The following is a 109833-nucleotide window of genomic DNA, read 5'->3' on the forward strand; positions in this document are numbered from 1 at the left end:
TCAGAGACTTCAGCGTTATGCCTCGGTGGAGCCCTGGATCCCCGCCTTCGCGGGGATGACGGCAGGACGATGGCGCGGACGTGTGTGAGGTCCGTGCTGATTGAAAGTCTTTCGCTCAAAGTCGCTGGATTCCCGCGTTCGCGGGGATGACGGTAGGAGGGTTCGTAAGGATGGGGTGGCCCGTGACGGCATAAGCATTCGTGCCGATTCGCTCCGCCCGAAAGCTGCGCGTCGTGCTTTTGCTCGTCATTCCCGCGAACGCGGGAATCCAGCGACTTTCGTCCAGATCGCCTGAATCTTCATTTCAGCCGAATGCAGGCCATGTCGCCAAACACCTCGCATTGAATCGCAGGCGCACCGTAGCCCGCCGCGCCACAGCGAATCGCAGACACACCACAGCCACCTTAGCGAGTCGAACCGAATCGAATCGCAGCCATCGCAGCGCCTCACACCGCGCTCCGACAGCACCGAATCGCGGTCACCCGCAGCCAACGCACCACACCACATCGCGCCTCTCAAATCACCATCGCCACACATCGAAAAAACAAAGGCCCGCATCCGCGGGCCTTCGTCTCGAAACAATAAAACCCAATCAACCAGCGCTTACGGAATCAACTGGCAACTAGCCGGCTTGGCCGAATTGAACAACGAAGCCGTCGCCCATTCCGGATGATCGATGAACGGGTTGCGGTTGCCCTGGAAGCTGTAGATCACTTCGTTGCGCGCCTTCTCGGCCGCATCCGGCGGATCAGCCTGGTGCCACGACAACAGCGTGGTCAGCAGACCCATGTAGGCCGGCGAGGACGAGGTGATGACGATCTTGCTGCGATCGTCGGTCAGTTCCAGATCCGGTTCGCTCTGTCCGTTGTTCGGATCGGTGCCGCCCTCGTAGCGGATCGCCATGTACAGCACCGCGCGCGCCATGTCGCCCTTGCGCTTGCCCCAGACCTGGAACGAACCGGCGTTGCCGTCGGGCGTCTTGAACCAGTTCGAATTGCCCGGGTACACGCCGCTGCCGCCGCCCTGGCCGTTGTTGACCTCGGTGACGCGCTCGCCGCAACCGCTCGACAGCGAACAGTCGGCGAACGGCTTGTTGCCGCGATCAGCGTTGTAGCCCGCGTCGGTGAGATACAGCATGTGCGTATCGGTGTACGGCGCGTACGGCAGGCCGAGGTTGCCGGTCGCGCTGCCGAAGCCCAGCGAATTCGGCCAGGTGTGCTCGCGGTTGTACTTCACGCCGCTGCCGCTGCCGGCGCGGTCGGTGACCTTGAGGTAGCTGCGGTTCTTGTACGCATCGAGGATGCGGCCGGAATTGTTCGGATCCTCGTCGGCGATTTCCAGAATCGTCCAGGTGTTGGTGGTGCCGCCGCTGTACGGGTACGCGGTGTGGCCCTTGATCGTGGAATGCAGCGAGCAACGCAACTGGCTGGCGCTGCTGGTGTTGACGTGCGAGTAGTAACCCGTCGGCGTGCCGCCGCCGCTGGCGACGTTGAAATTGACCACGGTGTTCGCGGCCGGGGTCGCGCCGCCAGCGTCGGTGACCTTGCTGGCGACGACGGTGAAGGTGCAGCTTTCGCCGGCGTGCAGCGCGGTGCCGGTGGATGCGGTGATGGCGGTGCCGCTGGACGGGTAGCTCAGCGCGACCGTGCCCGAGGTGGCGCACTGCAGGGTCAGCGCGCCGCTGGCCAGGGTGACTGCTTCGCTGAAGTTCGCGACCAGATCGCCCGCGGCCGGGAACGTGCTGGAACCGTTGGCCGGGGTGGTCGAACTCACGCTCGGCGGGGTGTTCGGCGAGGCGCCGGTGAAGGTCTGGCCGTTGTTGCAGGCGCCGAAGGTCTGGGTCGCCGAGTTCTGCCAGGTGAACTGCGAATACGCGCTGCCGCTGCCCGACAGCTGCAGCGAGGTGCCGGCCGCGGTCGAACCCGATTCGGACACCGGCAGGTTGATGCTGGTCTTGCCCGCGGCCGGGCCGCCGCTGGCGGTGATCTGGCCTTCGTAGCTCAAGAACTGGACCACCGTGCCGCTGCCGTCGACCAGGGCGAAGCCGTCGTTGGAGCCGTTCTGGATGCCGTTGGTGGGATAGCTCAGGGTAGCGATGCGCGCGCTGCCGCTGCCGCAAGTCACCACGCTGCCGGCCGGGACCAGGTCGTTGTCGTAGCTCACCGCCGACGACGGCGAGCTGCCGTTGTACAGATAGATGCGGTAGTTGCTCAGTGTTTCGCCGGCGGTGGCGACGACTTCGATCCGCTCGCCGGTGTCGCCGGCCGAGGTGGCGTCGTCGTAATGGAATTCGTTGATGAACACCGCGGCCGAGGCCATCGACGGCAACAGCGCGGCGATGGCGAGCGAGAGAACGGCGGCGCGGCGCACGCGGGGCGTGCTTGCGAACAGCATGGCGGAACAGTCAGTGACTGACTTGCGCATCGAAACGACTCCTTGTGAGTGGCGTGGCGTCCGGCCGCATGAAAGCGCGAGGCCGGCGCAGCTCAGGCGCCCTCCCCGGGCGCACCGGTCGAGTCTAGACGCGGTTTGTGACCACGCCGGGCATGCGCCGGCGAATGGAACGGCTAAATAGAGACGTTGGTCGCGGTTATGCGGGTTATCGCCGGAGATCGGCTGCGTTGGGGTCGCGACGGCTACGGCGGGTAGGCGGTCGCGGGAGCGATCGGCTTGTGAGAGGAGGCTTCAGTGAGGCGGGTTCCACCAGCGACTTCAGCCCCGATGCGTTCCGCTCAAGCTCGTCTCGAAGCCGAGGCCTGATTCGGCGCTCAGCCCTTGCTGCTACCGCGCGTTTTGCCGGTACGCAGCTCCGCCAGTTGCTCGGCGACTTCCACCAGCGGCGCCTTGGAGCGGGTCGGCGCTTCGCGGAACGCGGCGATCAGGCGCAGCTCCAGCGGGTCGTCGATCAGCAGCGCATCGGCGGCGGCGACCGAGTCCATCGCCGTGTCCAGCGACAGGCCCATCTTGCCGCGCCCGGTCGCCAGCCATTCGAATTGCACCCCGGTGACCAGGGCCAGTTCGCGCAGGTGGGCCATGCTCGGGAACTTGCCCTGGGCCGCTTCCCAGTGCCCGACCGCGCTGCGTTGTACGCCGACCGCCGCGCCGAGGGCGGCCTGGGACAGGCCGGCGTGGCGGCGTGCGAGTCGAATGCGCTGTTGGGGCGTCATGAGATTGATTTGGCACTTTTATAGGGGAGAAATCAGCAAATGCTACCTATAGTCACCTAGTGAACGATAGACGCCGTACCTAGTGCGCTTTAGCTAGCCATGTGCGTTTTCGCTTCCAACCAATACAGCAAGTTAGGTGGGTGGACAAGTCCTGTTGATACCGAAAGTGGCGGCGTCTGGCCGGCCGACGTGTGGCAACCGTCGCAAGGACTTCGCAAGATGCTCACACGCTGATATGGACTTCGGCTGGACACGAGGTCGGTTCGGGGGACGGGCGCTGGATTGCGCCATGCGTAGGACGGCCATCTCCGTACCAAAGAGCGCGTTCCACGGGACGCGCTCTTTCTTTTTGTGCGCCGCGCGGGCCGTCGAGTCCGATCCGCACGATGGCCGACCGGCCGCGCGCTCAGGCCAGCGGCCGCAACTGCTCGTCGAGCGAGCGGGTCTTGTCGGTGACCACATCCCCGGTGTGCCGGGTGGTTTTGCGTTCGATCAGCAGGATGTGGCATTCCTCGCTGGCGACCGGGTTGTGGCGTACGCCCTTGGGCACCACGAACAACTCGCCCGCGCCCAGTTCGACGGTGCGGTCTTCCATCTCGATCGCCAGCCTGCCCTTGAGCACCATGAACAATTCGTCCTCGTCGGCATGGCTGTGCCAGGCCAGCGTGCCGTGCACGCGCGCGACCTTGATATAGGCGTCGTCGACTTCGGCGATCACCCGCGGCGACCACAGTTCGGTGAGCGTTGCGGCGATCTGCGCGGGTGAGGTCACGGACGACATGCGAAATCCTGGCGAAGGCTGGGAATCGCAGTCTAGTACGCCGCCTGGCACGCCGCCTGATGCGCCGTGTCCGACCATGCAGATGCCGCATGCGCGCCATGGCGCCGCGCGCGTCAATTCTGCGATTCGACCCACGCGCGCAGCCTGGCGTCGCGAATCTCCAGCACCTCGAACAAACCCACCGCGCGCAAGGCGGGCAGCGCTTCGCGGATGTGCTGTTCGGCTTCTGCGCGCGCGGCGTCGGCGGTTTGCGGGTCGTTCAAGGCGCGGGCATTGGCCAGGAACGCGGCGACCGAGCCTTTGCGTACGGCCACGCCGTCGATCCGGGCTTCATCGAGGTGGTCGGGCAGGATGTCGTGAGCGCGCATCGGAAACTCCATGGTGACGGTCGGAAAGGTAGGTCCATGCTGGGTGGGCCGGGCCGGCTCTGCTACGTTGCCCCGGCCATCCCATAGCGCGTTCCGGCCATGTCCGATCCTCTGCTTGCCCCGGCCCGCGCCGATTCGGATGCGGGGCCGTTCGTGATCGCGGTGAGTCTCGAGGCCCATGGCGTGCGCGACACCGCGCCGCACCAGCACGCGCGCGGGCAATTGTTGGGCGCGCATCGCGGCCTGCTGTCTGTCGGCACCGGGCAGGGACGCTGGCTGGTGCCGGCGACCGATGCGGTGTGGCTGCCGCCGCACGCGCCGCATTCGCTGCGCTCGCACGGCGAGGCGTTTTCCGGCTGGAGCGTGTATGTCGCCCGGGCCGATTGCGCGGCGTTACCGACGCGGCCGTGTGCGATCCGCGTGTCGGCGCTGCTGCGTGCAGCGATCGCCCGAGCCGCGACCTGGCCGGCTTCGTTGCCGTTGGACGAGGCCCGGGAGCGGCTGGCCCGGGTGCTGCTGGACGAGATCGTCGATTGCCATGCTCACAGCCGGGCCGGCGAACGCATCGGCCTGCCGATGCCGGGCGACGCGCGCGCGTTGCGCGTGGCCCAGGCCCTGATCGACGACCCGGCCGATCCGCGCGGTCTGGCCGAATGGGCGGTCTACGCGCATTTGTCCCAGCGCAGCCTGAGCCGCCACTTCAGCGCCGAAACCGGCTACAGCCTGCTGCAATGGCGGCAACGCGCGCGGCTGATGCGCGCGCTGGAACGGCTGGCGGCCGGCGAGCCGGTGACCACGGTCGCGCTGGAGATGGGTTACGACAGCGTCAGCGCGTTCACCGCCATGTTCCGGCGCCACCTCGGCGCCGCGCCGACCCAGTACCTCAAGCCCTCGCGGGGTTGAGCGGCCCGGACGTGGCCTGACGGTTCGGCCATGCGCAGCGCCAACCCGCTTAGGCCCAGGCAGCGCTGTCCTTCAGTGAGCTTTGTCCCGTGCGTGGGCATCGGCGCCGGGAGTCCGCGCCCGCCGGCATCCGGACGGCCGAGAATTTCTTCGCCCCGCCCCTTGAAAGGCGGTTGCGCCACGCCAGCGTGCCGTGCGCGCGCGACCTAGATGTAGGCGTCGTCGACTTCGGCGATCACCCGCGGCGACCATGGTTCGGTGAGCGTCGCGGCGATCTCGGCGGGCGAGGTCGCGGACGACATAGGCAGTTCCTGGCGCGTGCGGGGTATCCCTGTCTAATCCGCCCGGACGCGCGCGCTCGAACGTTCGCCATCGGGCAGGGCATCGCGCCCATCGCCGGTCAGCGCTGCTGGACCACCGCGTACTGCCCCTTGTCGCCGTAGCCTTGAGCCTTGCGCTCGATATTCGCGCACAGGCGGCCCCCGCACAGGATCACATCGGCGCTATTGATCGCCCTGAGCTTGTCGGCCGCGACCTGGTTATCGCGGATCACCCCGCTGTAATGCATCGACAGCCAGATGCCGCCCAGCAACAACAACGTCATGCAGCCGACGAGCGCGGCCGATGTCTTCCAGATCAGACTCTTGTGCAGGCGTTCCATGTGCTGGAGCTGCTGCGCAAGCGCTTTCGACCCTTCGCCCAGCAGTGCGCCGGCCTGGCCCAGGCGTTTTTGATATTCGTCGACCGGCTGCTCAAGGCCGCTTTGCAGCTTGCCCATCAGGGCGCCGGGCAAATGGCTCAGTGTGGCGTCGGCCGATTGCCGCACCGTCGCCGGCAGTTGTTGCGACAAACCCTGCAATTGCTGCGACAACGCGCGTTGCTGTTGCTCGATCTGCGCGCAATTGCGTTGGAACTGCTCCATCAGCTCGGCGGTGGTGCTGATCAGTGCGACGACTTCGTGCTGGTCCATGCGGGAATGGGTCCTGTGTCGAACTACTGCGACTGCGACTGCGACTGCGACTGCAATTGCGACTGGGGCGGGCGACTCAGCGAGAGCGGCCGCCGTGACTGTGCTGGTGGGTTTCCTGTTGCTGTTGGTCGCTCTGCTGCTGCGCGGCACGTTCGTTGGCCTGTTGGTGTTCATGCCGATCGACCGCGGCGCCCGCGTCGTGCCGCAGTTGCTGTCCGGCACCGTGATGGGCTGCGGATTGGGTCATCGCGCGGAACGTGTCGTGATCGCCGGAGGCATGCGCCTGGGTCATTTTCTTGACGAATGCCAACGGGTCCGTGCTCAACAGCGCGGTGCCAGCGGCGCCGACCGAAGCGGCCCTGGATTGCAGGAAATCGCCGATGGCCTCGCCGGCCTCGTGCATTTTCTTGCCGGCCCGCTGGCCGACTTCGGCGGCCTTCTTGCCGACGTGTTCGCCGAATTCCACGGCCTTCTCACCGGTTTCGACCGCCTTCTTTCCGGCTTGCACGCCCAGGTCCATCGCCTTTCTGCCGGCCCGCTCGCCAAGCTCGACCGCCTTCTCGCCCGTGTGGATCGCCGCTTTGCCGGCCTGCACGCCGAGTTCGACCGCTTTCTTGCTGGTCTGCACCTGCAGATCGACCACTTTCTCGCCGGTGGCGATGGCGAACTTGCCGGTTTGCACGCCCGTGTCGAACGCGCGCTTATTGACCTTGTCATGCAGCTCGATCACCTTTTCGCCCACCGCGACCGATGTGGTGATACCGCCGCGCAGATGCCGCACATCGTCGCGGTATTTGTCGATCATCGGATCGTATTGCTTGGCCAAGGCCTGGGTCTTGGGATCGTTGATGACCGATACGTCCTTGCGACCATCGGCGTCGACATTTAGGAAGTTGTCCATGTTGTGCGACGTGCCCTTGGTTCCGGACATCACCGCCGCGACGATCGGCGCGCGATGGAGGATGTCGGTCGAAAGGTGATCGCGGTTGTTGTAGCCGGCGGCCGTCAGGCTCTGGATTTCCTGCGGCTTGGCGTAGACGCGAACCTGCCCGTAATGCGGGCTGGCCGCGCTGACCGCGTCGCCGGCCATGACGTGGTTGACGAAACGGTTGCCGCCTTCGGGCACGCCATAGTCGAGGCTGGCCGCGCCGTAAGGATTGAAGGCTTCGCCGCGCAGGCCGTATTTGTAAGCGGTGAGCTGGGCGAGGCCGCCGCCTAGGGAGTGGCCGGTGGTGGTGACTTCGGGGACGTGGCCGCCATATTTGGAAGCGCTGCTTTTGGCGAGCGTAAGCGCGTGCTTGGTCAGTTCCATGGCGTCATCGACTTGAGCGTTGAGGCCCCTTGTCACCATGCCGCCGTCCGCTATAAGGCCATCCTTCTTGGCTTCGCGATCGAATTCGGTACCGCGATGTGCCACCACGATCTCGCCGGTATCAACCCGCTGATAGATCGCGCCCTGATAGCCGGAAGGACGGTCCATGTACTCCAAGACTTTGTATTTAACGCCTTCCCGTTCAATTTGCTGGCCGACCAGATGCTGCATCTGGCCCTTCAGTCCATTGTGTTCTTCACCATAAGAGTGCGATGCCAGATTGGCGTATTGCTGGGTGCCGATGGTCATGGCGTAGCCGCCTTAGAAGTCAGGGTCACAGTGAAGAGGTCGTCGTCCTTGAGGCTTGGCGCCATTTTTGACCGATCGGCCTGTCCGAATTCGGGGTAATTCTCGATGTCTGGATTTCGTGGATAGAACTCTTTCAAGAAATATGTGGTCTGAGCTTGTTGCGCCAGCAACTTGTCCGGCTCGATGTTGGGCATGAATCGAGTTTCACCATTGGCTCCCGTCGCTTTCAAATCGGCGCGGGCCTGAATTAATTTCCAGTGACACATGCCTTTGCCGTAGTAGTCCTCGTCGAGCATGCCGTCGATGTAAACAAGTCCGGTGTACTCGGTGTCGCTTATCCGAGTCCACGTAATCGGAAAGTTGTGAGTCGGTACCGACCAAGGCATGCCGCCGTTTTCCTTCGGAGGAGGCAAGCACTCTGGTGTTACTACATCGAACTGCATCACCCCTTCGACAGAGGCGAGCGAGCCCGGAGCATTGGCGATAGTCAGTGTGAGCTGATAAATCTGCTTGGGCCGCGGGTTCTGCTTGAAATCGGGCATGGTCTTCTCGGAAGCGGGAAAGCTGCAGGCGGACAAGGGTAGTAGCAAGCTCAGGCCTAACCATGAAAGGTGTTGTCGCATATCCAGTCCTTGAGGCGGCTCAGGCGGCTAGCCTGCGGAGAGCAAGCTGTAAGGAGGGTATTCGGAATGTCTGTTGATTAGTACGGTACTGCGTGTTTGGGATTTCGGGTCGTAGCAAGCACAGCCAATGAAGACTATCGTGTGATTGCCTTGGGTGTGAGAGTGACAGTGAATAGGTCTTGGTCTTGGCGGTCAGACATTTTCGAACGATCGATCTGCCCGTCGCTCACTGGATCTTCCGACTCAGCCTCTGGATGACGAGGATAGTTTTCGCTTAAGAAATAGGTGGTTTCCGCTTGCTGGACGATCAGTTTTTCCGGGTAGATGTTCGGCACGAACCTTGTTTCGCGATTCGCCCCGGTGGCCTTCAAGGCCGCACGCGCTTGCATCAATTTCCAGCGACATACGCCACGACCGTAGTAGTCCTCGTCGATCATGCCATCGATGTAAACAACGCCTGTGTACTCAGTGTCGCTGACACGGGTCCACACGAAGGGGATGTCTTCCGTTGGTGTCGGCCAGAGGTGACCGCCGTTTTCTTTCGGAGGCGGCAGGCATTCCGGTGTCGCCACGTCGAACTGCATGAACCCTTCGACCGACTTGAACGGCCCGGGCGCGTTGGCGATGGTCAGCATGAGTTGATAACGCTGCTTGGGCTGCGGGTTCTGTTTGAACTGCGGATTCATCTTGTCGTAAGGCGAAGCGCAGCCGTCAGCGATGAAACCCAGCAGCAGGCCCGATGCCATCATGAGCGGTGTCGGCGCATATCCGATCCTTGAAGCGGCTGGGTTCGAGGCTACGGCGCGACGGCAAAAACATTCAAGGTTGAATGGATGTGCCCGCCGGTGGGGGCCTGGGGCCGGTCGCGACTTCGAGGCGGTGGGCGACCCGAGCCGTACGCGTCGGGGCTGAAGCGCCCTCGCAGCAAAGATGCCGGGTGCGGGCCCCACCCCAAGACTCCGGGCCAAGGGCCGTCTCTTGGGGCCTCGAAGCGAAGGTCATCAACCGGAACCTGCCCCAGTGGTCCGCGGGCTTGAACGGCCAGCGGCAACCCACCCCAACCGGTCCCCCGATCAACCGGCTTGCCTCATTCGGCCACCACCCGTCGCACGATTTCGCACGGGGCCCTTGAAAGGCCGCCAGGACGCCTCATGTTCCGTGCAGTCCCGGTTCGCCCGGGCGCTTTTGTCCCCGATGCTGGCACTCGACCGGGGCGACTGCTAAAATTCCCGTTCTTTCTCCACCCATTCAATCACTTACAGAGGGTCGCCATGAATCTCAAGCCGCTTTACGACCGCGTTGTGGTCAAGCCGATCGAAGCCGACGAAATCTCCGCCGGCGGCATCATCATCCCCGACGCCGCCAAGGAAAAGTCGACCAAGGGCGAAGTCGTCGCCGTCGGCGAAGGCAAGGCCCTGGACAACGGCAGCCTGCGCGCGCCGAAGCTCAAGGTCGGTGACAAGGTCATCTACGGCCAGTACTCGGGCAGCTCCTACAAGCAGGACGGCGTCGAATACAAGATTTTGAAAGAAGACGACGTCCTCGCGATCGTCGGTTAAGAGCCGCGATTCGGGATTGGGCATTCGGGATTCGCAAAGCGCTTGCGCTGCGATCCCTGTCCACCCGACGACCCGCTAGCTCTTGCCAATCCCAAATCCCCAATCTCAAATCCCGGAGTTTCAAATGGCTGCCAAAGAAATTCGTTTCGGTGAGGACGCACGCGCCAAGATGGTGCGCGGCGTCAACATTCTCGCCAATGCCGTAAAGGCCACCCTCGGTCCGAAGGGCCGCAACGTCGTGCTCGAGAAGAGCTTCGGCGCGCCGACGATCACCAAGGACGGCGTGTCCGTCGCCAAGGAAATCGAGCTGGCCGACAAGTTCGAGAACATGGGCGCGCAGATGGTCAAGGAAGTCGCTTCCAAGACCTCCGACAACGCCGGCGACGGCACCACCACCGCGACCGTGCTGGCGCAGGCGCTGATCCGCGAGGGCATGAAGGCGGTCGCCGCCGGCATGAACCCGATGGACCTCAAGCGCGGCATCGACAAGGCCGTGGTTGAAGCCGTCAGCGAACTCAAGAAGCTGTCCAAGCCGTCCTCGACCAGCAAGGAAATCGCCCAGGTCGGCGCGATCTCGGCCAACTCCGACGCCGACATCGGCGACCTCATCGCTCAGGCGATGGACAAGGTCGGCAAGGAAGGCGTGATCACCGTTGAAGACGGTTCGGGCCTGGAGAACGAGCTCGACGTGGTCGAGGGCATGCAGTTCGATCGCGGCTACCTGTCGCCGTACTTCATCAACAACCAGCAGTCGATGTCGGCCGAACTGGACGACCCGTACGTGCTGCTGTACGACAAGAAGATCTCCAACGTGCGCGACCTGCTGCCCGTGCTGGAAGGCGTGGCCAAGTCCGGCAAGCCGCTGCTGATCGTCGCCGAGGAAGTCGAAGGCGAAGCGCTGGCGACCCTGGTGGTCAACACCATCCGCGGCATCGTCAAGGTCTGCGCCGTGAAGGCGCCGGGCTTCGGCGACCGTCGCAAGGCGATGCTCGAAGACATGGCCGTGCTGACCGGCGGCACCGTGATCTCCGAGGAAGTCGGCCTGCAGCTCGAGAAGGCCACGATCAAGGATCTGGGCCGCGCGAAGAAGGTGCAGGTCTCCAAGGAGAACACCACCATCATCGACGGCGCCGGCGACGGCGAGACGATCCAGTCGCGCATCAAGCAGATCAAGGCGCAGATCGAAGAGACCTCGTCGGACTACGATCGCGAGAAGCTGCAAGAGCGCGTGGCCAAGCTGGCCGGCGGCGTTGCGGTGATCAAGGTCGGCGCGTCGACCGAAATCGAGATGAAGGAAAAGAAGGCTCGCGTTGAAGACGCGCTGCACGCCACCCGCGCTGCCGTGGAAGAAGGCATCGTCCCGGGCGGCGGCGTCGCGCTGCTGCGCGCCAAGGCCGCGATCAGCGGTCTGAAGGGCGCCAACGAAGACCAGAACCACGGCATCCAGATCGCGCTGCGCGCGATGGAAGCGCCGCTGCGCGAGATCGTCACCAACGCCGGCGAAGAGCCGTCGGTCATCCTGAACAAGGTCCAGGAAGGCACCGGCGCGTTCGGTTACAACGCCGCCAACGGCGAATACGGCGACATGCTCGAGTTCGGCATCCTGGACCCGACCAAGGTCACCCGCACCGCGCTGCAGAACGCGGCGTCGATCGCCGGTCTGATGATCACGACCGAAGCGATGGTCGCCGAGCTGCCGAAGAAGGACGAGCCGGCGATGCCGGGCGGCGGTGGCATGGGCGGCATGGGCGGCATGGATTTCTGATCCCCCGATCGCCGTAAGCACTACGAAAACCCCGCCGAAAGGCGGGGTTTTTTTATGTCGATCCGGTTCGCGGTTCGCGACGCGGGCTATAGAATCGCGCCGAGAAAATCGCGATTGAGCGGCATCACGTAAGCGGCCATGTCCAGCACGGTGTAGCGCGCGCTGGCGCCGGAGCGGGCGAACTGATCGATCACGCTGACGCAGCGGTCGCGTTGCCGGGGCGGCAGGAAGCGCAGGATCGGCACCAGCCGGCGATGGCCGATGGTGGCCCACAGCTCCACCGCGTCCAGGCCGGCCGTCCATTTCAGCGCCAGTTCGTCCGACAGGCCCTGCGCCGGATGCCCGCCGACGGTGCGGATGCTCTGCTGGCGCAATTGGCGGATGTGGCGATGCTTGGACAGTCGGCTGTCGGCGCGCGCGTAGCCGATGTCGCCGCTGGCCGGGCCGAAGCGGGTCGGCGCGTCCTTCGCGGCGGCGCCGAAACCGAAGCCCGACAGCAACTGCTCCTGCTCTTGCAGGTCTTCGCTGATCGTACTGAGCGTGCGCATGCGAGTGCCGCCGAGCAGCGCCTCGCACGGGAAGAAATAGCCGAAGGCGGCGAACACGCGTTCGTGCAGCGCCTCGTATTGTCCGGCCCGGCTGGGTATCGCCAATGCGCGGTCGACCGCTTCGACCAATTCGGGCGCGACGCCCAGGTCGGTGTCGGGATCCAGCATCAGCACGACCTTGGGCACGATCATCTCGTCGACCAGATGGATCGCGGTGACCTCATTGCGCTGCAGGCGTTCGAGGTCGTGACGGAAATCCGCGGCCAGACCGAAGCCGTTGACGCCGCCGCCGGCGTTGGCGTTGTGGATGCTGCGCGTGTGCAACGCGTGCAGCACCCGGCTGGCGGTAGCGCTGATGGTCCAGCTCGAGGTGAACGAGACCCCGCCCGAATGCGGCGGCCGCTGCGGATGCCGGTACACCACCGGCGAACGCGGCGCGCGCGCGCCGAACAAGACGTCGTTCGGATCGGGGCCGAAACGCAGGCCGCGATCGAGCCGGCGCGCGGCGAACAGCGCCTGCACCGTCGCCAGCGGCAGGGCGGTGAAATCGTCCGGCGTGCGCACGCTGAAACCGGCCAGCTGAGCTTGCAAATGCGCCAGCAGGTCCGGCGTCTCGTCTTCGCCGCGCAGTCCCCAACTGGCTTCGGCGGGCCGCGCGGTGGGCGCGGTCGGGCGCAGCGCCGGGCGCGCGGGCGGCTCGGGTTCGGGTTCCGGCTCCGGCTCCGGCTCAGGTTCTGGCGCGCGCGGCGCGGGACGCACGGTGAGCACGCCGTCCTCGCTGATCACTTCCTTGAGTTTAGTGTCGGCCTCGATCGACGGGTCCACGCGCGCATTGCCGAACTGGAAGCGATCCCCCGGCGCCATCGCGTCCAGGGCCGCGAGTTGTTCGCGAATCTGGCGCAAGGACGTGTCCTGTTCCAGGCGCAGGACCAGGTTGCGGTCGGGTTCGCCGGCGAATGCGATGGTGACGAGCATGCTCAGCCCTCGGTTGCGCGATGCGGCGGGCGCGGCGCGCGGCCGCTCAATCCGGATCGACGACGAAAAAATGCACGCGCAGCCGGCCGGAGAACTCCCGATCCGGATCGGCCTCGGCCTGCACCTGGATGCGCTCGAAGATTTGCTCGGCGCTGCCGTCGGCCCAGATCACCCCGGCGTTGACCTGCAGCGCACCGCCGCCGACCGCCTCCCGCGCGCTGCCGCGTCGGGTGTCCACCGGCCCAGCCGGTGGCGTCGGCGGGAAGCGCGGGTTGTTGCGGGTATAGACGCGCGCGGTGATCGGGTCGAGAAACTGATGCACGTCCCAGGTGGTGATGTCGCAGGTCCACAGTTGTTGCAACGCGTCGAGGCGGTGCGAATGGCTGAGACGCGCGCGCATCAGATCCACGGTGATCAGGCTCGCTTCGTGCTGGAACCGGCGCACGGTGACGCTGCGATAGCCCAACGAGTCGGCGCGGTGAACCGCGTAGAGGCGATCCACCACGGGCTCGGCGCCGGTGGCGATGCGGAAACCGAAGCCCAACGGCCCGCGCGATCGCGCGCGGATCTGGATCGACAGCGCCGCGCCGCGGCTTACCGCGACCAGATTCGGAAACACGCGATCGGGCGCCACCCGCGGCAAGCGCGCGTCGGTGAACATATGCACCTGCGCGCCTCGGTTGCGATGGCGGGCGTCGTCGTCGTCATCGTTGAGACCGAAGCGAACCAACAGATTTTCGCTGTCGCGCAGCCAATCGGTGGCTTGACCTTCCAGCGCGTGGGACGCGGCCATGGGCGGATGCCTCAGATGCGGTTGATCGAGAAGCTCAAGGTGGTGCCGCGCACGCTGAAGGTCGCGGTATGGCCGTTGGGCGCATAGGCCACCGATGGACCGTCGCGGCGCGTCCCGCCCATCGCGCGCGCGCGGATGCGCACGCGGTCGCCCACGTTCAGCGCTTGCTGGTGGAAGCGCAGCGCGGACAGATCGACGCTGCGGGTCTGCCCGGCCGCGAATGCGCCGCCCGTCGGGGTCTGGCTGATCACCTGGTCGCCGTCCAGACGCTGGATGATGAAACGCAGCGCGAACGCGGCATTGTTGGCGCAGGCGATGTGCTGGACGTGCAGTTCGGGCTGGCCTGACTCTGCGGGATTTCCGATCGGGTGCATGGCGGGGCGCCTCGTGCGCGCAAGACAGAAAGCGGAAGGGTCGATTCGGAAAACGCCCTGGCGAGCCGGGCGTGAAGGCGCGCCGGTGTCTACGCAGGAGCGGGCGCGCTCGACAATGCAAACGACCTCCGCCCGGTGGACAGGACACGCATGGTGTAGTCGGCTTGTTGGCTGGGCCGATGTTGCACAGGGGCAACATCGGCGTGGCGGTCGAAGCCGCGCGCGATGCCTGCGCCTATCTGTTCCTCACGGCGAGTGCGCTCGGGCAGCGTGTGTTCGAAGCGAGTCCGCAACGCGCGCGGTGACATCGACAGCATGAATTTTTGATCGACCGATCGTCGAGACGGATTGCGAGGAGCTCCGTCGAGAGGCGGGTTTCCTTTTTATTTTTTTTGCGGTGCCGACCGCGTTGCGTCGTGCATCCGCCATTGCGGCCAATTCGAAGTATTGCGGGGCTGCGGCCCAAGGCCTTCCGCTCAAGTTTCGATGCAGTTTCCGGCGATCGCGGACCGGAATGTCGCGGCTGCAGCCCTCCCATAAAAGACACGGACTGGCGCCAAGCTCGCCTGCCGATCGACCGCATCCGACACAACTGCGTTCACACCTGCGCAACGATCGCCTTCGTACCGTCGAAGCCTGATCCATCACGTCTAGGTCGCCGCGCGGCCGGCGCTGGTTGCCGCATCGCGTCGTAGCCATCGGACGCGTCGATGCACGGGGGAAGCCGGTCGGCCGGATGCGTTGCGGCGCCGGAGAACCCCGATGAAAAAATCCGTCACTGCCTCCCGTCCGCGCCGAGATCGCGTGCCGGGCCGGCGTGAACCCGAGCGTCCGATCCGCGTGATCGGCGCGCGCGAGCACAACCTCAAGAACGTCAGCATCGAGATTCCCAAGCGGCTCATCGTCGTGTTCACCGGTGTATCGGGTTCAGGCAAATCCTCGCTGGTGTTCGACACCATCGCCGCCGAATCTCAGCGTCAGCTCAACGAAACCTTCAGCAGCTTCGCCCGTCATCGCCTGCCGCATTACGGCCAGCCCGATGCCGATGCGATCGAAAACCTGTCCGCGGCGATCGTGGTCGACCAGAAGCGCCTGGGTGGTACCGCGCGTTCCACCGTCGGCACGGTCACCGATATCTATGCCTTGCTGCGGTTGTTGTATTCGCGCATCGGCAAGCCTTTCGTCGGCGAATCCACGGTGTTTTCGTTCAATCATCCCGAGGGGATGTGCCCACAGTGCGACGGGCTGGGCACGACCGAACGGGTCGATGTCGACAAACTCATCGACCGCGGCAAGTCGCTCAATCAAGGCGCGATCCGCTTTCCCGCGCTGGCGGTCGGCAGCGCGCGCTGGAAGCGTTATGCCTTGTCGGGCCTGTTCGACAACGACAAGCCCATCGGCGAGTACACGCAGAGCGAATGGGACCTGCTGTTGAACGCCGAACCGTTCAAGCCCAAACATCCCAAACCGGGCTGGTGGGCCAGCAGTCAGTACGAGGGCCTGTTGTATCGCTTCAATCGCAGTTTCCTGCATCAGTCCGGCGACAAGGTCAAAGGCGCCAGCCGCGAGGCCTTGAACCGGGTCGTATCGCGCCAGACCTGCACCCAATGCAAGGGCGCGCGACTGAACCCGCAGGTGCTGGCGTGCAAAATCGCCGGCAAGCACATCGCCGACTGCGCGGCGATGCAGGTCGATGAATTGATCGACTTCATCGTTGCGATAAAAAGCGCGCCGGCCGCCACCGTCACCGCCGCGATCGTAGAGCGGCTGCAGCATCTGATCGGCATCGGCCTGGGCTATCTGAGCCTGGATCGGCAGACCTCCAGCCTGTCCGGCGGCGAATCGCAGCGGGTCAAGATGGTCAAGCACCTGGGCAGCAGCCTGACCGACATGAGTTACATCTTCGACGAACCCAGCGTCGGCCTGCATGCGCGCGACGTGCATCAGGTCAATGCGTTGCTGCGGCAGCTGCGCGACAAGGGCAATACCGTGCTGGTGGTCGAACACGATCCCGACGTGATCGAGATCGCCGATCACATCGTCGACATGGGGCCGGGCGCTGGCCGCGACGGCGGGCAGGTGGTCTATCAGGGCGACCTGGCCGGATTGGCAACATGCGGCAGCCTGACCGGACGCCATATCGCGCGGCGCCCGCAGTTGAAGGCGCAACTGCGCGAACCCAAGGGCTGGCTGCCGCTGCGCAAGGCGAGCCTGCACAACCTGCGCAAGGTCGATGTGGATCTGCCGGTCGGAGTCATGACCGTGGTCACCGGCGTCGCCGGTTCCGGCAAGAGTTCGCTGATCAACGGGGTGTTCTCGCGCGAATACCCCGACACGGTCTGCATCGATCAGGGCGCGCTGACCGCGTCGCGACGTTCCAACACCGCGACCTATACCGGCCTGCTCGATCCGATCCGGCGCCTGTTCGCCGAGGAGAACGGCGTCGATGCCGGTTTGTTCAGCGCCAACTCGACCGGCGCCTGCCCGGTGTGCAAGGGCCTGGGCATCACCCAGGTGGATCTGGCCTTCATGGACCCGATCGAAAGCGTCTGCGAGGCCTGTCAGGGCCGTCGCTTCACCGACGAAGTACTGGCTTACACCTGGCGCGGCCTGAGCATCGATGAAGTGCTGCGCCTGAGCGTGAGCGAGGCGCGCGGCGTGTTCGACGCGCCGCCGTTGCAGGCGATCCTCGCGCATGTCGAAGAAGTCGGCCTGGGCTATATGTCCCTGGGCCAGCCGCTCAGCACGCTGTCGGGCGGCGAGCGTCAGCGCATCAAGCTGGCTACCGAACTGGAAAAACGCGGCGAGACCTATGTACTGGACGAACCCACCACCGGCCTGCACATGTCCGACATCGAGCGTCTGTTGCGGTTGATGGAGCGCCTGCTCGACAACGGCAGCACCTTGATCGTGATCGAGCACAACCTGGAAGTGATCGCGCAGGCCGACTGGATCGTCGACATGGGGCCGGGCGCGGGGCGCGACGGCGGGCGGGTGGTGTTCCAGGGGACGCCGGCCGAACTGGTCAAGGCCCCCGGATCGGTCACCGGCGAGCATCTGGCCCGTTATCTGCGCCCGCGACGGCGTTCGCGGTGATGCCGGCGCGGGCGGTCCCGGGCCCGGCGGCGCCGGGGCGGGGCGTTCGCCCTGCATCGACCTCGCATCGATACGGCCGAACTCCTGGATGCGGGCGGTCTTATGAATCCCTAATCTGTGGACGCTAACCTCGTCCTCTCAATGCTCCAATCGCCCCTTAAATCGATTAACTCGACCCACCGCGTCCTCGATAATGCCCTCCAAACTTTTCCCCGGACCCAGCATGCCCCTGCGCTCGATCGCCCTCGTCCTGACGAGCCTCCTCATGCTGCTGGGCAGCGGCTGCGCGGTGGTCAAGGTCAAGGAACGCGCGTTCGGCGATATCGCCGCCGAGCGCAATCTCGATGCGCTCAACGGCGGCAAACTGAGCACCGCGTCGGCGACCGCGCTGGGTTCGGCCGGCCTCGACCCTGAGCTGTGCGCGCGCGATCCCGCACCGTGCATCGACCAGTTGCGGCCGCTCGCATCCAGCGAATCGTGGCTGGCGACGGCGTCGGAGCTGCAACTGCTGCGCATGAATGCCGCGCCGGCGACGGTCAGCAAGGCCGCCGAGAGCGCGGGTCTGTCGCGGCGCAAGGCCACGGCGATCGAAGCGGGCGACGCGGCGGCGGTCGACGCCAGCGCGGCGGTCGCGGGCCAGGTCGCCACCGACGAGCGCACCCGCGCCGCGGTCGAGACCGCGCGCTATGCCTACGCCTATCTGTTCCTGACCGCGCGCACGCCCGAGCAGCGCGTGTTCGAAGCGCGCCAGCAACGCGTGCTGCAGTACTACAACCGCGCGGTCGATGTGGTCGCCCAGGCCGCGTTCGAAGCCAGCCGCGGTCGCGTCGGCAGCTCGCCGTTGCAGGTCGGCGGTCTGAATCTCGGCGTCGGCCTGCACGGTTACGAAGCCTCGGAAATCAGCCTGCAACCCGAAGCCTTGCTTGCCTCCGACACACTCGGCTTCGACAACCTGCGCGCGGTGTATCGCCGCGACGGTTTCGGCACCGGCCTGGTCGCGGTGTTTCCGCGGCGCGCGCCATCGCCGGCGCCGGTCACGCCGGCCGATGAAGCCAGCGCGGACGACACGCCGTATCGCGACACCCGTTATCTGCCGGTGACCGCGACCCTGCGCTTCAACGGCGACAGCCTGGACGCGGTGCTGGCGAGCGATCAGGCCAGCATGGACGTGTACAACCCGTATCGCATCGACAGCGAAACCATCGGCGGGCGCAAGGTGCCGCTCGCGGCGAACTATTCGGCGGCCTACGGCGTGTGGCTGGCGCGTTCGGAGCTGGCGCGGCTGAGCCTGTCGAGTCTGCTGCGGCCCAAGCAGGCGCGCGCGTTCAAGCCGCGCATCTACCTCAATCAGCCTTACGATCCGAACAAGCGGGTGATCGTGCTGGTGCATGGCCTGGCCAGCAGCCCGGAGGCGTGGGTCAATCTGGCTAACGAGATCCTCGGCGACGAAGCGCTGCGCAAGCATTATCAGCTGTGGCAGGTGTTCTATCCGACCAACATCGGCATCCTGTCCAATCGCGCGGCGATCGCTTCGGCGCTCGACAAGACTTTCAAGCACTACGATCCCGAAGGCGACGATGTCGCCAGTCGCGATGCGGTGTTGGTGGGTCACAGCATGGGCGGGGTGATTTCGCGGCTCTTGGTCAGTGACAGCGGCGAGCGGGTGCTCGACGAAACGCTCAAGGCCTTCGATCCGGCCACCGCGCAGCGTCTGCGTAACGAACCGCTGGTGCGCGTGCTGACCGTGTTCCAGCCGATGCCGCAATTCGGCCGGGTGGTGTTCCTGGCCTCGCCGCATCGCGGCGCGGTGGTCACCGACGGTTGGCCGCTGCGGATGGTGCGCAAGCTGATCCGTCTGCCGTTCGATGTTCTGCGCGAGACCGCCGAACTGGCGCAGCGCACCAAGGTCGATCAGGACGAGTTGCAGAAGGTCGGCTTCCGCAAGGGCCGTCCGCCGACCGGGCCGGACGATCTGAGTCCGAATTCGTTGTTCATGCGCAGCACCGAGAACCTGCCGATCGAAGCGGGCATGCCGTACCACACCATTGTCGGCCAGCGCGATCCCAAGATCGCGCTGCTGCAATCCAGCGACGGCGCGGTGCCGTACCGCAGCGCGCATCTGGATGGCGCGTTGTCGGAGAAGGTGATCGTGTCCGGCCACAGCGTGCAGGAGACGCCGCAGGCGATCCTGGAGTTGCGGCGGATTCTGCGCGTGGACATGGCGCAGTACGAGAAGAGCACGAAGCGGTGACGGCGCGGTAGGCGCAGTTGCGCGATCGCGGCTTGTGACCGACGCAAATCCCTGTGGGACGCCGCTCCTACAGGGCGCTTCGTGTTATCGCCGTGGCTGGGCGTTGTCGCGTTTGCGACTGTAGGAGCGGCGCAAGCCGCGACCGCCATGCCCGGTCAAGCCGCGCAGCCGCGGCTCGGACGTGATTCCCGCATGCGGCCCGCCGCTTTCACGGCGAACCGCATCGTCAGCCTTAGTGGTGGCTCGTGGCCGAAATCCCGCCGCCCTTGCCGTCGGGCACCAGCACGCGCACGTTCTGCATCATTCCTTGGTCCTCGTGATCGAGGATGTGGCAATGCAGGACGTATTCGCCGATATAGCGCTCATAACGGGTACGCACGTACAGGTTGTAGCCCTTCTTGACGAACAGGGTGTCCTTCCAGGTGCCTTGCAGGTTCGCGTACTGCGGATCGATGACCTTGCCGTCCTTGTCGAGGTCGCCGGTGACGCTGACTTCCTTGCCGTTCGCGTCGAGGATGCTGACGATCTGGAACGGATTGACGTGGATGTGGAAGGGATGGCCGCCGACCAGCGAGGTCAGGTGCCACTCTTCGGTCTGGCCGAGGATCAGATCGCGCGCGGCGCTCGGATCGTAAGGCTTGCCGTCGACCAGGTAGATGTCGCCGACCTTCTTGCCGTCGACGATCTTGTCCTTGATGTCGAACACCACCGCCTGGCCTTTGCCGTTCACCTCGCCCTTGCTGATGGACTTGTGTGGTGTGAACGCATCCAGGCGCAGATGATCGCGCAAGCCGGCGACGATCGATTCGCGCACGCCCTCGGGCATGCGCTTCTGCGCCGAGGCGACCAGCGCGTCGGTCACATAGGCTTCGACGTCGGCGACCTTCGCATCGCCGATGACGTCGGCGACACCGAGCAGCTGACGGTCCTCGGCGGCGTTGGTGATGCTGGCGCTGGCCGGCGCGGCGGCGTCGAGCACGCAGTACCTGCCGGTCTTCGGAAACACCACCAGCGCATCGCTGCGGTAACCGGGCTGCAGCACGTTCTCGGTCTTGACGATGGTCTTGGCGTGGGTGAGGCCGTCGCTGGCGACTTCGAACTGCTTCAACGGCGCGCCGGTGCAGTTGGCGGTCACCCAATTTTCCAGGGCCGCGCCGGACAGGCCTTCGATACTGGCCGAGGCCGTCTTCATTTCGCGGAATTGCAGGTTGACGGTGTCGCGCACGCCGGCATGCAGCAGGCGAAAGCGTTCGATGCGGCCGGCGACCAGATCGTCGAAGGTCGGCAGCACGGTGCCGTTGATGCTGGTGTGGCGACCGGATTTCTGCCACACGCCGAAGCCGAACTGGTCGTCGTATTTCTCGATCTCGCCGACGTCCTTCTCGCCGCAGGTCCAGAAGCCAGTTTTTGCATCGGTCTTGATCTTGCCGTCGCCGTCGCGGCAGGCATAGGCGACCTGCTGGAAGATCAGCAGGCGTTCGGGCATCGCCGCGCCGGCCGGATCGCGCAGCAAGGTGTCGATGTCGCCGGTGCGGTTGCTGGACGGCAGGCGCTCGCCGCGCACCAGCAGCGCGCCGGCCATGCCGCTGGACACCTGCAGCGCGGTCGAGCCGTGCAGATGCGGGTGATACCAGAAGGTGCCGGCCGGATGGTCGGCGGGCAGGTTGTACTCGTATTCGAACTTCACTCCGGGACGCAAGGTCAGCAGCACGTTGTCGCTGTTGCCGGTCGGGCTGACCCACAGGCCGTGCGAATGCAGGTTGGTCGAGTTGAAGCAATGCGGCACGTTGATGTCGGCCGGATGGCAGTCGGGCTGCGGCGGCAATTGATTGTCGAGCGCGACGCGCACGGTTTCGCCGGGCGAGGTGACGATGGTCGGCGCGAGGAACGGCACCTCGGGATTGGTGCCCGGGCTCTGGTAGGAGCGCAGCTTGACCGTGTCGAACTTCTGGCTGTTCGGATCCCAGATTTTCGAGGTGGTGAAGGCGATGCGCAGGTCGAGCCTGGCTTCGCGCGTGTCCAGCGGCTTGGCGCCGGCCTCGGTCAGGCTCAGCAAGGGCTTGGCGTCGTCGCTGGAGCGCAGCATGCGCGCGAACACCGGCTGTTCGAGGTCGCGTGGCGCGGGTTTTTCCTGCGCCGGCAGGGTCATGGGCGCGGCGATGAGCACGCACAGCGCGAGCGCGAGCGGACTGCGCGATCGCGATTGAACGGCGGAAATCGAAGAAAGGCGTTCCATGCTGGGCTCCTGATGGAATGAGAGGAATGCGGTGACGGCGCCGGCGATGGCAGCGCGCGATGACGAGTGCGATCGACACATACGATCGACACGCGCGTGCGCACGCGCCGCGCCGTCGCGTGCGGCTGCGTTGTTGCGGTTCGGTCATGGCCCCTGTTGCCCGTCGTCCACGGCTGCCCGATCGCGGAAAACCGCGCGGCGACCGCTTCGACGGTGCTGCTGATGATTCGCTCCGTTCGCACGGCGGCGGGATCGCTGGAACTGAGAACGCGATCGCGCTGCGCCGTGCTGCCGGATCGGCATTGAGAACGGCGTCTCCTTCGGCGGAGTCGGCGCGCTCGCTTGATCAACGGCGAAAGCCCGCGCGGCAGGCCAGCGCGGCGCAAGGCACGGCGCCCGCATCGCCGCGGGGGCCGGGTGAACTCAACGGAAAACCCGATGCAGGGTTAGTGCTGCACCGTCTTCGCGGCTTGCGGCGTGGCCTGCGCCGGACCGGCCGGGCCGATCGCGTCGAGCTGACGCAACGACTCCTCGGTGGCCGGCGCCTGTTGCGGCGAAGCGCTGACCCGGGTGTGCGAGGGGCTGTCGAGTTCGCCCTTGACCAGGAACACGGTCTTGCCGACTTCCTTGGTCGCCGGGTCGACGCTCAACACCACGTGATCGCCGCTGCCGATGCCGGCGGTCTTGCCTTGCACCGCCAGGGCCGCGGCGACGCGCTCGGCGTCGGGTTCGGACAGGGGGCTGCCGTGACGCGCGAATTCGGCCTGGACCTTGTCGCGGATGTCGCCGATCAGGGATTGATCGCGATGCCCCGCGCTCGCCGTCGCGGCGTGCTTGGTTGTGCTTTGCGCAGCCGCATCGACGCCCGGCGCGATCGGATCGCGCACCGGCAAGTGAGTGTCGATGGTGTGGTGGAACCTGGCCTGGGTCGGCGGCGCGGTGCTGGTGTCGTAGTAGGGCTGCACGGTCGCGGCCGCGCCGAGGTTGAGGCCGTTGGTCTCCATGATTTCGCGATCCAGATGCAGCGCTTTCATGTCGATATGAACTTGCGGCTTGCCGCCTTCGGCGGTGCGGCCGTGGGCCTGCTCCCATTGGCTGATCATCGGCACGTAGATCGAGCCGTGGTAGTTGGGGTAGTCGGAATTGCCGCCATGGCCCAGGCGGGTCTGCGCCGGCGGCAAATCGTAGAAATGCTTGGCCATGCCGGCGGTGTTGGCCGGAGTGACCGCGATGGTCAGGTCCGCGCTCAAGGTCAGGCCGTCGCGCGCGGCGTAGGCGTAGTTGGGCGCGGCGCCGGTGCGGGCGATGAAGTCCGAGGCGCGTCCGGGCTGCATGTTGTAGACGTCGCCGAGGGTGGCGGCGGGTTTGGCTTCCTTGGCCGCGCTGACCAGCGCGTTCCAGCCGGCGATGTTGGCGGTGGATTCGTTGACCCGATCGCCTTCGATCACCTTGTTCAACAGCGGGGTGTAGTCGTGGACCGCGGCCGGGTTCTTGGCCAGCGCTTCGGCTTCGGCGTAGAAGGTCGAGCGCACCGCGTCGCGCGCGCCGCGGTTGTAGCCGTGCTGCACTTCGTGGCCGAGCACGAAGGTGATTTCGCCCTTGTTGAAGTTCGCGTCCAGCCCGGCGACCGGCAACGACATGGCCTGGGTGCCGCCGTTGTACGAGCCGCCCATGTTCGGGTCGGTCAGGGCCTTGAACGATTTGAGATGGCCCGCGGCGACCGCGCCGTTCAACTGGTCGGTCAACACCGGCGACCCCTTGATGGTGTCGCTGAGGTTCTTCACCGCGTTGGCGCTGACGCCGGGCTGCTTGCCGAAATCGTCGATCAGTTTCTGCAGATCGGCGCTGATGGGTTTGGGCGACATGGCGGCCTCCTGGCCTGCGGAGCGCTGGTCTTATTCGACGGTGATGGTTTTGACGCAGCGGTGGCCGATCGCTTCGGGCGAATCGTTGGACTCGCCTTCGACGAACACGCGCAAGGTGACTGGGCCGCGGAAGTTCCAGTAACTCAGGCGGCCGTGCTCGGCGTAGGTCGGGCTGTCCTGGAAACCCATGTCCTTGAGCGCGCGCGCGTAAGCGTCGAAATCCAGCGCGCACACCGGGGTCATCGGCGCGGCCGGGTCGCCAGTGCGGGCGAAATCGAAGGTCAGTTGCTGGCGCGGTTCGCCCAGCTTGGGGCTGACGAGCAGGTTGTACGACCAGTTGGCGTCGATCGCCGCGCCGGCGCCGAACGAGCCGTCGCCGCTGTCGGCGCGCTGCATGCGCAGGCCGGTGTGCCGCTCCAGGTGTTCGGCGGTCAGGTCGGCGTTGGATTTCAGGCTGCCGATCAGCTTCAACACGCGCCGGCTGACGTCTTCGCCGGACAGCGGGGTCGATGGAGAGGCGGTGGTGGTCATGGGGAACTCCTGGGTGGATCGGGTGTTGGCGTCGGTAGTGGCGTCGGACGGAGCCGGCAGGCTGGCGCAGGCGCTCAGCAGGCCGCCGCACAACGGCAGCCACCACGCGCGGCGGAGGAGGGAATGCGACGGACGGGGCATGCGTCTCCTCCTTGGAACGCTGGGCGGCCGCGGGGGCGGCTCGTTGGGTTGGTGGCTCGCTTGTGTGGCGGCTAGCGGGTTAACGCAGCCAGCATGCCGCTCAGGCCATCGCGGCCACAAGCGCGGGCCGGTGGCGAGCGCATCGCCGGCGTCGTTCGGCGCAAACCGGGGTCGGCTTCGCCTGTTCAGTTTTGTCGGGGCCAACCCGACGAGCCGGTGGCGCGTCACAGCGGCGAATTCGATGTCATCGGTAACAGCCCTGTCGTTATTAGCTTTCGGCATAAGCGCTCGGGATCGGGTCCGGGCGTTTCAAATGAACCGGTTAGTTCTGTTTTGCAGTGCAGCGTGCAAAGGGGATAACGCTTCCTTCACGATCGCCCCGCATCCCGACGTGGGGGAGGGAGCAAAGCCCGCTACCGGTTCTACCGGAAGCGGGCTTTTTTATTGGCTGGGGTTTTGGGGTGGGTTTTGGCTGGTCGCCGATGTCGCGTGGCGTGTCGTCGGCCGAGTCGAGGGGTTTCGTTGTGATCGCGGTGACGCGGTCGCGGCTTGCGCGGCTCCTACAGCGGGCGATCGCGACATCACCGCGACGAAACACCATCGCGCTCGCGCACGCATCAGCCACCGTCATCGCCATGCGATCATCCCTGCACGCCCGCATTCGCAGCTTTGATGGCTTCTTCCGATCGCACCATTTTCGAATCCGCTCAGGTCGAACGCGCCATTGCGCGTTTGCGCGCCGCTTCGCCGCAGCTGTCGGCCGCGGTCGATGAGCCGTCGCTGCTCGCGCGACTCGCGCGCGTGGCCGTGGTCAGCGATTTCGCCATCGACACGCTGGTGCGCCAACCCGACTTGCTACTGGCGCTAGCGGCCGACGACGGTGCCGCGCCGCTGCCGCCGCCGCAACTCGATACCGAGCATCGCGCCGACTGGGGCACGCGCCTGCGCCGTTACCGCAGCGCCGGTTCGACCCGGCTGATCTGGCGCGACGCGCTCGGCCTGGACAGCGTCGAGGACACGCTCGAGGGCAGCACCCATCTGGCCGAGGTTTGCCTGCAGATCGCACTGCGAGCATTGGAGGACGAATTCGCCCAGCGTCACGGCGTGATCCGCACGCCCGATGGGCAGCGGGTGGGGCTGGTCGTGTTCGGCCTGGGCAAGCTCGGCGGCGGCGAACTCAATTTCAGTTCCGATGTCGATCTGGTCTACGCCTACGAACACGACGGCAGCACCCAGTTCGATGGTCGCGATGCGGCGCGCGCGCTCGATGCGGAAACCTATTTCGCCAAGCTCGGCCAGCAGCTCGCGCGCTTGCTCGACGAACTCACCGCCGAAGGTTTCTGCCATCGCGTCGACCTGCGCCTGCGCCCGTACGGCAACGCCGGCCGCGTGGCCTGGTCGTTCGCGGCGATGGAGCAGTACTTCCAGCGCGAAGGCCGCGATTGGGAACGTTATGCCTGGCAGAAGGCGCGTCCGGTCGCCGGCGATGCGCAGGCTGGCGAGCGCTTTCTCGATAGCCTGCGTCCGTTCGTGTACCGGCGCTATCTGGATTTCGGCGCGCTCGACGGCCTGCGCGCGATGAAGGCCGCGATCAGCGCCGAGGTCGCGCGCAAGGAACTCGCCGACGACATCAAACGCGGGCCCGGAGGCATTCGCGAAATCGAATTCCTGGTCCAGGCCCTGCAGTTGATCCGCGGCGGGCGCGAGGCCGAACTGCGCGGCCGCCGTCTGTTGCCGGCGCTGCGCGAATTGATCGCGCAGCGGCAGATCAGCGACGAGGCCGGCGCGGCGCTGGGCGAGGACTACCGTTTCCTGCGCCGCCTGGAAAACCGCCTGCAGATGTTGCGCGATGCGCAGACCCACGCCTTGCCGAGCCTTCAGGCCGATCGCGAACGCATCGCCGCCGGCCTGAACTATGCCGACTGGGCCGCGTTGCTGAGCGATCTGGAACGTCGCCGCGAACGCATCACCGCCGAATTCGATGCCTTGCTCGCGCCGCGCCGCCGCCGCGCCGCGCCCGATGCATTGACCGCGTACTGGAACGCGCTGCCCGATGCCGGCGACGCGACCATCCTGGCCGATGCCGGGTTCGATGCGGCCGCCGATGCCGATGCGGTGTTGCGCGACTTCGCCCGCAGTCCCGGCGTGCGCGGCCTGTCGGATGCGGCGCGCACGCGCCTGGACCGGGTATTGCCGGCCTTGCTGCAAGGCACCGCGTCGTCGTCGCAGCCGATGCTCGCGCTCAAGCGGCTGCTCGCGTTGCTGCACAACGTATTGCGCCGCAGCGCTTATCTGGCCTTGCTCGACGAACAGCCGGCGGCGTTGTCGCGCTTGATCGAAGTGGTCTCGCGCAGCGCCTTGCTGGCCGAGCGGCTGGCTTCGCATCCCTTGTTGCTGGACGAATTGCTCGACGCGCGCGTGGTCGGTCCGTTGCCGGGACGCGAGGAACTGCTCGCGGCCTGCGCCGAGGTCGATGGCGGCGACGACACCGAACTGACCTTGCAGGCGCTCAACGAAGTGCGCCAGTCGCTGAGTTTCCGCATCGCGATGGCGCTGCGCGACGGTCGCCAGTCGGCGCAGGACAGCGCGCGTCAGTTGGCCTGGCTCGCCGATGGCGTGGCCGCGCGGGTGTTGCGCCTGGCCGAACAGGAAGTCGCCGCCGCGCACGGCCGGGTGCCGGGCGCGCGTTTCGCCGTGCTCGGCTACGGCAGCCTCGGCGGCGAGGAGCTGGGCTTCGGTTCGGATCTGGATCTGGTGTTTTTGTACGACTTGCCGGCGGCCGAAGCAGGCGAGGAAGCCGCCAGCGCCGAGCCGGCAAGCTCCGACGGCGCGCGCCCGCTCGACGCGCCGCGTTGGTTCGCGCGGCTGGCGCAGAAAATCGTCGCCCTGCTCGGCGCGGTGACCGCGGGCGGGCGCTTGTTCGACATCGACGTGCGGTTGCGACCCGATGGCGCCAAGGGTCTGCTGGTGTCGTCATTGGCGAGCTTCGCCGACTACCAGCGCGAGCGCGCCTGGACCTGGGAGCATCAGGCCCTGGTGCGCGCGCGCTTCGTCGCCGGCGATGCCGCATTGGGCAAACGCTTCGAAGCGGTGCGCGCGCAGACCCTGGCGAGTGAGCGCGATCCGGCCAAGGTCTACGAAGACGTCGGCGCGATGCGCCGGCGCATGCGCGCCGAACTCGATCGCAGCGATGCGGCGGCGTTCGACTTGAAACAGGGCGAAGGTGGATTGGTCGATCTGGAGTTCCTGTTGCAGGCGCTGGTGCTGCGCGATGCGCGGCGGCACGCCTCGCTGCTGGCGCCGCGCGACACCGCCGGCTTGATCGACACCGCGCATGGGATCGGCGCGTTCGACGATGCGACCGCGGCGTCGCTGCTGGCCGCGCATGCGACCTTGCTGTCGCGTGGCCTGGATTGCACCTTGGATCGGCGTGCGCGACGGATCGCGCCGGATGCGGCGGTGGAAACGGCGCGCGCGGCGATTCGCGCGGCGGTGGCCGGGCAGGGGCTCGTGTTCGAACAGGCATAGGCTTTGAATCGGCGTCGGAGCTTCCGCTCCCGACGTCTCGCGCCCGGATCGCGATCGACCTGTAGCGATGCTAAGGTCACGCCGCCCGAGCCCCAGCCCGAGTCCCAGGACCCCGCCCATGATCGACGACACCACCCGCGGCGTGATTTCGGTCTGGATGGGAACATCCACGCAGTCGCTCGAGGCCTTCAATCGCTACACCGACGGCATGGAGTCGCGCGGTTCCGGTTGCCCCGCGCACCGCGATCTGGGTTGCGACTTCATCGATTCGGATTTCTTCGCCGCGTGGCGCACCGCCGGCAACAAAGTGATTCCGGTCGAACAACTGGTCAAGGAAGTGGGCGTCAACGCGATCGAGACCGAGCAGGCGATCCTCGCGCGCTGCCATGCGCTCGGCGTGATCGAAGGCAACGCGCTGTACTACTACGATCACTGCAGTTTTCGCGAAGACACGCCGGGCCGGCTGTACAACGAGCTGCGCTTCATCGGCAGCTTCGCCGACCCGCGCCGCCGGATCGGCTGAGGTGACGTTGGTCCCCGATTGAGTAATGACGGATGCTCCCTGTAGGAGCGGCGTGAGCCGCGACCGCGAAACCACGCATTCGATGCAAGCGTGTTTCGCGGTCGCGGCTTACGCCGCTCCTACAGGGGGACCTCGTAACCTCGTCGATTATTCGAGGGGCATTTCGATCGACAAGCCGCGCGATCAATCCTGCAGCGCAAGCCGTTGCCGCACTTCCTGCGCCACCCGCATGGTCTCGCGCAACGGCACCACCGGATACGCCAGCAGCGATTGATCGAACATGCGCACCCGGCCCAGGCTCAGCAGGCTGTCGATGAAACGCCGCGGCCGGCCGTCGACGCGCTCCACGCCGAACGCGAACACCGGCACGCAGGTGGCCGCGGCCTCCGACAGCATGTTGACCGAGTCGGCGGTGCAGACGATGCGGTCGGCCCAGCCGAGCAGGCCGGGATAGGGATTGGTGCCTTCGCCGGGCTCGTACCACGACACCCGCGGCAGACGCGCCAGACGTTCGCGCAGGCGCGCGCGGATCTCGACCGGGGTGCGCCGCGAGGTCGTCGCCAGCAGGCTGCCGCCTTCGCGTTCGAGCAAGGCCTGCAACTGCACGGCCAGGGTGTCGAACGCGGCCTGGTCGAACGCGGCATGCGCGCTCGGGCCACCGAGCAACAAGGCGGTGCGCGGACCGGGCAAGGCGCCGAACGCCGGAAACGCCTTGCGCGCGCCGGCCAGCCACAGGTCGTCGACCGGGTTGAGGCTGCCGAGCAGGGTGATGACGTTGCCTCCGCGCAGGCCGTCGTGTTCGGGCGCGATCACCAGGTCCCAATGCGCGGGGTCGATGCGTGGGTCGAGGATCTGCACCGCCGCGCAGCCCGGGCCGCGCAGCAGTCGGGTGGCCAGCGCGGCCTGGCGGCCGCAGCCGATCGCCAGGCGCGGGCGCGCGCTCAGGGCGTGGACGAAGTCGGGGCCGAAGGCGCGTTCGGCGCCGGACAGCCGTCGCGGCGCCAGCCAGCGCCAGGGCGCGCGCGGGTGCAAGGTCCAGTCGGTGGCCGCCCGCCCCAGCGCCTGGGACAGGGCGCTGGCCTGGCGCTGATTGCCGGCGTGCCCGTCGGTCAGGATCCAGGTTGCAGAAATGTGGTCAGTCTTCGCAGAAAAGCCGTTTCGTTGCACAGATGCAGTCAATCCGTTCCGGGAGTGGCGGTCTAGCGGTCCGATCGAGACTCTACACTTCCGTCTCCCGACCACTTTGCCAAGCATGGCAGCCCCACGGAGAAGACGATGTCCAAGGCTCTTGACGACCAGACGCTCGATCAGCTGTTCCGCACCGCGCGCACCCACAACGTGCTCGGCGGGCAGGTCAGCGACGAGACGCTGCGCCAGCTCTACGATCTGGTGAAGTGGGGCCCGACCAGCGCCAACGGCTCGCCGGCGCGCTTCGTGTTCGTCAAATCCCAGGAAGCCAAGGAGAAGCTGGCGCCGGCGCTGTCGCCCGGCAACCTGGCCAAGACCCTGGCCGCGCCGGTCACGGTGATCGTGGCTCACGATCTGGAGTTCTACGAAAAGCTGCCGTACCTGTTTCCGCACGACGACGCGCGCAGCTGGTTCGCCGGCAACGACGCGGCGATCAACACCACCGCGTTCCGCAACGGCAGCCTGCAGGGCGCCTACCTGATCCTGGCCGCGCGCGCGCTGGGCCTGGACACCGGCGCGATGTCGGGCTTCGACAACGCCAAGGTCGACGAAGCCTTCTTCGCCGGCACCAAGATCAAGTCCAACTTCCTGATCAACCTCGGCGCCGGCGATCACGCCCAGCTGTTCCCGCGTTCGCCGCGCCTGCCGTTCGACGAAGCCGCGCGCATCGACTGAGGCGTGCCGCCGGCCACGGTTTCGCGGCGCGGATACATCCGGTTAGCGCCACCTGCGCGATAGTGCCCCGACGAATATTCACCCGATTGTTTTTGTTGGTTTCAGCGAAACACCCCGAGCAAGTCCCTTCCCAAACCCAGATCCAGGAGTTCCCTCATGAAGCGTATCCTGCTCGCCGCCGCCCTCGGCCTGGCGTTCGCCGGCACCGCCAGCGCCGCCGCCCTGACCTACAAGATCGATCCGAACCACACCGACGTGGTCGCCAGCTGGAGCCACTTCGGCTTCTCCAACCCGGTCGCGCATTTCGGCAAGGTCGACGGCAGCATCACCTACGATCCGGCCAAGCCGGCCGCGTCCAAGGTCGAGGTGACCATTCCGCTGTCGGGCCTGGATTCGCACGTCGCCGATTTCGACGAACACCTCAAAAGCGCGGATTTCTTCGACGCCGCCAAGTACCCGACCATCACCTTCAAGAGCACCAAGGTCGAAGCGGCCGGCGCCAAGAAGCTCAAGGTCACCGGCGATCTGACCGTGCACGGCGTGACCAAGCCGGCGGTGCTCGACGTGACCATCAACAAGGTCGGCGAGCAGCCGATGGCCAAGCGCGCGGCGGCCGGTTTCGACGCCACCACCACGCTCAAGCGCAGCGATTTCGGCATCGCCAAGTACGTGCCGAACGTCAGCGACGAGATCAAGATCCGCATCACCACCGAAGCGATCGTGCCCAAGCCCTGAGCCGTCGCAAGGCCGAACCGATAAACTGTTCGGCATGATCATCGAACGTCTCTCCAGCGCCCGCGGCCGCGTCCAGGCCGGCTGGCTCGACAGCCGCCACACGTTTTCGTTTGGCGGTTACTACGATCCGGCCTGGATGGGCTTCGGCTGTCTGCGGGTGATCAACGAAGACCGCGTCGATCCCGGCGCGGGCTTCGCCCCGCACCGCCACGCCAACATGGAAATCCTCAGCTACGTGCTGAGCGGCGCGCTGGCGCATCACGACAGCAGCGGCGGGGGCGGCGTGATCGGCCCTCGCACCTTGCAATGGATGAGCGCCGGTCACGGCGTGGAGCACAGCGAGTACAACGCCTCGCAGACCGAGCCCGTGCATTTTCTGCAGATATGGGTTCAATCCGATCGTTTGAATGCGCAGCCGGCGTATGCGCATAGCGATGCGTCGCTGGATAGCGACGGCGAGTTCGTGCTGCGCGCTTCGCGCGATGGCGCACGCGGCGGTTTGCCGATTCGTCAGGATTTGTTGCTGTATTCGTTGACCTTGGGCGCTGGGGTCAGCGCGCGGCGCATGCTCGACGGCGGGCGTTGGTATTGGCTGCAGGTGGCGCAAGGGCGGATCGAGGTCGACGGGCGCGTGCTCGAGGCCGGCGATGCGTTGGGGTTCCGCGAGGAATCCGGCGAGCGGGTGTTGACCGGGCTGGGCGATGCGCCGGCGGATGTGCTTTGGTTTGATTTGCCTGCGGGTTGAGCGGTCGAAGCAAAAGCAACAAAGCAAAAACTGCAAAGCAAAAGCTGCAAAGCAAAAGCTGCAAAGCAAAAGCGAATCCCCCCTGGCCCCCCTTTTGCAAAGGGGGGAACCCGGTAGGTGGGGTCATCGCAGCTGAGAGTTAGCTAGGATCCGCAACCACCTCATTGGCAAGCATCTCATCGAGATGGCGGCCATCGACCCGCAACACGGTCCGTCGACACCGTCCCGACCGCTTCTGCTGTTGCTGTTCCCCCCTTTGGAAAAGGGGGGGCAGGGGGGATTCGCTTTTGCCTCACCCCCCAAGCCAACAAACACCCCGCGCCCCCGGCCCAGCCCCCCAACACTGCTAAACTGCCCGCCCGCGTCGCCATCCGTAGTCCCCCATGACCACCGCAGCCAACGCCCATCCCACCCAGGCCAGCGCCGACCTGCGCTACACCGTCACCCGCGCCGATCTGCCGCTGAGCTGTCCGCTGCCGTCAATGGCGCTGTGGAACTCGCATCCGCGCGTGTACCTGCCGATCGAAGCCGAGCGCGAGTGCCTGTGCCCGTACTGCGGCTCGCATTTCACCCTGGTCGACGACTGACCCAGCGGCCATGACGCCCGTGCAGCCGACCCACGCGCGCCGGCTGACGGTGATGCAGTTGCTGCCGGCGCTGGAATCCGGCGGGGTCGAACGCTCCACCCTGGAAATAGCCGACGCGCTGGTGCGCGCCGGCCATCGCGCCATCGTCGTGTCCGCCGGCGGCCGACTGGTGCCGCGGCTGCTCGCGTCCGGCGCCGAACACATCGAACTGACGATCGGACGCAAGTCGCCGTCGACCTTGCTGCACGTGTTCGCGCTGCGCCGGTTGTGGGCGCAGCTCGGCGTCGACCTGGTGCATGCGCGCTCGCGCCTGCCGGCCTGGGTCGGCCTGATGGCCTGGCGCGGCCTGCCCGAATCGGCGCGGCCGCATTGGGTCACCACCGTCCACGGCTTGAATTCGCCGTCGCGCTACAGCGCGGTGATGACCCGCGGCGAGCGGGTGATCTGCGTATCGAACACGGTCCGCGACTATGTGCTGCAGCATTACCCCGACACCGATGCCGACATCCTGCGGGTGATTCCGCGCGGCATCGATCCGGCCGCGTTCGCGCGCGCGCCGTCGCCCGATCCGCAAGCGCGCGCATGGGCCGCATCGCTGCATCCGGCCCTGGCCGGCGACGGCCCGCTGCTGCTGTTGCCCGGCCGCGGCACCCGCCTGAAAGGCCATGCCGATGCGCTGACCCTGCTGGCCGCGTTGCGCGCCGACGGACGCGACGCGCGCCTGTGGCTGCCCGGCGCGCGCGCCGACGGGCGTGAGGCCTATATCGCCGAACTCGAAGCGCAGGCGCAGGCCTTGGGCATCGATGCGGCGATCGCGCTGACCCCGCCAACCGATGCGATCGCGCGCGCCTACGCCGCCAGCGATCTGGTGTTGCAGCTCTCGCGCAAACCCGAAGCCTTCGGCCGTACCGTGATCGAAGCCTTGTCGGTCGGTCGACCGGTGCTGGGCTGGGACCACGGCGGCGTCGGCGAACTGCTCGCGCGCCTGCAGCCGCGCGGCGCGGTGGCCGCGTTCGATGAGCGCGCCTTGTACGACGCGGCTTGCGAATTGCTAACGCAAGCGCCGGCGGCAGTGGATACGATGGCGTTTTCCCTGCGGGCGATGCAGGAGGCCACGCTTGCCGTCTATGCCGAACTCGTCGACACCCCCTGACGCGGCCGTCGCGGCCGCGATCGGCGAAGGCGTGGCCGATCCCTTGCACTGGGCCGGCGCGCGTCCGCCCGAGCCGCCGCCGGCGATCGTCGGTTGGCGTTGGGCGCCGGTGTGGATCCTGGCTTATGTCGCCTTGTTGTTCGCGCCCGGCATCGCCGAGACGGTGCTGAGCCTGGGCGCGATCACCATGCTGGTGAAGCTGGTGATGGCGCGCTTCAACACCGGCGCGCGCTTGCTCAGCGATCCGGCCTGGGCCTTGACCAGCGTGTTGTTCGCGGCCTATTGGCTGCCAGAACTGATCTCGGCGATCGACGCGGTCGATCCCGGCCGCGCGCTGCGCGAAGCGGCGGTGGACCTGCGCTATCTGCCGTTCCTGTGGCTGGTCGCGGCCGCGGTCGCATCCGAGCAGGGGCGACGCACGACGTTCGGCGGCCTGGCGATCATCGTCGGTGTCTGGACCGTGGATGCGCTGCTGCAGGCGATCAGCGGCACCAGCCCGTTGTTCTTCGCGATCGACTCGCTCAAGGTCGCGATCAGCGGCCATGGCACCTGCAGCGCCGAGGAAATCGCCGCGGTCGATCGGCTCGGCGGCATTCTCGGGCCGTGCAATCTCAAGCTCGGCCAGGTGATCGCGAGTTTCTCGCCGTTCGTGCTGTACGCGGTCGGGCGGCGTTTCGGTCGCGGCGGTTGGCTGGCGGCGACCGCGGCGGTCGGCATCGTGGTGGTGCTGGCCGGCTCGCGCGCGTCGTGGATCACCTTCGCCCTGGTGCTGTTGCTGTCGGGCTGGCGCATGCTCGGCTGGAAGCGTTTGCTCGGGCTGTTCGCCGCCGGGCTGCTGGCGCTGGTGATCTTGAATCAGACCTCGACCCAGGTGCATCAACGCCTGGAGCGCACCGCGCAGATCGTCGGCGCCGATCTGGCCGGTGTCGATACCGCCTTGTCGGGACGCACCCGGATCTGGCGCGCGGCGCTGTGCATGGTCGCCGCCCATCCGGTCAACGGCGTCGGCGCGCGCGGTTTCCGCGAAGCGTTCCCGGCCTGCGATCCGCAACCCGGCGTGACCACGTCCTGGGGTTACGGCCCGGCGCTGCACGCGCATCAACTGCTGCTGGAAGTGCTAAGCGAGACCGGCGCGTTCGGCCTGCTGATGTGGCTGGCCGGCGCGGCGCTGGCCTGGCGCGCGTGGACCTTCGCCGACGGCGCCGCGCGCGAACGCGCCCGGCCGGCGATGGTGGCGTTGTTGGTGACGGTGTTTCCGTTCAACACCCACCTGGCGTTCTATTCGACCTTCTGGGGCGGGCTGACGTTGCTGTTGGCGGCGTTGTATACCGGTAGCCTGCTCGCGCAACCGCCGCGAAGCGAGTAACGAGTGCAGAGGAGTGAGGAGTGAGTAGCAGAGCTCCTGCTCCTACTCGCTTCTCACTCCTCTACACTCACTGCTCGACCTTATCTCGATTTTCTGGGGCGGGCTGACGTTGTTGCTGGCGGCGCTGTCTACCGGCAGCCTGCTGGCGCAGCCGCCGCGAAGCAAGTAACGAGTGCAGAGGAGTGAGGAGTGAGTAGCAGAGCTCCTGCTCCTACTCACCACTCACTCCTCTGCACTCACTGCTCGCTTTTATAGGGCGAGACCATCCCCGGCGGCCGCCGCTTGAAACGGCGATGAATCCACAGGTATTGCGTCGGCGCCTGTCGCACCATCGCTTCGATCTGCGCGTTGACCCGCGCGCTGTCGTCGGTCGCATCGCTGGACGGAAACTCGGGCAGCGGCGCGCCGACCCGCAGGATGTAATCGGCACCTTCGCGACGATGGAAGAACGGCACCACCGCGCAGCCGCTCAGGCGCGCGAACTGATGGGTCGCGGTGATCGTCGCCGCCGGCACGCCGAAGAACGGCGCGAACACGGTGTCCTTGCCGCGCATGTCCTGATCCGGCGCGTACCACAGGAAACCGCCTTGCTTGAGGTGGCGCATCGCCGGACGGATTTCCTCGTTGGTGAACATCGCCGCGGCATAGCGCAGGCGTCCGCGCTTGACCGCCCATTCCATCACCGGATTGCGGTGCTTGCGGTACATGCCGGCCAGCGGCAGGTGATCGCACATCAGCCGGCCGCACATCTCCAGGGTCATGAAATGGCCGGAGATCATCAGCACGCCACGTCCGGACGCGCGCACCTCGTCGAGCAGTTCCAGCCCTTCGATCTTCACCGTGCGCCGCATCGGCTCGACCTCGCCCCACCACGCGCGGGCGAATTCGAAGAAGCCCACGCCCAGGTCGCGGAAGCTTTCGCGCAGCAGGACCTCGCGCTCGGCCTCGCTTTTCTCCGGGAAGCACAGCTTCAGGTTGATCCGCGCCGCGCGCCGGCGTTCGCCCGCCGCGCGCAGCGCGAACGCGCCGATCAGCGCGCCCAAAGCGCGTTGCAGGCCCCAGGGCAGGCGCGCGCCCGCGCACATCGCGGCCAGCGCGAGCCACATGGGCCACAGGCGCGGCGAGAGCAGGGACGGACGTGGGGGCAGGGTCGATTCGGCCATGCCGGTAGTTTATGCGGTGAGGCGATGAATGCCGCGCAATCGGCCGAAGCTGCGCGCCGGAGGGATTCGGACCGGGGCCGATTCGCGCGCGGTGGAGTGGGGCGTGGATCGCCTTCTCGCCGTCGTGGCCACCGCATCGCCGCCGCAGCCTTTATCCTTACGCCCATGCGGAAGGATTTGATCGAGCGCCTGTTGCGCGGCCTGTATTCGGTCGCGCTGTACCTGTTGGCCCCGGTCACGGTGTATCACCTGATCTGGCGCGGTTTTCGCCAGCCGGCCTATTTCCAGCGCTGGCTGGAGCGCTACGCGATCTACCGCGGCCCGGCCCAGACCCGCACCTTGTGGCTGCACGCGGTTTCGGTCGGCGAGGTCAACGCGGCGATTCCGTTGGTGAACGCCTTGCGCCGTGGTCGTCCGGATCTGCGCCTGCTGGTCAGCACGATCACCCCGACCGGTTCGGACCGCGCGCGCGCGGCCTGGGGCGATTCGGTCGAACACGTGTATCTGCCCTATGACCTGCCCGGCGCGGTCGGGCGTTTCCTGCGCCATCACAAGCCATGCGCGGCGCTGATCATGGAAACCGAGTTGTGGCCGAACCTGTTGTTCGGCTGTCGCGATCGCGGAATTCCGGCCTATATCCTCAATGCGCGCCTGTCGGAACGTTCGCTGCGCGGCTATCGCGTGCTCGCGCCGCTGGTGAGCCGCGCGTTGCGTACGGTGCGCACGGTCGCGGCGCAGTCGCGCGCCGACGGCGAGCGTTTCATCCAACTCGGCGCGCGGCCCGAGCAGGTCATCGAGACCGGCAATCTGAAGTTCGACGTCAACGTGCCCGATGCGCTGGAGGAATTCGCGCTGGAATGCCATCGCCACACCGGCGAGCGGCCGGTGTGGATCGCGGCGAGCACGCACGAGGACGAGGAAGCCGCGACGGTCGGCATGCACCGGCGCCTGCGCGAACGCTTTCCGGGCCTGCTGCTGCTGTGGGCGCCGCGTCATCCCGAACGCTTCCGGGTGGTCGCCGAGACCGCGCGCAGCGCCGGCTGGCAAGTGTCGACGCGTTCGCGCGCGCGCTGGCCGCAACCGGGCGACGACGTGTTCGTGATCGACACGCTCGGCGAATTGATGAGTTTCTACGCCTGCGCCGACGTGGCCTTCGTCGGCGGCAGCCTGCAGGCGATCGGCGGGCACAACCTGCTCGAACCGGCCGCGACCGGCACGCCGATCGTCACCGGTCCGCATCTGCACAACTTCGTCGAGATCGCGCAGCGGCTGGAGGATGCCGGCGCCTTGCGCATCGGCCCGGACGCGGACGCGGTAGAGGCGGCGGTCGAGCGCTTGCTCGACGATCCGATCGAACGCGCGCAGATGATCGATGCGGGGCGCGCGCTGGTCGAGCTGGGGCGTGGGGCGTTGGCGAGGACGATGGCATTGCTGCAGCCGGCGTTACCGCCGTTGGGGAAGTAGCGCTGGGTTTCGGCCAGTTCGTCGGCGTTTTTGCTGTTGTTCTTGCCCGCGCTGTTGCTGTTGCTGTTCCCCCCTTTGGAAAAGGGGGGTAGGGGGGATTCGCTTTTGCTTTTGTTTTTGCAATTGTCCCCTGACAGCGCAATAGCGCAGAGCAAAAGCGAATCCCCCCCTGCCCCCCTTTTCCAAAGGGGGGAACAGCAAAGGCAACGGCGCCTGGAATTCGAGTAGCGATTAGGGTTCGAGCGGCAACGAAATTCGAGTTTCATCAAATGCCGACGAGAAAATCGCGCTAGCAAAGCCGACCCACCAAAACCGACCCAACAAAAAACCGCCGGACATGCCGGCGGTTTTTTGATCTATCGCGAATCCGCTAAGAACGCTGATCCTTCGCGGACGATTCCGTTAGCTACCCGATCACTGCATCCCCGGCGGCGGCGCGAGGTTGGTCGCGGCCTCGGCGGTCAGCAGGCGGTTGATGTCCTGCACGTCGGCGACGTCGAGCGAGCCGGCCGACTGCTCCAGCAGCAGACGGTTCTGCAGGAAGTTGTACTTGGACTGGGCGTAGGCCTGCTGCGCCTGCAGCAAGGTGCGCTGGTTGTTCAACACGTCCAGCACGGTGCGGGTGCCGACTTCCAGGCCGACCTGCGAAGCGTCGTACGCGGCCTGCGCCGAAACCACCGCCAGGCGGCGCGCTTCGACTTCGCTGATGCCGGCGACCAGGGTCTGGTAGGCGTTGCGGGTGTTGCGCACCAGCAGGCGCTTCTGGCGCTCGAGTTCGTCCTGCGCGGCGTCGCGACGGGCCAGCGCCTGACGCACGCCCGATTGGACTGAACCGCCGCTGTACAGCGGCACCGACAGAGTCAGGCCGATGCTCGGGCCGTGGCTGGCGCTGCCGCTGAGCGCCTGGGTCTGGCCGGCGAAGGTGCGGTCGCCCCAGCTGGCGTTGTCGCCGTAGCTGCCGCTCAGGGTCAGCGTCGGCCAGTGGCCGGCGCGCGCGGTTTCCACGCTGATGTCGGCGGCGCGCACCGCCAGTTCCTGCGCGCGCAGCGAGGGATTGCCCTGCACCGCGTTGTTGACCCAGGTCTCGACCTGCTGCGCTTCGGGCAGCACCGGCTTGAAGTCGGCCGGCAGCGCCTTGAGCGTGCGCACCGGCTGGCCGGTGATTTCGCTCAGCGCCTGATATGAGTCTTCGACGGTGTTGCGGGTGGTGATGGTGCGTGCGCGCGCGTCGTCGTACTGGGCGCGCGCTTCGTGCACGTCGGTGATCGGCGCCAGGCCGACTTCCAGGCGCTTGGAGGCGTAGTCGAACTGCTTCTGCAGCGCGGCTTCTGCCGCTTCGGCCGCGGCCAGGTTTTCCAGCGCGACCAGCACGTTGAAATACGCCTGCGAGGTGCGGGTGATCAGCGCCTGACTGGTCGATTCCAGAGTGAAGTCGCTGGCTTCGCTCAGCGCGTTCTGGCTTTGCAGGTTCTTGATGCTGGCGCGGTTGTAGATCGGCTGGCTGGCGCTGATCGAATAATTGCGCGAGGTGGTATCCGATCGCACGTTGGTGCCCGGCGCGATGCCGGAAGTGGGATCGGTCGGATCGACGAGGCCGTTGGCTTCGCTGTCGTTGCGGCTGCGGCTCAGGCGCGCTTCGCCCGCCAGCGACGGCAGCAGCCGGGCGCGGGCCTGGATGCGGTCCTCCTGGGTCACCAGCCGGTTGGACTCGGCGGCCGACAGCACCGGGTCGCCCTGGCGCGCGAGCTCATAGGTCTGCAACAGATCTTCCGCCGACGCGGCGGCCGGCAGCAGGACGAGAGCCAGGGCAAGAGCGAGCGGACGGCGGATCATGCGGCTTCCTTGGACTTGCTGGTATTTGAGAACCCGCATGCTGGCACGCGGGTTCTTACGAGGGACTGACGGTTGACTGACAGGATCGTCAGAACTCGAAGGCCGGCGCGGGCGCCGCGCCTTCGAGGTAAGGCAGATCGGTTTCGAACAACGATTGGATGCGCGAAGCGTTGACTTCGTTGCGCTCGGCCGAGGCGGTGACCACGATGCCTTCCATCGCCGGCGAGCGGCCGCGCATCACGAACAGGCGTCCGCCGGGCTGCAGCCACTGCAGCCACTGCTGCGGAATCTGGTAGACCGCGCCGGTCACGCAGATCGCGTTGAAGCGGCGGTCGGTGCTGTAGTTCAGCGCGTCGGCCTGAATCACCTGGGCGTTGAGCACGTTCTGCGCGGCCAAGCGCGCGCGCGCGGTCGCGGCCAGATCGGCATGGATTTCCAGGCTGACCACTTCGCGCGCCAGCCGGCCGAGGCAGGCGGTGAGGTAGCCGCTGCCGGTGCCGATCTCGAGCACGTCGTCGGTCGGGTCCACCGCCAGCGACTGCAGGGTGCGGCCTTCGAGCACCGGCTTCATCATGAACTGACCATGCGCCAGCGGCAGCGAGATGTCGGTGTAGGCGAGGTTGCGATGCGCGTCGGCGACGAACGCCTCGCGCGGCACGGTCGCCAGCACATCGAGCACGCGCGGGTCGAGCACGTCCCACGGCCGAACCTGTTGTTCGACCATCGTTTCGCGGGCCTTGGCGTAATCGATCGTAATCATGAGCAGTCTTCTGAATCGTGCGCGGGAATTGCGAATTCTACCGGGACCGCACGGCCCCCGGCGGAAAAAGAATCAACCACGGCGGGGGCCGGGCTTAGTGCCGAAAGTCACCGGAACTCCCGGCACCGTGCCGTTTGGCGGCGCGTTCGCCGCATCGGCGCGGGCGGCCAGACCCGGCACAGTCACCGCTCGCGCCGGGCATAAGCGCGCAGGAACATCGCTACCGAGGCCTCGATGTGGACGGTCAGCTCGGCCGGCGCGGTGACGCCGCAGCCGAACATCAGCATGGCGTGCGGTTCGCCCTTGATCAGGGCGAAGAACTGAGTCGCGGCGCGGGCCGGGTCCTCGATCTCCAGTTCGCCAGCCTCGACCCGCCGCTGCAGCAGCGCGGCGAATTCGTCGTGCAGGCGTTGCGGACCGGCATCCCAGAACATCTTCGACAACGGCGATTCGGCCAACTGCGGCGAGCACAGCAGGCGGTGGATCTGGATCGCCTCGGGGGTGCTGATCATCTCGTAGAAGGCGGTGGCGATCTCGATCAGGCGCTCGCGCAGCGCGGTCGCCGGGGCCGGTTCGAACAGCGGCGGCGGCAGATGCTGCTCGCAATAGGCCTGCACCGCCGCGCTGAACAAGGTCTCCTTGTCGCCGAAATGGCTGTAGACGGTGAGTTTCGAGACCCCGGCGCCGGCCGCGATCTGGTCCATGCTCACGCCGTCGTAGCCGTCGCTCAGGAACAGGCGCTTGGCGGCTTCGAGGATGGCGTTGCGCTTGCTCAGGTCCTTGGGGCGGCCAGGACCGGCGGGCTTGGTCGAGGCGGCCGGAGGCGCGGAGGCGGCCGGCTTGTCCGCGGAGGTGTTCGCGGTGGGCTTCGGCGGGTCCTGTGCTGGTGCGGATGGGGGCACGGTGGGCTTTGGCTTTGGCTGGGCTGCTGCGGACGGGATGGGCTTCGGTGCCTGCGCTGATGTGGATGGCGGCGCGGTCGGCTTCGGCTGGTCCGCGGTGGCGGGTGGGAGCGCGGTGGACGTGGTGGGGGGCGTCGGCATGGACACAATACTGGACTACGTGGTTCGATATTTATACAGTACCGCCAAGTACATTAATTCCCTATGAGGCCATCCGCAATGCGTAGCCGGATTTTTTCCGCCACCACCCCGGTACCGCTCGGCGCGGGCGCCGCCGGTGCGGCCCGATCGGCGGCCCAAGCAGCGGCATGGACACGGCCGGTAGCGGCGCTGCTGGTCACGGCGCTGGCGTTGAGCCTGGCCGCCTGCGGCGATGGCAAGCCGGTGGTCGAGGCGCCGCGGCCGGTGCTGGTCGCCCAGCCCAGCGGCGCGATCAATGCGGTGTCGGCCTATGCCGGCGAGGTGCGGGCGCGCGAAGAGAGCCCGCTGTCGTTCCGGGTCGCCGGCAAGCTGATCGAGCGCAAGGTCGATGTCGGCGCGCACGTCGCCGCCGGCCAGGTGCTGGCGGTGCTCGACCCGGGCGATCTCGACGCCCAGGCGCGCGCGGCCCAGGCCCAGTACGCGGCGGCCGAGGCCGAATACGCGCGGGCCCGCGCCGATCAGGTCCGTTTCGCTCAGCTGAGCAAGGACCAATTGGTCAGCCGCTCGGCCCAGGACGCGCAGGACGCCGCGGCCAAGGCCGCGCAGGGTCAGCTCAATTCGGCCCGCGCCAATCTGGAAGTGGCGAAGAACCAGTCGGCCTACACCCAGTTGCGCGCGCCCAGCGCCGGGGTGATCGCTTCGCGCAACGCCGAAGCCGGGCAGGTCGTCGCCGCCGGCCAGCAGGTGTTCGCGCTGGCCGCCGACGGCGCGCGCGAAATCGCCTTCGCCGTGCCCGAAGGCGCGATCGCGACCTTCAAGCCCGGCCAGGAGGTGTTGATCGAACTGTGGTCGCAGGCCGGCAAGCGCTGGCCGGGCCGGGTCCGCGAAGTGTCGCCCGCGGCCGATCCGGCCTCGCGCACCTACGCGGCGCGGGTCACCGTCGATGCACCGGACGGGACGCTGGAGCTGGGTCAGAGCGCGCGCATCTACCAAGCCGATACCGCCGCCTCCGGGCTCAGCGTGCCGCTCGCGGCGGTGCAGCGCACCGGCAACGGCACGGCGGTGTTCGTCGCCGATATCGGCAGCGGGATCGTGAAGTTGAAACCCATCGTCGTCGGACCTTACGGCCAGGAGCGCGTACCGGTCATCAAGGGACTGGGCGCCAACGACTGGGTCGTCACCGCCGGCGGCCATCTGTTGCGCGACGGACAAAAGGTGGTCGCGGTCGATCGCGAAAACCATCCGGTTGGGAAGTGATCGCGATGCGTGAGCCTGACGGCCCGCGCATCACTGAATTCTAGTTTGCCGGCGCTTGCGCCCTCACCCCTGCCCTCTCCCGTAAACGGGAGAGGGGGATATCGAAGTGGGTTTATCTATGCGCTTCAACCTTTCCGAATGGGCCCTGCGCCATCGCAGCCTGATCGTCTACGCGATGCTGGTGCTGGCGATCGCCGGCGCGATGTCGTACCTGCGCCTGGGCCGCAGCGAAGACCCTGCGTTCACCTTCAAGGTCATGGTCGTGCGCACCTTGTGGCCCGGCGCGACCGCCGAGGAAGTCTCGCGCCAGGTCACCGAGCGGATCGAGAAAAAGCTCATGGAAACCGGCGAATACGAGTTCATCCGCTCGTACTCGCGGCCGGGCGAATCGCAGGTGATCTTCGCCGCGCGCGACTCGATGCATTCGGGCGACATCCAGCCGCTGTGGTATCAGGTGCGCAAGAAGATCAGCGACATCCGCCCGACCTTGCCCGGCGATGTGGTCGGCCCGTTCTTCAACGACGAATTCGGCGACACCTTCGGCAACATCTACGCGTTGACCGGCGAAGGTTTCGACTACGCCGTGCTCAAGGATTACGCCGAACGCGTCCAGTTGGCCCTGCAAAGTCAGACCGACGTCGGCAAGATCGAACTGATCGGCGTGCAGGACGAAAAGATCTGGGTCGAGCTGTCGAACGTGAAGCTTTCGACCCTCGGCGTGCCCGCGCAGGCGGTGCAGGACGCGCTCAACCAGCAGAATGCGCTGGCGCCGGCCGGTTTCTTCGAAACCGCGTCGAGCCGCGTGCCGCTGCGGGTCGGCGGCCAGTTCACCTCGGTCGAACAGATCAAGCAGTTCCCGATCCGGGTCGGCGACCGCACCTTCCGCCTGGGCGATGTCGCCGACGTGCGTCGCGGGTTCTCCGATCCGCCGCAGCCGCGCATGCGTTTCATGGGCCAGGATGCGATCGGCATCGGCGTGTCGATGAAGCAGGGCGGCGACATCCTCAAGCTCGGCAAGACGCTTGAAACCGAATTCGCCGCGCTGCAGAAGACCCTGCCGGCCGGCATGCAGCTGCGCAAGGTCGCCGATCAACCCGCCGCGGTCGAGGAATCGGTCGGCGAGTTCGTGCGCGTGCTGGCTGAAGCTGTGGCGATCGTGTTGCTGGTGAGTTTCTTCTCGCTCGGCCTGCGCACCGGTCTGGTGGTGGCGCTGTCGATTCCGCTGGTGCTGGCGATGACCTTCGCGGTGATGGATTTCTTCGGCGTCGGCCTGCACAAGATATCGCTCGGCGCGCTGGTGCTGGCGCTGGGGCTGTTGGTCGACGACGCGATCATCGCGGTCGAGATGATGGCGATCAAGATGGAGCAGGGCTTCGATCGCCTGCGCGCGGCCGCGTTCGCCTGGGACAGCACCGCCTTCCCGATGCTGACCGGCACCTTGATCACCGCGGCGGGCTTCCTGCCGATCGCGACCGCCGCATCGAGCACCGGCGAATACACCCGCTCGCTGTTCCAGGTGGTGACGATCGCGCTGTGCGTGTCGTGGATCGCCGCGGTCGCGTTCATCCCGTTCCTCGGCGACAAACTGTTGCCCGATCACGGCGCCGCGGCCGCGTTGCCCAAGCCCGGTTCGCTCGCCGCGCGCTGGCGCGATGCGCGCAGCCGCATGGCCAAGCGCGTGCCGATGTTCGAAAGCGTGCTCGCGCCGAAGGAGCCGGTGGGTCATGCGCACGATCCGTACGAAACCAAGTTCTATGTGCGTTTCCGCGGCTGGGTGACCTGGTGCGTGCGCCGGCGCTGGCTGGTGATCGGCATCACCATCGCCGCGTTCATCGGTTCGATCTTCCTGTTCCGTTTCGTGCCGCAGCAGTTCTTCCCCGACTCGGTGCGTCCGGAGCTGATGGTCGACATGGAGCTGGCCGAAGGCAGCTCGCTGCGCCAGACCACCGAACAGGCCAAGCGCCTGGAAGCGATGCTCAAGCAGCGCAAGGACCTGGGCAACTACGTCGCCTATGTCGGTACCGGTTCGCCGCGTTTCTACCTGCCGCTGGATCAACAGCTGCCGGCGGCGAACTTCGCCCAGTTCGTGCTGATGCCCAAGACCCTGGCCGATCGCGAAATCCTGCGCACCTGGATCATCAAGGACGTGGTACCGCACTTCCCCGAGCTGCAGTTGCGGGTGACGCGCCTGGAGAACGGCCCGCCGGTCGGTTACCCGGTGCAGTTCCGCGTGTCCGGCGAACACATCGACGTGGTGCGCAAGATCGCCTACCAGGCGCGCGAAAAGATCCGCGCCAACGCGCACGTGGCCAACGTCAATCTGGATTGGGACGAACCCAGCAAGGTGGTGCGCCTGCAGGTCGATCAGGAACGCGCTCGCGCGTTGGGCATCACCTCGGCGCAGTTGTCGCAGTTCCTGTCCAGTTCGTTGTCGGGCTCGCACATCAGCACCTATCGCGAGAGCAACGAACTGATCGAGATGCTGCTGCGCGGGCCGGATCAGGAACGTCTGCAACTGGACATGCTCGGCAGCCTGATGGTCCCGACCAGCAACAACCGCAGCGTGCCGCTGACCCAGATCGCCACGCTCGAATACGGCTTCGAGGAAGGCATCATCTGGCATCGCGATCGCCTGCCGACCATGACCGTGCGCGCCGACATCTACGACGGCACCCAGCCGGCCTCGGTGATGGCGCAGATCTCGCCGACCCTGGACGGACTGCGCGCGCAGCTACCCTATGGTTACTCGATCGAGGTCGGCGGCAGCGTCGAGGACTCCGCACGCGGACAGAAATCGATCAACGCCGGCATGCCGCTGTTCCTGTTCGCGGTGTTCACGCTGCTGATGTTGCAACTGCGTAGCTTCTCGCGCGCGTTCATGGTGCTGTTGACCGCGCCGCTGGGTTTGATCGGCGTGACCTTGTTCCTGCTGATCTTCCGGGTGCCGTTCGGCTTCGTCGCGATGCTCGGCACGATCGCGCTGGCCGGCATGATCATGCGCAACTCGGTGATCCTGGTCGATCAGATCGAACAGGATCGCGGCGAAGGGCATGAGCCGTGGAAGGCCATCGTCGATGCGACGGTGCGACGATTCCGCCCGATCGTGCTGACCGCGCTGGCCGCGATCCTGGCGATGATCCCGCTGTCGCGCAGCGCCTTCTTCGGGCCGATGGCGGTGGCGATCATGGGCGGGTTGATGGTGGCGACGCTGCTGACCTTGTTGTTCCTGCCGGCGTTGTATGCGGCTTGGTTCAAGGTGAAGGTGCCGGAAGACACCTGAGTTGAACTTGTCTCCCTCTCCCGCCCATTTGCTTGTCTCCCTCTCCCGCATAGCGGGAGAGGGGCGGGGTGAGGGCAAGTGCTATCGCAGAGGCGACGCCATCTTGAAGCCGCGCGCGCCCTCACCCCAACCCTCTCCCGCTTTGCGGGAGAGGGAGACAAGCGGGGCTTTGTTCAGGCGTGTTCGACGCTGAAAGCCAAGGTCGCCTCGATCGCGCGCTTCCATCCCGCATACAACTTCTCACGCTCATCCGCGAGCATTTGCGGCTCGAAGCTGCGCTCGACCTGCCACTGCTGCGCGATCTGCTCGCGGCTTTCCCAAAACCCGACCGCCAGCCCGGCCAGATACGCCGCGCCCAGCGCGGTGGTCTCGTTGACCCGTGGACGATTCAGCGGCACGTTGAGAATGTCGGCCTGGAACTGCGCGGTGAAATCGTTGGCGATCGCGCCGCCGTCGGCGCGCAATGCCTTGAGTTCGATCCCGGAATCGGCCTGCATCGCGCTGAGCACGTCGCGGGTCTGGTAGGCCAGGGATTCGAGCACCGCACGAATGAAATGCTCCTTGCTGGTGCCGCGGGTCAGGCCGAACATCGCGCCGCGCACATCGCTGCGCCAGTACGGCGCGCCCAGGCCGACGAAGGCCGGGACGAAGTACACGCCCTCGGTCGAACGCGCGCGTTCGGCGTAGGCCTGCGAGTCCCCGGCCTTGCCGAGCATGCGCAGCCCGTCGCGCAGCCACTGCACCGCCGAGCCGGCGACGAAGATGCTGCCTTCCAGCGCGTACTCGACTTTTCCATCGATGCCCCAGGCGATCGTGGTCAACAGGCCGTTGTCCGAACGCACCGCTTTCTCGCCGGTGTTCATCAGCAGGAAACAGCCGGTGCCGTAGGTGTTCTTGGCCATGCCGGCCTCGAAGCAGGCTTGGCCGAACAGCGCCGCCTGCTGGTCGCCGGCGACGCCGCAGATCGGCACCGAGTTGTTGAAGAAATGACGCGCGCCGGTGTGCGCGTAGACCTCGCTGCTGGAGCGGACCTCCGGCAGCATCGACGCCGGCACCCCCAGCATCTCCAGCAATTCCGGACACCACTGGCGCTTGTGGATGTCGTACATCAAGGTGCGCGAAGCGTTGCTGTAGTCGGTGACGTGGGCCTTGTTTTCCGACAGGTTCCAGATCAGCCAGGTGTCGATGGTGCCGAACAGCAGATCGCCGCGCTCGGCCTTTTCGCGCGCGCCCTCGACGTTGTCGAGAATCCACTTGACCTTGGTCCCGGAGAAATACGCATCGATCAGCAGACCGGTGCGTTCGCGCACCATCTGCGAGTAACCGTCGGCCTTGAGTTGATCGCAGATCGCCGCGGTCTGCCGCGATTGCCACACGATCGCGTTATGCACCGCCTGGCCGGTGTGGCGATCCCACACCACCGTGGTTTCGCGCTGGTTGGTGATGCCGATCCCGGCGATCTGCGAGGCGCTGATCTGCGCCTTGGTCATCACCTCGATCGCGGTGGTCTGCACGCTGGCGAGGATCTCGCGCGGATCGTGTTCGACCCAGCCCGGCCGCGGAAAGATCTGTTCGAACTCGCGCTGCGCCACGCCGACCACCGCGCCGTTGCGATCGAACAGCATCGCGCGCGAGCTGGTGGTGCCTTGGTCGATGGCGAGGATGTAGGTGTCGGTCATGGGTTTGAGCCGAAGAAGAGTGAGTGGAGAGGAGTGAGGAGTGAGTAAGAGCGAGGTGAGCGTTTTGCGAGAGCGTAGCAGTTGCGGGATTCACCGCTTCTACTCGCTCCTCACTGGGAGGAGTGAGTGGAGAGGAGTGAATAGTGAGTAAGAGCACAGGCAGACAATGTCGAGCGGGAGAGTGGCAGTTGCGAGACTCCCGCTTCTACTCATTCCTCACTCCTCTGAACTCACTTCTTAGCGGCCGTAAACGGCCACGAACGCGAACGCCCCGATCAGCGCGCCAACGATCGGCGCGACGACGGGCACCCATGCATAGCCCCAATCCGAGCCGCCCTTGCCGGCGATCGGCAGCAGGGCGTGGGCGATGCGCGGGCCGAGGTCGCGCGCGGGGTTGATCGCGTAACCGGTCGGGCCGCCGAGCGACATGCCGACGACGACGACCAGCAGACCGACACCGAGCGGCCCCATCCCGGGCGCGAGGGTGTTGGCGCCGACCGCGAGCGCGCCGAAGGTCAGGGCGAAGGTGCCGATGATTTCGGTCAGCACATTGGCCTTGGTGTCGCGGATCGCCGGCGCGGTGCAGAAGATCGCGAGCTTGGCGGCGGGATCGTCGCTGACTTTCCAATGCGCGAGGTAGGCGAGCCAGACCAGGGTCGCGCCAACGAAGGCGCCGGCGATCTGGGCGGCGACGAAGCCGGGCACCACCGCCCACGACAGTTTTCCGATCGCGGCCAGGGCGATGGTGAGCGCGGGATTCATGATCGCGCCGCTGGTCGGGCCGGCGATGAAAATGCCGATCAGCACCGCCAGGCCCCAAGCCGAGGTGATCACGCCCCAGCCGGCGCCCTGCGCCTTGGATTTGTTCAACAGCGCGCCGGCGACCACGCCGTTGCCGAGCAGGATCAGCATGCCGGTGGCGATGAATTCGCTGAGGTATTGCGACATCGGTGTGGCCATTGCGGTGGGTCTCCCTGGTGCTGGTGGTGCTTTTATTGTTTTGGGTGGTGCTGGGTAGCGCTGAGTACTGCGAATGCTGATGAGTTGTTTATTTTGCTTATCGCTTATCGCTTATCGCTTATCGCTTATCGCTTATCGCTTATCGCTTATCGCCAATTCGCATCGCACCCCGATATGTGCGAATCCTCCAGTCCGTCATTCCCGCGAAGGCGGGAATCCAGTGCCTTTCGTGCGAGAACGTTTGAAGTCTCTGGATTCCCGCCTTCGCGGGAATGACGGACTGGTGGCATGGCGCTGAAGCCTGCGGATTTTCGACCAGCCGATAGCGCAATGCCGGGGCCTAACGACAGGTTCGTATCGACCTGTAGGAGCGGCGCAAGCCGCGACCACGCCACCCCAGTTGCGGCGCAAGCGCGATGTCGCGGTCGCGGCTTGCGCCGCTCCTACAGGGGGCTGTCGTGGCCGGCGCGGTTTCATGCGTCGACGGCGCGTCGCGATACGTATCGCTGCAAGGCTTCGCCCTGCGCCGGACTGAAGCGCAAACCAAGCTTCGACCGCCGCCACAAAATATCCTCAGCGGTCCGAGCCCATTCGAAGTCGATCAGATAATCCACCTCGGCCCGATACAAATCCGCGCCGAAGCATTCGCCCAGTTCCTCCAGACGCACGCAACTCTCGACGATCCGCAGCGCGCGGCTGCCGTAGTTGCGGCACAGCCGCAAGGCCAGCGCATCGGGCAGCCACGGGCGGCGCAGGCTGAAATCCTCGTGGAAGGCTTCGAAATCCGCATCGGGCAGATCGCCGCCCGGCAGCGGCGCATCGCCGGTCCAGGCCGCGCGCGGCGCGCCGAACAGCGGCGACAAGGTGTCGCAGGCTTCTTCGGCGAGTTTGCGCGAGGTGGTCAGCTTGCCGCCGAAGATGTTGAGCAAGGGCGCGCCGTCGCGGTCGAGCAGCAGCAGGTAGTCGCGGGTGATTTCCGAGGCCTTGTCGCTGTCGTCGTCGAGCAGCGGACGCACACCGCTGTAGGTCCAGACCACATCGCTCGGTCGGATCGGCTGTTTGAAATAGCGCGAGGCCGCATCGCACAGGTACACGGTTTCGCTGTCGTCGATGCGCGGCGCGGACGGGTCGGCCTGGTAATCGACATCGGTGGTGCCGATCAGGGTGTAGTCGTGTTCGTACGGAATCGCGAACACGATGCGCCGATCGGGCTGCTGGAAAATGTAGGCGTGGTCGTGATCGAACAGCCTGGGTACGACGATATGGCTGCCCTTGATCAGGCGCAGATTGTGCGAATGGATGACGTGCGCGACCTGGTCGAGGAAGCTCACCGCCCACGGGCCGGTGGCGTTGACCAGGGCGCGCGCTCGCACGCGGCGGATCGTGCCGTCGGCGCCGCGCAACTGCACGTCCCAATGGTCGGCGCCGCGTTGCGCGTGCACGCAGGCGGTGCGGGTCAGCACGCGCGCGCCGCGCTCGCTGGCGTCCATCGCATTGAGCACGGCCAGGCGCGCGTCCTGCACCCAGGCATCGGAATAGACGAAGCCGCGAAAGAATTCGTCGCGCAGCGGTCGTCCGGCGATGTGCTTGCGCAGGTTGACCGAACGCGAACCCGGCAGGTCGCGTCCGCGCCGGCCGCCGAGGCGGTCGTACAGGAACAGGCCGATGCGGATCATCCACGCCGGGCGCAGATGCGGCTGATGCGGCAGCACGAAGCGCAGCGGCCAGATGATGTGCGGCGCCATCCGCAGCAGCCGCTTGCGTTCAGCCAGGGCCTTGCCGACCAGGGCGAACTCGAACTGTTCCAGATAGCGCAGACCGCCATGGATGAGCTTGGTGCTGGCGCTGGAGGTGTGCGAGGCGATGTCGTCGCGTTCGCACAGCAGCACCGACAGGCCGCGACCGGCGGCGTCGCGCGCGATCGCCACGCCGTTGATGCCGCCGCCGACGATCAATACATCGACCTCGGGCAGAACCGTGGCAGACGGGTCGACAACGGGCTCGACGACGCCAGGCTGGTCAACAGCGGGCGGGTCGACGCCGGATACTTCGTGCTCGGTCATGCGCTCCCGCGACTGGCTGCGGGTCGCGCGTCGCCGACCCAGGACACGTCAGGATGATGGCATACGGTTACCGCGCGATTGTTGCCTGGGTTCACATCAATGGCGGGTGAGGGGAATGTGTCGGATGCGCGCGATGCGCGGCGCGTGGGCCAGGCAAAAAAATCCCGGTGCCTCTCGGCACCGGGAAGGGGTATACCACTGCATGGATCGCTTTTATGACGTGCTTGGTTTACAGCGGGACACTCACGGGGTTTGCTTTTCGATAATGGCGCGGCCGCATGGTTCGACCGCGCCGGCTCAGTCGCGCAACTCGGCGATCTGGCACGGCAATTCCAGCTGGGCCAGCACTGCCGCGGTGACGTCGGCGGTGGTCGCGGCCTGCCCGGCCGGCGCCAGGTCGGCGGTGAGCATGCCGGCGTCCAGCACCGCCGCGACCGCCTGTTCGATGCATTCGGCTTCGGCGTGCAGGCCCAGCGAATGGCGCAACAGCATCGCCGCGCTGAGAATGGTGCCGCAGGGGTTGGCGATGCCGCGGCCGGCGATGTCCGGGGCCGAACCGTGGATCGGTTCGTACAGCCCGACCTTGCCTTCGCCGAGCGACGCCGACGGCAGCAGGCCCAGCGAGCCGGCGAGCATCGAGGCCTCATCGGTGAGGATGTCGCCGAACATGTTCTCGGTGACGATCACGTCGAACGCGCGGGGCTTGGCGATCAGGTGCATGGCCATCGAGTCGACCAGCTGATGTTCGAGGGTCACGTCGGGGAATTCATCGCGCGCGACCCGCGTGGCGACTTCGCGCCACAGGCGCGAGGTTTCCAGCACGTTGGCCTTGTCGACGCTGACCACGTGGTTGCGGCGTCCGCGCGCGAGTTCGCAGGCGCGGCGCACCACGCGTTCGATTTCCGCGACGCTGTATTCGCACAGATCGCTGGCGGTGGTTTCGGTGCGCTGCTTCTGGCCGAAATAGATGCCGCCGGTGAGTTCGCGCACGACGATCAGGTCAACCCCGGCCAGCAGATGCGGCTTGATCGGCGACGCGCCGAGCGTGGCCGCGTGCGGTTGCACCGGACGCAGGTTGGCGTACAGGCCCAGTCCTTTGCGCAGCGCCAGCAGGCCCTGCTCGGGACGCACCTTGGCCTTGGGATCGGACCACTTCGGCCCGCCGACCGCGCCGAGCAGCACCGCGTCGGCGCGGCGGCAGGCATCGAGGGTAGCGGCCGGCAGCGGCTCGCCGCTGGCGTCGATCGCGGCGCCGCCGATCGCGTGTTCGTGCAGGTTGAACTGGTGGCCGTAACGGATCGCGACCGCGCGCAGCACTTCGACCGCGGCGGCGGTGACTTCCGGACCGATGCCGTCGCCCGGCAGAACGACGATGTCAGCGCGCATGGGGTTGCTCCTGTGTAGTGTTCCGCGCCGCCTCGCGGCGCTGTTCGAAATGGTGGATGGCGTCGATCTGGCGCAGCAGATAGCCCAACTGGTCGACGCCTTCGATCAAGCAGGTCTGGGCGAAAGCGTCGAGCGGAAACTCGACCGCGCGGCCGTCGGGCAAATGCAGGGTGCGAGTACGCACGTCGATGCGCAGTTCGATACCGGGCCGGTCGAGCAGTTCGTCGAGCAGGTCCTGCGCGACCACGATCGGCAGCAGGCCGTTCTTGAGCGAATTGCTGCGGAAGATGTCGGCGATCTCGCTGCTGATGACCGCGCGCAGGCCCAGGTCGGTCAAGGCCCACGGCGCGTGTTCGCGCGAGGAGCCGCAACCGAAGTTGCGTCCGGCGACCAGGATCGCCGCGCCGGCGTTGTGCGGCTTGTTGAGTTCGAACTCCGGGTTGGGCGAACCGTCGGCGAGGTAACGCCAGTCGTTGAAGGCGAACCGGCCCAGGCCCTTGCGCTCGGTGGTGGTCAGGAAACGTGCGGGAATGATCTGGTCGGTGTCGATATTGCGTTCGCGCAGCACCGCGGTGCGCGAGATCAGTTCGACGAAGCCGGCGTCGGCGGACGCGGCGTGGACGGATGCGGACATTACGCGACCTCCTTGATCGACGGGTTGAATGCGGGGTCGAGGTAAGCGCGCGGATCGACCACATGCCCTGCGACCGCGCATGCGGCGGCGGTCAGCGGCGAAGCGAGCAAGGTGCGCGCGCCCTTGCCCTGACGGCCTTCGAAATTGCGATTGCTGGTGGACACCGCCAACTGGCCGGCACCGACCAGATCGCCGTTCATGGCGATGCACATCGAGCAGCCCGGCTCGCGCCATTCGGCGCCGGCCGCGCGCACGATCGCGTCGATGCCTTCGGCCTCGGCGTCGCGCTTGACCTGTTCGGAACCGGGCACCACCAGCATGCGCACGCGCGGATGCACGTGACGGCCGCGCAACACCTCGGCGGCCTGACGCAGATCGGACAGACGCGAATTGGTGCAACTGCCGACGAACACCACATCGACCGGACGCCCGGCCATCGCCGCGCCACCGTCGAAACCCATATAGGCCAGCGCCTTGGCTTCGTCGGCGTCGCGTCCCTGCGGCAGATGCGCGTCGATCGCCGCGACCTGGCCCGGATGTGTGCCCCAGGTCAGGGTCGGCTTGATCGCGCTCGCGTCGATATGTACTTCGCGATCGAAGGTGGCGCCGTCGTCGGTCTTGAATTGGCTCCAACGCGCGACCGCTTGATCCCAATCGGCGCCGCGCGGCGCGCGCGGGGTCTTGGCGAGGTAGTCGTAGGTGACTTGATCTGGCGCGATCAAACCGGCGCGGGCGCCGGCTTCGATCGACATGTTGCAGACCGTCATGCGTTCGTCCATCGAGAGCGCGCGGATGGTCGAGCCGCGGTATTCGATGACGTGGCCGGTGCCGCCGTTGACGCCGATCTCGCCGATCACGTGCAGGATCAGGTCCTTGGCGCCAACGCCGGGCGCGAGTTCGCCTTCGACGTTGATCGCCAGGGTCTTGGCGCGGCGTTGCAGCAGGCATTGGGTCGCGAGCACGTGGCCGACTTCGCTGGTGCCGATGCCGAACGCCAATGCGCCGAACGCACCGTGTGTGGCGGTGTGGCTGTCGCCGCAGACGATGGTCTGACCGGGCTGGGTCAAGCCCAGCTCGGGGCCGATTACGTGGACGATGCCGCGGTAATCGCTATCGAAATCGAACAGCTCCACACCATGGCGTTCGCAGTTGCGGCGCAGGGTGTCGACCTGATGCTCGGCCTCGGCGGTGTAGTAGGGCAGACGGCCGTCGTTGCCGGCGGGCAGGGTTGGGGTGGAGTGATCGAGGGTGCCCTTGGTCAGATCGGGCCGGCGCGGCGACAGGCCGCGCGCTTCGAGTTCGGCGAAGGCCTGCGGCGAGGTGACCTCGTGGATCAGGTGCAGATCGATGTAGAGCACGGCGGGCGCGGTGTCGCTTTCGGGCGCGACCAGGTGGGCGTTCCACAGTTTTTCGAACAGGGTGGTGGGATGGGGCGTGGTGGTTGTCATGGAGTCGGGTGTTCTGCTTTGGCTGCTTTGGCTGGAGCTGTTGATTTGGGACGGATTGGGTGGTGCTGTTCAATCGTGCTAGGCACTCACCGCTCGTCATTCCCGCGAACGCGGGAATCCAGTGTCTTGCCGTGATCTGACCGAAAGTCGCTGGATTCCCGCGTTCGCGGGAATGACGGCCTTGTGAGAGCGCGGGTACTGGGGGATGCGGGGAGATTTAGCGGTCATGCCGTTGCCACCAACCGCTGCGGCACCTGCTTCGTCCGATGCATCCGATTCGCCAACTCCAGCCAAGCCAGCGCGCTGGCCTCGATGATGTCGGTGCTAGTGCCCGAACCGGTCAGCTCCACCCCGTCCACGCGCGCGGTCACGCTGGCCTGGCCCTGAGCATCGTCGCCGGTGGTCACGCTGGACACGTTGTAACTGTCGATGCGCAGCGCCACGCCGGTCGCGCGCGCCAGCGCGGCGAACAGCGCGTGCACCGGGCCGTCGCCGACCGCGGCTTCGCTGACCGTCGCGCCTTCGGGGTCGACCAGTTGCACGCTCGCGGTCGGCAGGCTGCCGTCGGACACGCCGGTGCTGACGTGGGCACGCATCAGGCGATAGCCGCGCGCGGCCTTGGCGTCGGCGCCGAGCACCAGTGCTTCCAGGTCGGCGTCGAACACTTCGCGCTTCTTCTCGGCCAAGGCCTTGAATGCGGCGAAAACGGAGTTCAGGCGCGCTTCGTCGAGCGTGAAGCCCAGAGTCTGCAGACGATCGCTCAACGCCGCGCGGCCGCTGTGGCGGCCCATCACCATCTGCGACTGCGCCCAGCCGACGGTTTCCGGATGCATGATTTCGTAGGTGCCGCGATGCTTGAGCATGCCGTGCTGATGAATACCCGACTCGTGCGCGAACGCGTTCTGGCCGACGATCGCCTTATTGCGCTGGACCACCATGCCGGTGATGCGCGACAGCAGGCGCGAGGTCGGCACCAGCCGGCGTGTGTCGATGCGGGTGCCGACGCCGTAGTAAGCGTTGCGTACGCGCAGCGCCATCACCAGTTCTTCCAGCGCGCAATTGCCGGCGCGCTCGCCGATGCCGTTGACGGTGCATTCGACCTGGCGCGCCCCGCCTTCGATCGCGGCCAGGCTGTTGGCCACCGCCAGGCCCAGGTCGTTGTGGCAGTGCGCGCTGAACACGGCCTGGTCGGCATCGCGAACGTTGGCGCGCAGGTATTCGAACAGCGCGCGGATCTCGCTCGGGGTGGTGTAGCCGACCGTGTCGGGAATGTTCAAGGTGCGCGCGCCGGCGGCGACCGCGGCGCTGCAGATCTCGGCCAAGTAATCGTGTTCGGTGCGCAGCGCGTCTTCGGCCGAGAACTCGACGTCGTCGACGTACTTGCGCGCCTGTTCGACCGCCGCGACCGCGCGCTCCAGCACCTGCTGCTTGTCCAGGTTCAACTTGTGTTGGCGGTGCAGCGGGCTGGTCGAAATGAATACGTGGATGCGCGGCTTGGCAGCGCCTTCGAGCGCGCGCGCGCAGGCTTCGATGTCGCCCGGATGGCAGCGCGCCAGGGTGGCGAGGGTGGAGCCGCGCACTTCGCGCACGATCGCGCGGGTGCCTTCGAGGTCGGCTTCGGAACTGGCGGGGAATCCGGCTTCGATCACGTCCACGCCGAGTTCGCTGAGGGCGTGCGCAAAGCGGAGCTTCTGCGTGGCGCTCATGCTGCAGCCGGGCGACTGTTCGCCGTCGCGCAGGCTGGTGTCGAAGATCGTGACGTGGGGCTGGGCGTCGGTAATGGGGGTTACCGGGCCGGACGGATCGTTCATGCGGGCAGTTCCTCTGTTGCGTCTGAATGCTGCGGGGAAGGGCTTGCTGCGTGGGTTCGCGCCGGCTGGGCCGCGGACGCGAAGGAAAGATTGGCGAGCTGGTAAATGTCCGCCTCGACGGCGGTGTCGCGGCCGAGCGCTTCGCGGCTGCGGCGGCGCGGACGGCGCGGCGCGCGCGGGCGCACTTCCGACAGCAGCCGCGCGAGCACGCCGGCATCGAGGTTGCCGCCGGAGACCACCGCGCATTTGCGCTTGCCGGCGATGCGCCGGCCGGCGGCCAGCGCCAGCGCGCCGGCGCCTTCGGCGATGATGTGTTCTTCCAGAGCCAGGCGAACCAGGGTTTCGCGCAGCTCGGCTTCGCGCACGATCACCACGTCGTCCAGCAAGGTGCTCAGCACGCGCTCGGTCAGGCGGCCGGGGTCTTTCACCCGCACGCCGTCGGCCAGGGTCGCGGCCGGTTCGATCAGGCGGCGATCGCCGCGCAGCGCGCGCGCCATCGAGTCCACGCCTTCGACCTGCGCGCCGATCACCCGCACGCGCCTGGCCGCGGCCGAACCCGACAGCAGTTCCGACTTCAGTGCGATCGCCACGCCGGCGGCCAGACCGCCGCCGCCGATCGGCACCAGCATCACGTCGGGCGCGAACGCTGCCAGTTCCAGCGCGACCGTGCCTTGTCCCGCGATCACATCGGGATCGTCGAACGCCGACAGCAATCGGTAATCGTGTTGGTCGGCCAGTTCGATCGCGAAGGCCTTGGCTTCATCGTAGGTGTCGCCGTGCAGGCGCACGGTCGCGCCCCAGTGGGCGACACCGGCGATCTTGGTCTGCGGCGCGCAGCGCGGCATCACTGTGATCGCGTTGACGCCCAGGCGATACGCCGCCCAGGCCAGTCCTTGCGCGTGATTGCCGGCCGAGGCGGCGATCACCGTGCGGTGATCGCCGCGTTCGCGTCCGGCCAGCAGCGCGTTGAGCGCGCCGCGTACCTTGTACGAACCGGTGCGCTGCAGGTTCTCGAGCTTGAGCCAGCAACCGAACCGCTCGGCGTGGTGCAGCGGCGTGGGGTCCAGGTAGCGGCGCAGCCGCGCCTGCGCCGCCAACAAGTCGGCGGCGCTGATCTGGGCCAAGCTGGCTACGTCGCAGTCCATCAGACCGGGGTCAGCCAGGAGGCGTAGCGGCTTTCGTGTCCACGCACGACGCGCGCATACAGCGCGGCCAGTTCGCGGGTGACCGGGTTGTCGCCGAACTCGCGGCGGTCCAGCACCGCGATCGCGGTGGCTTCGGCGGCGGTGCCGCAGACGAACACTTCGTCCGCATCCAGCAGTTCGTGCAAGGTCACTTCGCGCGACTCCGCGCCGGACAGTTCGATCATGGTGTCGCGGGTGATGCCGGGCAATGCGTCGCGATGATCGACCGAGGTGATCACCGAGTTCTTGACCATGAACACGTTGGCGCCGGTGCATTCGACGACATAACCCTTGTCGTCGGTGAACAGCGCTTCGTCGAAGCCGCGTTGCTTGGCCTCGCGCTTGGCGAGGATCGAATTGACGTAGGCGCCGCTGAGCTTGAGCGGCGGCATCGAGGTGGCCGGGTTGCGCTTCCACGGCGACACGGTCAGGCGGGTGCGCGCGCCGCCCAGGTGCACGACCTTGGCCAGGGTCGCGATCATCAGGTGTTGGGTCAGCGGATCGACGTCCAGGCCGATGGTGCCGGTGCCCATCCAGGTCAGCGGACGGATGTAGGCGTCGCGATGGCCGTTGGCGCGCAAGGTGGCGAGGGTGGCCTGGGTCGCGCGTTCGATGTCGAAGTCGATGCCGAACATGTCCGCGCCCTTGCGCATGCGCTGCATGTGTTCGGGCAGGCGGAACACCGCCGCGCCGCCGTCGGCGGTGGCGTAGCTGCGGATGCCTTCGAACACCGCGGTGCCGTAGTGCATGGCGTGGGTGGTCAGCGGGGCTTCGGGCGCGTCGCCGGCGATGAAGTTTCCGTCGAACCACACCAGTGGTTGATCAACCGCAATCGGGACTTCACCACGATCGTAGGACTTAGAACGCCCAGATGCGGTCGAATCGTGATTCTCGGATGTTTCACCGCGATCGCTACGCGCCGGCGCATAACTGCGCTCGCGCACCGCCGCAGCCGCCAACCCGGCATGCTGAGTCGGCGTCGCCGCCGGTTGTTCGAGAATTTCAGTGCTCAGGTGCATGGAGAAACCTCAACGGCAAGACAGTCGTAAAGCTTGGCGAGCTGACTCTGCAGCGCGGTGTCGGCGCGATCGCCTTCCACCGTCATGCGCAGATGCCAGCGATCGCCGTCGGGTTGCGCTTCGCCATCCACCGACAGGGGACGGAAACCGCGGCGTTCGGCGGCGCCCAGTACGCGAGCCAGCGCGCCTTCGGCCTGGCGCAGGGTCAATTCAAGCTGGTATCGCATGGGCGTCCTCCTTTTCGGCGGTGGTGGGCGGGGTGAGACTGGTGATCGCATCGGCATCGCCCGCTTCCGGGTCGAGCATCTGCGCGTTGTTGTGATTCGGCGGAACCAGCGGCCAGACGTTGGCGGCCTGATCGATGGCGACGTGCAGCAGCACCGGACCGGGCGTCTGCAACATGTAGTGCAGCGCTTCCTCGACCGAATCGGCGCGGTCGACGTACATCGCCTTGACTCCGAACGCGGCGGCCAATGCGCAGAAGTCCGGGTTGTCGGACAGGTCGACTTCGGAATAGCGGCGTTCGAAGAACAGTTCCTGCCACTGCCGGACCATGCCCAGGGCCTGGTTGTCGAGCAGCACGATCTTCACCGGCAGGCGATAGCGCGCGATGGTCGCCAGCTCTTGCACATTCATCAGGAACGAGCCGTCGCCGCTGACGCAGATGACCTGCGCCTCGGGGCTCTCCGGCTTTTGCAAAGCGAGCTGCGCACCCAGCGCGGCGGGAACGCCGAAGCCCATCGCGCCCAGCGCGCCGCTGGTCAGATGCTTGCGCGGGTTGTTGAATTGCCAGTGCTGCGCGACCCACATCTGATGCTGGCCGACATCGCACGAGACGATGGCGTCCGGCGTCAGTTCCGACAGCCGACGCAACAGCGCCGGCGCGTACACGGTTTCGCCGGGCGCGTCGTAACGCGGCGCGCAGTCGCGCTTGCGTTGCAGGCAGGTGTCGCGCCAGGCGCGGCGCGCGCCGCCGTTGCGGGCCTGCAGTTGCGCGGTGACCGGCGGAGTCAGCGCATCCAGCGAACGGCGCAGGTCGCCCTGCACCGCGGCATCGGCATAACGCAGCTTGCCGATCTCGCAGGCGTCCAGGTCCATGTGGACCACGCGCGCGTTCGGCGCGAACTCGGCCAGCTTGCCGGTGGCGCGATCGTCGAAACGCGCGCCGACCACGATCAGCAGATCGCATTCCTGCACCGACAGGTTCGCCGCGCGATTGCCGTGCATGCCGAGCATGCCCAGGTTCAAGGCGTGCTCGGCCGGCAGCGCGCCCAGTCCCTTCAAGGTCAGCACCGAAGGGATCTGGCTGCCTTCGACGAACGCGCGGAACGATTCGACCGCATCGCCCAGCGAAATACCGCCGCCGCCGTAGATCAGCGGCTTCTTCGCATGCGCGATCAAGGCCGCGGCTTCGTGATAGGCCGCGTCCGGTGCGGTCGGCACCGGATCGATCGGCAGCGGCACGTGCGCGGCCAGATGCGAGGCATCCTGGTTCTGCACGTCTTTCGGCAGATCGATAAGCACCGGACCGGGCCGGCCCGAACGCGCCAGACGAAACGCTTCGGCGACGATGCGCGGCAGCTCATCGACGCTGCGCGCCAGGAAGCTGTGCTTGACGATCGGCATGGTCATGCCGAACACGTCGAGTTCCTGAAACGCGTCAGTGCCCATCAGCGAGGTCGCGACTTGACCAGTGATCGCCACCATCGGCACCGAGTCCAGCATGGCATCGGCGATGCCGGTGACCAGGTTGGACGCGCCGGGGCCGGAAGTGGCTACGCACACGCCGACTCGCCCGCTGGCACGGGCGTAGCCGTTCGCCGCGAAAGCCGCGCCTTGCTCGTGACGGACCAGGATGTGTTTCAGGTCCGACCCGTGCAGGGCATCGTAGAAAGGCATGATCGTGCCGCCCGGATAACCGAACAGCACGTCCACCCCTTCTGCGGCCAGTGCTTGCACCAGCCAGCGGGCACCGTTCATCAGGCGGCCTCTTCCTGTCGTTCGCCCTGGGTCGCGGCGGGAGCGGCCTGCGCGGCCGCCGGTGTTTTCGGCGCGTTGTCCAGCCACTTCATGTTGGCGCGCAGCTTCTTGCCGACCGCTTCGATCGGATGCTCCAGGTCGCCCTGCTTGAGCGCCTTGTAGTTGGTGTTGCCGGCGGCGTATTCGGCGATCCACTGCTTGGCGAAGGTGCCGTCCTGGATTTCGGTCAGCACTTTGCGCATCTGCGCCTTGGTGTGATCGTCGACGATGTAGGTGCCGCGGGTCAGCGCGCCGTACTGCGCGGTCTCGCTGATGAACTCGTGCATGCGGGTCACGCCGCCCTCATAGAACAGATCGACGATCAGCTTCAGTTCGTGCAGGCATTCGTAATAGGCGACTTCAGGCTGATACCCGGCTTCGACCAGGGTTTCCCAACCGGCCTGGACCAGCTTGGTCGCGCCGCCGCACAGCACCGCCTGTTCGCCGAACAGATCGGTTTCGGTTTCTTCCTTGAAGGTGGTCTTGATCGCGTTCTGGCGCGCGCCGCCGATGCCGCCGCAATAGGTCAGGGCGAACTCTTCCGCGCGGCCGGTCTTGTCCTGATGCACGGCGTAGACGCTCGGCACGCCGCGGCCGATTTCGTATTCGCGACGCACCAGCGCGCCCGGGCCCTTCGGTGCGACCAGTACGACGTCGAGATCGGCGCGCGGGGTGATCTGGCCGTAATGCACGTTGAAGCCGTGCGCGAACAGCAGGCAGGCGCCTTGCTTGATGTTGGGTTCGATGACATCGCGGTACAGCTGCGGCTGGACCATGTCCGGAGTCAGCACCGCGACCAGTTCGGCTTCGGCGACGGCTTCGGCCGGGGTCTTGACGGTGAAGCCGTCGGCCTTGGCCTTGATCTCGGTCGGGCCGCCCGGCCGCAGGCCGACGGTGACGTCGAAACCGGAATCGCGAAGGTTGAGCGCGTGCGCGCGGCCCTGGCTGCCGTAGCCGACGACGGCGATCTTGGGGCGGTGGGTGGTTGCGGTCATGTCTGTGATCTCGGAGGGGAGGAGTTAGCGGAGAGGAGTGAGTGGAGAGGAGTGAGGAGTGAGTGGGGGTCAGGCGGGTTCAGGAGTGGGGTGTTCGATCAAGGTGGCTTCGATCTTTTTCGTCGGCGGCGATTGCAGTGGGCCGGGCGCGGTGACCGCGCCTTGTGAGGCCGAGCCGACCAGGCGTGCGTACTTCGCCAGCACGCCGGTGGTGACGCGCGGCGCGATGCGCGCGGGCTCGCGCGAGGACAAATCGGCAGCGACGTTCAAGGTGCGCGTGGCGACGTCGATGCTGACGCGGTCGCCTTCGCGCAGACGCGCGATCGGGCCGCCGTGCGCGGCTTCGGGCGAGATGTGGCCGACCATGAAACCGTGGGTGGCGCCGCTGAAGCGGCCGTCGGTGATCAAGGCCACGTCGTTGCTCAGACCTTGCCCGACCAATGCGGCGGTCACCGCCAACATCTCGCGCATGCCGGGCCCGCCGGTCGGGCCTTCGAAGCGGATCACCACGATGTCGCCGGCCTGGATCTGTCGCGCCTGCACCGCGGCGAACGCGGCTTCCTCCGAATCGAACACCCGCGCCGGGCCTTCGAAATGTTCGCGGCCGTGACCGGCCAGCTTGAGGATGCAGCCTTCCGGCGCGAGGTTGCCGTAGATGATCGAATAGCCGCCGCGCGGTTTGATCGGATCGTTGACCGGACGCACCACGTCCTGCTCGTCGGCCATCACCGCTTCGGACAGCTCGGCGAAAAAGGAACGGCCGGTGACCGTCGGAATATCCTCGATCAGACCGGCCGTCTTAAGCTCGCGCGCCACCAGCGCCGCGCCGCCGAATTCGAACATTTCCGCGGCGGTGTAGCGTCCGCCGGGTTTCAGATCGGCGATCACCGGCGTATGCGCGGCGGCTTCGAATTCTTCCAGGTCGAAGGCGACCCCGGCTTCGTGCGCGATCGCCAGCAGATGCAGCGCGGCGTTGGTCGAACCGGCGGTGGCCGAGACCGCGCGCGCGGCGTTGCGCAGCGCGTGCGGGGTCAGCAGCGTGCGCGGCGTGGGGCCGCCGTTGCGCAGTTGCTGCATCACCAATTCGCCGCACAGGCGCGCGGCTTCGGGCTTGTCGTCGTGGATCGCGGGGATGTCGTTGTACCCCAGCGGCGACAGGCCCAGGAAGGTCAGCACCATCGCCATGGTGTTGGCCGTGAACTGGCCGCCGCAGGCGCCGGCGCCGGGGCAGGCATGCGATTCGATGCGGTGCAGTTCGCGGTCGTCGATGCGTCCGGCCGAATGCGCGCCGACCGCTTCGAACACGTCCTGCACGGTCAGCGGCTTGTCGTCGCTGGCGCCTTTCTTCGACGGGCAATGGCCCGGCATGATCGTGCCGCCGTAGAGGATCACGGTCGGGATATCCAGGCGCGCCGCCGCCATCGCCGCGGCCGGGATGGTCTTGTCGCAGCCGACCAGCAGCACCATCGCGTCCAGGCAGTGGCCGGACACGGCCAGTTCGATCGAATCGGCGATGGTTTCGCGCGAGGCCAGCGACGCGCGCATGCCGTCGGTGCCCATCGCGATGCCGTCGGTGACGGCGATGGTGTTGAACTCGATCGGCGTGCCGCCGCCGTCGACGACGCCGCGACGCACGTGCTGGGCCAGGTCGCGCAGGGTGATGTTGCACGGCGACACGTCGGTCCAGGTGTGGACGACGGCGACCAGCGGTCTGGCGATGGCCGCGTCGTCGAGACCGGTGGCGCGCAGCATCGCGCGCGCGGGGGCTCGGGCCGGGCCTTGCTTGATGGCGTTGCTTCTCACGAACGGCGATTCCTTTGCTGCGAATCCTTCGCAGTGCCCGCACGTCCGCGTGCGGTGTTTTCAGGAACCCAGGGCCGTAAAACGAAAAACCCCGCGCCTTTTGGGCGCGGGGTTCAGGTTCTTTCGACCTTGGGTTGTGTGGTTTTCTACACGAACCCGACTCCCGCGCTGGTAAGCCCGGTAATAAGTACGAGGACGAGAATAATCGTGGCGATCAAGGGCGCGGAGCGAAGCGCGACGCGCGCGGCGTCGTTCGAGGCCGGAGCCTGGAGCGAAGTCGTCTGCGGGTGGTTGTTGCGCTGCGTCATGGGGTCGAGAAGAGCATGCCCGTTTACGGCTTGTCAACAGTTTCTGGAAAAACCATCGCGAACTGTGGCTTGCTCCTCCACTTGGGCGCGGATCGAAGGCGCGCGTATGCGGCGTGGCTCCGGGCGGCAGCGCTGCCGCCGGCCGGGTTCGATCGGATGGAATCGTCCTGAATTGAAATATTTCTCCAATGTGAGATCGTGTCCTCCTTTTAACCGGGGCAACCGGATCGCACAGGGACGCGGTATTCGATTCGGGAACGAAGCAGCGGGATCGAGCCCCCCGTTGTCGCGCTTCGACCTGGATGCCCGCACCCGCCGGATGCGCCATCAGGGGGAACGCAGATGCACGGCTCTTCGAACGGGCGTTTTGATGCGCCGTCGCCGCGACGGTCGAGGTTGCGATTGGCGATTCGCCGTCATGCCTGGGTGTTGCTCGGCTGGGCGGTGCTGGCCGGGTTCTGCCCGAGCGTGTTCGCCCAGGCAGGCTCGCGCGTGATCGTCAACGGCGACCTGGAGTTCGGTGTGGCGAACGGCTCGGGGGCGATGATAGACACCGATTTCGGTATCGGCGCCACGTTCGACGGCGGCGCGAGCGCATCCAATCCCTGGTTCACTTCGCACCCGACCCAGGCGGGGCAGTGCAGCGCGGCCTTCGGGGTCGTCGGAGCCTGCCATCCGGTCGAAACCTGGGTGTCCAACAACAATCCGGACCTGACCGGTCCGGTCGCGGCCAATACCGGGACCAACTTCGTCGAACTGAACGCGTTCGTCGGCTCGATGATTTACCAGAATGTCTGCCTGGTCGCCGGCGATACCTTGAGCTATCGCTTCGCCCACCGACGCCGCGTGCTCGCGGGCAGCGGCAACAATCCCGACAGCGCGGCGTTCCGGATCAAGGATCAGGCCAACGGTCTGGTCCAGACCATCACCACCTCCAGCGTCACCGGCAGCAGCTGGGCGATCCGCACCGGCAGCGCGACGATCGGCGCGGGCGTCTCGGGCATCCTGCGCCTGGGCTTCGAGGCCATCGCGACATCGTCGGGCAACCTCAGCGCCGGCAATTTGCTCGACAGCATCAGCATCGGCCTGCGTCCGCTGGTCGATCTCGGCGGCACGACGTCGTCCGGCGCGCAACCGGAAGGACAAGACCTCGGCGATATCTTCATTCGCCTCAACGGCACCTCGCAGGCCGGCGGCACGGTGATCGCGCTGCAGCGCGTCGCTCCGCTCAACGGCGACGCGGCGGCGCTGGACGGCGACTTCATCCTCACCGTCGGCGCGGGCGCCACCATGAGCCATGCCGCCGGCAGCGACATCTGGTTGATCACGATTCCGGCGGGCGCGGAATTCGACGGCGGGGTCGCGCCGGGCGCCGCCGGCGCGAGCAATCCGCCCGATGGCATCAGCATCGATGTCGATGCCGTTACCGATGCGCTGATGGAGCCGCGCGAATCGTTCCGCCTCCAGATCGTCAATCCCGGCGTCTCGGGTTCGAGCAACAATTGGCTCAGCAGCGCGCCGACCTGCAGCACCCAGACCACCGCGACCCCGGATTTCGTCATCACCGGGCAATCGCAGGTGCGGTTGGCGAAGATCAGCGACGGCGCCATCGGCAGCTTCAACTTCGCCTTCGGCAATGCCGATACCGATCTGCTCGCCGCCGGCACCCAGGCCGCCGCTACCATCGCCACCAGTGCCAGCGGAACCGCGGCCTTGCACGACGCCGATGCCGGCGCCGCGGGCGCGCAAGGCAGCGCCGTGGTCGCGCCGGGCGCGGCCGTCACGATCGTCGAAACGATCCCGCCGGGCTGGGTGCTGAATTCGGCGGCGTGCGTGGATGCCGCCAATGCGCCGGTGGCCGGCACCAGTCTCGCCGGCGGCACCCTGACCATTCCGGGCGCGGCCACAGCGGCCGGCGCTTCGCTGACCTGCACCTTCCGCAATGGCCGCTCGCCGATCGTGCGCCTGGGTAAGCGCCTGCCGAACGGACGTTTCGTCGCCGCCGACCAGTTCGTCCTGAGCATCGCGCCGCCGGGCACGGGGGCGGCGACGTTCACCACCACCGGCAGTGGCGACGTCGCGGCGGGCCAGGCGGTGGTCGATCCGGCCGTCGCCGGCACCAGTTACATGCTGTCGGAAACGGCGACGGCGGGCGCCGATCTCGGCAACTATGCGATCGCCTACGCGTGCACCAACGCCAACGCGGCCGGCAGCGCGGGGCCGTCCGGCGCCGCCTCCGCGTTCGACCTGGTGCCGGCGGCCGGCGACGACTTCACCTGCACCTTCGCCAATACCCGCAACCCATTGTCCGATCTATCCATCACCAAGACCAACACGCCGGCCGCGGGCGCGACGGATCAGGCGGGCGACGTGGTGATGCGCGAAACCGCCATGGTCTATCGAATCGTCGTGACCAATCACGGTCCCGACGCGGTGACCGGCGCGCTCGTGCGCGATCCGGCCTCGCCCGGCCTGGATTGCACCGCGGCGACGTGCGCGGGCACGGCGTGCCCGGGATCGTTGAGCGTGGCGGCGCTGCAGGGCGCCGGTGTCGCGCTCGGCGCGTTGGCCAACGGTGAGTCGGTGAACTTCGACCTGACCTGCATGACGCAGTGACGAAAACCGGAGCCGCGATCGGATCGCGATGACGGCTCCGGGCATCGGCTCCGGGCCGGTCGCTTCAGGACCGGCCGGCAACAGCTCAGGCCAGCAACCGTTCGCGCAAGGCCGCATAGTCCGCCGCCATCGGTTCGGCCGATGCCGGCCGCGCCAAGGATTCGGCCAACGCCGGCGGCGGTTCGACCGCATGCCCGATCAGCGGCTCGACGATGCTGTCGAACTTGGCCGGATGCGCGGTGGCGACCACCGCCCACGGGCGTTCATCGCCCTGTGCGCGCAGCGTTTCCAGCACGTGCAGGCCGGTCGCGGTGTGCGGGCAGGGCACGATGCCGTGGCGTTGCGGCGCGGCGCGGATGGTGTCGACGATGGTGGCGTCGTCGACGCCGTCGGCCTGGATCGCCGCGCGTAGTTGCGCGTCGTCGCGATGCCAGTGGCGCAGGCGTTCGAAGTTGCTCGGCGCGCCGACGTCCATCGCGTTGGCGAGGGTGGCGCGGGTCGGCTGGGCGGCGTAGTCGGCGCCGCCGAAATAGCGCGGCAAGGTGTCGTTGGCGTTGGTCGCCAGGCGGATCTCGCCGATCGGCAGGCCCATGCGCTTGGCCACGAACGCGGCGCAGGCGTTGCCGAGGTTGCCGGTCGGCACGATGAAGTTGAGCGGTTCGCCGCGTTGCGCGTAATGACGCGATGCCGCGTGCGCGTAGTAGGCCGCCTGCGGCAGCAGACGGCCCAGGCTGATGCTGTTGGCCGAACTCAGCGGTCGTTGCGCGCGCAGTTCTTCGTCCGACAAGGCCTGCTTGGCGAGGCGTTGGCAGGCGTCGAAATCGCCGTCGACGCGCAGCGCCTGGACGTTGTCGCCCCAGCAGCCCAGGCCATGCGCTTGGCGCGGCGAAACCCGGCCGTCGGGATAGAGGATGACCACGTTGAAGCCGGGACGGCGATGGAACGCGGCGGCGACCGCGGCGCCGGTGTCGCCGGAAGTGGCGACCAAAATGGTGGTGGGTGCTTCGGAGGGTGCTTTCAGTCCGGCCAGCGCTTCGGCCAGAAAGCGCGCGGCATAGTCCTTGAACGCGGCGGTGGGGCCGTGGAACAGCTCCAGCAACCAATCATCGGCGCGCGCGAGCGGGCGCAGCGGTGCGTCGAACGAATACGCGCGCGCGCAGATTTCGGCGAGGTTCGGTTTGAGCGCGGAGTGTTCGAAGTAGGGCGCGAGCACGGCGTGCGCGGTGTCGGCGAGGGTGTCGGTGTCGAGCGGCTGCGCCAATGTCGCGAATCGCTCGGGGACGTACAGGCCGCCGTCCGGCGCGAGGCCGGCCGACAGCGCCGCGTCGATGGCGGTGGGCGGCGTTCGTCCGCGGGTGCTGAGGAAGTTCATGGTGGGTCTCTGGGGGAGGCGGCGGCGTTGGGTGGGGTTGGAGGCGAATGAGGAAAGAGGAGTGAGGAGTGAGTAGTGAGCTAAAGCCCAAGTCCACCTGGCCGCTGTTTTTCGAAGAGGCACTCGATATGTGAGGATGTGGCGAGGCGGTCGCGCGCAAAAGCGCTTGTGGCATGGATTGCTGCGTCAGAAAGCTGAGCAACTCCAGATGCGCGCAGAACCATTCCCCCCTTTAAAAAAGGGGGGCTAGGGGGGATTTGCTTTTCCCCCAAGCCACCGCGCGCCACCCCGATCAACCCATCACATCCGCGCGCGGCCCGCTCACCGCCGTGACATAGGCGCGCGAATCGAAACCCGCATCGGCGAACGCAGCGCGCATCGCCGGCGCGGCGACGCTGGCCTGCGCCTTCGATGCGAACCAGGCGAAGCAACTCGGGCCGGCGCCGGAGATGCTCGCGCCGAGCGCGGCGTGATCGAGCGCGGCGGCCTTGACCGCGGCGAATCCCGGAATCAACGGCGCGCGGCGCGGTTCGACCAGCAGATCGACCAGGCCTTCGCGTAGCAACTGGGTATCGCCGCGTTGCAAGCCGGTCAGGAACAAAGCCAGGTGCGCGCTTTGCTTGACCACCAGCGACAGCGGATACGGGTCGCTGAGCACAGCGCGCGCGCGCCGCGTTTCCAGGACCTGATCGGGATGCACCACCACCGCGTACAGCCAATCGGGCACCGATAACGGAATCATCCGCGTCGAAGTCGCCATCACCACGCCGCCGAGCAGCATGGGTGCGACGTTGTCGCCGTGGCGGCTGCCGCTGGACACCGATTCGCCGTCGAGCGCGAATTCGTACAAGGCATCGCGCGACAGCGGTTTGGCGAGCAAGGCATTCGCCGCGACCAGCGCGGCGACGCAGGACGCCGCCGAACCGCCGAGCCCCGAACCCAGCGGAATGCCCTTGTCGAGTTCCAGTTCGAACCCATGCGCAAGCCCGAGCTTGGCGCGCAGGCTAATCAAGGCCTGGCCGGCGGTGTTGCGTTCGGCCTCCAGCGGCAGCGAATCCGCGCCGGGCACGTCGCCACGGATCGCGCGGATGCGCACCACCGGTTCGTCGATGCGCCGGACCGTGGCGACATCGCGCGGCCCGTCGATCGAATGACCGAGCACATCGAAGCCGACCCCGATATTGCCGACGCTGCCGGGCGCGAACGCACGCGCCTGTTGCGCGCCGTCGGCCGCGGCATCGGAACGGGCGGGAGAAGCGGGCGACGCAGCGCTCATGCACGGGCTCCGAGGGTTTGCGCGATCGTCAACAGGTCGCCGAACACGCCGGCGGCGGTGACATCCGGGCCCGCGCCGGGGCCCTGCACCACCAGCGGATTATCCGCGTAACGGCGGGTGCGGAACTGGATCAGGTTGTCGGTCAGCGCGCCGTGCAAAGAGGCGTGCCCCGGCGGCGGCGAGACCACGCCGACGCTGGCGCGACCGTCGCGATCGAGGCGGGCGAGATACCGCAGGCTCAGCCCGGCCGCGCGCGCGGCGTCGAAGCGTTGCTGCAACGGCGCGTCGAGTTCGTGCAGGCGCTCGAAGAATTCCTCCTTAGACACGTCGCGCAGCGATGCGGGCACCAGGCTTTCGACCTCGATCTGATCCAGCGACAGCGAACGCCCGGCCTCGCGCGCCAGGATCACCAGCTTGCGCGCGACGTCGGTGCCGGACAGGTCGTCGCGCGGATCGGGTTCGGTGTAGCCCAGCGCATGCGCCTCGCGCACCAGTTCGGAAAACGCGGTCTGGCCGTCGTAGCGGTTGAACAACCACGCCAGGGTGCCGGACAGGATGCCTTCGACCTCGGTCAACTCGTCGCCGGTGTCGAGCAGCGAACGCAGGGTCTGGATGATCGGCAGGCCGGCGCCGACCGTGGCTTCGTAGCGGAACTGGCCGCCGTTGCGCGAGGCTTCGCGGATCGCTTCGTAGCGTTCCAGCGGGCCGGCGCCGGCGTGTTTGCTCGGAGTGACGATGTGGATGCCGGCGGCGATCCACTGCGGGTAATACGCGGCGACCGCGTCGCTGCCGCTGCAATCGACGATCAACGCATGCGGGATGTGCTCGGCGCGGACGTGTTCGGCGAAGCGTTGCAGGTCCAGCGTTTCGGCGTCGGCGGCGAAATGCTCGCCGGCTTCGTCGAACGGCATCGCGCGCGGCGCCAGATGCATCCGCCGACTGTCGGCGAGCGCGCGCAGACGCAGGTCGAGACGCGAATCGCGCTGGAAACGAGGCTGCGCCGCGGCCAGTTGCGCGAGCAAAGCGCGCCCGACCTTGCCCGGCCCGATCAGGCCGAGCGAAATGCACTGCGGCGACAGCCAGAACGCCGAGTGCGCGGCGCGCAGCGCGCGGGTCGCGTCGCGCGCGCCGATCGCCACCGATATATTGCGTTCGCCCGCGCCCTGGGCGATCGCGCGCAGGTTGATGCGCGCCTTGGCCAGGCCGTCGAACAACTGCGCTGCGACGCCGGGCAGACCGACCATGCCGTCGCCGACCGCGGCGAGCACGCAGATGTCGGGGGTGATGGTGACGTCCTGCGCCTGCCCGTCGGCCATCGCGTCGGCGAACGCGGCCAGGATCGCGGCGCGTCCGCGTTCGGCCTGATCGGCGCGTACCGCGCAGCAGATCGAATGTTCGGAGGAACCTTGCGAGATCATCGTCACCGACACGCCGGCGCCGCGCAGCGCGCCGAACAGGCGCTCGGCGGTGCCGGGCACGCCGACCATGCCGTTGCCGACCAACTCAAGCACCGCGAGGTCGTGAACCAGACTCAGGCCCTTGACCGGTGCGCCGTCGGCCTGCGAGTGCAGGCTGATCAGCGTGCCCGGCGAATGCGGGTTGCGGGTGTTGCGGATGCGCAGCGGAATGCCGCGCTGCTGCACCGGCGCGAGCGTCTGCGGATGCAGCACCTTGGCGCCGAAATACGCCAGTTCGCAGGCTTCGGCGTACGACATCGACGGCAGGCAGACCGCGTCGGGCACCAGTCGCGGATCGGCCGACAGCACACCATCGACATCGGTCCAGATGGTCAGCGCGTCGGCGTCGAACAGGTTGGCGAAAATCGCCGCGGAATAGTCGCTGCCGTTGCGGCCCAGAGTGGTGTCGCGGCCGTGGCTGTCGCGGGCGACGAAGCCGGTGATCACCACGTTGCGGCCGGCGTGTTGTTTTCGCCACGCATCCAGGCGCTCGCGGCTCAGCGCCCAGTCGACGCCGACACCCATTTCGCCGGGATGCACGACCAATACCTCGCGTGCGTCGAGCCGGGTCCAGCCGGCCGCTTCGCCGCCGACCGCGGCCAGCATCAGATGCGAGGACAGCACTTCGCCCAGGCCGGGCAGGGCGGCGGCGAACTGGTCATCGGCTTGCGCCGCGACCCGTTCCAGCGCGCCGCGCAAGGCGTCGAATTCGGTTTCCAGCACGGCGCGGGTGGCGTGGCGGCGATGCGGGTCGAGCGAATCGGCAGTGTCCAGATGACGACGGCGCAACGCGGCCCAGGCCGGTGCCCAGTCCTGGCCGTCGCGCGCGGCCGCGACCAGGGCGACCAGGGCGTCGGTCACGCCCTGCATCGCCGAGACCACGGCGATGCGATGCGGCGAGCCGTCGTCGAGCAGGCCGACCGCGACCCGATAGCGATCCGCGTCGGCCAGGCTGCTGCCGCCGAACTTGTGGGTGTGGCGCGCCGGCGCCAACGCGGCGGAGGAGGCGAACGGAGCGACGGCCGCGGCGGCGGGCGTCAGGGCGGCGGAAAGTTCTGGCTGGGCTTCGGACGGTTCTGCCTCGACCACGTCGGGCTGGGCATCGAAAGCGGCTTGGTGCGGTGCGGACGACATGGAAAGCTCCTGGTGGAGCTCCGCGTCTCGACTCGGGTGAGGCCAGCGGCCCGCACCCTGATCGGGTGCGGAGCGGCGTGGTCTGTTAGCTGGACACGCCCGTCCGCACCCCTGTGGGAGTGGTACCGGTACCGGTGGTGGTAATCGACATCGACGCTACGCGCGAACCCCAGCCGATGGGCTGGGTCGAGGCGTTGCGGTCAATGGCGAAGGCGGGGTGCATGGGCTAGCAATAACCCGCCGTTGTGCGGCGCGTCAAGGGGCAATCGAGAGGAATGTGGCGGGCGGCGGGTTCGGTGGGCGGTCGGTGGCTCGCACGGTGATGGGAGCCAAGCGGCGCGATGTGGTTGTTGCATCTGCAACCGGTGCGATGCGCGGTGGTCGCGGTGTCGTGGTCGCTCCTACAGGGAGCGACTGTAGGAGCGGCGCAAGCCGCGACCGCGATATTTCACTGACGACGAATCAACCAATCCAATCCCGCACACACGACCGCTTCGCTCGCGCAGCCTCACCGCCCGTTTCCTCAACGACTGTAAGTCGCCGTGATCTTCGCCTGCCCCAGCGCATCGCCCTTGATCATGAAAGCGGCCAGCGCGGCATTGGCCTTTGCGTCGATCTTGAGTTTGGCGCTCTTGAGCGCCCACACCGAGAATTCATAGCGATGGGTCTTGCCCGGCAGCGAGCACGGGCCGCCGTAACCGGGACGGCCGTAGTCGTTGAAGGTCTGCACCGCGCCGGGTGGCAGACCGGCGGCGCCTTCCTTGAGCTCGGTGGTTCCGGCCGGAAGATTGACCACGATCCAGTTCCACGCGCCGTTGCTGCCGGGCGCGTCGAGGTCCTGCACGGTGACCGCGAAACTGCGCGTGCCGGCCGGCGGATTTCGCCACATCAGCATCGGCGCCAGGTTGCCGCCCTTGCAGCCCAGCTCGGGATACGCATGGCGAATGCTGATGCGGTCGCCTTCGTGGATGTCGATGCTTTCCAGCACGAAATCGGCGGCGTGTGCGAGCGGAGACAGCAACAGCAGCGACAGGGGAAGGGCGAGGCGAGACAGCGATTTCATGGCGATCCGATCCGTTGGAGTGCAGGGGAATACCGCACGGGCAGCGCGCGAGCGGCGGATTATGCCGGGCGAACCCGCGGTTGTGAGCGATGACGGCGACGCGGCGCGGATCCGCTGCGATCCGCGCAACCGCCGAAAACCGGCGCAGCGAATACGCAAACAGTGAATTTCATACTGAATTTATGTGGATTATCAATTCAGTTCAGCGTGCACCGCTGCCATCGCCCATTCCATCCCGCGGCGAATGTTGCAGCGGGATGTCAGAACTGGAGAAACAGTCTCACTTGAAACCATGGGAACGGACCTGCGTCGCGCGACACGGCATGCCCCGGCGCCCAGAGTTTTCGCTGCTCGCATCACCACAGAGCGACGGATGCGAACGATCGACCCAACACGCGACACCGGCCCGACGACGATTCGGAGCGGCGCGCGACGCTCGCTCATTCAATCATCGGGAGCAAGGCAATGAAGGCGATTTGCGGAGCAAGAATCACGCTGTTGGCGGGTTGCGTGTTGATCGCGATCTGCGGCGGGGCGGCAGCGGCGGAACGCGGCGGGTTGTCGGGCGAGGATCTGGTCTATTCCTACGACGAGATGTTCGACTTCGACACCGACACCTATCTGGCCAAGCATGCGCCGCATCTGCGCAAGCATGCGGAAGAGATTTCGCATTGGGCCGGCTACAGCGGGATCAGCCCGAAAGTGCTGATCGCGTTGATGGAGCAGCAAAGCGGCGCGATCAGCGCCAAGCGCGCGACGAACCGTCCGTTCGGCAAGCTGGCCCGCGCCGACGGCTTCGGCGCGCAGACCCGCGAAGTCGCGCTGGCGCTGCGCGAGTCGTTGTACGAGCGCGATCCCGACGGCGCCAAGGGGCCGGTGACGCTGGCCCGCGCCAACCCGCTGCAGGCGCTGTTCGAACGCTCCGGCGATAACGAACCGGCGGCCGCGCTGCGCGGCGACGGCGAATTCCAGCTGGTGTACGGGCGTTTGTTCAACGAGCCGCGCCGCGCCCAGGCGACCTCCGACCGTTTCGCCAAGGCCGGTCCGGACGTGCAGCCGCTGTCGCCCAACGGCCTGCTGCAGTTCCCGTTCCCGCGCGGCGCGCGCTGGCACGTCGGCGGCGCGCATACCAACACCGGCTCGGGCAATTACCCGATGTCCTCGCTCGACATGTCGCTGGGCGGCGGCTGGGGCAGCAACCAGAGCGGCACCTGGGTGTCGGCGTCGGCGGCGGGTTCGTTCAAGCGCCACTCTTCGTGCTTCGCCGAAGTCGTGCACAGCGGCGGCTGGTCGACGACCTACTACCACCTGATGAACATCCAGTACAACACCGGCGCCAACGTGTCGATGAATACCGCCATCGCCAACCCGGCCAACACCCAGGCGCAGGCGCTGTGCAACGGCGGCAGCTCGACCGGTCCGCACGAGCATTGGTCGCTGAAGCAGAACGGCAGCTTCTACCACCTCAACGGCACCTACCTGTCGGGCTATCGCATCACCGCGACCGGCAGCAGCTACGACACCAACTGCAGCCGGTTCTACCTGACCAAGAACGGTCAGAACTACTGCTACGGCTACTACACCAACCCCGGCCCGAACTGAGGTCGGCGCGTATCGCCCGCGTCCTCAGTCGCCCCACGGCGGCGGGGGCGCGGGCACCGGCCGGGTCAGGTCGAATTCGACCCGGAACAGCCGGCCGGGACGCGCGAGTTCGTACACGAAACGCTGATCGTCGAGCTCGATCGCCCATACGTTCGTCGTCGAGACCTCGCGGCCAAGATTGCGAAACATGGTCTTGCTGTAATCGTCGCCGGGAAATTCGTATCGGCCGGCCTGCTCGCTCAGCGTCAGATCGCCGCCGTACATCGTCATCGCATCGGAGCTGCCGTCGCGGTGGCGATGATCGTGCTTGAGGCGCGCGCCGCCGGAGAGGCGTTGAAACACCCAGGTGCGCGAGTGGTTGTCGCCTACGTGGAACGGAACGCGAATGATGTCGGGTTGGGTGCAGTCGCGGACATGCATGACCAACTCGCGACCCTGGAAGGTGTCGTCGGTATTCGTCGGCGTATCGGCGACGATACGGCCGGCGAAGGCTTTGCCGCATAAAGGCCTTAAACGTCCGAGCAGTTCCGCGCCCTGAGCGGCGGTGGCCTCGGTGCCCGGCGCGGGCGGGTCGAGCGGTGGATGACTCATGCTGGCGCAGCTCCCGAGGGTGAAGGTAATGGCGATGGCGAATGCGGCGAACGCAAATGTCGGACGACGGTTGGTCATGCCGGCACGCTAGCCGTTCAACGTGTGACCGGCAATGGCGGCCGACGGGGCGATTCTGTTTAGTGCGACGGGGTTCGCTAAGCGCTGCGCGCCAGCGGGCGCGACCGCGCCGGGTAAATCCGCGACGCCGCGGAGTTTGTGTGGAAACGGCTGCGGTCCGGTCGGTTCACGGCGATCTGAACGAAAGGCGTCGGGGGCTGAGCGGCGTTCTCAAAGGTTTCGCGACTCCGCCGCCGCCCGCCGCCGCGATCCCCGCCGGAATTGGCGCCCACGCCCGTTTCCATGTCTAATGTGCGTTGAAGCGGGGGTACCGCGGCCCAGGGCCGGCGGTTGAGACAGTCCCTTCGAACCTGATGCGGTTGACACCGCCGTAGGGAAGCTTCGCCGGACACGGCCCTGCCGTGGCCGTGCGCCGCCCGCTTCGTCCCTGCTCGCCAGAGCGCGCTCATGAGCCCACGCCATGAGTTTTTACCAGGACGAATGCCAATGAATGCGGTGCCCTCGAGCAAGCAAGACCTGATCCAGCAAGCCGAGAAGCTGTCGGCCGACGTGACCCGTCCGATTCCCGGGTCGCGCAAGATCCACGTGCAAGGTTCGCGCCCGGATCTGCAGGTGCCGATGCGCGAGATCGAACTGGCGCGCACGCCGACCATCTTCGGCGGCGAAGACAACGTGCCGCTGGCGGTGTACGACACCTCGGGCATCTACACCCAGACCGGCGCGAACATCGATCTGGTCGCCGGGCTGGCGCCGCTGCGCGCGGCCTGGATCGCCGAGCGCGGCGACACCGAAGCGCTGAGCGGGCTGTCGTCGGAATTCGGCCGCAAGCGCGAGCACGATCCCAAGCTGGCGCATGTGCGTTTCGGCAACCGGCCGCTGCCGCGCCGCGCGATCGGCGGCGCCAACGTCACCCAGATGCATTACGCGCGCCGCGGCATCGTCACTCCGGAAATGGAATACATCGCGATCCGCGAGAACCAGCGGCTTGAGTCGATCCGCGAAGCGCATCTGCTCACCCAGCATCCGGGCCAAAGCTTCGGCGCCAACATCCAGAAGATCATCACGCCCGAATTCGTCCGCGACGAAGTCGCGCGCGGCCGCGCGATCATCCCGAACAACATCAACCATCCCGAAAGCGAGCCGATGATCATCGGCCGCAACTTCCTGACCAAGGTCAACGCGAACATCGGCAATTCGGCGGTGTCCTCGGGCATCGCCGAGGAAGTCGAGAAGCTGGTGTGGTCGATCCGCTGGGGCGCGGACACGGTGATGGACCTGTCGACCGGCAAGCACATCCACGAAACCCGCGAATGGATCCTGCGCAATTCGCCGGTGCCGATCGGCACGGTGCCGATCTATCAGGCGCTGGAAAAAGTCGACGGCCGCGCCGAGGAACTGACCTGGGAAATCTTCCGCGACACCTTGATCGAGCAGGCCGAGCAGGGCGTGGATTACTTCACCATCCATGCCGGCGTGCTGTTGCGCTACGTGCCGCTGACCGCCAAGCGCGTGACCGGCATCGTCTCGCGCGGCGGTTCGATCCTGGCCAAGTGGTGCCTGGCGCATCACAAGGAAAATTTCCTCTACACCCACTTCGAAGACATCTGCGAAATCATGAAGGCCTACGACGTGGCCTTCTCGCTCGGCGACGGTCTGCGTCCGGGTTCGATCGCGGACGCCAACGACGCGGCGCAGTTCGGTGAACTGGAAACCCTCGGCGAGCTGACCAAGATCGCCTGGAAGCACGACGTACAGACCATGATCGAAGGCCCCGGCCACGTGCCGATGCAGTTGATCAAGGAGAACATGGACAAGCAACTCGAGGTCTGCGGCGAAGCGCCGTTCTACACCCTCGGGCCGCTGACCACCGACATCGCGCCGGGCTACGACCACATCACCAGCGCGATCGGCGCGGCGATGATCGGCTGGTTCGGTACCGCGATGCTGTGCTACGTGACGCCGAAGGAGCATCTCGGTCTGCCGAACAAGGAAGATGTGCGCGAAGGTTTGATGGCGTACAAGATCGCCGCGCACGCGGCCGACCTGGCCAAGGGCCATCCCGGCGCGCAGGCGCGCGACAACGCGATGAGCAAGGCGCGTTTCGAATTCCGCTGGGAAGATCAGTTCAACCTGGGCCTGGACCCGGAACGCGCTCGCGAATACCACGACGAAACCCTGCCGAAGGACGCGCACAAGGTCGCCCACTTCTGCTCGATGTGCGGCCCGCACTTCTGCTCGATGAAGATCACTCAGGACGTGCGCGATTACGCCAAGGAACACGGCGTGGAAGAGGTCGCGGCGTTGAGCGAAGGCATGGCGGAGAAGTCGGCGGAGTTCTTGGCGCAGGGCGCCGAGGTTTATCGGCGGGCTTGAGTCGGTGAGGACAGGGCGCTGCCTTTGAGGTGGCGCCCCATTGGTTTGCGCTGTGATTGTTGTTTGCGTCGGGTGGTGTGGCTAAAAGCGAATCCCCCTCAATCCCCCTTTTACAAAGGGGGAAGCGCTTCGGGTTGCGGCGCGGGGAGCGGGCAGCGGCGATGCGTCAGTCGGTGGCATCGTGACGGCTCTCGCGCTGAACATGTAGCTCGCTGCCATTGTTATTGCCATTGCCGCGGCCTTAGAAGCGACAACTCACGAGCGTTGAGCCGATGACCCCGTGAAACCGCTTGTCTTCCCCCTTTGTAAAAGGGGGATTGAGGGGGATTCGCTTTTCGAGACGAGACGACTCCAGCCCCTGCCGTCACCAGGCACGCCGAGGCAATCGGAGAAGGGCAAGGAGGCGATTGAAGAAAACCGAAGAGTGAGAAATGCCCCAAACCAAGGCATGCTTGCCCCGCCCCTACTCACTCCTCACTCCTCTCCACTCACTCCCAGCCTCACCCCATGCCCCAATACGCCACCCTAAAATGGCGCGTGATCGCGCGCAGGCATCCGTCCGCGTTCCTGCTCGCGGCGCAGTTGCTGAGCATGCTGGCGTATCCGCTGTTCGATCCGGTCGGCGGCGGGCGCGTGGTGTTCGGCGCGTTCGGCGTGCTGGTGCTCGCGCTGGCGGTGTGGGTGGTCAATCGCAGTCCGGCGATCAAGTGGATCGCGTGGCTGATCGCGGTGCCGGCGTTCGCGCTGTCGATCCTGTCGGTGGTCTACGCCAGTCCCGGCCTGCTGATCCTGTCGTCGGCGCTGGAGGCGGCACTGTACTTCTATGCGGCCATCGCCCTGATCGGCTACATGATGAGCGACCACAAGGTCACCGCCGACGAGCTGTTCGCGGCCGGGGCCACCTTCACGCTGTTGGCCTGGGGCTTCGCCTATGCATTCCTGGTGTGCCAGGCGTGGTATCCGGGCAGCTTCGTCGGCGCCGAACGGCCGGGCGAGCCGCGCACCTGGATCGAGCTGCTGTTCCTGAGTTTCACCAACCTGTCGGCGGTCGGCCTGGGCGACATCCTGCCGATGAGCCCGGCGGCGCGGGTGCTGACCATGTTCGAGCAGTTCGCCGGAGTCGGCTATATCGCCGCGGTGGTGTCGCGGCTGATCGGCCTGACGATTCTTCGGCATGAACGGCGCTGAAACGGTGCACGGGTTTGTTACAGATAAACACGCCTGTGGCACAGTCTTTTGGAACGATACGTTTCGGCGTTTTGGCGCCTGAAACGGCCCCCGCGACGTTCCGACAGGTCCGACCCCGGCCGGCGGGCGTTAGAATGGGCGGCTAAAACACCCAGCCGCGGCGCGCTTTTCCGATCGCGCCACCGCGCCGTGCCGGATTTGTCGGTTAATCATTTATGTGCCCCATGCGTTCAGGCACATGACCGGCATCGCGCCATTGCGCACCATCCACAGGATTCATGCCCCGCATCCACGACCCAGCGACCTCGCCTCTGCCCGCCGAACATCTGCGGGTAGGCGATTGCGTGGTCGATATCCCGTTGCGCGAGATTCGCGCGCCGGGCGCGCGGCGGCCGCGCCGGATCACGCCCAAGACCATGGGCGTGCTGCTGGTGCTGGTCGACCACGCCGACCGGGTGGTCAGTCGCGATGCGTTGCTGGCCGAGGTCTGGCCGGACACCTTGCCGACCGACGACGTGGTGACCCAGGCCATCACCCAGCTGCGCAAGGCCTTCGACGAAGACCGCGGCAACCCGCGTTATATCGAGACCATCGCCAAGAACGGTTATCGGCTGCTGGCTCAGGTCGAGTGGCTGGTCCGCGATAACGCGCCGCGCGAGAGCGAGGCCGCCTCGGCCGCCGACAGCGACGCGCTCGCGGTCGCGGTTGTGGCGACCCCGACGCCCGCGCCGCTCGCGCCGGTGCCGCTGCCGTTGCAGCCGCAGTCTCGCGGCACCCTGGGTTCGATGATCGGGGTGATCGCGGCGGTGATCGTGCTGGTCGGCGGTCTGGTCTGGTGGTCGCTGGCGCGTCCGCCGCGCGCGTCCGATGCCGCCGCGCCAGCGGTCGACCCGACCCGGGTCGCCAGCACCGCCCGTCCGTACCGCCTGATCACCTCGATGCCGGGCTTCGAACTGGCGCCGACCTTGTCGCCCGACGCGGCCATGGTCGCCTACGTGGCCGTACCCGACGGCCAGCGCGGCACCGCGATCCTGGTCCAGACCACCGACCAGACCCCGCCGCGCCAACTCACCCGTCCGACCGGCCTGGCCGAGGACAGCGCGCCAGCGTGGTCGCCGGATGGTCGCTCGATAGCGTTCCTGCGGGTCGAGCCCGGGGTGGATTGCCAGGTGCTGATGATCGCGGCCAACGGCGGCGCCGAACGCGAGATCGGCCAATGCGACCCGCGCAGCCCGCCGACCTTCGAATGGACCCCGGACGGGCGCGGCCTGATCTTCGGCAGCATGCTGACCGCGCAGGGCATGGTCGGCATGCGCGTGCTCGACCTCGCCAGCGGCGAATGGCGCGCGGTGCCGTATCGGTCCGGCACCGGCAACCTCGACCTGTCGCCGCGGTTCTCGCCCGACGGACGCTGGATCGTGTTCTTGCGCAACAACCCGCAAGGCGATTTCTGGCGTTTGCCGGCCGAGGGCGGCACCGCCGAGCGGATGAGTCAGCTGAGCGCCGACGTGCGCGGCTGGGACTGGCTGCCGGACAATCGCAGCATCCTGTTTGGCCGCATGATCGACGGCGATACCCGCATGTTCCGCCTCGACCTGGAAACCGGCCAGGCCCGCGACCTGGGCATCGAGTCGGCCCAGGCGCCGGCGGTCGCGGCGTCGCGGCCGGCCGCGGCCTTCGTCCAGCGCAAGCCGTACTTCGGCCTGTTCCGGGTGGTGCTGGGTGATACCTCCAAGGGCGCGGTCCACGTGGTCGACCCGCTGTTTCCGTCCTCGGCGCGCGACATGCTGCCGATGGTCGCGCCGGACGGCCGCCAGATCGTGTTTTTCTCCGATCGCTCGGGCAGCAACCATCTGTGGTGGGCCGACCTGGACCAGCCCGACTCGCTGCGCATGCTGCCGGGCGTGCAGCCGGGCACGCGCTATGCCTCGTCGTGGTCGGCCGACAGTACCCGGGTCACCGTGGTCGGGCCCGATAGCGACGGCCGCAACGTCATTCACGAAATCGTCCCGGCCAGTGGTCGGGTGACCCGCCTGGCGGTGCCGGCGACCGAGCCGATCCAGGCGGTGCAGCTGCCCGACCCGGACCGGCTGCTGGTCCTGGCCAGCGTCGGCGACGGCCGCCTGCGGCTGAACCTGTTCGACCGTCGGCGCTCGCCATGGAAGCTGCTCGGCGCGATCGAGGACGTGTCCGAGGTCCGGGTCGACGGCGCCCGCAATCGGCTGCTGTTCGCCCGCCAGACCCAGACAGGCCTGTGGCAGTCCGACCTGGCCCTGACCCCGGCCAGCGTGCGCCGCATCGACGACCGCGAACCGGTGGCCGAGCAGCGCTACCGGCTATGGGACGTGGCCACCCAGACCGGCGAATTGCGCTACCTCGACCAGCAGCCGACCTGCCTGGCGCTGCTGCGCCGGATCGCCAGCCCGGAGTTGCCGCCGTCGGTGCTGTGCCTGGACCAGAGCCGGCGTTCGGCGATCAACGGATTCAGCCTGAGCCCGCGCGGCGACACCGTGTATCTGTCGCTGGCCAAGTGGGACGGCGCTGATATCGGTTACATGGACCTGCCCGAAGAGCCGAAGACCTTCGTGCCGGGCTGGCTCAACTGATTGAATAAGAACGAAAAACCTCTTTCGGAAAAGCTTCGGTTGTGACGTCGTTCCGATTTCGGGTAACTCTCCGTCAAATTTCCGGCGCCGGCAGTCGTTGCGTAGGCAAATAAAAACCTCATTACCTGCAAATGAGGTGGACCAATGGAGCAAGCATTGTGGGCGGATCGTGGACAGCTGGTGCAGCTGGACGCGCAGGACCCCGCCATCCAAGCCAGTTGCGTCGGCGTCTCGCGGCTGGGCAGCGCGCAGCTGTCCGGCAGTCACTTCTCAATCTGGGTTCAGCTGCGCGGCAGCTCCTGGGTCGAAGCCAAGGAAGGTAAGTTCCGCCTGAAGCGCGGCGACTGGATCGCGTTCGAACGCGACTCCAAGCCGGTCCTCCAGGCCGACCGTTACGGCGTGTGCATCGGCCTGAACCTGACCGCCGACGCGATCAAGGCCATGGCCCGTCTGGCCGACGCCAGCCTGTATGCCGGCCGCGGCCGCATGAGCCGTCACGACGCCCGTATCGCCCTGCGTCTGTGGCGCCAGGCCCATACTCGCAACGGCGAGGCCGACCTGGGCTTCGATTTCAACGCCCTGCGTCCGATCCTGCTGCACCTGGCCGGCGTCCAGCGCGAGCTGACCGCGCGCATCCAGCGTTGCCCGGGCCGCTCGCGCAGCCGCAAGCGCCAGGTGTTCGGCCGTCTGCAGCGCGCCCGCCTGTACCTGGAAGGCAACTGCGACCGGGTCGTGCGGATCAGCGAGCTGGCCGAGCTGACTAGCTTCTCCAGCTGGTACTTCTCCAAGACCTTCCACAGCCTGTACGAAGAAAGCCCGCAGGCCGCTTCGGCGCGGATGCGTCTGGAGCACGCGGCCGACCTGTTGAAGAGCACCTCGATGATGGTCGGCGAAGTCGCCGCCGCCAGCGGCTTCGACAACTGCTGCAGCTTCGCCCGCGCGTTCCGCGCCCGCTTCGGTACCTCGGCGACCCGTTACCGCAGCGCGGCGGCGAACGCCAAGCTCGAAGCGGTGCGCGCGGCGGCTCCGTTGCACAAGCTGGCGGCTTGATTGCGGGTGGTTTGATTCATCGCCGCCGGGCGCCGGGGTCATCGGACTTTCGGGTTCGCGCAGTCGGTGACGACTTGAAGTCGCGAGCGTTGCGGTCGTCGATGTTTGTAAGTCCAGGCGCCGCGAGCTGGATGTTTCAGATCGCACGCTGGTAGGACGAAACGTTTTATAGCGATACGTCGTAGATCCACCGCGGCCAATGCCGCGGGCTACATCGCAATACCGGCGCCGTTCGACGGAACCGCTTCGCAGTCGCGAGGTTCCGCCGGCGCCAGGCAGGCAGTTGCAGTAGGCCCACGCGAGCGCGGTTGCGGCGGCACCCTAGAACAACCCGCCCTCTCCCACGTAGGCAAGGTTCCGGCTTCATCCCACACGGCAACCCGCGTCGCGTATGACACGCCGAGGTTTCGCAAGCGCTACTGGCGCTGTGAACCTCGGCGTTGTCGTTTGTGGGATGGGATCGCGGTGGCTGGGTCTGGTTGGTGATTCGTGTTTGCCGTGCGACTGCCGGTTTTTGCCATGTGACTGGCGACCATTACCCATGGCCAGGCGATCGCGCCTCTCTCCCATGCCTGTCATTCCCGCGAACTCCCACAACCGTCATTCCCGCGAACGCGGGAATCCAGCGACTTTCGGTCCGGTAGAGGCAGCTCCCGCCCGCAGACACTCCCCCTGAAGATCAAAGCCACTGGATTCCCGCGTTCGCGGGAATGACGGGCTGGTGGATGCGTGGATGTGTTTAAGCAGGGGCAAAAGTTGAAGGGACGCGGAGAGAAGCAGAAATAGCCGCGCGCGTGATAGCGCGGTCGACATTGCCGGCCACTATTCGAATGCTGCTGCTCGTAGCTGCTCGTGGCTCCACGCGTGGAGCCACGAGCCCGGACACACCGCGACCGCCGCGCGCACATGGCCGCTCCCGCCGCGCTCACAAAAATCAGCGCTCGCGCAACTTCACGGCCTCATCAACCCCGCATCCATCGCATCGCGTTGCAGCGCGCGTGCGAATCCGTCTAATACTGCGCCGGAATGAACGACCGCCTAACGCAACTTGCGGGTTATCGCAAAAATTATCGCCTCGTTTAATCGCTATTTACGCTAGCGAGCGAACGCGAGCACGCGCGATGAACGCACTAGCGCGCCATCGCAAACGATCAAGTCAGATTCGGCAAAGCGCACGACGAATTCGTCGATCGCCGCGCACACGCGTATCGCAAAAACAAAAATTATTTGCAAGTCGCAACGCGCGAATGCAACGCGATGCGTATCGACATTTCATGGCGCGTATGCAGTCCATTGCTAGGGCCGATTCGGCAAATTTTCCCGGCCCTCGCCGCAAAGCAGCATCGACACTTCGAACGTAATTTTGCTGAGCGTTTTAACACGCTCATAACGAGATCACTGGAGAGAGATAGATGAACCATCGCAGTCTGCGCCCGACGGCGCGGTACGGCTTGCTGCCGTCCGCTATCGCTGCGGCGTTAGTGTCGGCCTTCGTCCCCGCCATCGCGGGCGCACAGGAAGCCGACGCCTCCAATCAGGCGACCACCACGCTCGATCGCATTGAAGTCACCGGTTCGCGCATTCGCCAGGCCAGCCTGGAAACCGCGCAGCCGGTCGTCACCATGTCGCGCGCCGAAATCCAGAAGCAGGGTTTCACCAGCGTCGCCGACATCGTCCAGAACATCACCGCCAGCGGCTCGCCGGCGATCTCGCGCGCCGATGCGCTGTCGTCGGGCGAAGAAGTCGGCGGCCAGTACGTCGACCTGCGCAACCTCGGCGCGCAGCGCACCCTGGTGCTGATCGACGGCAAGCGCATGGGCATCAGCTCGGCCGGTTTCTCCGACCTGGCCTCGATCCCCAGCTCGATCGTCGAGCGCATCGAAGTGCTGACCGACGGCGCGTCCGCGCTGTACGGCTCCGACGCCATCGCCGGCGTGGTCAACATCATCACCCGCAAGCGTTTCGACGGCCTGGAAGCCAGCGCCTACCTCGGCCAGTACGGCCAGGGCGACGGCAACAAGGAAATCTACAACTTCGTCATCGGCCAGACCGGCGAGCGCGGTTCGATCACCTTGGGCGCGGAATACAGCAAGGAAGATCCGGTCCTGGCCAAGGACCGTTCGTTCACCCGTTACCCGAATGGCCCGCGCCATCCGTTCCCGACCGCCGACGACACCAACGGTTGGAGCCCGATCAACCAGTGGGGCACGCTGTTCGACGCCGCCGGTAATCCGCTGACCGCCAACCGCGGCACGACCGACACCAAGAACCCGAACAACTTCCACCCGACCGACGGCATCCTCGACCAGGCCAACGCCAACGAGCAGATGTACCTGTCGACCGGTCTGGAGCGTCGTTCGGTGTTCGCGAACGCCGAGTTCGACATCACCGACAACGTGCGCGCCAAGGCCGACGTGCTGTACACGGATCGCGAAGCGACCCAGCAGATCGCCGGCTATCCGTTCCGCTCCAACGGCTTCACCAGCCGCTACGCGGGCGACCTGCGCCTGGACGGCAACAGCGCGTTCAACCCGCTGGGCTACGACGCCGACTTCTATCGCCGTGGCTGGGAAGTGCCGCGTCAGACCAAGTCCGAGCTGACCACCTACCGCTTCAGCGGCGGCCTGGAAGGCACGTTCGAATTCGCGGGCAAGCCGTGGGATTGGGACATCGGCTACGTCTACAACCAGAACAAGGGCGTCAAGACCCAGACCGGCAACCTGTTCCTGCCGAACGCCGAGAAGGCGCTGGGCCCGTCGTTCATCGACGCCAGCGGCGTCGCGCGCTGCGGCACCGCGGCGGCTCCGATCGCCGGCTGCCTGGCCTGGAACCCGCTGCTGGGTCCGGACGTCAACGCGCCGGGTTCGATGAACAACAAGGAACTGCAGAAGTACCTGTTCCTGCCGACCCACGACACCTCGACCACCGAAACCCAGGTCTACAGCCTCAACCTCAGCGGCGTGCTCGCCACGCTGCCGGCGGGCGACCTCGGCATCGCGGCCGGTTATGAACACCGCAAGGAATCGGCGCATTACTCGCCCGACGCGCTGCTGCAGTCCGGCCTGAGCACCAGCCTGGCCGGCAGCGAAACCCAGGGCGGCTACTCGCTCGACGAGTTCTACGTCGAACTGGCCGTGCCGTTGCTGTCGGACGTGGCCTTCGCGAAGGAACTGTCGTTCAACATCGCCGGCCGTTACTCCGACTACAACACCTTCGGCGACACCACCAACGGCAAGTTCAGCCTGAAGTGGAAGCCGATCGACGACCTGCTGATCCGCGGCACCTATGCGACGGGCTTCCGCGCCCCGACCGTGGCCGACCTGTACGGCGGCGTGGGCGAGAGCTTCGACAACTACACCGATCCGTGCGACACCGTGTTCGGCGCGGTCCGTGGCAACGCGCGTTGCGCCGCCGCGGTGCCGGTGAACTTCCGTCAGGCCGCGTCCGGCGGTTCGCCGGCGACCGGTCCGAACGCGCAGTCCAACACCGCGTTCCTGTCGGGTTCCAACCCGAACCTGATCCCGGAAACCTCCAAGTCGACCACGATCGGTTTCGTCTACAGCCCGAGCTGGGTCAGCGGCCTCGACGTCAGCCTGGACTGGTGGAAGATCAAGATCGACGACGTGATCGCGGCCGAGACCGTGACCTCGCTGTTGAACAACTGCTACGTGCTCGGCATCGACGAAGCCTGCAGCCGCTTCGTGCGTAGCACCAACCCGCGCAGCCTGGGCCAGGTCGTGGGCGTGACCCGCACCCTGATCAACGGCGGCTACCAGGAAACCGCGGGTTACGACCTGGGCATTTCCTACCGTCTGCCCGAGACCCGTTTCGGCAACTTCGCGTTCAACTGGAAGACGACCTACGTCGACTACCTGGAATACAAGCGCGACAGCGAGTCGACCACCCCGGTCGAGCAGCGCACCAGTTGGGTTGCTAACGACAGCGCCAACTTCCGCGTGCGTTCGAACTTCAACGCCGACTGGAGCATGGGCGATTTCGGCGCGAGCTGGAACGTGCGTTACTACTCCGGTCTGAAGGAAGAGTGCGCGTACGATCTGGACGGCGGCCCGGAATGCGACATCCCGGATTACCGTTCGGCGTACAAGGGTCAGGTGGGCGTGCGTGAAGTGGGTTCGAACACCTTCCACGACATGCAGGTCCGCTACAACACCCCGTGGAATGCCACCGTTGCCGTCGGCGCGAACAACGTGTTCGACCACATCGGCCAGACCATGTACAGCCAGCCGAACAGCAGCTTCAGCTACAACGGCAGCTTCGACATCGGCCGCTTCGTGTACATGAAGTACACCCAGCGTTTCTGATAAGAAGTCAGGCGGTACCGCGATACGACTACGGCCCCGAAAGGGGCCGTAGTTTTTTGTTGTTCGGGATTTGAGTTTGGGGAACCAGAACTCGAATCGTTAGTTGCGGCGTTGCATCGACGCGCACGAATCGCATCGCGGCATCGTGCGATCGACACCCGAAGTGTCGGGCGTTTGTCTCCCTCTCCCGCTTGCGGGAGAGGGCCGGGGTGAGGGAAGAGCGCCGCAGGCGCGAATGCTCTTGCGGCGCGGTGCGAGTACCNCCCTCTCCCGCAAGCGGGAGAGGGGCTCCAGGTTCTGTCGCGATCGGTTCAATTACGCGCGCTCAACGCCGCGATGCTGCAAATCCACAAATCCGCAAATCCGCAAATGCAAAAGGCCGCCCTGAGGCGGCCTTTCGCGAATCGCGATACCCAGGCGGCGATCAGAAATTCGGCTTCTCGACCTCAGCGGCATACCGCTCGATCGACTCGACCAGAATCTTCTTGGCCTCTTCGGCATTGCCCCAACCGTCGAGCTTGACCCACTTGCCCTTCTCCAGGTCCTTGTAGTGCTCGAAGAAGTGGCCGATGCGCTCGAGCCAGTGCGGGCTGACCTGGTCGATGTCGTGGATGTGGCTGTAACCGGCGAACACCTTGTCGACCGGCACGGCCAGGATCTTCTCGTCGCCGCCGGCCTCGTCGACCATGCGCAGCACGCCGACCGGACGGCAGCGGATCACCGAGCCGGGGATCAGCGGCAGCGGCAGCACCACCAGCACGTCGGCCGGGTCGCCATCGCCGCAGACAGTGTGCGGGACGTAGCCGTAGTTGCACGGATAGCGCATCGGGGTCGAGAGGATGCGATCGACGAAGATCGCGCCGGAGGCTTTGTCGACCTCGTACTTGACCGGCTCGGCGTCCTTCGGGATTTCGATGATGACGTTGAGCTCGTGCGGCGGATTATTGCCGGTGGGAACGAGGTCCAGACCCATGTGTGCTCCGACTGCTGAGGCCCGCGCAGGTGCGGGCCGTGAAAGAAAGGGGTGGGGCATTCTACGCGGCTGGGTGTTGCATTGCAGCACACGCGGCCGGCGCCGGCCGGCCGGGCCGGGGCGATGCGTAAATGTCCAATCGTCGGTAAAGCCGCGCCTTCGTGCGCCGATCGGCGCCGAACCACGGGCCAGCGGCGGGGCGGCGCCGGCCCGGTCAAGGTGCGTCCAAAAAACGCCAAGGCACCGTCCAATGCCCGTCCGGCCCGGTTGGCGCGCGCGGCTTGCCGCTGCCATCCGACGGTGTTAATCCTGCATTTAGATCGATACAAACGCAGGGGCCGCGATGCAGTGGTGGCAGCACGTACAACACGAAGTGATCGGTTTCTTCGGCCTGGGGGCCTTGCTGAAGTTGCTGGCCGAGCAGGGCTACCGGGCGCTGCTCAGCGCCGACGGGGCCGCGGCGCTGTTGTATCCGGTGATCCCGCTGCTGCTGGTGTACGAGCTGCTGCGCACCGTGGCCGCGCGCCGGTTCAAGCTGGAGGACTACAAGCTCCCGTTCCTGACCATGCTGGCCAACCGGCTGATCTCCGCGTTCCTGACTTTCGGCGTGGTGACCTTGTGCATCGGCCTGTTCCAGCCGTATGCGCCGTTCCAGGTCGGCATCGGCGTGGTCGGGCTGATCTACGGCTATCTGGTGTGGGAGTTCGCCCACTTCGTCTATCACTTCCTCGCCCACAAGGTGCGGCTGCTGTGGTGCCTGCACTCGACTCACCACGCGCCGACCGCGATGAACCTGTCGGTCAACTACGCGCATCTGTTCCTGGAGGCGCCCTACGCCGACCTGGTGCGGACCACGATCTGCATCCTGGCCGGGGTCGAACCGCCGCTGTTGCTGCTGATCATGTTCATCGACGGCCTGTGGGGACAGTTCATCCATCTGGGCGAACACGCGCTCAAGGACGGACGCCTGGGCGCGCTGCACCGGATGATCCTGACCCCGGCGCATCACCGCGTGCATCACGCGCGCAACGTGCTCTACATGGACACCAATTTCTGCAACCTGCTCAATGTCTGGGACCGCGTGTTCGGCACCTATCAGCCGCAGCGCGACGACATCCGGATCGAGTACGGCATCACCCGGCCGATGAAGCCCGGCAGCTTCCTCGATGCCTATCTCGGCGAGTTCCATGCGCTGGGGCGCGACATCGCCAAGGCGCCCGGGTTACGCAACAAACTGCTGTACCTGCTGATGCCGCCGGGCTGGAGTCACGACGGCGAACACAAGACCGCGCAAGCCAGCAAACGCGCCTGGCTGGCGCAGCAGGGGGCGTCATGAAGTTGCGAATCACGTTCGTCGCGATGGTGCTGTGCGTCGCGTCGCTGCCGGTCGCGACGGCCACGGCCGCGGACGCGGCGCCGGTCAATTTCGCCTTGAATCGCCCGACCACCGGTTCGGCGATCTGCAAGCCCGGCGAGGAAGCCGAAAAAGCCGTCAACGGCCTGCTCGCCAGCAAGACCCACGACAAGTTCTGTTCGCTGGTGCGCCCGGCCTGGCTGCGCGTCGATCTGCAATCCGAACGCAAGCTGCGCGGTTTCACCGTGAAGCACGCGCAGGCGGGCGATGAGCCGGCCTCGATGAACACCCGCGCGTTCGCGCTGTCGGTGTCGCGCGACGGGGTGAACTGGCAGCGGGTGGTGAACGTCGACGCCAACGTCGAAGGCGTCAGCATGCATCGCATCGCGCCAGTGCGCGCGCGTTACGTGCGTCTGGACATCCGCCAGCCCGCGCAGGACCCGGCCGATCCGGCCACGCGGATCTACGAGTTGGAAGCGTGGTGAGGCCGCGCGGCTGGCCTCGCAAACAGCGCACGAAGGCCGCGCGAGGGGCCTGGGGACGACCCTAGCGTGGGGTACGCCCTAGCTTGGACGGGCTACATACCGTGGCGTATCTAAAGCCACTCGATCCCGTCAACGCAGGTCCGCCATGTCCGCTTCGCTCGACGCCGCCCGCTCCGCGACTTCCAACCCGACCGAGCAGTACTGGGACAACCCGGCTTCGACCGATCCCAACCGCACGGCCGATCCGGCGTCGCCCGCCGCTCCGTTGCGGGCCATGGGCGAGCCGCAGCGCGAGGCGATCGACGACGCGGTCGCGATCAACGGCGGCGATACCAATCCGCAGCAGCGCACCCAGGGCAAGACCCCCGACGGCAAGACCATCCAGATCGACCCGCTGCACCAGGGCGCGGAAGTAACCATCGCCCGCGAGCAGACCCTGGCCGATGCCGGCCTGGGTCGCACCTATGTCAGCACCGATCAGGTCGTGCTGACCACCGGCGCCAAGAACGACGACGTGCAGATCAGCCAGCGCGACGACGGCACCCTGGATGTCGGCATCAACGGCGAGAAGTACGAGGTACGCCTGGGCGAGAACCAGGAACTCACCATCCGCAGCGGCGCCGGCAACGACACCATCAACGTCGCTTCCAATGTGACCGTCAACATCGTCGTCGACGGCGGCGCGGGCGACGACAAGATCGCCACCGGCGCGGGCAACGACCGCATCGACGGCGGCCTGGGCAACGACGAGATCAACAGCGGCGCCGGTCGCGACGACGTGTTCGGCAACAGCGGCGACGATCGCCTCGATGCCGGCGCCGGCGACGATGTGGTTTACGGCGGCGATGGTGCCGACCGTCTGGCCGGCGGCGAAGGCGTGGACTTCCTCGAAGGCGGGCAGGGCAACGACACGCTCGAAGGCGGCGCCGGCAAGGACATGCTGTCGGGCGGCGTCGGCGACGACACCCTGCGCGGCGGCGAAGGCGACGACGCGGTCTACACCGGCGCCGGCAAGGACACCATCGACAACCAGTCCGGCAACGACAGCGTGTACGCGCAGACCGCGAGCGACGTCATCAACGCCGCGACCGGCGCCAAGAACACCGTGATCAACGTCGAGATCAGTTCCAGCAAGGGCGTGACCATCGAAGGGTCGGATGCGTTCAAGCAGCGCGTCGGCGCCGAGATCGATTTCCTGCGCAGCTCGCCCAACGGCCAGCAGATGCTGACCCAGTTCGATCAGGCGGCCGCGCGCGGCAACAGCGTGACGATCAAGGAACTGGCCAACGAGCAGAACGGCTACGCCCAGACCTTCAGCAACGACGCCGATATCGTGGGCGGCAAGCCCGGCGCCGGCGGCGACGTGCAGATCAGCTACAACCCCTCGTTCCACATGGACGCATTCCCGGCTCCGGTGGTGGTCCTGTACCACGAGATGTCGCATGCCTATAACGGCGTGACCGGCACCTTCCAGCCGGGCACCTACAACGGCACCGGCAAGGACAACGGCCGTGTCCCGAACGCCGAGCGTCAGGCGGTGGGCCTGGAAACCAGCGCGCCGGCCTACGACTTCGACGGCGACCCGAGCACGCCCAAGACCACGGCCAATCCCGATCATCTGACCGAGAACGGCTTGCGCGGCGAGTTGGGGCTGCCGGATCGGCCGAGCTATACGTTGTAAGGCGGGGATTGGGGAGTCGGGACTCGCCAGGCACGGGGCGGAGGGGAGCTTTTTTGTGGGAGGGGCTTCAGCCCCGACGCTTTCCGGTCCGGTCCGGTCCGGTCCCGCGCCTGTCTGGGCAAACAGGCCCCGCCAGCGGGGCCGACCCCATTCGGGCCTGCCGCCGGGGCTCCGGTTCTGCCCTCACCCCCGACATGCTAATTTCTAGTCGCCGTTCCCCGGCACCCGCGTTCACACATGGAGAGTGACGGTGGCAGACGAAACCCAACGCCCCATTCCGATCGACGGCACGCATACGCCGCGATCCGGCCCGCCCGTGGTAGGCCGCACCACCGCGGACGGCAAGCCGATCCACTACGACGAGCTGTTTCGTCAAGGCGATGTCGCGATCACCCGCGAAACCACGATGGAGACCCGCCGCGACGCCAGCGGGCGCAGCGTGCTGTACCCGGGGCTCGATCAACTCGTGCTGAGCACCGGCGCGGCCAACGACAATATCCAGGTGGCCCGCGGCATCGGCGGCCGGCTCGATGTCAGCATCAACGGCACCCGCTACGACGTCGCGCTCGCGCCCGGTCAGGAACTCGCCGTGCGCAGCGGCGCCGGCAACGACATCATCCATGCCCGGCCGGACGTCAACGTCACCATGGACGTCAACGGCGGCGCCGGTAACGACCGCATCACCACCGGCGCCGGCAACGACCGCGTCGACGGCGGCCTCGGCGACGACCGCATCTACACCGCTGGCGGCAACGACTACATCTTCGGCAACCGCGGCAACGACCGCCTCAACGGCGGCGCCGGCAACGACGTGATCTACGGCGGCGACGGCAACGATCACCTGATCGGCAATCAGGGACGCGACTTCCTCGACGGCGGCAAGGGCAACGACCTGATCCAGGGCGGCGCCGGGCGCGACATTCTCGCCGGCGGCCGCGGCAACGATCGCTTGAACGGCGGCGAAGGCGGCGACCGGCTCTACCCGGGCGCGGACCGCAACCAGATCGAAGGTCGGCAGTCGGTGGATCTGCTGCGCGACGGCCGCTCCGACCCCACCTTGGGCACCTCGATCCGGGTCGAAGGTTCCGACGCATTCCGCCAACGGGTCGAGGCGGACATCGAATTCCTGCGCGGCTCGCCGAACGGCCGCCAGATGCTGACCCAGTTGGATGAGGCATCGCGCACCCGCGGCAATCAGGTGACGATCCGCGAACTGGAAAACGAGCAGAACGGCTTCGCCCGCACCACCCCGTCGGGCGATGCGTCGATTCGTCCGGACGGACGCCCGGGCGCGGGTGGCGATGTGGAGGTGCGTTACAACCCCAGTTTCTTCGCCGAGCGGTTCCCGACTCCGGGCGTGGTCCTGTATCACGAGTTGTCGCACGCTTATAACGGCGTGACCGGAACCTTCCAGCCCGGCACCTACACCGGCGCCGGACCGGACGGCCCGCGCACGGTCGGCACGACCACCTATCCCGGCGTCAACAATCGCGAGCGTCAGGCCGTGGGCTTGAGCAATACCGGCACCGCCTACGATTTCGATCACAACCCCCGAACCCCGGCGACCACCGCCAACCCGTTGCCGTTGACCGAAAACGGCATGCGTCGGGAGCTGGGATTCAACGATCGCCCCAGCTACCGCGCGCCGGCGACTTCGGGCCCGGCCGCGCGCACCTCGCTGCAGGACGATCCGCACGATTTCGTCGATCGCATGCTGAGCGCGTCGCAGTCCGGCAATCGCGAAGACTTCCGCAAGTTGACCCAGGCCGCCGCCAACGCCGAACCCGGCCAGGCCTTGCGCAACGAAGCGGTGGCCGGCGCCGATCGCCAGGACCAATTCGCCGCGCAGCAGCGCGAACAGCAACAGCAGGCGCAGCAACCGGACAATCCGGTGCGCGCCGGGCCGAGCCGATGACGCGCCGGTCGTTTCACGTCAGCGGCGATTCGCGGTCGGCGCCGCTTGCGCGCGTCGCGCCGTCGCGCCGTTCTCCTCTGATGACGCTCGCCCTCGCCGCGCTCGTCGTATCGGGCTGCACTCAGGCCCGCACCCCTTCTCCCGCGGAGCAAACGATGACCACTGCGGCTCCCTCAGCGCCGGATGCAGCACGCACCAAGATCACCGTCCCAGGCGCCAACGGCGTCAAGCTGGACGTCGAGTTCCGCTATCAAGCGCAGGCGCGTTCGGTCGAGGTGAACTACCAACTGCATAACCCCGATGCGGCGCCGCCGTTGGCGGTGTTCGATCGCGGCGACCTGCACACGGTGCAGATCGGCCGGCAGAAACTCGGCGCGATCGGCCAGCCCGGTTTCGTCACCGAAGGCACCGACGTGGAGATGCTGCACGCCGCGTTGCCGTTGCCCGACCCGGCGCCGACTTCGCCGCCGACGCCGCTCGCGATCCGGGTCGCGCCTGGTTCGACCCTGTCGGGCCAGTTCAAATCGGAGATCTGGAGCACCACCGTGCCCAAGCGCCTGCGCTGGTGCGTCGGGGTGATGCCGTTCGACGAGAAGTTCTTCGATGCGCCCGCCAAAAGCGCGGACGGGCAAGTGTGGAGCGCGCCGTTCACCGCCGCCGAGGCTCAGCAGATGCTGTGCACGCCGTGGTTCGATATCGCCAAGGGCGGGTTCGAATCCTGAGCGCGGGTCGCGATGCAAGATGACGTGGCGATCCGGAGCCATCGTGCATGGCCGATGCTCCGGGACTCAATTCTTCTGAAAGCCTCGCGGCAAGACCCGAGGCTTACTTCAGCAAGCCATCGAGCTCCGCGTCGCTGAACCCGATCGCGGTCTGCGCGCCGGTATCGGCCAGGATCTTCTTCGCGATCAACTCCGTGGTCGGCGCCAGCACGCTGAAGTGATCCGCGCGCGGCACTACGAAGAACTGTGCTTTCGGGTTCTTGCTGCTCTCGCGCAGCAGTTCGACCTGATCGGTGTTGGCATCGTGATCGCCTTCGAACACGAACAACGGGCTGCGGATCGAAGCCAGCCAGTAACCCGGTGAGCGCAGGCGGATTTCGCGTTCGTCGCTCAGCGACACCGGCAGCATGTCCTGGCCGTAGCCCGACACATCGGCGACCGGTCCGAACGAGAACACGTCGCGGAAACGCGGGTCGATTTGCGCCACCAGCAGCACCAACGTACCGCCGGTGCTGTGACCGCCCAGATAGATGCGTTGTGGGTCGACGTAATCGAGTTTGGCCAGGTGATCGGCGGCGGCGAGGATGTCCTGTACTTCGCCGTAGAAGCCTTCGCGCTCGCCCGGGTTGTCGTTGCCGCCGCGCAGCGAGGGATACATGGTGACGATGCCGGCGGCGCGGAACGCGGCCGCGCTTTGATCGTTCTCGCGCGGTTGCGGCGACCAGAAATCACCGATGGTGTTGGAGTCGCCGCCGCTGATCCAGATGATCGCCGGATGCTTGCCCGGCGCGGCCGGACGCGGCGTCAGGTAAGCGGCGAGCTTGCCGGCGGGCGCGTCGTAACGAATCAGGTCGAGCACGCCGGCTGGCGGCGCCGGTGGCGCTTCGCCGCCGCGGCTGTGGGTAATCAGCTTGGTTGCGACGCCGTTGCGGGCTTCGGCCAGGGTCTTGCCGGCCGCATCCGCGCTCGCGGCGGCTTGGGCGGCGTCGGCGGCGGGTCTTGAGCAGGCCGCGCAGGCCAGGGCGAGCGTCAAGAGTGCGACGTGTCTGCAACGGATCATTGTGAGGTCTTCCTTGAGCGGGCTGCGATGACGCTCAGGTTACCCGCTTGGCTTGCGCGGTGCGCGCAAGGGCTTGGCGCGGTGCTATGTCGAACATGATTCCCGCGAACGCGAACACGGGCTCGGCCTCGCTTCGGCGCATCCCAGTTTCAGCGGCGTCCATGTGTTGCGTCGTCGCGGCTCAGGGGCGCGCGCATGCGATTTGAATTCTTTTCGCCGAGGCTAGGCGTTCGCGCCCAAGAAAACAGCGACGCGAGAAAACGAAGGCGAAAAAAAACGGCAGCCGAAGCCGCCGTTTTTTCATTCTGCCGATCGTGTTCGACCGCAGCGGCGACAGAGCCGCCGCCGGCTCGCTTACTCGACCGACACTTCCACCCGGCGCGCTTCCTCGGGCTTGCCGCCGCCCTCGGTCACCGCCGGCTTGTCGAGCACGATGCGGTCGGCCGCGATGCCCTGCGACTCGAACCACGCTTGCACCGCTTGCGCGCGCTGCTTGGCCAGTTCGGCGTTGGTCGCGGCGCCGCCGGTTTCGTCGTGGAAACCGGAGATGCGCGCCTTGGCGTTGGCATCGTCCTTGAGCGCCGCGACCACGCCGGCCAGATCGGCCGATGCGTTGGCCGGCGGCGTCGACGAGCCGACCTCGAAGTAGAGCTTGGCGTTGCGCTGCGCCGCGGCCGGCGCACCGCCGCCGCCTTCGCTGCCATCGGCCATGGCTCCGGTCGTGCTCGCACCGGCATGGGTGTTCGCGGGCTGGTCCGACATCGAGGCCGACCCGGTGTCGGCATTCGCCGGCGCGGTCATGGCCATGCTCGTGTCGTTCGCGCCGTGCGCCGCGGCCGCCGCGGTTTCGCTGGTCGCCGACACCGGCAACAACGGCACCAGCAACAAGGCGACGATGTTGATGATCTTGATCAAGGGATTGATCGCCGGGCCCGCGGTGTCCTTGTACGGATCGCCGACGGTGTCGCCGGTGACCGCGGCCTTGTGCGCTTCGGAACCCTTGCCGCCGTGGTGACCGTCCTCGATGTACTTCTTGGCGTTGTCCCAGGCGCCGCCGCCGGTGGTCATCGAGATCGCGACGAAGATGCCGGTGACGATGGTGCCGATCAACAGACCGCCGAGCGCCTTCGGCCCGAGCAGCAGGCCGACGACCACGGGCACCGCGACCGGCAATAGCGACGGCACGATCATTTCCTTGATCGCCGACTTGGTCAGCATGTCCACGGCTTTGTCGTACTGCGGCTTGCCGGTGCCGTCCATGATCCCGGGAATGTCGCGGAACTGACGGCGCACTTCCTCGACCACCGCGCCGGCGGCGCGGCCGACCGCTTCCATCGCCATCGCGCCGAACAGATACGGAATCAAACCGCCGATCAACAGGCCGATGATGACCATGTGGTCGGACAGATCGAAGTTGAACACCACGCCCGGATGCGCGGCCTGCAGGTTATGCGTGTAGTCGGCGAACAGCACCAGCGCGGCCAATGCGGCCGAACCGATCGCGTAGCCCTTGGTCACCGCCTTGGTGGTGTTGCCGACCGCGTCGAGCGGATCGGTGATCGCGCGGATTTCCGGCGGCAGCTCGGCCATCTCGGCGATGCCGCCGGCGTTGTCGGTGATCGGGCCGTAGGCGTCCAGCGCCACGATCATGCCGGCCATCGACAGCATCGAGGTCGCGGCGATCGCGATGCCGTACAGGCCGGCAAGATAATGCGAACCCCAGATCGCGATGCACACCGCGATCACCGGCAGCGCGGTCGACTTCATCGACACGCCCAGGCCGGCGATGATGTTGGTGCCGTGACCGGTGGTCGAGGCCTGCGCCACGTGCTTGACCGGCGCGTATTGGGTGCCGGTGTAGTACTCGGTGATCCACACGATCGCGCCGGTCAGGATCAGGCCGATCAGCGCGCAGCCGTACACGTTCAAGGCACCGTAGCTGGCGTCGCGCATCAACTCGGTGGTGATCGGATAGAACGCGATCGCGGCGAGCACAGCCGAGACGATCACGCCCTTGTACAGCGCGCCCATGATCGAGCCGCCTGCCTTCACCTTGACGAAGAACGCGCCGATGATCGACGCGATGATCGACACGCCGCCGAGCACCAGCGGATACAGCACGCCGTTGCCGCCGACCTGGCTGGCCATCAGCGAACCGAGCAGCATGGTCGCGATCACCGTCACCGCATAGGTTTCGAACAAGTCCGCGGCCATGCCGGCGCAGTCGCCGACGTTGTCGCCGACGTTATCGGCGATCACCGCCGGATTGCGCGGATCATCTTCGGGAATGCCGGCTTCGACCTTGCCGACCAGGTCGGCGCCGACGTCGGCGCCCTTGGTGAAGATGCCGCCGCCCAGACGCGCGAAGATCGAGATCAGCGACGAGCCGAACGCCAGACCCACCAACGCGTGCAGCGCTTTCTCGGTGCTGACTCCGAGTTTCGCCAGCACCAGCCAGTAACCGGCCACGCCGAGCAGGCCCAGGCCAACCACCAGCATGCCGGTGATCGCGCCGCCGCGGAACGCGACGTCCATCGCCGCGCCGATGCCCTTGCGCGCGGCTTCGGCGGTGCGCACGTTGGCGCGCACCGATACGTTCATGCCGATGTAACCGGCCGCGCCCGACAGCACCGCGCCGATCAGAAAGCCGATCGCGGTATGCCAGTTGAGGAAGATGCCGATCAGTACGAACAACACCGCGCCGGCGATGGCGATGGTGGTGTATTGACGATTGAGATAGGCGCGTGCGCCTTCCTGGATCGCGCCGGCGATCTCCTGCATGCGTGCGTTGCCGGCGGGTTGAGCGCTGATCCAGCGCGCGGACACGATGCCATACAGGATCGCGATGACGGCGCAGCCAAGCGCCATGATCAAACCGTACTTCTCCAGCATGAACCCCTCCCCAAGGTAGAAAGTGGACATCACGGGACAACGGATCGAGTTGTAAGTCGCGAGTCGCTCGTTGGCCGATGTGCCGCGGAATCGCATCTGCGCGCTGCGTTGTGTTGCATTGCAGCGACGCCGTGGTGCGAGCACGGCGTGCGGCGACTATGGCATAGGCGCCGGGCCGGCGTCAGCGGGCGAGGCCGTGCTGCGACGCGCGTCCGCGTGCCGCGGCCGGGCTTGCGACCCCAGTCACGGATCGTGTGCGGCGGGTTTCAGGATCGATACGTTCTTGAGCCGGGCGAGTGGGGCGATGCCGCACGCGCTGCGCGTGGCTGAATACGCGTCTCGCGCTGACGATGCGTTCGCGCGGAGTGAGCGAGTGAACCCGAGCAATCGAATTCGACCGAGCAGGCTCGACCAAGCAAGCTCGACCAGGCGAGATCGAGCAAGCGGGGCTTGAGCAAGCCACCGGCGATGGTGTGCCGGCGTCATGGCCGACACGCCGCAACGGCAGCGCACGGGGTGAAGTGATGGTTCAGCCGATGCGTGCCAGTCTGCCCCGGCCTTGTAGTCAGGAGCCGACGATGCGAACCGTCCCCGTCTTGGCCTGCGCCTTGTTCGCGCTGGCCCCCATGCTGGCCTCGGCGGCCGCCGATCCGGTTCCGGAGATCAAGCGCGATGCCGCGATCGCCGCCCAGCCGGTCGGCAGCGTGCATACGCTGCGGCAGATTCCCGAAGCCTGCGCGCGTATCGAAGGCCAGTTCACCGGCCAGGCCGAACCGGCGTACAAATTCGCGGTCGTGCGCACCAGTCCGAACTGCCAGCCGCGCGCGCGCTTCGTCGATGCGGCCAAGGCCAAGCCGTCCGAGGCGGGCGGCTGGAAATTCAACGACCTGATCCGGGTGCCCAGCGCGGCCTGTCCGCAACAGCAGGCAGTGGTGCGGATCTGGCGCAAGCCGGCCGCGGCCGCGGTGCCGCCGAGCCTGGATGCGCAGGGCAAGTCGCGGTTGTACCTGCAGGACGAAAAGGAAAAGGCCGCGGCCAACAAGCTGGCGGCGATCCCGATGTTCGCCGCGGCGATGTCGGTCGAGGGCAAGCCCTGCGGAGGTTGAGCCGCAGGGGGTGATCGATCCGCATCCGTGTTGGATGACGAACATGCCGGATGACAAATCGGCCGGATAACGAAAAAGGGCCGCGATGCGGCCCTTTTTCTTGTCTCGCCGACCGCGACCCGCGCGGCGATTACTTGGCCGCGCGGCAATCCTTGAGGATCACCAGGCGCTCGGCGTCTTCGTAGTAATCGAAGGTGCCGGTGAGGTTGATGCGGTCGTTGGTGCGCAGCGACAGCGCATAGCCCTTCTGGTCGGAGGCCAGCTTGCACATCACCCGGGTCTGATAGAGCAGGGTGCGGCTCTGGGTCAGGCCGGGGATCAGCGACGGGTTCATGTCGTAGAACACGCGCAGGATGCCGCCGTCGGTGGTCACGCCCTTGTTCACGCCCTTGAGCGTGTAGACGCGGCCCTTGTAGCGGGTGTCGACAACGGCGACGTTTTCCTTGGCCTGCTGCTCGACCTCGGTGGCCAGCGCGGTGGCCGACATCGCGATCGGCTTGGCCGCCGCGGCCGCGGCGCGCGCCGGCGCGGTCTTGCCCGGCTTGAGCTGGGTCAGCATGCCGCACATGGCCTTCTTGATCTCGCCGGCGTTGCCGAACGAGCCCTTGCGGGTCTTCAGCACCATGCTGACTTCGCCGTCGGCGGTCGCGCTGATGCTGATCGGCAGCGGACGATGCACGGCGCTGGCCGGTTCCTCGACCAGCAGCGAGCCGCCCTGGATGTCTTCGTCGAGGATCTGCATGCTGTTGCCGATCGCGATGTTGCGCATCTGGCCGATCGCGCTGGCGGTGCTCAGGCCGGCGACCTTCACCGAGGTGGAATACTCGCCGCCGGTGATGGGGTTGCCCTTCTTGGTGAAGTTGTCGTCGCATTGGTCGGCGAAAGCCGACAGCGACGGAACGAGCAGCAGCAGCGGTAAGAACTTGCCTTTCATCGAGCACTCCCTGAGTGATGAAACTGTGCGTCCGTGCGCCCCTGTGTCGCATGAACGCTTGCGGCGGCAGATTGCCGCAATCTCAGTGGCTATTCAATGTGTAAGCGATGACCGCACGCGCGCAGCGGACTGATTACCGGACGCAGCGCACAGTGTGACGGGGTGCTCGGCCCGGGCGGACAAGCGCGGATTTGCTCGCGGCGGGCGCGAGGTGTCGCGCGCCGGCCGCGGCGCTTGGTCCGCGGCTTGACGGATTCGGTCTGTTCGTTCCGCCGCGCGGGGCTCGACTCAGCAATCGGGATCTTGATCGTAACGGCGCTGCATTTCGTCCGGTTCGATCTTTTCGATGCTGTGGCCGATGTTCCAGCGGTGGCCGAACGGGTCGATCACCGTGCCCGAGCGTTCGCCGTAGAAATGATCGCGCGGCGCCATCGCCAGCTGCGCACCGGCCGCGACCGCGCGCGCGACCACGTCGTCGGCGTCGTCGACATGCAGATGCAGGGTGTGGCTGTGGCCGCGCGCGGGCTCGGGGCGGCGGATGTCGACCTCGGGGAATTCCTCGCACAGCATCAAGGTGGTGCCGCCCAGATCGAGTTCGACGTGGCCGATGCGGCCGCCGGGTTCGACCAGACGGAATTTTTCGCTGGCGTCGAACACCTTGCAGTAGAACTCGACCGCGGCCTGGGCATCGGCGACGCACAGGTAAGAGAACAGTTCGTGGACGGCCATGGCGGGGGCTCGGTTGGAGTGTGGTGGGGAGTCTGCATCGGCGACCCAATGCCGGATTGGACGGAATTTACCTGTGCTGCATCGGGCGCGCCGACGCCGTCAGGCCGGGCTCGTCACGATGCGCGGTTCAAGCCACCGGCAAATGATGCGCACTCGCCGCGGCGGCGGCCAGGTACTCGCGCGGGCTCACTCCGCTGAACTCGCGGAATTCGCGGATCAGATGCGATTGATCGAAATACCCGGCATCCAACGCGAGTTGGGCCCAGCCCGGCCGCGGCGTCGCCGACAACGCCTTCAGCAGGCGCTTGAAACGCAGCACCCGCGCATAGCGCTTGGGCGCCAGACCGGCGGCCTCGCGAAAGCGGGCGATGAAATGGCGGTGACTGCGGCCGCTGCCATGCGCGAGCGCGGCGATGCGATCGGCGCCGATCGGTTCGTGTTGCAGTCGGTGCAAGGCGTCGGCGATCTGCGGATCGAGCCCATGCAACGGCCGCAGGCGCGCGCGCAGGAAGCGTTCGAACACGGCGCGGCGGCGGATCGGATCGGCGGTCGCGGCCAGACGTTCGTACAAACCATCGGCCTGCGCGCCACACAGATCGCGCAGATCGGTATGCGCGCCTTCCAGTTCGGCCGCGGAAACGCCGAACAAGGCCAGCGCGGCGCCCGGCCGCAGCACCGCGCCAACCGAAGCGGCCGGCAATGACGTGTCCTTGATGCAATACGAAGCCCGCACCCCACCCACCACCGCGGGCGAATACACCCGCCCGACCCGATCGGCCGCATCCGCATACAAGCGCAGCGGCGGCCCATCGAGGCGGATCGCCAGATGCATCGCGCCGCTGGGCAGCGAATGCTCGCGTGCATGCGCGGGCGCCGCGGCCGGACGCGCGCTGACCCAGACCTGTTCGATCCAGGGCCGTAGTTCCGGCAGCAGCGGCGCGTCGGCGGACATGGCCCGGGCTCAGCCCTCGAACGGCGGCAGCTTGGGCTTGACCGCGACGTTCTTGAGCGTGACGTACTTCGGCAGACCATCGCGCCCGTACGGCGGCGGCGCCTCGCCGCGGATCAGCGGTTCCAGATAGCGTCGCGCGGCCGCGGTGATGCCGTAGCCGTCCTTGCGCAGAAACCCGGCCGGCATCTTCTTTTCGTGATTGGCGACCTTGTCCAGCGGCGCGGCCTCGATCTTCCAGCGATACGGCGCGTCGGAGGTGCGCACGATCACCGGCATCACCGAGTTCATGCCCTTGAGCGCGTACTCGACCGCGGCCTTGCCGACCGCGCGCGCCTGTTCGACGTCGGTCTTGGAGGCGACATGCCGGGCCGAGCGCTGCAGATAATCCGGCAGCGCCCAATGCACCTTGTAGCCCAGCGCGTCCTTGACCCGTCCGGCCAGATGCGAGGCGACCCCGCCGAGCTGGGTGTGGCCGAACGAATCCTTGCCGCCGCCGGCATCGGCGACGAAGCGGCCGTCGGCGGTCTGGATGCCCTCGCTGGCGACCACCACGCAGTAACCCACGCGTTCGACCGTGGCTTTGACCTTGGCGAAGAAATCGGCTTCGTTGTAGGGGCGCTCGGGAAACAGGATCAGGTGCGGCGCGGCGTCCGCGCCGTCGCCGGCCAGGCCGGCCGCGGCCGCGAGCCAGCCGGCATGGCGGCCCATCGCCTCGTACACGAACACCTTGGTCGAGGTCTCGGCCATCGCCGCCACGTCCAGCGCGGCCTCGCGCACCGACACCGCGGTGTACTTGGCGGCCGAGCCGAAGCCCGGGCAGCAGTCGGTCACCGCCAGGTCGTTGTCGACCGTCTTGGGCACGCCGATGCAGGTCAGCGGGTAGCCGAATTCGGCCGCCAGGCGCGAGACCTTGAGCGCGGTGTCGGCGGAATCGTTGCCGCCGTTGTAGAGGAACCAGCGAACATCGTGGGCCTTGAGCACGGCCAGCAGGCGTTCGTAGCGGGCGCGGTCGGCGTCCAGCGACTTCAGCTTGACCCGGCACGAGCCGAACGCGCCGCCGGGGGTGTGGCCCAAGGCCGCGATCGCCGCGGCCGACTCCTTGGAGGTATCGATCAGCTCCTCGCGCAGCGCGCCGAGGATGCCGTTGCGGGCCGCCAATACCTTGATTCCGCGCGCCCGCGCGGTCTCGATCACCGCCGAGGCGGTGGCGTTGATGACGGCGGTCACACCGCCCGATTGCGCGTACAGCAGGTTTCCAGCGGGTTTTGCGGAGGACTTCGCGGTCGGCATGGGGATTCCAGGATTTGCGCCGGTTTGCGGTAAGCTGACCGCAATATTCCCCGGCGGGTGAATGGCGGCTGTGAGTGTAGCGCCGCCCCGCGGACGGGCCAGCGACGAGGTCGGCGATCGCCGATCTGGGGCGCGGCCCGACGGGCCGCCCCGGCGCAGTGCGCGCGGGCGCGACGGTTTCATGTTGTCTCAGGAGCGATGTTGATGCGATTGGTATTACTGGGCGCGCCCGGTTCCGGCAAGGGCACGCAAGCCACGCGGCTCAAGGAGCATCTGCAGGTGCCGCATATTTCCACCGGCGATCTGTTGCGGGCCGAAGTGGCCGCCGGCAGCAAGCTGGGCCTGGAAGCCAAGGCGGTGATGGACGCCGGCAATCTGGTCAGCGACGAAATCCTGCTGGGCATGCTCGAGGACCGCTTCTCGCGTCCCGACACCGCCGGCGGTTTCATCCTCGACGGCTACCCGCGCAATCTGGCCCAGGCCGATGCGATGGACGCGCTGCTCAAGAAGATCGGCCAGCCGATGGACTTCGCCGTGCAGCTGGAAGTGCCGATCGAGCTGCTGGTCGAGCGCATCGCCGGCCGCGCCGCCGAGCAGGGCCGCAAGGACGACAGTCCCGATGCGGTTCGCACCCGTCTGAAGGTGTACGACGACGTCACCGCGCCGGTCATCGAGTACTACCGCCAGCACGGCCGCCTGACCGTGGTCGACGGCGTGGGTTCGCTGGACGAAGTGTTCACCCGCATCATCGAGGCGCTGGAGCCGGCGCCGACGGTGGGTTGAGTTTTTCGCAGTGGCTTTGCTCCCTCTCCCGCCCGCGGGAGAGGGCCGGGGTGAGGGCATACGCGCCCGCACTCCTGTCGTGAGCGGGGAATCCGAGGCCGTCGAGCAGGGCTTGCGCGCGATAGCAACCGCCGTCGTTGACCGATCCTCGCGTGCCCTCACCCCAGCCCTCTCCCGCAAGCGGAAGAGGGGGCGCTGGTGCCAGCGGGAGCCGCTTTGTTGAACACCCGCATCCTCTTTCGGAATTTCGGATCTTGAAGCTCCATATCTTGGGCATCGCCGGCACCTTCATGGGCGGCGTCGCCGCGCTCGCGCGCGAACTCGGGCATGCGGTCGAAGGCAGCGACCAGGCGGTGTATCCGCCGATGTCGACCCAGCTTGAACAGCTCGGCATCGCGCTGCAGCAGGGCTACAAGCCCGAACACATTTCCGCCGATTGCGACGAGATCGTGGTCGGCAACGCGCTGTCGCGCGGCAACGCCGCGGTCGAACAGGTGCTCGACGACGGACGCAAATACACCTCCGGCGCGCAGTGGTTGTCCGAACAGGTGTTGCCCGGACGCGACACGCTCGCGGTCGCCGGCACCCACGGCAAGACCACGACCACCTCGATCCTGACCTGGCTGCTGCAAGCGGCCGGCCGCGAGCCCGGCTTCCTGATCGGCGGGGTGGCCGAGGATTTCGGCGTGTCCGCGCGCATCGGTGGTGGTCGCGAATTCGTGGTCGAGGCCGACGAATACGACACCGCGTTCTTCGACAAGCGCAGCAAGTTCGTCCACTACCGCCCGCTGGTGGCGATTCTCAATAATCTTGAATACGACCACGCCGATATCTTCCCCGACGTGGCCGCGATCCAGCGCCAGTTCCACCATCTGGTGCGGACCGTGCCGCGCCGCGGCCGCCTGATCGTCAACGGCGAAGACGAGCGTCTGAGCGAAGTGTTGGCGATGGGCTGCTGGACGCCGGTCGAACGCTTCGGTCTGGAAGGCAAGGCCGGTTACGAATGGACCGCGCGGCTGCTGGCCGAAGACGGCAGCGCGTTCGTGGTGATCCATCGCGGCCGCGACATCGGCGAAGTGCGCTGGCCCTTGCTCGGTCGCCACAACGTCATGAACGCATTGGCCGCGCTCGCCGCGGCCAACGCGGTCGGGGTCGAGGTCGCTTCGGTGCTGCCGGCGCTGGCCGGGTTCCGCAGCGTCAAGCGCCGGCTCGAAGTGATCGGCGAGACCGGCGGGATCACCGTGTACGACGACTTCGCCCATCATCCGACCGCGATCGCGACCACGCTCGCCGGCTTGCGCGCGCGCGTGGGCACGGCGCGGATCGTGGTGGCGATGGAACCGCGCAGCAATTCGATGCGGCTGGGCGCGCATTCCGACGCGCTCGCGCCGTCGCTCGACGGCGCCGATGTCGTCGTGTTCCTGCATCGGCCCGAATTGGCGTGGGACGCGGGCAAGGTGCTCGCCGGCCTGCGCGGCGAAGGCGTGACCGTGGCCGACGCCGACGGCTTGATCGCCGCGTTGCGCGAACGCGTGCGTGCAGGCGACCATGTGGTGTTCATGTCCAACGGCGGTTTCGATGGGGCGCCGCGGCGGTTTTTTGCGGCCGGGATTGGGGATTCGTGATTTGGGATTGGCAAAGGCGGGATTGGTAAAAGCGGGATTCGCTTCGCTCTGCGCGATGCGTTGAAGTCTTGGTCGATGCCTCGATAGCCATGATGCGATCGCGGTTTTGTTTTACGGGCAGCAGACGCCGACGCGTCGCGCCGTGATGCCACTGGCGCTAGCCGCTACGCGTTTCCATAGTGCCGATAAAGCGCTCGAAACACCGGCCAGGGGCCGGGTACACTGCGGCCATGCCGTCCGAGCCCGCCGTCGCCGAATCGCTGGGATTGTTCCCGCTGCATACCGTGCTGCTGCCGGGCGGCTCGCTGAGCCTGCGCGTATTCGAACGCCGTTATCTCGATCTGGTGCGCGAATGCGGCCGGGTCGGTCGCGGCTTCGGTGTCTGCCTGATCATCGATGGCGAAGAAGTCGGCGCGCCGGCCGCCGCGGCGGCGTTCGGCACCGAAGCGGTGATCGAGGATTTCGGCACTGGCGACGACGGCCTGTTGACCTTGCGGGTGCGCGGCGCGCGGCGCTTCCACGCCGACCGCGTGCGGGTGCGCGACAACGGTTTGCAGGTCGCGGACGTGCGCTGGTGCGAGCCCGATCCCGACGAGGTCGTGCGGCCCGAGCATTCGCTGCTGGTGACCTTGCTGGAACGTTTGTTCGAACAGGCCGGCGGCGAGCACAGCAAGGCCGCGCATTCGCGTTTCGACGACGCGGCCTGGGTCGGCTGGCGCCTGGCCGAACTGTTGCCGTTGACGCTGTCGCAGCGGCAGATGCTGTTGCAGCTGGACGATCCGCATGCGCGGCTGGATCAGGTGTTGGCGTTGTTGCCTTGAGTGGGTTGGTTCATAGCCGCAGCCGCATCAAAAGCAAAGCAAAAGCGAATCCCCCCTGGCCCCCCTTTTGCAAAGGGGGGAACCCGTCTCGTGGCTTTGGGAAGGCGGATACGGCGAAGCTTCGAATACAGCAATCGAATGGCGTAAGCCGTCATGGTACTTACTCATGCCGGATCGATCGCTACTAACTCAATAGCCTCAATTGCCTGCCAATTGAACGGACTGATCCGTCTGAGCGAAACGAACCAATCCGACGCGGTGACCCCGCCCAAAGCTTTTCCCCCCTTTGGAAAAGGGGGGCAGGGGGGATTCGCTTTTACTCCATCCCCCAACGAATCCCGCACCCCACTCAAAGCCCCGGCACAGCCCCCGGCACCCGATACTGCGACTGCATCCGCAGCACCTCCACCCCGTTCTTCGGATGCGCTTGCTGGATCATGGTGAAACCAGTCAGCGCCCGGCGCACCTGCGCATGCGCGTTGCCGTCGTCGGGCTGCGGCAGCCACAGCGCGGCCGAGTCGAACGGCTTGTTGAGCTTCAAGGTCTGAGTGGTGCCGATCCACAGCGGCGTCCCGTCGGACAGCACCGCCGGCGCCGGCCACAGGCGCAGCGCGTACTGGATATCCGGGGTCGGCCCGTCGCGCAGCATCAACAGGGTTTCGGCCTGCGCGTCGAGCGTCGCCGGCAGCACGACTTGATCGCGCGGCGCGGTGTCGTCGTCGAGCAAGGCGATCGTCGCCAACCAATCGGCCTGCGGTTGCACCCGCCAGCCATTGGCTTCCAGGGTCGCGCGCAACGGCGGCAGGGGGCCGGCGATCTGCAGGTCCAGCGGCCAGCGCCTGCGCGCATCACTTTCGTTGCGTTGTGCGGGCAAGGTGGTCCAATCGTGCTTCCACCACGCATCGGCGTTCAACACCGTGCTCGGCGTGGCCGAGGCGAACTTGGCCAACAGCGCATCGGCCGAGCGCGGCGCATGCCACAGCGCGGCGGCGACGAACACGCTGTAGAACAGCCACGCCAGCGGCCGCATCCAGAACGAACGCGCGACGTGGCGGCGATAGGCGATGCCGAGCACCAGCAACCAGACGATGCCGAACAAGGTGCCGCCGACCAGATCGCTGGGCCAATGCGCGCCCAGGTACAGCCGCGAAAATCCGACTAGCGTTGTGACCACGCCGGCCAGCAAGTAAGGCCACACCCGTTGCCGCCCGGGCAATTCGCGTGCGATCAAAACCGCGAAGAAACCGAACACGATCGTGGTCATGGTGACCGCGACCGACGGGAAACCGAAACCGGCCGGCGCGGTCGGCGGACGCGGCATGTCGATCGCCGCTTCCAGCAACGAGGTGAGCGCCAGCCCGAACACGATCGCGCCGACCCAGTGCGCCGCGGCCATCCAGCGCCGTCGCCAGGCCAGATACGCCAGCACCGCCAGCGAGGCAGGGGCCAGCACCTGGGCGTCGCCGAGGCAGGCCAGCGCGGCCATCAATCGGTCGGCGAGCGGATTGCGCAAAGTCCACATGAACTCGTGGATGGTGTGATCGATCTGCAGCGGCCCGCCGCTGGCGAGCAAGGTCGCCAGCAAGGTGAACCAGATCCAGCTGATCGCGAGCAGACACACTGCCAGCATCACCAGCGATGCCGATTCGGGGCGATTGGGATCGATCAGCGCGCCGGCGTAGCGGCCCAGGTGCGGGTGCGCGCGGGTCCACAGCAGCGCGCGCGCGAGCAGGTTGTTGGCGTGCGAGGCGAACCAGCGCCAGGTGTAGAGCACCGTCGCCCACACCAGCGCCACCGCGATCAGCAGCGCGCCGAGCACGATCGCGAGCCGGTCGGCGACCGCGGCGACCGCGTCGTAGGACGCGCCCAGCACCCAACCCGGGGCGAGGAACAGCGCCGACCAGCCCACGCAGGCGACGAAGCTGGGCAAGGCGTAGCGGCGCATCGGCATGCGCAGCATGCCGGCGATGGCCGGCACGAACGGCCGGATCGCGCCGACGAAGCGGGCGATCAGGATGCTCTTGCTGCCGTGGCGGTGGAAAATGGTTTCGCCGCGGTCGAGCCATTGCGGGTAACGCGAGAACGGCCAGCGCTGACGCAACTGCGGCCCCCAGCGGCGACCGATCCAATAGCTCAGGCCGTCGCCGGCGAACGCGCCGAGGGTTGAGCAGGCCAACGCGTACGGGCCGTTGATATGGCCCAGGCCGACCAGGGTGCCGACCGCGAACAGCAGCGGCAGCGCCGGCACCACGATGCCGAGAATGATGAGCGCGTCGCAGAAGGCGATCAGGAAGATCACCACGCCCGCGGCGATGGGGTGGGCCGCGATCCATGCGGTCGCGCTTTCAAGCCAGGCTGAGTCCATCGGACGATTATAGGCAGCGCTCTCTGTGGCGCGGGTGACTGGTTTTGGTGCCGGGATTCGGGACTGGGGATTCGGGATTTGTAAAGGCCTGGCGCATCCGACCGGTGAATGGCGCTATCCCCAATCTCGAATCCCCAATCCCGGCTCCGAAGTACACTTCCCCCAATGTCCCCCGAAGTTACCGAAGTGGCCGCGCTCAAGGCCGACAGTTTTGGCCGGATCGCGTTGATGCGCGACGACGATGGCCTGTTCGTGCGCCGCGACCTGGCCCATGTGCCGTGGTGGCTGCGCCTGCCGGCGTGGTGGCTGGCGCGGCGCGAGGCGCGCGCGCTGCAACGCGTCGACGGGCTGGAGGCGACGCCGCAGCTGTTGCGCTGGGACGGTCGCCGGCTCGATCGCAGTTATCTCGACGGCGCGGCCATGTACCAGCGCCCGCCGCGCGGCGATCTGGCCTATTTCCGGCAAGCACGGCGCCTGCTGCAACGCCTGCATCGGCGCGGTCTGGCGCATAACGATCTGGCCAAGGAGGCCAACTGGCTGGTGCTGATCGACGGCACCCCGGCGATCATCGATTTCCAGCTCGCCACCCGCGGCGACCCGCGCTCGCGCTGGATGCGCCTGCTCGCGCGCGAAGATCTGCGCCACTTGCTCAAGCACAAGCGCACCTATTGCCCGCAGGCGCTGACCCCGGTCGAACGGCGCGTGCTCAAGCGTCATTCCTGGCTGCGCGAGGTCTGGTTCGCGACCGGCAAGCCGGTCTACCGCTTCGTGACCCGGCGCATCCTGCATTGGGAAGACAACGAGGGGCAGGGGCCGAAGCCTTGAGGGCCGGGATTGGGGATTCGGGATTAGGATGGAGCTGTTGTTTTTTGCGAATCTCTAATCCCGAATCCCCAATCACGGCCCCACCATGACCAGCCTTTCAGGCAAGACCCTCTTCATCACCGGCGCCTCGCGCGGTATCGGCCGCGAGATCGCGCTGCGCGCCGCGCGCGACGGCGCCAACATCGCGATCGCGGCCAAGTCCTCGGTCGCCAATCCCAAGCTGCCGGGCACCATTCACAGTGTCGCCGCCGAAGTCGAAGCCGCCGGCGGCCGCGCGCTGGCGCTCAAGTGCGATATCCGCGAAGAAGACGAAGTCAACGCCGCGGTCGCCGCGACCGTCGATGCGTTCGGCGGTCTCGACATCCTGGTCAACAACGCCAGCGCAATCTGGTTGCGCGGCGCGCTGGACACGCCGATGAAGCGTTTCGACCTGATGCAACAGGTCAACGCGCGCGGCAGCTTCCTGTGCGCGCAGGCCTGCTTGCCGTATCTGCAGCAGGCCGCCAACCCGCACATCCTGACCCTGGCGCCGCCGCCGAGCCTGGACGTGAAGTGGTGGGCGCCGCATACCGGTTACACCTTGGCGAAGATGGGCATGAGCTTCGTGACCCTGGGCCTGGCCGGTGAGTTCGGTCCGCGCGGGATCGCTGTCAACGCGTTGTGGCCGAAGACCATCATCGCCACCGATGCCTTGAACCTGATTCCGGGGGTTGCGCTGGATCGCTGCCGCAAGCCGGAGATCGTGGCCGATGCGGTGCATGCGGTGTTGGTGCGCCCGGCGCAGGATTTTTATGGGCGCTTCCTGATCGACGAGGAGGTGTTGACCGAGGCGGGCGTGACCGATTTCAGCAAGTACGCGGTCGATCCGAGCAAGTCGTTGTTGCCGGATTTGTTTCTGGGTTGAGTGGTCGGTCGAGGTCGATTCGTAAAGCGCATGGGCACACGTTCCTTATGACGTGTACCCCGCATAAGCCAGCCTTGGTGGCGGCAGTCCCTGCAGGAGCGGCGCAAGCCGTGACCGCGGGGATGCAGTTACGACGAACGTTGCGCGGTTGCCGTGATAGCGCGGTCGCGGCTTGCGCCGCTCCTACAGCTAGGCGATGCAGCTTTTGCTTGCGCTTGAAGCCGCGCAGTTCATCCAGCGCTGCGAAGTCGCTAATTCGCGAGAACAAAAGCACACCCGAAGGGCGGCGCACATGGATGTGCGCCGTGCGCCACCGAGANGCTTGCGGGCACTTGATTCACAAAAAAGCATTTTTCTTTGGTTACCTTTCTGTTGTTGCTTTAGACAAAAGAAAGTAACTCGGCCGCTTGCGGACGAAAGCTGTTGATATTGTCTTTGCTTCAAAGGTTCTAAAGCTTCAAAGCTTTAGAAGCTGCAAGCAGGATCAAAAGCTTCCGCCACTAAAGCGGCGGG

General features: G+C 66.7%; 80 protein-coding genes, 1 pseudogene and 1 riboswitch. Of the genes and pseudogenes, 35 read left to right on the top strand and 46 right to left on the bottom strand.

The window, feature by feature from the left end; genetic code table 11:
- Positions 1–603: 603 nt before the first annotated feature.
- The 4 genes from ASD86_RS22740 to ASD86_RS22755 all read right to left on the bottom strand — a co-directional run bounded on the left by ASD86_RS22740 (position 604) and on the right by ASD86_RS22755 (position 4316).
- On the bottom strand, positions 604–2394 hold the full coding sequence (locus tag ASD86_RS22740) for an endonuclease (RefSeq protein WP_157477033.1): 1791 nt from the start codon (positions 2392–2394) through the stop codon (positions 604–606).
- Between the two features lie 374 nt (positions 2395–2768).
- Entirely contained in the window at positions 2769–3167 is a 399-nt protein-coding gene (locus ASD86_RS22745) for a helix-turn-helix domain-containing protein (protein WP_056116228.1), read from the bottom strand.
- A 406-nt stretch (positions 3168–3573) separates the two neighbouring features.
- Positions 3574–3948, bottom strand: coding sequence for a cupin domain-containing protein (locus tag ASD86_RS22750; protein ID WP_056116231.1), 375 nt, complete (start codon positions 3946–3948; stop codon positions 3574–3576).
- Positions 3949–4061: 113 nt separating this feature from the next.
- The gene (locus ASD86_RS22755) at positions 4062–4316 is read right to left on the bottom strand and encodes a hypothetical protein (protein WP_056116565.1); all 255 of its coding nucleotides are present in this window, start codon (positions 4314–4316) and stop codon (positions 4062–4064) included.
- 99 nt (positions 4317–4415) lie between these two features.
- Between ASD86_RS22755 and ASD86_RS22760 the strand changes: the two genes are divergently transcribed.
- On the top strand, positions 4416–5219 hold the full coding sequence (locus ASD86_RS22760) for a helix-turn-helix transcriptional regulator (protein WP_056116234.1): 804 nt from the start codon (positions 4416–4418) through the stop codon (positions 5217–5219).
- A 400-nt stretch (positions 5220–5619) separates the two neighbouring features.
- Here ASD86_RS22760 and ASD86_RS22765 read toward each other — a convergent pair whose 3' ends face one another.
- From ASD86_RS22765 to ASD86_RS22780, 4 genes are all read right to left on the bottom strand, one after another.
- Complete coding sequence (locus tag ASD86_RS22765) at positions 5620–6189, bottom strand: hypothetical protein (protein WP_056116237.1); 570 nt, start codon at positions 6187–6189, stop codon at positions 5620–5622.
- A 76-nt stretch (positions 6190–6265) separates the two neighbouring features.
- Positions 6266–7810 carry a hypothetical protein gene (locus ASD86_RS27565; protein WP_056116240.1) on the bottom strand — a complete coding sequence of 515 codons (1545 nt, stop codon included), beginning with the start codon at positions 7808–7810 and terminating at the stop codon, positions 6266–6268.
- Positions 7807–8352: a hypothetical protein gene (locus ASD86_RS22775; protein WP_056116242.1), complete on the bottom strand. Its 546-nt coding sequence runs from the start codon at positions 8350–8352 to the stop codon at positions 7807–7809. Before ASD86_RS22775 ends, ASD86_RS27565 begins: the two co-directional genes overlap by 4 nt.
- A gap of 215 nt (positions 8353–8567) precedes the next feature.
- Positions 8568–9182, bottom strand: a complete 615-nt coding sequence (locus ASD86_RS22780) for a hypothetical protein (protein WP_056116245.1) — start codon at positions 9180–9182, stop codon at positions 8568–8570.
- Positions 9183–9704: 522 nt separating this feature from the next.
- Here ASD86_RS22780 and ASD86_RS22785 point away from each other — a divergent pair.
- Positions 9705–9992: a co-chaperone GroES gene (locus ASD86_RS22785; RefSeq protein ID WP_056116248.1), complete on the top strand. Its 288-nt coding sequence runs from the start codon at positions 9705–9707 to the stop codon at positions 9990–9992.
- Positions 9993–10116: 124 nt separating this feature from the next.
- A complete protein-coding gene (gene groL / locus ASD86_RS22790; RefSeq protein ID WP_056116251.1) occupies positions 10117–11757 on the top strand; it encodes a chaperonin GroEL in 1641 nt (546 codons plus the stop codon).
- A gap of 86 nt (positions 11758–11843) precedes the next feature.
- Here the strand turns inward: groL and ASD86_RS27570 are convergent, their stop codons facing one another.
- Genes ASD86_RS27570 through ASD86_RS22805 form a run of 3 tightly spaced genes read right to left on the bottom strand, consistent with a single transcriptional unit; the run spans position 11844 to position 14447 of the window.
- Entirely contained in the window at positions 11844–13280 is a 1437-nt protein-coding gene (locus ASD86_RS27570; protein WP_056116254.1) for a hypothetical protein, read from the bottom strand.
- A 46-nt stretch (positions 13281–13326) separates the two neighbouring features.
- Positions 13327–14073 carry a hypothetical protein gene (locus ASD86_RS22800; protein WP_056116256.1) on the bottom strand — a complete coding sequence of 249 codons (747 nt, stop codon included), beginning with the start codon at positions 14071–14073 and terminating at the stop codon, positions 13327–13329.
- Between the two features lie 11 nt (positions 14074–14084).
- Positions 14085–14447, bottom strand: coding sequence for a hypothetical protein (locus ASD86_RS22805; RefSeq protein ID WP_056116259.1), 363 nt, complete (start codon positions 14445–14447; stop codon positions 14085–14087).
- A 179-nt stretch (positions 14448–14626) separates the two neighbouring features.
- Here ASD86_RS22805 and ASD86_RS28230 point away from each other — a divergent pair, with 179 nt between their 5' ends.
- The 3 genes from ASD86_RS28230 (at position 14627) to ASD86_RS22815 (ending at position 19794) form a co-directional block, all read left to right on the top strand.
- Complete coding sequence (locus tag ASD86_RS28230; protein ID WP_255357311.1) at positions 14627–14752, top strand: hypothetical protein; 126 nt, start codon at positions 14627–14629, stop codon at positions 14750–14752.
- A 457-nt stretch (positions 14753–15209) separates the two neighbouring features.
- Entirely contained in the window at positions 15210–17543 is a 2334-nt protein-coding gene (locus tag ASD86_RS22810) for an excinuclease ABC subunit UvrA (RefSeq protein ID WP_082578637.1), read from the top strand.
- 265 nt (positions 17544–17808) lie between these two features.
- Positions 17809–19794 carry an alpha/beta fold hydrolase gene (locus tag ASD86_RS22815; RefSeq protein ID WP_157477035.1) on the top strand — a complete coding sequence of 662 codons (1986 nt, stop codon included), beginning with the start codon at positions 17809–17811 and terminating at the stop codon, positions 19792–19794.
- A 232-nt stretch (positions 19795–20026) separates the two neighbouring features.
- Here ASD86_RS22815 and ASD86_RS22820 read toward each other — a convergent pair whose 3' ends face one another.
- From ASD86_RS22820 to ASD86_RS22830, 3 genes are all read right to left on the bottom strand, one after another.
- Positions 20027–22030 (bottom strand): multicopper oxidase family protein, encoded by a 2004-nt coding sequence (locus ASD86_RS22820; RefSeq protein WP_056116265.1) that lies wholly within the window; start codon positions 22028–22030, stop codon positions 20027–20029.
- Positions 22031–22476: 446 nt separating this feature from the next.
- Positions 22477–23895 carry an XVIPCD domain-containing protein gene (locus tag ASD86_RS22825; protein ID WP_056116268.1) on the bottom strand — a complete coding sequence of 473 codons (1419 nt, stop codon included), beginning with the start codon at positions 23893–23895 and terminating at the stop codon, positions 22477–22479.
- A 30-nt stretch (positions 23896–23925) separates the two neighbouring features.
- Positions 23926–24567 (bottom strand): hypothetical protein, encoded by a 642-nt coding sequence (locus ASD86_RS22830; RefSeq protein WP_056116271.1) that lies wholly within the window; start codon positions 24565–24567, stop codon positions 23926–23928.
- A gap of 672 nt (positions 24568–25239) precedes the next feature.
- Between ASD86_RS22830 and glnE the strand changes: the two genes are divergently transcribed.
- Positions 25240–28095 (top strand): bifunctional [glutamate--ammonia ligase]-adenylyl-L-tyrosine phosphorylase/[glutamate--ammonia-ligase] adenylyltransferase, encoded by a 2856-nt coding sequence (gene glnE / locus ASD86_RS22835; RefSeq protein ID WP_056116274.1) that lies wholly within the window; start codon positions 25240–25242, stop codon positions 28093–28095.
- A gap of 118 nt (positions 28096–28213) precedes the next feature.
- The gene (locus ASD86_RS22840; RefSeq protein ID WP_056116277.1) at positions 28214–28618 is read left to right on the top strand and encodes an immunity 22 family protein; all 405 of its coding nucleotides are present in this window, start codon (positions 28214–28216) and stop codon (positions 28616–28618) included.
- Between the two features lie 183 nt (positions 28619–28801).
- Here the strand turns inward: ASD86_RS22840 and ASD86_RS22845 are convergent, their stop codons facing one another.
- Positions 28802–29749 (bottom strand): mitochondrial fission ELM1 family protein, encoded by a 948-nt coding sequence (locus ASD86_RS22845; protein WP_056116569.1) that lies wholly within the window; start codon positions 29747–29749, stop codon positions 28802–28804.
- Positions 29750–29893: 144 nt separating this feature from the next.
- Here ASD86_RS22845 and ASD86_RS22850 point away from each other — a divergent pair, with 144 nt between their 5' ends.
- The 6 genes from ASD86_RS22850 to ASD86_RS22875 all read left to right on the top strand — a co-directional run bounded on the left by ASD86_RS22850 (position 29894) and on the right by ASD86_RS22875 (position 35067).
- On the top strand, positions 29894–30481 hold the full coding sequence (locus ASD86_RS22850; RefSeq protein ID WP_056116280.1) for a malonic semialdehyde reductase: 588 nt from the start codon (positions 29894–29896) through the stop codon (positions 30479–30481).
- A 156-nt stretch (positions 30482–30637) separates the two neighbouring features.
- Positions 30638–31216, top strand: coding sequence for a YceI family protein (locus tag ASD86_RS22855; protein WP_056116283.1), 579 nt, complete (start codon positions 30638–30640; stop codon positions 31214–31216).
- Between the two features lie 34 nt (positions 31217–31250).
- Positions 31251–31961: a pirin family protein gene (locus ASD86_RS22860; RefSeq protein ID WP_056116286.1), complete on the top strand. Its 711-nt coding sequence runs from the start codon at positions 31251–31253 to the stop codon at positions 31959–31961.
- Between the two features lie 383 nt (positions 31962–32344).
- Complete coding sequence (locus ASD86_RS22865) at positions 32345–32548, top strand: zinc-finger domain-containing protein (protein WP_036111296.1); 204 nt, start codon at positions 32345–32347, stop codon at positions 32546–32548.
- Between the two features lie 10 nt (positions 32549–32558).
- Positions 32559–33701 (top strand): glycosyltransferase, encoded by a 1143-nt coding sequence (locus ASD86_RS22870; RefSeq protein WP_056116289.1) that lies wholly within the window; start codon positions 32559–32561, stop codon positions 33699–33701.
- Positions 33667–35067, top strand: a complete 1401-nt coding sequence (locus tag ASD86_RS22875; RefSeq protein WP_235567867.1) for an O-antigen ligase family protein — start codon at positions 33667–33669, stop codon at positions 35065–35067. Before ASD86_RS22870 ends, ASD86_RS22875 begins: the two co-directional genes overlap by 35 nt.
- Positions 35068–35303: 236 nt before the next feature.
- Here the strand turns inward: ASD86_RS22875 and lpxL are convergent, their stop codons facing one another.
- Positions 35304–36230 (bottom strand): LpxL/LpxP family Kdo(2)-lipid IV(A) lauroyl/palmitoleoyl acyltransferase, encoded by a 927-nt coding sequence (lpxL, locus tag ASD86_RS22880; RefSeq protein WP_056116292.1) that lies wholly within the window; start codon positions 36228–36230, stop codon positions 35304–35306.
- Positions 36231–36395: 165 nt separating this feature from the next.
- Between lpxL and waaA the strand changes: the two genes are divergently transcribed.
- Positions 36396–37694, top strand: coding sequence for a lipid IV(A) 3-deoxy-D-manno-octulosonic acid transferase (waaA, locus tag ASD86_RS22885; protein WP_056116295.1), 1299 nt, complete (start codon positions 36396–36398; stop codon positions 37692–37694).
- Positions 37695–38108: 414 nt separating this feature from the next.
- On the opposite strand, the gene ASD86_RS22895 is transcribed toward waaA, so the two are convergent.
- The 3 genes from ASD86_RS22895 to ASD86_RS22905 all read right to left on the bottom strand — a co-directional run bounded on the left by ASD86_RS22895 (position 38109) and on the right by ASD86_RS22905 (position 41063).
- Positions 38109–39527 (bottom strand): TolC family outer membrane protein, encoded by a 1419-nt coding sequence (locus tag ASD86_RS22895; RefSeq protein ID WP_056116302.1) that lies wholly within the window; start codon positions 39525–39527, stop codon positions 38109–38111.
- A gap of 88 nt (positions 39528–39615) precedes the next feature.
- A complete protein-coding gene (locus ASD86_RS22900) occupies positions 39616–40284 on the bottom strand; it encodes a protein-L-isoaspartate O-methyltransferase (RefSeq protein ID WP_056116573.1) in 669 nt (222 codons plus the stop codon).
- Between the two features lie 185 nt (positions 40285–40469).
- Positions 40470–41063 (bottom strand): TetR/AcrR family transcriptional regulator, encoded by a 594-nt coding sequence (locus ASD86_RS22905; RefSeq protein WP_056116575.1) that lies wholly within the window; start codon positions 41061–41063, stop codon positions 40470–40472.
- 345 nt (positions 41064–41408) lie between these two features.
- Here ASD86_RS22905 and ASD86_RS22915 point away from each other — a divergent pair, with 345 nt between their 5' ends.
- Both ASD86_RS22915 and ASD86_RS22920 read left to right on the top strand, forming a co-directional pair.
- Positions 41409–42587, top strand: coding sequence for an efflux RND transporter periplasmic adaptor subunit (locus ASD86_RS22915; protein WP_082578642.1), 1179 nt, complete (start codon positions 41409–41411; stop codon positions 42585–42587).
- Between the two features lie 118 nt (positions 42588–42705).
- Entirely contained in the window at positions 42706–45867 is a 3162-nt protein-coding gene (locus tag ASD86_RS22920; RefSeq protein ID WP_056116311.1) for an efflux RND transporter permease subunit, read from the top strand.
- A 173-nt stretch (positions 45868–46040) separates the two neighbouring features.
- Here ASD86_RS22920 and glpK read toward each other — a convergent pair whose 3' ends face one another.
- The 13 genes from glpK to ASD86_RS22985 form a co-directional block, all read right to left on the bottom strand.
- Positions 46041–47546, bottom strand: coding sequence for a glycerol kinase GlpK (glpK, locus tag ASD86_RS22925; protein WP_056116314.1), 1506 nt, complete (start codon positions 47544–47546; stop codon positions 46041–46043).
- Positions 47547–47783: 237 nt separating this feature from the next.
- On the bottom strand, positions 47784–48506 hold the full coding sequence (locus ASD86_RS22930; RefSeq protein ID WP_235567868.1) for an MIP/aquaporin family protein: 723 nt from the start codon (positions 48504–48506) through the stop codon (positions 47784–47786).
- 473 nt (positions 48507–48979) lie between these two features.
- Positions 48980–50479 (bottom strand): glycerol-3-phosphate dehydrogenase, encoded by a 1500-nt coding sequence (glpD, locus tag ASD86_RS22935; protein ID WP_056116579.1) that lies wholly within the window; start codon positions 50477–50479, stop codon positions 48980–48982.
- Positions 50480–50866: 387 nt separating this feature from the next.
- A complete protein-coding gene (gene leuB / locus ASD86_RS22940) occupies positions 50867–51955 on the bottom strand; it encodes a 3-isopropylmalate dehydrogenase (RefSeq protein ID WP_056116320.1) in 1089 nt (362 codons plus the stop codon).
- On the bottom strand, positions 51945–52589 hold the full coding sequence (leuD, locus tag ASD86_RS22945; RefSeq protein WP_056116324.1) for a 3-isopropylmalate dehydratase small subunit: 645 nt from the start codon (positions 52587–52589) through the stop codon (positions 51945–51947). The genes leuB and leuD overlap by 11 nt, the downstream gene beginning before the upstream one ends.
- Entirely contained in the window at positions 52589–54037 is a 1449-nt protein-coding gene (gene leuC, locus ASD86_RS22950; protein ID WP_056116327.1) for a 3-isopropylmalate dehydratase large subunit, read from the bottom strand. Before leuC ends, leuD begins: the two co-directional genes overlap by 1 nt.
- Before the next feature lie 224 nt (positions 54038–54261).
- Entirely contained in the window at positions 54262–55848 is a 1587-nt protein-coding gene (locus ASD86_RS22955) for a 2-isopropylmalate synthase (protein WP_056116330.1), read from the bottom strand.
- Positions 55845–56993, bottom strand: a complete 1149-nt coding sequence (locus ASD86_RS22960; RefSeq protein WP_056116333.1) for a threonine dehydratase — start codon at positions 56991–56993, stop codon at positions 55845–55847. The genes ASD86_RS22955 and ASD86_RS22960 overlap by 4 nt, the downstream gene beginning before the upstream one ends.
- A complete protein-coding gene (locus ASD86_RS22965; protein ID WP_082578643.1) occupies positions 56993–58051 on the bottom strand; it encodes an aminotransferase class IV in 1059 nt (352 codons plus the stop codon). The genes ASD86_RS22960 and ASD86_RS22965 overlap by 1 nt, the downstream gene beginning before the upstream one ends.
- Positions 58042–58278 carry an ACT domain-containing protein gene (locus ASD86_RS22970; protein ID WP_056116339.1) on the bottom strand — a complete coding sequence of 79 codons (237 nt, stop codon included), beginning with the start codon at positions 58276–58278 and terminating at the stop codon, positions 58042–58044. Before ASD86_RS22970 ends, ASD86_RS22965 begins: the two co-directional genes overlap by 10 nt.
- Positions 58262–60031, bottom strand: a complete 1770-nt coding sequence (gene ilvG / locus ASD86_RS22975) for an acetolactate synthase 2 catalytic subunit (RefSeq protein ID WP_056116342.1) — start codon at positions 60029–60031, stop codon at positions 58262–58264. Before ilvG ends, ASD86_RS22970 begins: the two co-directional genes overlap by 17 nt.
- On the bottom strand, positions 60031–61065 hold the full coding sequence (ilvC, locus tag ASD86_RS22980; RefSeq protein WP_056116344.1) for a ketol-acid reductoisomerase: 1035 nt from the start codon (positions 61063–61065) through the stop codon (positions 60031–60033). The genes ilvG and ilvC overlap by 1 nt, the downstream gene beginning before the upstream one ends.
- A gap of 69 nt (positions 61066–61134) precedes the next feature.
- Positions 61135–62868 carry a dihydroxy-acid dehydratase gene (locus ASD86_RS22985; protein ID WP_056116347.1) on the bottom strand — a complete coding sequence of 578 codons (1734 nt, stop codon included), beginning with the start codon at positions 62866–62868 and terminating at the stop codon, positions 61135–61137.
- 710 nt (positions 62869–63578) lie between these two features.
- Between ASD86_RS22985 and ASD86_RS22990 the strand changes: the two genes are divergently transcribed.
- A complete protein-coding gene (locus ASD86_RS22990) occupies positions 63579–65792 on the top strand; it encodes a DUF11 domain-containing protein (protein WP_157477039.1) in 2214 nt (737 codons plus the stop codon).
- An 85-nt stretch (positions 65793–65877) separates the two neighbouring features.
- Here ASD86_RS22990 and thrC read toward each other — a convergent pair whose 3' ends face one another.
- From thrC to ASD86_RS23010, 4 genes are all read right to left on the bottom strand, one after another.
- Positions 65878–67164, bottom strand: a complete 1287-nt coding sequence (gene thrC, locus ASD86_RS22995; RefSeq protein WP_056116352.1) for a threonine synthase — start codon at positions 67162–67164, stop codon at positions 65878–65880.
- A gap of 292 nt (positions 67165–67456) precedes the next feature.
- A complete protein-coding gene (locus ASD86_RS23000; RefSeq protein WP_056116354.1) occupies positions 67457–68440 on the bottom strand; it encodes a homoserine kinase in 984 nt (327 codons plus the stop codon).
- A complete protein-coding gene (thrA, locus tag ASD86_RS23005) occupies positions 68437–71031 on the bottom strand; it encodes a bifunctional aspartate kinase/homoserine dehydrogenase I (RefSeq protein WP_082578644.1) in 2595 nt (864 codons plus the stop codon). Before thrA ends, ASD86_RS23000 begins: the two co-directional genes overlap by 4 nt.
- A gap of 523 nt (positions 71032–71554) precedes the next feature.
- Complete coding sequence (locus ASD86_RS23010) at positions 71555–72094, bottom strand: YbhB/YbcL family Raf kinase inhibitor-like protein (protein ID WP_056116355.1); 540 nt, start codon at positions 72092–72094, stop codon at positions 71555–71557.
- Positions 72095–72559: 465 nt separating this feature from the next.
- On the opposite strand from ASD86_RS23010, the gene ASD86_RS23015 reads away from it, so the two are divergent.
- Positions 72560–73696, top strand: a complete 1137-nt coding sequence (locus tag ASD86_RS23015; RefSeq protein ID WP_157477041.1) for a M23 family metallopeptidase — start codon at positions 72560–72562, stop codon at positions 73694–73696.
- Between the two features lie 24 nt (positions 73697–73720).
- Here ASD86_RS23015 and ASD86_RS23020 read toward each other — a convergent pair whose 3' ends face one another.
- A complete protein-coding gene (locus ASD86_RS23020; RefSeq protein ID WP_157477043.1) occupies positions 73721–74287 on the bottom strand; it encodes a hypothetical protein in 567 nt (188 codons plus the stop codon).
- Between the two features lie 371 nt (positions 74288–74658).
- Positions 74659–74760: riboswitch (TPP riboswitch) on the top strand.
- A gap of 91 nt (positions 74761–74851) precedes the next feature.
- On the opposite strand from ASD86_RS23020, the gene thiC reads away from it, so the two are divergent.
- The 5 genes from thiC (at position 74852) to ASD86_RS23045 (ending at position 85904) form a co-directional block, all read left to right on the top strand.
- Positions 74852–76738 carry a phosphomethylpyrimidine synthase ThiC gene (thiC, locus tag ASD86_RS23025; protein ID WP_056116362.1) on the top strand — a complete coding sequence of 629 codons (1887 nt, stop codon included), beginning with the start codon at positions 74852–74854 and terminating at the stop codon, positions 76736–76738.
- Positions 76739–77245: 507 nt separating this feature from the next.
- On the top strand, positions 77246–77926 hold the full coding sequence (locus ASD86_RS23030; RefSeq protein WP_056116366.1) for an ion channel: 681 nt from the start codon (positions 77246–77248) through the stop codon (positions 77924–77926).
- 278 nt (positions 77927–78204) lie between these two features.
- Positions 78205–80532 carry a winged helix-turn-helix domain-containing protein gene (locus tag ASD86_RS23035; RefSeq protein WP_056116370.1) on the top strand — a complete coding sequence of 776 codons (2328 nt, stop codon included), beginning with the start codon at positions 78205–78207 and terminating at the stop codon, positions 80530–80532.
- A gap of 144 nt (positions 80533–80676) precedes the next feature.
- Entirely contained in the window at positions 80677–81582 is a 906-nt protein-coding gene (locus tag ASD86_RS23040) for a helix-turn-helix domain-containing protein (protein ID WP_056116371.1), read from the top strand.
- A 1412-nt stretch (positions 81583–82994) separates the two neighbouring features.
- Positions 82995–85904, top strand: a complete 2910-nt coding sequence (locus tag ASD86_RS23045; protein WP_056116376.1) for a TonB-dependent receptor — start codon at positions 82995–82997, stop codon at positions 85902–85904.
- Positions 85905–86328: 424 nt separating this feature from the next.
- Here the strand turns inward: ASD86_RS23045 and ppa are convergent, their stop codons facing one another.
- Entirely contained in the window at positions 86329–86877 is a 549-nt protein-coding gene (gene ppa, locus ASD86_RS23050; RefSeq protein WP_056116378.1) for an inorganic diphosphatase, read from the bottom strand.
- A 343-nt stretch (positions 86878–87220) separates the two neighbouring features.
- Here ppa and ASD86_RS23055 point away from each other — a divergent pair, with 343 nt between their 5' ends.
- From ASD86_RS23055 to ASD86_RS23075, 5 genes are all read left to right on the top strand, one after another.
- Positions 87221–88213 (top strand): sterol desaturase family protein, encoded by a 993-nt coding sequence (locus ASD86_RS23055; RefSeq protein ID WP_056116382.1) that lies wholly within the window; start codon positions 87221–87223, stop codon positions 88211–88213.
- Positions 88210–88716 carry a discoidin domain-containing protein gene (locus ASD86_RS23060; RefSeq protein ID WP_056116385.1) on the top strand — a complete coding sequence of 169 codons (507 nt, stop codon included), beginning with the start codon at positions 88210–88212 and terminating at the stop codon, positions 88714–88716. The genes ASD86_RS23055 and ASD86_RS23060 overlap by 4 nt, the downstream gene beginning before the upstream one ends.
- Positions 88717–88861: 145 nt before the next feature.
- Positions 88862–90397 (top strand): M91 family zinc metallopeptidase, encoded by a 1536-nt coding sequence (locus ASD86_RS23065; protein WP_056116388.1) that lies wholly within the window; start codon positions 88862–88864, stop codon positions 90395–90397.
- 250 nt (positions 90398–90647) lie between these two features.
- Positions 90648–92312, top strand: a complete 1665-nt coding sequence (locus tag ASD86_RS28295; protein ID WP_162253725.1) for a M91 family zinc metallopeptidase — start codon at positions 90648–90650, stop codon at positions 92310–92312.
- Positions 92313–92467: 155 nt separating this feature from the next.
- Positions 92468–93034 carry a hypothetical protein gene (locus ASD86_RS23075; RefSeq protein ID WP_157477045.1) on the top strand — a complete coding sequence of 189 codons (567 nt, stop codon included), beginning with the start codon at positions 92468–92470 and terminating at the stop codon, positions 93032–93034.
- Positions 93035–93137: 103 nt separating this feature from the next.
- Here ASD86_RS23075 and ASD86_RS23080 read toward each other — a convergent pair whose 3' ends face one another.
- From ASD86_RS23080 to ASD86_RS23085, 3 genes and pseudogenes are all read right to left on the bottom strand, one after another.
- Complete coding sequence (locus ASD86_RS23080) at positions 93138–94094, bottom strand: prolyl oligopeptidase family serine peptidase (RefSeq protein ID WP_157477047.1); 957 nt, start codon at positions 94092–94094, stop codon at positions 93138–93140.
- Between the two features lie 354 nt (positions 94095–94448).
- Entirely contained in the window at positions 94449–94901 is a 453-nt protein-coding gene (locus ASD86_RS28055) for an OmpA family protein (protein ID WP_343123613.1), read from the bottom strand.
- Between the two features lie 60 nt (positions 94902–94961).
- Positions 94962–96986, bottom strand: a pseudogene (locus tag ASD86_RS23085) (sodium-translocating pyrophosphatase); the annotation flags it as partial.
- A gap of 578 nt (positions 96987–97564) precedes the next feature.
- On the opposite strand from ASD86_RS23085, the gene ASD86_RS23090 reads away from it, so the two are divergent.
- Entirely contained in the window at positions 97565–98092 is a 528-nt protein-coding gene (locus tag ASD86_RS23090) for a hypothetical protein (protein ID WP_056116400.1), read from the top strand.
- A gap of 130 nt (positions 98093–98222) precedes the next feature.
- Here the strand turns inward: ASD86_RS23090 and ASD86_RS23095 are convergent, their stop codons facing one another.
- The 4 genes from ASD86_RS23095 to ASD86_RS23110 form a co-directional block, all read right to left on the bottom strand.
- Positions 98223–99026, bottom strand: coding sequence for a hypothetical protein (locus ASD86_RS23095; protein WP_056116405.1), 804 nt, complete (start codon positions 99024–99026; stop codon positions 98223–98225).
- Positions 99027–99314: 288 nt separating this feature from the next.
- Complete coding sequence (locus tag ASD86_RS23100; RefSeq protein WP_056116408.1) at positions 99315–99755, bottom strand: VOC family protein; 441 nt, start codon at positions 99753–99755, stop codon at positions 99315–99317.
- A gap of 127 nt (positions 99756–99882) precedes the next feature.
- Positions 99883–100707 carry an AraC family transcriptional regulator gene (locus ASD86_RS23105; protein ID WP_056116411.1) on the bottom strand — a complete coding sequence of 275 codons (825 nt, stop codon included), beginning with the start codon at positions 100705–100707 and terminating at the stop codon, positions 99883–99885.
- 9 nt (positions 100708–100716) lie between these two features.
- Positions 100717–101997 (bottom strand): 6-phosphofructokinase, encoded by a 1281-nt coding sequence (locus ASD86_RS23110; RefSeq protein ID WP_056116415.1) that lies wholly within the window; start codon positions 101995–101997, stop codon positions 100717–100719.
- Positions 101998–102201: 204 nt separating this feature from the next.
- On the opposite strand from ASD86_RS23110, the gene ASD86_RS23115 reads away from it, so the two are divergent.
- The 3 genes from ASD86_RS23115 to ASD86_RS23125 all read left to right on the top strand — a co-directional run bounded on the left by ASD86_RS23115 (position 102202) and on the right by ASD86_RS23125 (position 105226).
- Positions 102202–102780, top strand: a complete 579-nt coding sequence (locus ASD86_RS23115) for an adenylate kinase (RefSeq protein ID WP_056116585.1) — start codon at positions 102202–102204, stop codon at positions 102778–102780.
- Between the two features lie 251 nt (positions 102781–103031).
- On the top strand, positions 103032–104405 hold the full coding sequence (gene mpl, locus ASD86_RS23120) for a UDP-N-acetylmuramate:L-alanyl-gamma-D-glutamyl-meso-diaminopimelate ligase (RefSeq protein ID WP_056116588.1): 1374 nt from the start codon (positions 103032–103034) through the stop codon (positions 104403–104405).
- Positions 104406–104635: 230 nt separating this feature from the next.
- Positions 104636–105226, top strand: a complete 591-nt coding sequence (locus tag ASD86_RS23125) for an LON peptidase substrate-binding domain-containing protein (RefSeq protein WP_056116418.1) — start codon at positions 104636–104638, stop codon at positions 105224–105226.
- 349 nt (positions 105227–105575) lie between these two features.
- Here ASD86_RS23125 and ASD86_RS23130 read toward each other — a convergent pair whose 3' ends face one another.
- Positions 105576–107591, bottom strand: coding sequence for a bifunctional DedA family/phosphatase PAP2 family protein (locus tag ASD86_RS23130; protein WP_056116421.1), 2016 nt, complete (start codon positions 107589–107591; stop codon positions 105576–105578).
- Between the two features lie 165 nt (positions 107592–107756).
- Here ASD86_RS23130 and ASD86_RS23135 point away from each other — a divergent pair, with 165 nt between their 5' ends.
- Entirely contained in the window at positions 107757–108416 is a 660-nt protein-coding gene (locus ASD86_RS23135) for a serine/threonine protein kinase (RefSeq protein WP_056116422.1), read from the top strand.
- 85 nt (positions 108417–108501) lie between these two features.
- On the top strand, positions 108502–109320 hold the full coding sequence (locus ASD86_RS23140) for an NAD(P)-dependent oxidoreductase (RefSeq protein ID WP_056116424.1): 819 nt from the start codon (positions 108502–108504) through the stop codon (positions 109318–109320).
- Positions 109321–109833: the final 513 nt, after the last annotated feature.

Source organism: Lysobacter sp. Root690 (genome assembly GCF_001427785.1).
GTDB lineage: Bacteria > Pseudomonadota > Gammaproteobacteria > Xanthomonadales > Xanthomonadaceae > Lysobacter.

Coding starts and splice junctions, on each gene's coding strand:
- ASD86_RS23020 (WP_157477043.1), bottom strand. CDS start 74,287: ATGAGTCATCCACCGCTCGACCCGCCCGCGCCGGGCACCGAGGCCACC.
- thrC (WP_056116352.1), bottom strand. CDS start 67,164: ATGAACTTCCTCAGCACCCGCGGACGAACGCCGCCCACCGCCATCGAC.
- ASD86_RS22775 (WP_056116242.1), bottom strand. CDS start 8,352: ATGCCCGATTTCAAGCAGAACCCGCGGCCCAAGCAGATTTATCAGCTC.
- ASD86_RS23040 (WP_056116371.1), top strand. CDS start 80,677: ATGGAGCAAGCATTGTGGGCGGATCGTGGACAGCTGGTGCAGCTGGAC.
- ASD86_RS28055 (WP_343123613.1), bottom strand. CDS start 94,901: ATGGCCATGACCGCGCCGGCGAATGCCGACACCGGGTCGGCCTCGATG.
- ASD86_RS23140 (WP_056116424.1), top strand. CDS start 108,502: ATGACCAGCCTTTCAGGCAAGACCCTCTTCATCACCGGCGCCTCGCGC.
- ASD86_RS28230 (WP_255357311.1), top strand. CDS start 14,627: ATGTTGCACAGGGGCAACATCGGCGTGGCGGTCGAAGCCGCGCGCGAT.
- ASD86_RS23090 (WP_056116400.1), top strand. CDS start 97,565: ATGCGAACCGTCCCCGTCTTGGCCTGCGCCTTGTTCGCGCTGGCCCCC.
- ASD86_RS23065 (WP_056116388.1), top strand. CDS start 88,862: ATGTCCGCTTCGCTCGACGCCGCCCGCTCCGCGACTTCCAACCCGACC.
- ASD86_RS22895 (WP_056116302.1), bottom strand. CDS start 39,527: ATGATCCGCCGTCCGCTCGCTCTTGCCCTGGCTCTCGTCCTGCTGCCG.
- ASD86_RS27570 (WP_056116254.1), bottom strand. CDS start 13,280: ATGCTCGTCACCATCGCATTCGCCGGCGAACCCGACCGCAACCTGGTC.
- ilvC (WP_056116344.1), bottom strand. CDS start 61,065: ATGACCGCAACCACCCACCGCCCCAAGATCGCCGTCGTCGGCTACGGC.
- ASD86_RS23100 (WP_056116408.1), bottom strand. CDS start 99,755: ATGGCCGTCCACGAACTGTTCTCTTACCTGTGCGTCGCCGATGCCCAG.
- ASD86_RS22855 (WP_056116283.1), top strand. CDS start 30,638: ATGAAGCGTATCCTGCTCGCCGCCGCCCTCGGCCTGGCGTTCGCCGGC.
- ASD86_RS23075 (WP_157477045.1), top strand. CDS start 92,468: ATGACCACTGCGGCTCCCTCAGCGCCGGATGCAGCACGCACCAAGATC.
- ASD86_RS22810 (WP_082578637.1), top strand. CDS start 15,210: ATGAAAAAATCCGTCACTGCCTCCCGTCCGCGCCGAGATCGCGTGCCG.
- lpxL (WP_056116292.1), bottom strand. CDS start 36,230: ATGGCCGAATCGACCCTGCCCCCACGTCCGTCCCTGCTCTCGCCGCGC.
- ASD86_RS22785 (WP_056116248.1), top strand. CDS start 9,705: ATGAATCTCAAGCCGCTTTACGACCGCGTTGTGGTCAAGCCGATCGAA.
- ASD86_RS23060 (WP_056116385.1), top strand. CDS start 88,210: ATGAAGTTGCGAATCACGTTCGTCGCGATGGTGCTGTGCGTCGCGTCG.
- ASD86_RS23110 (WP_056116415.1), bottom strand. CDS start 101,997: ATGCCGACCGCGAAGTCCTCCGCAAAACCCGCTGGAAACCTGCTGTAC.
- ASD86_RS22745 (WP_056116228.1), bottom strand. CDS start 3,167: ATGACGCCCCAACAGCGCATTCGACTCGCACGCCGCCACGCCGGCCTG.
- ASD86_RS22960 (WP_056116333.1), bottom strand. CDS start 56,993: ATGGACTGCGACGTAGCCAGCTTGGCCCAGATCAGCGCCGCCGACTTG.
- ASD86_RS23105 (WP_056116411.1), bottom strand. CDS start 100,707: ATGTCCGCCGACGCGCCGCTGCTGCCGGAACTACGGCCCTGGATCGAA.
- ASD86_RS22765 (WP_056116237.1), bottom strand. CDS start 6,189: ATGGACCAGCACGAAGTCGTCGCACTGATCAGCACCACCGCCGAGCTG.
- ppa (WP_056116378.1), bottom strand. CDS start 86,877: ATGGGTCTGGACCTCGTTCCCACCGGCAATAATCCGCCGCACGAGCTC.
- glnE (WP_056116274.1), top strand. CDS start 25,240: ATGGCTTCTTCCGATCGCACCATTTTCGAATCCGCTCAGGTCGAACGC.
- ASD86_RS22750 (WP_056116231.1), bottom strand. CDS start 3,948: ATGTCGTCCGTGACCTCACCCGCGCAGATCGCCGCAACGCTCACCGAA.
- thiC (WP_056116362.1), top strand. CDS start 74,852: ATGAATGCGGTGCCCTCGAGCAAGCAAGACCTGATCCAGCAAGCCGAG.
- ASD86_RS22740 (WP_157477033.1), bottom strand. CDS start 2,394: ATGCTGTTCGCAAGCACGCCCCGCGTGCGCCGCGCCGCCGTTCTCTCG.
- ASD86_RS27565 (WP_056116240.1), bottom strand. CDS start 7,810: ATGACCATCGGCACCCAGCAATACGCCAATCTGGCATCGCACTCTTAT.
- ASD86_RS22760 (WP_056116234.1), top strand. CDS start 4,416: ATGTCCGATCCTCTGCTTGCCCCGGCCCGCGCCGATTCGGATGCGGGG.
- thrA (WP_082578644.1), bottom strand. CDS start 71,031: ATGTCGTCCGCACCGCACCAAGCCGCTTTCGATGCCCAGCCCGACGTG.
- ASD86_RS23080 (WP_157477047.1), bottom strand. CDS start 94,094: ATGATCCGTTGCAGACACGTCGCACTCTTGACGCTCGCCCTGGCCTGC.
- ASD86_RS23015 (WP_157477041.1), top strand. CDS start 72,560: ATGAAGGCGATTTGCGGAGCAAGAATCACGCTGTTGGCGGGTTGCGTG.
- waaA (WP_056116295.1), top strand. CDS start 36,396: ATGCGGAAGGATTTGATCGAGCGCCTGTTGCGCGGCCTGTATTCGGTC.
- ASD86_RS23010 (WP_056116355.1), bottom strand. CDS start 72,094: ATGAAATCGCTGTCTCGCCTCGCCCTTCCCCTGTCGCTGCTGTTGCTG.
- ASD86_RS22850 (WP_056116280.1), top strand. CDS start 29,894: ATGTCCAAGGCTCTTGACGACCAGACGCTCGATCAGCTGTTCCGCACC.
- leuD (WP_056116324.1), bottom strand. CDS start 52,589: ATGTCCGCATCCGTCCACGCCGCGTCCGCCGACGCCGGCTTCGTCGAA.
- ASD86_RS22820 (WP_056116265.1), bottom strand. CDS start 22,030: ATGGAACGCCTTTCTTCGATTTCCGCCGTTCAATCGCGATCGCGCAGT.
- groL (WP_056116251.1), top strand. CDS start 10,117: ATGGCTGCCAAAGAAATTCGTTTCGGTGAGGACGCACGCGCCAAGATG.
- ASD86_RS22955 (WP_056116330.1), bottom strand. CDS start 55,848: ATGAACGATCCGTCCGGCCCGGTAACCCCCATTACCGACGCCCAGCCC.
- ASD86_RS22865 (WP_036111296.1), top strand. CDS start 32,345: ATGACCACCGCAGCCAACGCCCATCCCACCCAGGCCAGCGCCGACCTG.
- ASD86_RS22815 (WP_157477035.1), top strand. CDS start 17,809: ATGCTGCTGGGCAGCGGCTGCGCGGTGGTCAAGGTCAAGGAACGCGCG.
- ASD86_RS22915 (WP_082578642.1), top strand. CDS start 41,409: ATGCGTAGCCGGATTTTTTCCGCCACCACCCCGGTACCGCTCGGCGCG.
- ASD86_RS23130 (WP_056116421.1), bottom strand. CDS start 107,591: ATGGACTCAGCCTGGCTTGAAAGCGCGACCGCATGGATCGCGGCCCAC.
- glpK (WP_056116314.1), bottom strand. CDS start 47,546: ATGACCGACACCTACATCCTCGCCATCGACCAAGGCACCACCAGCTCG.
- ASD86_RS23000 (WP_056116354.1), bottom strand. CDS start 68,440: ATGAGCGCTGCGTCGCCCGCTTCTCCCGCCCGTTCCGATGCCGCGGCC.
- ilvG (WP_056116342.1), bottom strand. CDS start 60,031: ATGAACGGTGCCCGCTGGCTGGTGCAAGCACTGGCCGCAGAAGGGGTG.
- ASD86_RS22805 (WP_056116259.1), bottom strand. CDS start 14,447: ATGCACCCGATCGGAAATCCCGCAGAGTCAGGCCAGCCCGAACTGCAC.
- ASD86_RS22920 (WP_056116311.1), top strand. CDS start 42,706: ATGCGCTTCAACCTTTCCGAATGGGCCCTGCGCCATCGCAGCCTGATC.
- ASD86_RS22970 (WP_056116339.1), bottom strand. CDS start 58,278: ATGCGATACCAGCTTGAATTGACCCTGCGCCAGGCCGAAGGCGCGCTG.
- ASD86_RS22870 (WP_056116289.1), top strand. CDS start 32,559: ATGACGCCCGTGCAGCCGACCCACGCGCGCCGGCTGACGGTGATGCAG.
- ASD86_RS22830 (WP_056116271.1), bottom strand. CDS start 24,567: ATGCCCCGTCCGTCGCATTCCCTCCTCCGCCGCGCGTGGTGGCTGCCG.
- ASD86_RS23030 (WP_056116366.1), top strand. CDS start 77,246: ATGCCCCAATACGCCACCCTAAAATGGCGCGTGATCGCGCGCAGGCAT.
- ASD86_RS22780 (WP_056116245.1), bottom strand. CDS start 9,182: ATGATGGCATCGGGCCTGCTGCTGGGTTTCATCGCTGACGGCTGCGCT.
- leuB (WP_056116320.1), bottom strand. CDS start 51,955: ATGCGCGCTGACATCGTCGTTCTGCCGGGCGACGGCATCGGTCCGGAA.
- ASD86_RS22930 (WP_235567868.1), bottom strand. CDS start 48,506: ATGGCCACACCGATGTCGCAATACCTCAGCGAATTCATCGCCACCGGC.
- ASD86_RS23115 (WP_056116585.1), top strand. CDS start 102,202: ATGCGATTGGTATTACTGGGCGCGCCCGGTTCCGGCAAGGGCACGCAA.
- ASD86_RS23095 (WP_056116405.1), bottom strand. CDS start 99,026: ATGAAAGGCAAGTTCTTACCGCTGCTGCTGCTCGTTCCGTCGCTGTCG.
- ASD86_RS22825 (WP_056116268.1), bottom strand. CDS start 23,895: ATGTCGCCCAAACCCATCAGCGCCGATCTGCAGAAACTGATCGACGAT.
- ASD86_RS22755 (WP_056116565.1), bottom strand. CDS start 4,316: ATGCGCGCTCACGACATCCTGCCCGACCACCTCGATGAAGCCCGGATC.
- ASD86_RS23125 (WP_056116418.1), top strand. CDS start 104,636: ATGCCGTCCGAGCCCGCCGTCGCCGAATCGCTGGGATTGTTCCCGCTG.
- ASD86_RS22840 (WP_056116277.1), top strand. CDS start 28,214: ATGATCGACGACACCACCCGCGGCGTGATTTCGGTCTGGATGGGAACA.
- ASD86_RS22860 (WP_056116286.1), top strand. CDS start 31,251: ATGATCATCGAACGTCTCTCCAGCGCCCGCGGCCGCGTCCAGGCCGGC.
- leuC (WP_056116327.1), bottom strand. CDS start 54,037: ATGACAACCACCACGCCCCATCCCACCACCCTGTTCGAAAAACTGTGG.
- ASD86_RS23055 (WP_056116382.1), top strand. CDS start 87,221: ATGCAGTGGTGGCAGCACGTACAACACGAAGTGATCGGTTTCTTCGGC.
- ASD86_RS22965 (WP_082578643.1), bottom strand. CDS start 58,051: ATGCACCTGAGCACTGAAATTCTCGAACAACCGGCGGCGACGCCGACT.
- ASD86_RS23045 (WP_056116376.1), top strand. CDS start 82,995: ATGAACCATCGCAGTCTGCGCCCGACGGCGCGGTACGGCTTGCTGCCG.
- ASD86_RS22800 (WP_056116256.1), bottom strand. CDS start 14,073: ATGGCCGCGTCCCACGCGCTGGAAGGTCAAGCCACCGATTGGCTGCGC.
- ASD86_RS23035 (WP_056116370.1), top strand. CDS start 78,205: ATGCCCCGCATCCACGACCCAGCGACCTCGCCTCTGCCCGCCGAACAT.
- ASD86_RS23135 (WP_056116422.1), top strand. CDS start 107,757: ATGTCCCCCGAAGTTACCGAAGTGGCCGCGCTCAAGGCCGACAGTTTT.